Origin of the sequence: Arthrobacter sp. EpRS71, assembly GCF_001512285.1 — a bacterium.
Classification (GTDB): Bacteria; Actinomycetota; Actinomycetes; order Actinomycetales; family Micrococcaceae; genus Arthrobacter.
This window is the reverse complement of the sequence record NZ_LNUV01000006.1, coordinates 1,320,345-1,434,409: the sequence shown is the minus strand read 5'-3', so window position 1 is coordinate 1,434,409 and position 114,065 is coordinate 1,320,345. Positions and strand designations below refer to the sequence as shown.

General features: G+C 62.3%; 109 protein-coding genes and 1 pseudogene (1 of these 110 only partly in view). 46 read left to right on the top strand and 64 right to left on the bottom strand.

Features of this window, described 5'->3' with window-relative positions:
* Positions 1–113: 113 nt before the first annotated feature.
* Entirely contained in the window at positions 114–539 is a 426-nt protein-coding gene (locus AR689_RS16940) for a hypothetical protein (protein WP_156424626.1), read from the bottom strand.
* A gap of 26 nt (positions 540–565) precedes the next feature.
* Positions 566–991 carry a hypothetical protein gene (locus AR689_RS16935; protein ID WP_062071995.1) on the bottom strand — a complete coding sequence of 142 codons (426 nt, stop codon included), beginning with the start codon at positions 989–991 and terminating at the stop codon, positions 566–568.
* Between the two features lie 201 nt (positions 992–1,192).
* On the opposite strand from AR689_RS16935, the gene AR689_RS16930 reads away from it, so the two are divergent.
* The 5 genes and pseudogenes from AR689_RS16930 (at position 1,193) to AR689_RS16910 (ending at position 5,245) form a co-directional block, all read left to right on the top strand.
* Complete coding sequence (locus AR689_RS16930; protein ID WP_231745563.1) at positions 1,193–2,176, top strand: hypothetical protein; 984 nt, start codon at positions 1,193–1,195, stop codon at positions 2,174–2,176.
* 10 nt (positions 2,177–2,186) lie between these two features.
* Positions 2,187–2,471, top strand: coding sequence for a hypothetical protein (locus AR689_RS16925; RefSeq protein WP_231745562.1), 285 nt, complete (start codon positions 2,187–2,189; stop codon positions 2,469–2,471).
* A gap of 291 nt (positions 2,472–2,762) precedes the next feature.
* Complete coding sequence (locus AR689_RS16920; RefSeq protein ID WP_062071991.1) at positions 2,763–3,980, top strand: FG-GAP repeat domain-containing protein; 1,218 nt, start codon at positions 2,763–2,765, stop codon at positions 3,978–3,980.
* Positions 3,981–4,027: 47 nt separating this feature from the next.
* Positions 4,028–4,607 (top strand): annotated as a pseudogene (locus AR689_RS16915) (DUF1349 domain-containing protein).
* A gap of 125 nt (positions 4,608–4,732) precedes the next feature.
* Positions 4,733–5,245 carry a hypothetical protein gene (locus AR689_RS16910; protein WP_062071990.1) on the top strand — a complete coding sequence of 171 codons (513 nt, stop codon included), beginning with the start codon at positions 4,733–4,735 and terminating at the stop codon, positions 5,243–5,245.
* A 13-nt stretch (positions 5,246–5,258) separates the two neighbouring features.
* On the opposite strand, the gene AR689_RS16905 is transcribed toward AR689_RS16910, so the two are convergent.
* Both AR689_RS16905 and AR689_RS23790 read right to left on the bottom strand, forming a co-directional pair.
* On the bottom strand, positions 5,259–5,918 hold the full coding sequence (locus AR689_RS16905; RefSeq protein ID WP_353611611.1) for an MmyB family transcriptional regulator: 660 nt from the start codon (positions 5,916–5,918) through the stop codon (positions 5,259–5,261).
* On the bottom strand, positions 5,905–6,135 hold the full coding sequence (locus AR689_RS23790; RefSeq protein WP_353611610.1) for a hypothetical protein: 231 nt from the start codon (positions 6,133–6,135) through the stop codon (positions 5,905–5,907). The genes AR689_RS16905 and AR689_RS23790 overlap by 14 nt, the downstream gene beginning before the upstream one ends.
* A 134-nt stretch (positions 6,136–6,269) precedes the next feature.
* Here AR689_RS23790 and AR689_RS16900 point away from each other — a divergent pair, with 134 nt between their 5' ends.
* From AR689_RS16900 to AR689_RS16870, 6 genes are all read left to right on the top strand, one after another.
* Positions 6,270–6,710, top strand: a complete 441-nt coding sequence (locus tag AR689_RS16900; protein ID WP_062071988.1) for a (R)-mandelonitrile lyase — start codon at positions 6,270–6,272, stop codon at positions 6,708–6,710.
* Positions 6,707–7,534: an aldo/keto reductase gene (locus AR689_RS16895; RefSeq protein WP_062071987.1), complete on the top strand. Its 828-nt coding sequence runs from the start codon at positions 6,707–6,709 to the stop codon at positions 7,532–7,534. Before AR689_RS16900 ends, AR689_RS16895 begins: the two co-directional genes overlap by 4 nt.
* A 13-nt stretch (positions 7,535–7,547) precedes the next feature.
* On the top strand, positions 7,548–8,252 hold the full coding sequence (locus tag AR689_RS16890; RefSeq protein WP_082698015.1) for a flavodoxin: 705 nt from the start codon (positions 7,548–7,550) through the stop codon (positions 8,250–8,252).
* A 98-nt stretch (positions 8,253–8,350) separates the two neighbouring features.
* Positions 8,351–8,650 carry a DUF4193 domain-containing protein gene (locus AR689_RS16885; protein WP_062071983.1) on the top strand — a complete coding sequence of 100 codons (300 nt, stop codon included), beginning with the start codon at positions 8,351–8,353 and terminating at the stop codon, positions 8,648–8,650.
* A 238-nt stretch (positions 8,651–8,888) separates the two neighbouring features.
* The gene (locus AR689_RS16880; protein WP_062071981.1) at positions 8,889–9,119 is read left to right on the top strand and encodes a hypothetical protein; all 231 of its coding nucleotides are present in this window, start codon (positions 8,889–8,891) and stop codon (positions 9,117–9,119) included.
* A gap of 669 nt (positions 9,120–9,788) precedes the next feature.
* The gene (locus AR689_RS16870) at positions 9,789–10,205 is read left to right on the top strand and encodes a MarR family winged helix-turn-helix transcriptional regulator (protein ID WP_062071978.1); all 417 of its coding nucleotides are present in this window, start codon (positions 9,789–9,791) and stop codon (positions 10,203–10,205) included.
* A 400-nt stretch (positions 10,206–10,605) separates the two neighbouring features.
* Here AR689_RS16870 and AR689_RS16865 read toward each other — a convergent pair whose 3' ends face one another.
* Positions 10,606–12,069, bottom strand: coding sequence for a protein adenylyltransferase SelO (locus AR689_RS16865; RefSeq protein ID WP_062071976.1), 1,464 nt, complete (start codon positions 12,067–12,069; stop codon positions 10,606–10,608).
* Positions 12,070–12,491: 422 nt separating this feature from the next.
* Here AR689_RS16865 and AR689_RS16860 point away from each other — a divergent pair, with 422 nt between their 5' ends.
* A complete protein-coding gene (locus AR689_RS16860; RefSeq protein WP_062071974.1) occupies positions 12,492–12,941 on the top strand; it encodes a hypothetical protein in 450 nt (149 codons plus the stop codon).
* Positions 12,942–12,984: 43 nt separating this feature from the next.
* Here the strand turns inward: AR689_RS16860 and AR689_RS16855 are convergent, their stop codons facing one another.
* The 6 genes from AR689_RS16855 to paaA are packed head-to-tail and all read right to left on the bottom strand — an operon-like array spanning position 12,985 to position 17,892.
* Positions 12,985–13,764 carry an enoyl-CoA hydratase/isomerase family protein gene (locus AR689_RS16855; protein WP_062071972.1) on the bottom strand — a complete coding sequence of 260 codons (780 nt, stop codon included), beginning with the start codon at positions 13,762–13,764 and terminating at the stop codon, positions 12,985–12,987.
* 8 nt (positions 13,765–13,772) lie between these two features.
* A complete protein-coding gene (gene paaE, locus AR689_RS16850; RefSeq protein WP_062071971.1) occupies positions 13,773–14,978 on the bottom strand; it encodes a 1,2-phenylacetyl-CoA epoxidase subunit PaaE in 1,206 nt (401 codons plus the stop codon).
* Positions 14,979–14,988: 10 nt separating this feature from the next.
* Positions 14,989–15,546 carry a 1,2-phenylacetyl-CoA epoxidase subunit PaaD gene (paaD, locus tag AR689_RS16845; RefSeq protein WP_231745561.1) on the bottom strand — a complete coding sequence of 186 codons (558 nt, stop codon included), beginning with the start codon at positions 15,544–15,546 and terminating at the stop codon, positions 14,989–14,991.
* Between the two features lie 5 nt (positions 15,547–15,551).
* Complete coding sequence (gene paaC / locus AR689_RS16840) at positions 15,552–16,472, bottom strand: 1,2-phenylacetyl-CoA epoxidase subunit PaaC (RefSeq protein WP_062071967.1); 921 nt, start codon at positions 16,470–16,472, stop codon at positions 15,552–15,554.
* Positions 16,469–16,897 (bottom strand): 1,2-phenylacetyl-CoA epoxidase subunit PaaB, encoded by a 429-nt coding sequence (gene paaB, locus AR689_RS16835; protein ID WP_062071966.1) that lies wholly within the window; start codon positions 16,895–16,897, stop codon positions 16,469–16,471. Before paaB ends, paaC begins: the two co-directional genes overlap by 4 nt.
* Positions 16,897–17,892, bottom strand: coding sequence for a 1,2-phenylacetyl-CoA epoxidase subunit PaaA (gene paaA, locus AR689_RS16830; RefSeq protein WP_062071964.1), 996 nt, complete (start codon positions 17,890–17,892; stop codon positions 16,897–16,899). Before paaA ends, paaB begins: the two co-directional genes overlap by 1 nt.
* Before the next feature lie 199 nt (positions 17,893–18,091).
* Between paaA and AR689_RS16825 the strand changes: the two genes are divergently transcribed.
* Both AR689_RS16825 and AR689_RS16820 read left to right on the top strand, forming a co-directional pair.
* Entirely contained in the window at positions 18,092–18,688 is a 597-nt protein-coding gene (locus AR689_RS16825) for an arsenate reductase/protein-tyrosine-phosphatase family protein (protein WP_062071962.1), read from the top strand.
* A 109-nt stretch (positions 18,689–18,797) separates the two neighbouring features.
* Positions 18,798–19,850: an LCP family protein gene (locus tag AR689_RS16820; protein ID WP_062071960.1), complete on the top strand. Its 1,053-nt coding sequence runs from the start codon at positions 18,798–18,800 to the stop codon at positions 19,848–19,850.
* A gap of 27 nt (positions 19,851–19,877) precedes the next feature.
* On the opposite strand, the gene AR689_RS16815 is transcribed toward AR689_RS16820, so the two are convergent.
* Complete coding sequence (locus AR689_RS16815) at positions 19,878–20,294, bottom strand: VanZ family protein (protein ID WP_062071959.1); 417 nt, start codon at positions 20,292–20,294, stop codon at positions 19,878–19,880.
* 284 nt (positions 20,295–20,578) lie between these two features.
* Between AR689_RS16815 and AR689_RS16810 the strand changes: the two genes are divergently transcribed.
* Both AR689_RS16810 and AR689_RS16805 read left to right on the top strand, forming a co-directional pair.
* Complete coding sequence (locus AR689_RS16810; protein WP_062071957.1) at positions 20,579–24,079, top strand: hybrid sensor histidine kinase/response regulator; 3,501 nt, start codon at positions 20,579–20,581, stop codon at positions 24,077–24,079.
* Complete coding sequence (locus tag AR689_RS16805) at positions 24,076–24,978, top strand: GGDEF domain-containing response regulator (RefSeq protein WP_062071955.1); 903 nt, start codon at positions 24,076–24,078, stop codon at positions 24,976–24,978. The genes AR689_RS16810 and AR689_RS16805 overlap by 4 nt, the downstream gene beginning before the upstream one ends.
* Before the next feature lies 1 nt (position 24,979).
* Here the strand turns inward: AR689_RS16805 and AR689_RS16800 are convergent, their stop codons facing one another.
* The 8 genes from AR689_RS16800 to AR689_RS16765 form a co-directional block, all read right to left on the bottom strand.
* On the bottom strand, positions 24,980–26,095 hold the full coding sequence (locus tag AR689_RS16800) for a glycoside hydrolase family protein (protein ID WP_197412909.1): 1,116 nt from the start codon (positions 26,093–26,095) through the stop codon (positions 24,980–24,982).
* A gap of 257 nt (positions 26,096–26,352) precedes the next feature.
* Positions 26,353–27,687, bottom strand: a complete 1,335-nt coding sequence (locus AR689_RS16795) for a beta-galactosidase (RefSeq protein WP_156424625.1) — start codon at positions 27,685–27,687, stop codon at positions 26,353–26,355.
* Positions 27,684–29,258: an ArnT family glycosyltransferase gene (locus AR689_RS16790; protein WP_082698010.1), complete on the bottom strand. Its 1,575-nt coding sequence runs from the start codon at positions 29,256–29,258 to the stop codon at positions 27,684–27,686. Before AR689_RS16790 ends, AR689_RS16795 begins: the two co-directional genes overlap by 4 nt.
* A gap of 35 nt (positions 29,259–29,293) precedes the next feature.
* Positions 29,294–30,106 (bottom strand): PIG-L deacetylase family protein, encoded by an 813-nt coding sequence (locus tag AR689_RS16785; protein ID WP_231745560.1) that lies wholly within the window; start codon positions 30,104–30,106, stop codon positions 29,294–29,296.
* Position 30,107: 1 nt separating this feature from the next.
* Positions 30,108–31,250, bottom strand: coding sequence for a glycosyltransferase family 4 protein (locus AR689_RS16780; protein ID WP_062071947.1), 1,143 nt, complete (start codon positions 31,248–31,250; stop codon positions 30,108–30,110).
* Positions 31,251–31,344: 94 nt separating this feature from the next.
* A complete protein-coding gene (locus AR689_RS16775) occupies positions 31,345–32,853 on the bottom strand; it encodes a lipopolysaccharide biosynthesis protein (RefSeq protein ID WP_156424624.1) in 1,509 nt (502 codons plus the stop codon).
* Positions 32,854–32,881: 28 nt separating this feature from the next.
* Complete coding sequence (locus AR689_RS16770; protein WP_062071943.1) at positions 32,882–34,360, bottom strand: glycosyltransferase family 4 protein; 1,479 nt, start codon at positions 34,358–34,360, stop codon at positions 32,882–32,884.
* Complete coding sequence (locus AR689_RS16765; RefSeq protein ID WP_062071941.1) at positions 34,357–35,088, bottom strand: glycosyltransferase; 732 nt, start codon at positions 35,086–35,088, stop codon at positions 34,357–34,359. Before AR689_RS16765 ends, AR689_RS16770 begins: the two co-directional genes overlap by 4 nt.
* 268 nt (positions 35,089–35,356) lie before the next feature.
* On the opposite strand from AR689_RS16765, the gene AR689_RS16760 reads away from it, so the two are divergent.
* Positions 35,357–37,576 carry a S9 family peptidase gene (locus AR689_RS16760; RefSeq protein ID WP_062071939.1) on the top strand — a complete coding sequence of 740 codons (2,220 nt, stop codon included), beginning with the start codon at positions 35,357–35,359 and terminating at the stop codon, positions 37,574–37,576.
* Between the two features lie 97 nt (positions 37,577–37,673).
* Here AR689_RS16760 and AR689_RS16755 read toward each other — a convergent pair whose 3' ends face one another.
* Together AR689_RS16755 and AR689_RS16750 are read right to left on the bottom strand one after the other, a co-directional pair.
* Entirely contained in the window at positions 37,674–38,477 is an 804-nt protein-coding gene (locus AR689_RS16755; protein WP_062071937.1) for a class I SAM-dependent methyltransferase, read from the bottom strand.
* 19 nt (positions 38,478–38,496) lie between these two features.
* Positions 38,497–38,880: a DUF7793 family protein gene (locus AR689_RS16750; RefSeq protein ID WP_062071935.1), complete on the bottom strand. Its 384-nt coding sequence runs from the start codon at positions 38,878–38,880 to the stop codon at positions 38,497–38,499.
* 217 nt (positions 38,881–39,097) lie between these two features.
* On the opposite strand from AR689_RS16750, the gene AR689_RS16745 reads away from it, so the two are divergent.
* Positions 39,098–40,741, top strand: a complete 1,644-nt coding sequence (locus AR689_RS16745; protein WP_062071933.1) for an ATP-binding protein — start codon at positions 39,098–39,100, stop codon at positions 40,739–40,741.
* A gap of 213 nt (positions 40,742–40,954) precedes the next feature.
* On the opposite strand, the gene AR689_RS23405 is transcribed toward AR689_RS16745, so the two are convergent.
* Positions 40,955–41,125 carry a hypothetical protein gene (locus AR689_RS23405; protein ID WP_017199100.1) on the bottom strand — a complete coding sequence of 57 codons (171 nt, stop codon included), beginning with the start codon at positions 41,123–41,125 and terminating at the stop codon, positions 40,955–40,957.
* Positions 41,126–41,232: 107 nt separating this feature from the next.
* Between AR689_RS23405 and AR689_RS16740 the strand changes: the two genes are divergently transcribed.
* Together AR689_RS16740 and AR689_RS16735 are read left to right on the top strand one after the other, a co-directional pair.
* On the top strand, positions 41,233–42,285 hold the full coding sequence (locus tag AR689_RS16740; protein ID WP_062071931.1) for a hypothetical protein: 1,053 nt from the start codon (positions 41,233–41,235) through the stop codon (positions 42,283–42,285).
* Between the two features lie 2 nt (positions 42,286–42,287).
* Positions 42,288–43,841 carry a putative bifunctional diguanylate cyclase/phosphodiesterase gene (locus AR689_RS16735; protein WP_062071929.1) on the top strand — a complete coding sequence of 518 codons (1,554 nt, stop codon included), beginning with the start codon at positions 42,288–42,290 and terminating at the stop codon, positions 43,839–43,841.
* On the opposite strand, the gene AR689_RS16730 is transcribed toward AR689_RS16735, so the two are convergent.
* A complete protein-coding gene (locus AR689_RS16730) occupies positions 43,834–44,412 on the bottom strand; it encodes a GNAT family N-acetyltransferase (RefSeq protein WP_062071927.1) in 579 nt (192 codons plus the stop codon). The genes AR689_RS16735 and AR689_RS16730 overlap by 8 nt on opposite strands.
* 108 nt (positions 44,413–44,520) lie before the next feature.
* Here AR689_RS16730 and AR689_RS16725 point away from each other — a divergent pair, with 108 nt between their 5' ends.
* The 3 genes from AR689_RS16725 to AR689_RS16715 are packed head-to-tail and all read left to right on the top strand — an operon-like array spanning position 44,521 to position 46,979.
* Positions 44,521–44,982, top strand: coding sequence for a hotdog fold thioesterase (locus tag AR689_RS16725; RefSeq protein WP_062071925.1), 462 nt, complete (start codon positions 44,521–44,523; stop codon positions 44,980–44,982).
* Positions 44,983–44,989: 7 nt separating this feature from the next.
* Positions 44,990–46,339 carry a phenylacetate--CoA ligase PaaK gene (gene paaK / locus AR689_RS16720; protein ID WP_062071923.1) on the top strand — a complete coding sequence of 450 codons (1,350 nt, stop codon included), beginning with the start codon at positions 44,990–44,992 and terminating at the stop codon, positions 46,337–46,339.
* A 37-nt stretch (positions 46,340–46,376) separates the two neighbouring features.
* Positions 46,377–46,979 carry a TetR/AcrR family transcriptional regulator gene (locus AR689_RS16715; protein WP_062071921.1) on the top strand — a complete coding sequence of 201 codons (603 nt, stop codon included), beginning with the start codon at positions 46,377–46,379 and terminating at the stop codon, positions 46,977–46,979.
* A 282-nt stretch (positions 46,980–47,261) separates the two neighbouring features.
* Here AR689_RS16715 and paaZ read toward each other — a convergent pair whose 3' ends face one another.
* On the bottom strand, positions 47,262–49,361 hold the full coding sequence (paaZ, locus tag AR689_RS16710; protein ID WP_062071919.1) for a phenylacetic acid degradation bifunctional protein PaaZ: 2,100 nt from the start codon (positions 49,359–49,361) through the stop codon (positions 47,262–47,264).
* 134 nt (positions 49,362–49,495) lie between these two features.
* Entirely contained in the window at positions 49,496–50,218 is a 723-nt protein-coding gene (locus tag AR689_RS16705; protein ID WP_062071917.1) for a tyrosine-protein phosphatase, read from the bottom strand.
* 162 nt (positions 50,219–50,380) lie between these two features.
* On the opposite strand from AR689_RS16705, the gene AR689_RS16700 reads away from it, so the two are divergent.
* The 6 genes from AR689_RS16700 to AR689_RS16675 all read left to right on the top strand — a co-directional run bounded on the left by AR689_RS16700 (position 50,381) and on the right by AR689_RS16675 (position 56,543).
* Entirely contained in the window at positions 50,381–51,403 is a 1,023-nt protein-coding gene (locus tag AR689_RS16700) for a LacI family DNA-binding transcriptional regulator (protein WP_062071915.1), read from the top strand.
* A 100-nt stretch (positions 51,404–51,503) separates the two neighbouring features.
* Entirely contained in the window at positions 51,504–52,739 is a 1,236-nt protein-coding gene (locus AR689_RS16695; protein ID WP_062071913.1) for a sugar ABC transporter substrate-binding protein, read from the top strand.
* Between the two features lie 10 nt (positions 52,740–52,749).
* Positions 52,750–53,742: a carbohydrate ABC transporter permease gene (locus AR689_RS16690; RefSeq protein WP_062071911.1), complete on the top strand. Its 993-nt coding sequence runs from the start codon at positions 52,750–52,752 to the stop codon at positions 53,740–53,742.
* Between the two features lie 7 nt (positions 53,743–53,749).
* On the top strand, positions 53,750–54,607 hold the full coding sequence (locus tag AR689_RS16685; protein WP_062071910.1) for a carbohydrate ABC transporter permease: 858 nt from the start codon (positions 53,750–53,752) through the stop codon (positions 54,605–54,607).
* 32 nt (positions 54,608–54,639) lie between these two features.
* Complete coding sequence (locus AR689_RS16680; RefSeq protein ID WP_062071908.1) at positions 54,640–55,413, top strand: ThuA domain-containing protein; 774 nt, start codon at positions 54,640–54,642, stop codon at positions 55,411–55,413.
* The gene (locus AR689_RS16675) at positions 55,410–56,543 is read left to right on the top strand and encodes a Gfo/Idh/MocA family protein (RefSeq protein WP_062071906.1); all 1,134 of its coding nucleotides are present in this window, start codon (positions 55,410–55,412) and stop codon (positions 56,541–56,543) included. The genes AR689_RS16680 and AR689_RS16675 overlap by 4 nt, the downstream gene beginning before the upstream one ends.
* Before the next feature lie 116 nt (positions 56,544–56,659).
* On the opposite strand, the gene AR689_RS16670 is transcribed toward AR689_RS16675, so the two are convergent.
* From AR689_RS16670 to AR689_RS16630, 9 genes are all read right to left on the bottom strand, one after another.
* Positions 56,660–57,544, bottom strand: coding sequence for an SGNH/GDSL hydrolase family protein (locus AR689_RS16670; protein WP_062071904.1), 885 nt, complete (start codon positions 57,542–57,544; stop codon positions 56,660–56,662).
* Between the two features lie 213 nt (positions 57,545–57,757).
* A complete protein-coding gene (locus AR689_RS16665; protein WP_062071902.1) occupies positions 57,758–58,354 on the bottom strand; it encodes a GNAT family N-acetyltransferase in 597 nt (198 codons plus the stop codon).
* A gap of 4 nt (positions 58,355–58,358) precedes the next feature.
* The gene (locus AR689_RS16660; RefSeq protein ID WP_062071900.1) at positions 58,359–59,234 is read right to left on the bottom strand and encodes a 3-hydroxyacyl-CoA dehydrogenase family protein; all 876 of its coding nucleotides are present in this window, start codon (positions 59,232–59,234) and stop codon (positions 58,359–58,361) included.
* The gene (locus AR689_RS16655; RefSeq protein WP_062071898.1) at positions 59,231–60,052 is read right to left on the bottom strand and encodes an enoyl-CoA hydratase/isomerase family protein; all 822 of its coding nucleotides are present in this window, start codon (positions 60,050–60,052) and stop codon (positions 59,231–59,233) included. Before AR689_RS16655 ends, AR689_RS16660 begins: the two co-directional genes overlap by 4 nt.
* Positions 60,052–61,278: a thiolase family protein gene (locus AR689_RS16650; RefSeq protein WP_062071897.1), complete on the bottom strand. Its 1,227-nt coding sequence runs from the start codon at positions 61,276–61,278 to the stop codon at positions 60,052–60,054. Before AR689_RS16650 ends, AR689_RS16655 begins: the two co-directional genes overlap by 1 nt.
* 142 nt (positions 61,279–61,420) lie before the next feature.
* Complete coding sequence (locus AR689_RS16645) at positions 61,421–62,074, bottom strand: pentapeptide repeat-containing protein (RefSeq protein WP_062071895.1); 654 nt, start codon at positions 62,072–62,074, stop codon at positions 61,421–61,423.
* Positions 62,075–62,122: 48 nt separating this feature from the next.
* The gene (locus AR689_RS16640) at positions 62,123–62,545 is read right to left on the bottom strand and encodes a DUF2177 family protein (protein ID WP_062071893.1); all 423 of its coding nucleotides are present in this window, start codon (positions 62,543–62,545) and stop codon (positions 62,123–62,125) included.
* Entirely contained in the window at positions 62,542–64,410 is a 1,869-nt protein-coding gene (locus AR689_RS16635) for an AMP-dependent synthetase/ligase (protein WP_062071891.1), read from the bottom strand. Before AR689_RS16635 ends, AR689_RS16640 begins: the two co-directional genes overlap by 4 nt.
* The gene (locus tag AR689_RS16630; RefSeq protein ID WP_062071889.1) at positions 64,407–64,886 is read right to left on the bottom strand and encodes a MarR family winged helix-turn-helix transcriptional regulator; all 480 of its coding nucleotides are present in this window, start codon (positions 64,884–64,886) and stop codon (positions 64,407–64,409) included. The genes AR689_RS16635 and AR689_RS16630 overlap by 4 nt, the downstream gene beginning before the upstream one ends.
* Positions 64,887–64,936: 50 nt before the next feature.
* Here AR689_RS16630 and AR689_RS16625 point away from each other — a divergent pair, with 50 nt between their 5' ends.
* Positions 64,937–65,806, top strand: coding sequence for a DUF1295 domain-containing protein (locus AR689_RS16625; protein ID WP_062071887.1), 870 nt, complete (start codon positions 64,937–64,939; stop codon positions 65,804–65,806).
* 170 nt (positions 65,807–65,976) lie between these two features.
* Here AR689_RS16625 and AR689_RS16620 read toward each other — a convergent pair whose 3' ends face one another.
* From AR689_RS16620 to AR689_RS16605, 4 genes are all read right to left on the bottom strand, one after another.
* Complete coding sequence (locus AR689_RS16620) at positions 65,977–67,440, bottom strand: amino acid permease (protein WP_062071885.1); 1,464 nt, start codon at positions 67,438–67,440, stop codon at positions 65,977–65,979.
* 215 nt (positions 67,441–67,655) lie between these two features.
* Positions 67,656–68,600, bottom strand: a complete 945-nt coding sequence (locus AR689_RS16615; protein WP_062071884.1) for an NAD(P)/FAD-dependent oxidoreductase — start codon at positions 68,598–68,600, stop codon at positions 67,656–67,658.
* Between the two features lie 13 nt (positions 68,601–68,613).
* Complete coding sequence (locus tag AR689_RS16610; protein ID WP_062073853.1) at positions 68,614–68,961, bottom strand: hypothetical protein; 348 nt, start codon at positions 68,959–68,961, stop codon at positions 68,614–68,616.
* Positions 68,962–69,098: 137 nt separating this feature from the next.
* Entirely contained in the window at positions 69,099–70,781 is a 1,683-nt protein-coding gene (locus AR689_RS16605; RefSeq protein WP_062071882.1) for an ABC-F family ATP-binding cassette domain-containing protein, read from the bottom strand.
* Between the two features lie 203 nt (positions 70,782–70,984).
* Between AR689_RS16605 and AR689_RS16600 the strand changes: the two genes are divergently transcribed.
* Positions 70,985–71,494, top strand: coding sequence for a hypothetical protein (locus AR689_RS16600; RefSeq protein WP_062071881.1), 510 nt, complete (start codon positions 70,985–70,987; stop codon positions 71,492–71,494).
* The gene (locus AR689_RS16595) at positions 71,494–72,357 is read left to right on the top strand and encodes a DUF4097 family beta strand repeat-containing protein (RefSeq protein ID WP_062071879.1); all 864 of its coding nucleotides are present in this window, start codon (positions 71,494–71,496) and stop codon (positions 72,355–72,357) included. Before AR689_RS16600 ends, AR689_RS16595 begins: the two co-directional genes overlap by 1 nt.
* Here the strand turns inward: AR689_RS16595 and AR689_RS16590 are convergent.
* From AR689_RS16590 to AR689_RS16580, 3 genes are read right to left on the bottom strand one after another with little or no spacing between them, the layout of a single operon-like run.
* Positions 72,344–73,216 (bottom strand): metal ABC transporter permease, encoded by an 873-nt coding sequence (locus AR689_RS16590; RefSeq protein ID WP_062071877.1) that lies wholly within the window; start codon positions 73,214–73,216, stop codon positions 72,344–72,346. The two genes, AR689_RS16595 and AR689_RS16590, sit on opposite strands and share 14 nt — an antisense overlap.
* A gap of 3 nt (positions 73,217–73,219) precedes the next feature.
* Positions 73,220–73,954, bottom strand: a complete 735-nt coding sequence (locus AR689_RS16585) for a metal ABC transporter ATP-binding protein (protein ID WP_062071875.1) — start codon at positions 73,952–73,954, stop codon at positions 73,220–73,222.
* Positions 73,951–74,895: a metal ABC transporter substrate-binding protein gene (locus tag AR689_RS16580; RefSeq protein ID WP_062073852.1), complete on the bottom strand. Its 945-nt coding sequence runs from the start codon at positions 74,893–74,895 to the stop codon at positions 73,951–73,953. Before AR689_RS16580 ends, AR689_RS16585 begins: the two co-directional genes overlap by 4 nt.
* A 51-nt stretch (positions 74,896–74,946) precedes the next feature.
* Between AR689_RS16580 and AR689_RS16575 the strand changes: the two genes are divergently transcribed.
* From AR689_RS16575 to AR689_RS16555, 5 genes are all read left to right on the top strand, one after another.
* Positions 74,947–75,675: a CPBP family intramembrane glutamic endopeptidase gene (locus tag AR689_RS16575; RefSeq protein ID WP_062071873.1), complete on the top strand. Its 729-nt coding sequence runs from the start codon at positions 74,947–74,949 to the stop codon at positions 75,673–75,675.
* Between the two features lie 123 nt (positions 75,676–75,798).
* Entirely contained in the window at positions 75,799–76,236 is a 438-nt protein-coding gene (locus tag AR689_RS16570) for a VOC family protein (protein WP_062071871.1), read from the top strand.
* A 21-nt stretch (positions 76,237–76,257) separates the two neighbouring features.
* Complete coding sequence (locus AR689_RS16565) at positions 76,258–77,208, top strand: 1,4-dihydroxy-2-naphthoyl-CoA synthase (protein ID WP_062071869.1); 951 nt, start codon at positions 76,258–76,260, stop codon at positions 77,206–77,208.
* Positions 77,209–77,215: 7 nt separating this feature from the next.
* The gene (locus tag AR689_RS16560) at positions 77,216–78,355 is read left to right on the top strand and encodes an AMP-binding protein (RefSeq protein ID WP_062071867.1); all 1,140 of its coding nucleotides are present in this window, start codon (positions 77,216–77,218) and stop codon (positions 78,353–78,355) included.
* Positions 78,356–78,414: 59 nt separating this feature from the next.
* Positions 78,415–79,296, top strand: a complete 882-nt coding sequence (locus AR689_RS16555) for a 1,4-dihydroxy-2-naphthoate polyprenyltransferase (protein WP_062071866.1) — start codon at positions 78,415–78,417, stop codon at positions 79,294–79,296.
* A gap of 85 nt (positions 79,297–79,381) precedes the next feature.
* Here the strand turns inward: AR689_RS16555 and AR689_RS16550 are convergent, their stop codons facing one another.
* Positions 79,382–79,693 (bottom strand): DUF4229 domain-containing protein, encoded by a 312-nt coding sequence (locus tag AR689_RS16550; protein ID WP_062071864.1) that lies wholly within the window; start codon positions 79,691–79,693, stop codon positions 79,382–79,384.
* A gap of 87 nt (positions 79,694–79,780) precedes the next feature.
* Here AR689_RS16550 and AR689_RS16545 point away from each other — a divergent pair, with 87 nt between their 5' ends.
* Both AR689_RS16545 and AR689_RS16540 read left to right on the top strand, forming a co-directional pair.
* Positions 79,781–80,191 carry a PLD nuclease N-terminal domain-containing protein gene (locus tag AR689_RS16545; protein WP_062071862.1) on the top strand — a complete coding sequence of 137 codons (411 nt, stop codon included), beginning with the start codon at positions 79,781–79,783 and terminating at the stop codon, positions 80,189–80,191.
* Positions 80,192–80,196: 5 nt separating this feature from the next.
* A complete protein-coding gene (locus AR689_RS16540) occupies positions 80,197–80,799 on the top strand; it encodes a hypothetical protein (RefSeq protein WP_062071861.1) in 603 nt (200 codons plus the stop codon).
* Here the strand turns inward: AR689_RS16540 and AR689_RS16535 are convergent.
* The 10 genes from AR689_RS16535 to AR689_RS16490 all read right to left on the bottom strand — a co-directional run bounded on the left by AR689_RS16535 (position 80,796) and on the right by AR689_RS16490 (position 94,733).
* Positions 80,796–82,280: a dynamin family protein gene (locus tag AR689_RS16535; RefSeq protein ID WP_062071859.1), complete on the bottom strand. Its 1,485-nt coding sequence runs from the start codon at positions 82,278–82,280 to the stop codon at positions 80,796–80,798. The two genes, AR689_RS16540 and AR689_RS16535, sit on opposite strands and share 4 nt — an antisense overlap.
* Positions 82,277–84,190, bottom strand: coding sequence for a dynamin family protein (locus AR689_RS16530; RefSeq protein WP_231745559.1), 1,914 nt, complete (start codon positions 84,188–84,190; stop codon positions 82,277–82,279). Before AR689_RS16530 ends, AR689_RS16535 begins: the two co-directional genes overlap by 4 nt.
* A gap of 146 nt (positions 84,191–84,336) precedes the next feature.
* Complete coding sequence (locus AR689_RS16525) at positions 84,337–85,620, bottom strand: IniB N-terminal domain-containing protein (RefSeq protein WP_062071855.1); 1,284 nt, start codon at positions 85,618–85,620, stop codon at positions 84,337–84,339.
* A gap of 174 nt (positions 85,621–85,794) precedes the next feature.
* Positions 85,795–87,636, bottom strand: coding sequence for a LuxR C-terminal-related transcriptional regulator (locus AR689_RS16520; protein WP_231745558.1), 1,842 nt, complete (start codon positions 87,634–87,636; stop codon positions 85,795–85,797).
* A gap of 3 nt (positions 87,637–87,639) precedes the next feature.
* Positions 87,640–89,700 carry an Hsp70 family protein gene (locus AR689_RS16515; protein ID WP_062071854.1) on the bottom strand — a complete coding sequence of 687 codons (2,061 nt, stop codon included), beginning with the start codon at positions 89,698–89,700 and terminating at the stop codon, positions 87,640–87,642.
* A gap of 208 nt (positions 89,701–89,908) precedes the next feature.
* Complete coding sequence (ccsB, locus tag AR689_RS16510) at positions 89,909–90,976, bottom strand: c-type cytochrome biogenesis protein CcsB (protein WP_062071852.1); 1,068 nt, start codon at positions 90,974–90,976, stop codon at positions 89,909–89,911.
* Positions 90,976–92,697, bottom strand: coding sequence for a cytochrome c biogenesis protein ResB (gene resB / locus AR689_RS16505; RefSeq protein WP_062071850.1), 1,722 nt, complete (start codon positions 92,695–92,697; stop codon positions 90,976–90,978). The genes ccsB and resB overlap by 1 nt, the downstream gene beginning before the upstream one ends.
* Positions 92,697–93,452, bottom strand: a complete 756-nt coding sequence (locus tag AR689_RS16500) for a cytochrome c biogenesis CcdA family protein (protein WP_014922639.1) — start codon at positions 93,450–93,452, stop codon at positions 92,697–92,699. Before AR689_RS16500 ends, resB begins: the two co-directional genes overlap by 1 nt.
* A gap of 5 nt (positions 93,453–93,457) precedes the next feature.
* Entirely contained in the window at positions 93,458–94,063 is a 606-nt protein-coding gene (locus AR689_RS16495; protein ID WP_062071848.1) for a TlpA family protein disulfide reductase, read from the bottom strand.
* A gap of 4 nt (positions 94,064–94,067) precedes the next feature.
* A complete protein-coding gene (locus AR689_RS16490; RefSeq protein ID WP_062071846.1) occupies positions 94,068–94,733 on the bottom strand; it encodes a histidine phosphatase family protein in 666 nt (221 codons plus the stop codon).
* Positions 94,734–94,940: 207 nt separating this feature from the next.
* Between AR689_RS16490 and AR689_RS16485 the strand changes: the two genes are divergently transcribed.
* The 3 genes from AR689_RS16485 to AR689_RS16470 all read left to right on the top strand — a co-directional run bounded on the left by AR689_RS16485 (position 94,941) and on the right by AR689_RS16470 (position 97,423).
* Entirely contained in the window at positions 94,941–95,492 is a 552-nt protein-coding gene (locus tag AR689_RS16485; protein ID WP_062073851.1) for a YceI family protein, read from the top strand.
* A gap of 205 nt (positions 95,493–95,697) precedes the next feature.
* Positions 95,698–96,396, top strand: coding sequence for a hypothetical protein (locus AR689_RS23400; protein ID WP_197412908.1), 699 nt, complete (start codon positions 95,698–95,700; stop codon positions 96,394–96,396).
* Positions 96,397–96,658: 262 nt separating this feature from the next.
* Positions 96,659–97,423 (top strand): hypothetical protein, encoded by a 765-nt coding sequence (locus AR689_RS16470; protein ID WP_062071840.1) that lies wholly within the window; start codon positions 96,659–96,661, stop codon positions 97,421–97,423.
* 48 nt (positions 97,424–97,471) lie between these two features.
* Here AR689_RS16470 and AR689_RS16465 read toward each other — a convergent pair whose 3' ends face one another.
* Both AR689_RS16465 and AR689_RS16460 read right to left on the bottom strand, forming a co-directional pair.
* Positions 97,472–98,179, bottom strand: coding sequence for a redox-sensing transcriptional repressor Rex (locus tag AR689_RS16465; protein ID WP_062071838.1), 708 nt, complete (start codon positions 98,177–98,179; stop codon positions 97,472–97,474).
* Between the two features lie 76 nt (positions 98,180–98,255).
* Positions 98,256–98,510: a glutaredoxin family protein gene (locus tag AR689_RS16460; protein ID WP_062071836.1), complete on the bottom strand. Its 255-nt coding sequence runs from the start codon at positions 98,508–98,510 to the stop codon at positions 98,256–98,258.
* Between the two features lie 138 nt (positions 98,511–98,648).
* Between AR689_RS16460 and AR689_RS16455 the strand changes: the two genes are divergently transcribed.
* Both AR689_RS16455 and AR689_RS16450 read left to right on the top strand, forming a co-directional pair.
* The gene (locus AR689_RS16455) at positions 98,649–99,512 is read left to right on the top strand and encodes an HAD family hydrolase (protein ID WP_082698007.1); all 864 of its coding nucleotides are present in this window, start codon (positions 98,649–98,651) and stop codon (positions 99,510–99,512) included.
* A 116-nt stretch (positions 99,513–99,628) separates the two neighbouring features.
* A complete protein-coding gene (locus AR689_RS16450; protein ID WP_062073849.1) occupies positions 99,629–100,591 on the top strand; it encodes a DUF559 domain-containing protein in 963 nt (320 codons plus the stop codon).
* Positions 100,592–100,695: 104 nt separating this feature from the next.
* On the opposite strand, the gene AR689_RS22800 is transcribed toward AR689_RS16450, so the two are convergent.
* The 4 genes from AR689_RS22800 to AR689_RS16435 form a co-directional block, all read right to left on the bottom strand.
* Entirely contained in the window at positions 100,696–100,794 is a 99-nt protein-coding gene (locus AR689_RS22800) for a 30S ribosomal protein bS22 (RefSeq protein WP_003792170.1), read from the bottom strand.
* Positions 100,795–100,958: 164 nt separating this feature from the next.
* Positions 100,959–101,171 carry a helix-turn-helix domain-containing protein gene (locus AR689_RS16445; RefSeq protein WP_017199160.1) on the bottom strand — a complete coding sequence of 71 codons (213 nt, stop codon included), beginning with the start codon at positions 101,169–101,171 and terminating at the stop codon, positions 100,959–100,961.
* Between the two features lie 225 nt (positions 101,172–101,396).
* Positions 101,397–102,533 carry a 3-deoxy-7-phosphoheptulonate synthase gene (locus AR689_RS16440; RefSeq protein WP_062071834.1) on the bottom strand — a complete coding sequence of 379 codons (1,137 nt, stop codon included), beginning with the start codon at positions 102,531–102,533 and terminating at the stop codon, positions 101,397–101,399.
* A gap of 220 nt (positions 102,534–102,753) precedes the next feature.
* The gene (locus AR689_RS16435; protein ID WP_062071832.1) at positions 102,754–103,773 is read right to left on the bottom strand and encodes an acetylxylan esterase; all 1,020 of its coding nucleotides are present in this window, start codon (positions 103,771–103,773) and stop codon (positions 102,754–102,756) included.
* A 267-nt stretch (positions 103,774–104,040) separates the two neighbouring features.
* Here AR689_RS16435 and AR689_RS16430 point away from each other — a divergent pair, with 267 nt between their 5' ends.
* Together AR689_RS16430 and AR689_RS16425 are read left to right on the top strand one after the other, a co-directional pair.
* The gene (locus tag AR689_RS16430; protein WP_062071830.1) at positions 104,041–106,104 is read left to right on the top strand and encodes a DUF6807 family protein; all 2,064 of its coding nucleotides are present in this window, start codon (positions 104,041–104,043) and stop codon (positions 106,102–106,104) included.
* On the top strand, positions 106,101–109,259 hold the full coding sequence (locus tag AR689_RS16425; RefSeq protein ID WP_062071829.1) for a family 78 glycoside hydrolase catalytic domain: 3,159 nt from the start codon (positions 106,101–106,103) through the stop codon (positions 109,257–109,259). The genes AR689_RS16430 and AR689_RS16425 overlap by 4 nt, the downstream gene beginning before the upstream one ends.
* 58 nt (positions 109,260–109,317) lie before the next feature.
* On the opposite strand, the gene AR689_RS16420 is transcribed toward AR689_RS16425, so the two are convergent.
* The 5 genes from AR689_RS16420 to AR689_RS16400 all read right to left on the bottom strand — a co-directional run.
* Positions 109,318–110,610, bottom strand: a complete 1,293-nt coding sequence (locus tag AR689_RS16420) for an ABC transporter substrate-binding protein (RefSeq protein WP_062071827.1) — start codon at positions 110,608–110,610, stop codon at positions 109,318–109,320.
* Positions 110,611–110,750: 140 nt separating this feature from the next.
* Positions 110,751–112,025: an MFS transporter gene (locus AR689_RS16415; protein ID WP_062071825.1), complete on the bottom strand. Its 1,275-nt coding sequence runs from the start codon at positions 112,023–112,025 to the stop codon at positions 110,751–110,753.
* A gap of 106 nt (positions 112,026–112,131) precedes the next feature.
* Positions 112,132–112,773 carry a Poxvirus protein I5 gene (locus AR689_RS16410; RefSeq protein ID WP_082698005.1) on the bottom strand — a complete coding sequence of 214 codons (642 nt, stop codon included), beginning with the start codon at positions 112,771–112,773 and terminating at the stop codon, positions 112,132–112,134.
* A 21-nt stretch (positions 112,774–112,794) separates the two neighbouring features.
* Positions 112,795–113,718, bottom strand: coding sequence for a carbohydrate ABC transporter permease (locus AR689_RS16405; RefSeq protein ID WP_062071822.1), 924 nt, complete (start codon positions 113,716–113,718; stop codon positions 112,795–112,797).
* Positions 113,715–114,065, bottom strand: partial view of a carbohydrate ABC transporter permease gene (locus tag AR689_RS16400; protein WP_062071820.1) — the final stretch only. The gene runs 600 nt beyond the window's last position; the window shows 351 of its 951 coding nt (coding positions 601–951); the start codon falls outside the window, past its right edge — the gene reads right to left on this strand; its stop codon occupies positions 113,715–113,717. The genes AR689_RS16405 and AR689_RS16400 overlap by 4 nt, the downstream gene beginning before the upstream one ends.

Here is a 114,065-nt window from a genome sequence, read left to right as displayed (position 1 = left end):
ATAGCGTCCACACTAACTCAGAACGTGTTCTGAAGTCGACCTTAAGCGACCTAATCCGAGCCTGCCGTGGAACCTGCACCGCATGGGCAGGCAACCTTGAAAGACCCTCAGGACTAATCGCGGCGAGGAACCGGCTGGGGCGGGACGGCAGGGTCCGACGCCGGTATACAGAACCTCAGCCCGTCGCCCCAAAATCCGCTATTGGTGCAGAACAGCGACACCGTTTCGCCCCCGATATGGAGTGTGGGCTCGTCGATGCCGTATTTCGAGTTATTGAAGGTCAGCTCAGCTGTGCCGTCCGGCGAGGTACAGCGGTACGCAACGTTCCACGGACTTAAGTCTTCGCAGGTGCTGAGCTCCCTCAATACACCTTCCCGGTCCACGTACTCCCAGGTCTTATCCTTCTTCTCACCCACCTGAATGGCCGAGTTTGGAGTGGACCGGGCATAGTCGCGGGTGAATGGCCGCTCATCGCAGCCCGCGGCCGTGAGCGTTAGCAAGGCAAGCAGGGCCAAGCCTATTTTTGTCCCACGACTCATTCCGATGTCCCCCAGGGCAGGTTGAATTAATGATCTGAGGGTATGTCTACCCTGCCGGTGGAGCTCGGCTTTGGAGAACCCCGCAACTTCCGGAGCTGCGTCGCCCGATACTCCTGGCAGGACAGCGTGACCGCATAAAAGGTGAAGCCACCAGCCAGAGCGGTAAGGAACAGCCCGCCCCACATGGGAGCCTGCCCCCTTGCCAGCGGCGCCAGCAACAACACCACCGAGAAGACAGTGAGGATGGCTGCAACCACCGCGAGGATCCCCATACCCCACCACGTGCTGACCTGAGCCTGCCCGCTGCCTGGCGTAAAGCCGATTTCGTCCGCCGGATAGCTGTGCAGCTCGCCCGTGCTGGTGTTGCGGAGAACGCGCTTCTCACCCGCTGCGACCGCCGCTTTATGCTCGGCATACACGGCATCGTTGCGGCGCTCGCGCTCCGAATACATGCTCAGTTCTTTCCTAACTATCGGCTGGACTCTGCCAAGCCTATCCACTGGGTGGTTTGCAGAGCGCCTCGCCATCGGATGCCATGCCGAACGGTCTCTCCAAAAGATTTTTGTCGGGCGTGTAATCAAAGGACCCCTTCCGGAAACAACATGTATGAGCACAAGAACTGCTCGATCACTCCGTGGGGGAAGGAACCCAAAATGAAGTACCGTCGATCCGGATATGCCAAGTACGCCACTCTCGCAACGCTGACCCTGGCACTCACGCTGGCAGCTTGCGCCCCCTCCAGCCCGGTCGCCAGTAACTCACTAACACCTACAGTCGAAGAAGCCGGCGCATTCGTCCAGCTGCCCGTTGCTCCGTTGGTAGAAGTACCCGCTGCCCAGGAGCCTGCCGCTGACGCGGCAACACAGGGTGTGTCAACGCAGGTTGTGGCGGCACCGCAAGTTGCTCCGGCGCCGATTGTCGAAGCACCGGTTGTCGAAGCACCGCAGGTTGCTCCGGCACCGGTTGTCGAGGCCCCGCCCGTTGCTACCGCGCCGCCGGTGGCTCCGACACCGCCGGCGACCATTCCGCCGTCGAACGTTGCTCCTTCTGCGCCTGAAGCAGCGCCGATAACACCCACCGAACCTTCAACGCCGCACGTCTCCCCGGACTTCCCGGTGAGCGGCCTGTACACGTTCCCGGACGGGCACATCTCCTTCCTGCTGCCGGCGGGCTGGACCGCGCAAACCGAGGAAACACCCCTGGACCTGAACGGTGAGCACTACGAAACAGCCAAAGCGCACATCCATGACGAAACGGGCATCAAGGTAGCGGAAATCGACAGCGGTATTTACGGCGGCGTCGTGGGCGGGCCCGTGAACCGCACCATCCTCGACTCCCAGCCACTGACGAATTTTGATAGCCAGCGCGGCGCCGGTTACTTCGCCTTCTTCAAGGACGAATACCCGTTCGACACCGAATACACCCGATACTTCATGGGTGTGGTGGTGGATAGCCTCTTGACCGAGGGCCCGGACAGCACTTCAGCAAGCAGCTTCCTGATCATGGGCAACGGGGCAGCCCAAGCGACTGCCAACATCGAAGTTTCCATGACACCCGAAAGCGCTGCTGCCTGGATGGAGACCGAGCAATACAGCAAGCTCAAGGCCCTCCTGACCAGCCTCCAGTACGCGGAATAGTTGATCAGCAATGGAACTTGTTGACCCACACACCTTAGTAATGTCCGCCGTCCTGTTGGTTCACATAGTTGGCGTGATGATCATTGCCGTCGCAGCAGTTGTGCTGATGACGTCATCATTTGCCGTCGCGTTGGCAGTGCGCGGAGTCAGAGCCACGTGGGCGCAACTGAGAACACGGGTAGTTGAAGCGAAGCCAATGCCGGACGACTCAGTCCTCGTCGCGTTTCAGCTGCCCCAACCGCCAAGTGATGATCTCGCGCAGGAGATCGAGGGGAAGTGGGGTGCTGTGGCGTAGCTGGACTAGGTGGTCCGTGGTTCCGTAGTCACTGAGCTGTGCCGCGAAATGCGCCATCGCGTCCGGAGTCGGATAGAACCCGATGTGCTTCTCGGATGTACTCGCTAATGGAACCCGCTGTCATATGATCTCCCCTTGTCGCCGCAAGACCGATCCTATGACAGCGGGCTTCAAGCACTCGGGCCGTCGTTCCGGCCGGGTTTGCCCTGCACTTGGATATTCATAGGGCGCCCGTGTGACTGCTGTTACGCTCAGGGGAAATAGTGCCTGTCTTGAAGGACTTGGGGGATCATGCGTGCTTTTCGTGTTCTTGCGTTGAAGTCGGCGGCTCTTGCTGCCGTGTTATTGGGTACGGCGGTAGCCGGTGGCGCCCCGGCCTCCGCAGAGTCAGGGGACTCCGAGCCCTTGATGTTCGGAATGCCGTACGTGGGCTCGGAACTGACCATCGGACAGGCCAGCACGAGCATAGGCAGCTGCGCACCAGTAGGGACCAGTCCTCGGTTCGATATCGAATGGCTGAGCAACGGAGTGCCCCTTCCGGCAGAACGCCAAGGAGAGTTCCTGAAACTCATCCCAGAGGACCGCGGTAACCGGATCTCTTTCAACGTTCAAGGCTTGTGCACGGGAGCTAAGACCTATCACAGTGCGGAGACCGCCCCCATTGCTGCGTCCACCCGCGCTTCAGGATGGACAGGCCGCGGAAACTTCGAGCTGCTGGCCCGAACCGACGACGGCGAGCTTGTCCTCTACCCCAGGACCTATGAGTCCCGCTGGGATTTCTATGACATGAGCCGCAACGCACGCCATTACAGCAGCTCCTGGGACGAGCCCAGGGTGGTTGGAACTGGCTGGGACATCTTCGACACAGTCTTCTCCCCTGGCGATTTTGACGGGGACGGAAACAACGATGTCCTGGCCCGCGATCCTCGCGGAAACCTTCACCTATACCCCGGCGACGGTGACGGCGGCTGGCTGCTGCCCTCACAAGTCGGCTCAGGGTGGAACATCTTTGATTCCATTGTCGGCGCTGGAGATTTCGATGGGGACGGGAACAACGACGTGCTGGCCCGCGATCCTCGCGGAAACCTTCACCTATACCCCGGCGACGGTCAAGGAGGCTGGCTCAGCCCCTCACAAGTTGGCTCAGGCTGGCAAATCTTCGACAAGATCGTCGCCCCCGGAGATACCAATGCCGACGGGGGTGTGGACATCTTCGCCCGTGGCCACAACGGTGTCCTTTACCAGTACCCGACCGATGGACTCGGCCACTGGAAATCCCCGTCGATAGTTGGCCCTGGATGGGATGTCATGAGCGAAATCAGCGGAGCAGGCGTATTTAGCCCTAACTGGGGCAACTACAACGCCACGCGCGGGCCCAGAAATGATGTCATCGGAATCGATCAGGAGGGCGATCTCCACCTGTACAGCCCTGACTTCCACGTCGACGCCGGGCTTTCAGGAAGAGGCCCGATCGGAACAGGCTGGAATGTCTTCAAACATCTGATTTGATCGAGTCGATGCACTGAAATGCAACATGGAAAAGTGTTTGGAGCCCCGTGACAACCCTCATCCCCTGGAACCGCGGCGAGTGGACCAACCAGCCAGCCGCCGTCGTCGAGCAGGAAGGTGACCTCCTGGTCACCGCCGCCGAAAGCAGCGACGCCTGGCGCGTCACGTCCTACGGTTTCATCCACGACACCGAGCACGCGCTGCTCGCTCCGTTCCCGCAGGAGCGCCATGGAGGTTGAGTTCACGGCCGCGTTCTCCCAACAGTTCGACCAAGCGGGCATCTTTGTCCGCGTCACTGCCGAGCATTGGATCAAAGCGGGCGTGGAATTCGCCGACGGCGCCGCTCAACTGGGCGCGGTGGTTACCGACAGCTTCTCGGACTGGTCCTTGGCACCTGTTCCCGAATGGAACGGCGGCCGGGTTCGCATACGGGTCAGCCGCTCCGGCGACGCCCTCACCATCCGGGCAGCTTCCGGCGGCAACGAACTCCAACTCGTACGGGTTGTGCCTATGGCCCCCGAAGTGGTGGCCGCCGCCGGCCCCTTTACCTGCGCCCCAACACGCTCGGGGCTCACTGTTCCCTTTCACTCCTGGCGGGCTACAGCACCGGACAGCCAGCTCCACTGAGGCCGCCGGGTCCGGTGAGCTTGCGGGCGGCACCGTTCATGAGATTATGGAGGTTCCGGCAGCCTGGCATTGACAGTGCTGCGACTCAGTCGGCTCCGTAACAAGCCTATGGGGGGCACATCACGGTGGAAGATACTGCAAGTCTTTGGCGCACTGACCCTGCGACGTTCCGCGACGTGGTGATCAACCGACAAGCCTTGGAAGCTGCCTTGGCAGGCGATTGTCCACCCGTTGAACGAGTCAGGTACTTGGCGTTACTCGGCCGGGACGCTGAAGCTCTGGACGAGGGCTTCAAGCTGCTGCCCGAATCGCCCGACCGCCGGGAATTGCTGCTGGTCCTTGCGCAGATCAATCAACGTCAATACCGCTGGCACGACGCCGCCGTACTTCACGAAAAAGCCTTGCGAACAGTCCGGTCACCGGAAGAGGAAGCCTACGTTCGGCACCACATTGGCCGGCGACTCTTCGACGAAGCCCGCTTCCGTGCTGCCGCTGATGAGTTTCAATGGGCAGCGGACCTTTACCGTGTGGCCGACCAGCCTGAACTTGCCGAAGAAAACCGCCAAGCCATGCGCCACGCCCTTCAGGTGCACAGTGCCGAGCGGGGCGCGGCACGTCCTGCGTACGAGCTGTCCTAGACTGACACGTCCATCAGGCCGTCCGCGGATTGACCGGTGCTTGTTCGAGGGGGTTGTTCTTGCCAGCGCTCCAGCTGGCCAGAAAATCGAGTTGATTCTGGGCATGGCTGCCAGGTTCGGCAGAGTAAGCGATAAGCGTTAGTCCTTCACCTGGAAGCTCAAGGGCGTCTCCGGTGAGCTCGATCTCGCCTACAAGTTGGTTGCGCATCGTCTTGCGGGCTGTGCGGTGGAAGCGCACGTTGTGCCGGGCCCACCGTGTTGAGAATTCGGTGCTTCCAGCGGCTAAGTCGCCGATGAGGCTGTTCAACGCGCGGTCCCGGGGGTTCTGACCGGATTCTGTGCGCAAGGCCGCTGCGAAGTCGTCGGCCAGGGTATCCCAGTCGACAAAGAAGTCCTTGGATCGCGAATCCAGAAACATGAACCTGGCAAGGTTCAACGGAAGCTTTTCGGGGCTGAGGATCTCGGTGTAAAGAGCGAAACACAAGCTGTTGGCGGCTACGACGTCCATCCGGGTGTTCCGGACGTAGGCAGGCGTTCCCGTCATCCCTGCAAGGACTCTTTCGATGCTTGGGCGCACATCCGCACGTGCACGCCGCGAAGCGGACCCTGCGGTGGGCGCTGCCGCTTTGGCGAGGTCATAAAGGTGTGCCCGTTCCGCTTCATCGAGCTGCAAGGCCCGGGCTAAAGAGTCGAGAACGGACGCCCCGCAGGCTACCTCGTTCGAGCTTGGCGTAGTACTCCGTGCTGACGCCCGTGAGCATGGCTACTTCCTCGCGTTTGAGACCAGCCACCCTTCTGGTTCCCCCGTAGGCGGGCAGCCCTGCCTGGGCCGGGGTGATGCGTGCCCGGCGGCTCATGAGGAAGTCGCGGACGTCGTTGGTTTTGTCCATGTCTTCTAGGCTACGGCGAAAGCGGAACGGCCTAACAGGAACTGCCAGTACACCGCACAACAGGCTCTCCCACGCCACTAAAAGGGCTGGTTGTCTTGAGTAAGAGCCGTTTATGGAAGGACACCATCACAAACATGCGCCTCGCAATTCCAGGCCCAACCAACAAGGCACCTACCGAGAAGTTCACTGGCGACGTGTATCTGGACACCCTGCACTCTGGTGAGAGTCCCTCACGGTTGAACTCTGCCATGGTCCGTTTCAATCCCGCAGCACGCACGAACTGGCATTCCCACCCCATAGGTCAGCTGCTGCACTGCACGGAGGGCATGGGGCTGGTGGCCAGCCGCGACGGGAAAGTCATCCTCATGCGGGCCGGAGACACGGTCCACACACCGCCCGGAGAGGAACACTGGCACGGCGCGACACAGGACAGCCATATGTGCCACCTGGCCATGGTTGAGCACGACGACGGGCACTCGGCGACGTGGCTCGAACCAGTCAGCGACGACGACTACCTGGCCGCCCAAACGACTACCGCAAAAGTTCCAAGCACCACAGTAAGGAAAAACCGATGAAAAATGTCACCCTCAACAACGGCGTCGAAATGCCGATCCTAGGCTTCGGCGTATTCCAGATCCCTGAAGAAGAAACCCAAGCCGCTGTTGAATCAGCCCTCGCCGCCGGATACCGGCACCTGGACACCGCAGCGTCCTACGGCAATGAAAACGCCGTGGGCGCAGCCATCAAAGCCAGCGGAATCAAGCGGGAAGAACTCTTTATCACCACCAAACTCTGGATACAGCACGCCCCCACCGGCAGCGTCTACGACGACACCAAGCACTCGTTCCAGAATTCGATGAACCGCCTCGGACTGGACTACGTGGACCTTTACCTGATCCATCAACCGCTCGGGGACTACTACAGTGAGTGGCGCGCCATGCAGGACTTGAACAAGCAAGGAGTTGCCCGCGCCATCGGCGTCTCGAACTTCCACCCGGATCGATTGGTTGATCTCATAGACCACAACGAAATCGTCCCCGCGGTGAACCAGATTGAGACGCACCCCTTCCATCAGCGCGAAAGCGATCAGGAACTGATGCGCGAACGTGGCGTCCAGATCGAATCCTGGGGACCGTTCGCCGAGGGCAAGAACAACATTTTCACCGATCCGGTCCTCAGCGCCATCGCTCAAGCTCACGAGAAGTCTGTAGCGCAGGTGGTGCTCCGCTGGCTCATCCAACGCGACGTCGTGGTCATCCCCAAGTCGGTCCGGCCCGAGCGTATGGCCCAAAACCTGGAGATGACCCGGATCACCACCCTGGATACCGGTGCCAGCCTCTTCTTCGACCACCGCGACCCCGCCATGGTCAGCTGGCTCGGCGGCCGTCGATACAACTAGCCGCCAGATACCCATGGCCACCCACCCCTTGAGCGTCAGCCGGCGGTCCACTCTTCGCGGGGCGGCCGCCGGGCTGTCCGGCGCCCTGCTGGCAGCTGCAACAGCCGCCTGCACTCCCCAAGGAACACCCGAAATGCCCTCACCCAACAGCACGCCGTCACCAATCACCACAGGTCCGGACCACGGCGGTCAGCGTATTTTGCTCGCCTACTTTTCCCGGGCGGGTGAAAACTACTACTACGGCGGCCGAACCAACCTGGAGATCGGCAACACTGAGGTACTCGCCGGCATGATCAGCACGCTGATCCCGTGCCAGGTACACCGCATCGAGGCCGCTGATCCATACCCGGACAGTTATGACGCCACAGTCGCCCGGAATTCCCGCGAACAGAACGAGAACGCCCGCCCTGCGATCCTCAACCCGCTGGCCTCCATGGAGCAATACAACACAGTGATCCTGGCCAGCGGCATCTGGAACGTCAGGGCGCCAATGATCATGACCACTTTCACGGAAAGCTACGACTTCGCCGGCAGGACCGTGTACCCGGTCACCACCCATGCCATGAGCGGGCTGGGCAACACCGCCCGCGACTACGGACAATCCTGCCAAGGGGCAACCATCGGCGAAGGACTGGCAGTCAAAGGCGAAGAAGTCCGCAACGCTGGAGCCGACGTCGAGTCCTGGCTACAGCGCACGGGACTTCTCGCGCCCCGATAAGAGCCTGGTGAAATGTGCGGGAATACGAAGCATGGACTTGCGGTTACAACGGTCGCACATATCAACACACCGCACTTTCACAAGGGGGTTTCACCACCATGGCCACCGATTACGACACGCCCCGGGTCCTGACAGAGGAAGAACAGGCACTGCCCCTTGCCGAGCTGGCACCGGCCAAAAGCCCAGCGCGCACGGATACGATCGACCTGGACGAAACCGAACTGGCGGATGCCTTCGAGCTCCCTGGCGCTGATCTTTCCGGCGAAGAACTCCAGGTTGAGATCGTCCCCATCCAGAACGACGAGTTCACCTGTATGTCATGCTTTCTGGTCCACCACCGCAGCCAACTCGCCCGGGAAACCAACGGACAGAAGTACTGCACCGAGTGTGAGAGCTAGCTACTACGGACAGACCAACGTTGTTCGCGTCGGCTGACATTCAAGATAAAATTAGTCATGGCAGCAGCGGCAAATCTATCCCACAAACATGAGCAGTCGCTCATGAAAAACGAAAGGCTTCGAACTTCAAGCCGGGTAGGCGCTAGCGGTTTTAGTGCACCAGGAGCCAGTGCTTACATCATCGCGTCCGCGCCAGCTTCGACCGCAAGTGAGACGTTGAAAGAGGAAGGAGCCTGAGATGTCATTCGAGAAAATCGTTCCTCCTTTCTTTGATCCCGTTGAGAAGCGACGGGAGGCCATGACTGACATTCTTGCCAGCTGGGACCTCGAAGGAGCAATGCCCGATGTAACCGGCCTACAGGTGGTCCGCGATTATGTCGTTGGACGGCTGGATCTCACCTCGGCCCTCGTCAAAGTTAGCGAGCGCGCAGCGCAGTTGAGGGCGAAAGAGAGACACAGCGCACTATGACCCAGTTCGATGACCCCTACTGTTATCCCGGCACTTCGGTGCTGAAAAACAGGCAGGATCTTCGAGAACCTCAGGGCGCGCTAGAAATCGAACGCGAATACTCCCTGTTGCGCCGCCGTGAACTTGAGGTGAAGCCCGTCCAGGGAAACTTCGGCTTGGACCACCTGCAGGAAATACATCGTCGACTCTACCAAGACGTCTGGGATTGGGCCGGGCGGCTCAGAACCGTAGAAATTACGAAGGGTGACTCACATTTTTTGCAAACGCGCTGGTGAGCCCTTCAGAGTCCTGCTCGAGCAAGCCCTCGAACCTCCCATGGATGGCCTTTCGATACTTGATGACGATTTGTACCAGGTGAGCTCTCCGAGTGCTGGTGCCAGCCCGCAAGCAACGGACTTCATCCCCGAACAGCAAGGCTAGGGCCCGTTCGCACTCTCAGCGAGAATGCGCTTTTCCTTGCCAGCTTGCCCCAACGCGTTGGCTAATCGGGTTGAACGTTGGCGTGGGGTTCCGCGTCCTACGAAGCACCAAACGCCGGAGCACTCACGGCGAGTGCCGCCGTCGTGCCCTTACTGAGCGCCGATCCCCTGGCCGATGGCCCGCTTGCCACCCAAGGCTGATGTAGCCTAGTAAGCAAGCTGACTATCTGTGAAAGCCTGGGGAGCCTGAATGCCTGATATGGAACGATGGCCAACGAGCCGGCTGCTGTCCACGGCAGCGCGGCTTGTGGAACTGGCATGGAACGACAAATTACGCCCTCTGGGGTTGACCTATCCGGCGGTGCTGACGCTTGACGCCGTGGCTACCGCTGGACCCGTTACGCCCGGCGAACTCGCCCGAAGCGTCCGCGTTCAAGCCCAAACCATGGGTCCGCTGCTCACCAGGTTGGAAGCGCGCGGTTACATCCTGCGTCAACCCAACCGCTTCGACCGCCGCAGCCAACTGATATCCATCACCAACTTGGGCCTGACGCTGCTGGAGCAGTCCCGCAACCAGGAGAACAACGTACTCTCGGTGGTCGATCTGGACTCCGAAGGCCTCCGCGAGGAGCTGCTGGCAATAGTGCGACACGCAAATTTCAACTGAGCATCAACACATCCGCGTGGACGAAAGTCCGTCAAGCAAGGCAGTATGGAGTTATCCGCTGATGAAGTCCGGCGTTCCAGGGGAAAATTCTCTCCCCTACCAAACCGGGCTACCCACACTTAACGTGATGCCCGGACAAACAAAAAGGGCATCATGAGTGAACTTCAAATAGGCGACAACCTGCCAGTGGACCTTCTAAGTTTCAGGGCAGCAGAATGCCTCGTTTCAACAAACACATCCGGCGCCGAAGATATTTGCGTTCTGGATGCAGGCCACACTGGCAATCATGTCTCGGCGGGCGCAGACATGGTGGTTCGGGCCGCCTGGAGCTAGACCCAACAGCTGCAGGGCTGGCGACCCCGCATGACTGAGTCGCCAGCCCTGCAGCAGTGCGCCAGCCCTATGTCCCGCAGAAAGTCCGGTACGGGCCGAAGCTCTCCGGTGCAGGCTCGGCATACTTTTCCAAACCGGGACGTTCTCTGTATGGGTCAGATACTGCAGCCAGCAGCTGCTCCGTTGGGCCAGTGTCCCCCGCAGTTGCGGCAGCAAGGGCTTCCTCCACCAAGTGGTTGCGTGGAATGTAAATCGGGTTGACCCGGTCCATGGCATCAGCATCCGGGGCGGCTTCCCGCCACCGTTCCAACCATGAATCGAACGCGGCCAGATCCAGGATCTGACGGCGTGCACGCTCAGCTTCCCCTCGCGCCGCTTTGCCAAGGCTCCGGAAGAACGAGGTGTAGTCCGCGCGCGCCTCCTGAACCAGCTGAAGGAGGTCATCCACCAAAGGTGAGGCAACGGCGTCGTCAATTTCCTCAGGCAACCCCAACTTTGCTTTCATGCCGCTGAACCAGGTGGCGCTGTACTCCTCGCGGAATCCGTTGAGGGCCTCAACGGCAAGTGCCACCGACTGCTCCTCGTCTTCGTGGATCAACACGGCTATTGATTCGGCGAAACGGGCGAGGTTCCACTCCGCTATCAACGGCTGGTTGCGGTAGGCGTAACGTCCCATTTCATCAATGGAGCTATACACCGCACCAGGATCAAAACCCTCCATGAAGGCGCAAGGACCGTAATCGATGGTCTCGCCGGACACTGTCATGTTGTCCGTGTTCATGACTCCGTGAACGAATCCAACCAGCATCCACTGCGCCAGAAGTTTCGCCTGGACCGAAATGACGCCCTTCAGGAGTGCAAGGTAACGGTTGCCTTCACCGGCCGACGACGGGTGGTGGCGTTCGATCGCATGATCAGCCAGGCGCCGGAGCAGATCCAGTTCATTGCTGGCCCTGGCATATTGGAAGCTTCCCACCCTGATGTGACTGCTGGCCACGCGCGTCAGGACTGCACCCGGCAGGAGAGTTTCCCTCTGAACCTGGCGTCCTGTTGCCACAACCGCAAGGGAGCGCGTGGTGGGAATGTTCAGCGCGTACATCGACTCACTCACGATGTATTCACGCAGCATGGGACCCACCGCAGCCAGACCATCCCCGTTCCGGGCAAACGGCGTCCGACCCGAGCCTTTGAGATGAACGTCAAGGAGCTTCCCGTCAGCGCCTGCAACCTCACCCAGCAGGAGCGCGCGCCCATCACCCAAACGCGGTGAATAAAAACCGAACTGGTGACCCGAATACCCCTGAGCCACCGGTGTCGCTTCCTCCGGCACGGCATTACCGATCAGCAGCCGCACGCCCTCCGGGCTCCGCAGAAAGTCAGGATCAAAACCAAGCTCGACGGCGAGTGGCTGGTTGAGCACCAGCAGCTGCGGGTCCGGGGCTTCCTCCGCCCGCCACGGAATGGCCATCTCCGGGAGCACCCGGGCGAAACGTCCCTCGAAGGCGACCGTGGAATGCGCGACTTCACTCATCTCTCAAGGATATAGATGCTGTTCCCGGCGCGAAATGATGGTCCATCCCCGGCTACCATGTGAACCACTGCCGTTTGGCGGGAGATCCATTGGGGGCGGTTTCCGCCAAAAAGTTAGGCAATACGTGGGGTCATTTGCGCAAGCGCGCCGATTTACAGCAACAAGGAGTTGGGCCGTTGGGCTCGCAGCTACGTCATTGCTCGCGTTTTTGCTCGCGATGGCCCTCTTTTTCAGCAGCGCCTACCACCTGCAGTGGTTCGGCCCCGCCCGTTTCATACTGACTGGGCCAAGACCTCACCATCGCAGGCCTATGTCCTGTCGTGTCTGGTGAAGGAACGTCGAGTTGAATGGGGTGTCGGGGTGGCATCCGGTCACTGGCTCAGCATCAACGCAGCGAAATTCGACGACGGGAGCAACACAACATGAAGAAGTACCTCACAGCGGTGGCATCGTTTGCAGCGGCCACCCTTATTTTGAGCGGATGCGCCCAAGGACACGACAACGCCAAAGCCAGTGACCTCGGAACTACCTTCGCCTACTCATTGGCAGGCCACAACGGCAAATTTTGCGACCACCTGGACAGCTCCAGTGAACAAACCGTGGACGAGTGCAAGAAAAGCGAAGCAGAAGCTGCTGCAAAGCAGCAGGCCGACCAAGAGCCAATCATGTGGGTTCCCAAGATCTACCAACTCATCCCGGGGAAAGAAGACGTGCTTGGGATAGTGCTGGAGTTCAACCGGGCAGGAAACCAAGAGTTTGTTGTCATTGAAGCCATACGGCGGGGAAGCGAGTACAAGATCCTGCGCTGGGCCTATCCGGATAAGGCCGACTACAAAACCGACCGTGCCATCACCAACACCTTTGGTTGGTGAGTCGGCGCACGATCAATGTTTGGATCTCATGCGGGTTAGGACACTAGCCCTTGAAAACCGGCGCCCGTTTCTCCTGGAACGCACGGAAACCCTCAGCGTAGTCCTCGGTTTTGCACAGCCGCGCCTGCTCCGAGTTTTCCTCGGCCATGGAAGCCCACAGGCCCAAGCGTTGATCGCGAATGTGGGCCACGAGTTCCTTCGAAGCCTTGAAGGCTTCGGTGGCACCGACGGCAACACGGGAAACGATGGCCCGCGTCTCCTCCAGCAAAACATCCGCCGGCATCGCCCTGCTGAACATCCCCTGCGCCACAGCTTCGGCGCCGGTCATGAGGTCAGCGGTGTAGATCAGGTCCAGCGTGCGGTGCATACCCAGACGTTCCGTAAAGTACCAGTGCCCGCCCGAGTCCAGCGTGGCCCCCAGCTTGGCAAAGGGTGAACCGAACTTGGCGTTGTCCGCCACATACACAACGTCCGTGGCCAACAGCAATCCCAGCCCGACCCCCAAACAAGCACCGTGAGCGGCGGCAAAAGTGGGCGCCGGGAACGCAGCCATCTTCTTCAGCAGCGGCTCCACGAGTCCGCCGAGGTAGGCCTGGGCATCATCAGTTTCCGGTGTCACACCTGATATGTCGCGGCCTGCACAGAAGGCGCGGCCTTCTCCGCGAAGCAGCAGCGCCCGCACCTCACCGCGGGAGGCGGCGGCAGCAGCGTCGTCGTACGCTTTGTCCAGCTGGGCAAGCGCGTCCTCGTCCAGCGAGTTCAGCTTGTCCGGGTAGTTGAGGACGATTTCGGCAATGCCGTTGGCAAGGGAAAGCTCGATCATGGGACTCCTTAGACGTCGAAGTCGACGGTAACTTCTTCGCTGGTGGGGTGGGACTGGCAGGTGAGGACGTAGCCCTTATCCAGCTCGTCCTGTTCAAGGGCGTAGTTCTCATCCATGGTCACCGTACCGGTGATCAGCTTGGCTCGGCAGGTGCCACAGACACCGCCGGCGCACGCGAACGGAACGTCCGGCCGGACGCGCAACGCCGCGTTGAGGATGGACTCGCGGGCGTGGGTGGGGCTGGCAACATCGCCGGTCAACCCGTCCAGGGTGAAGGTGATCTTGTACGTGTCCTGCGATTCGTCTGTCACAACAGGACGGCCGGCGTTGCCCTCGGGACGGTCCGGACGGCCAGTGGTGAACAACTCAAAGCGCACGTGCTCAGGCTCCACGCCGCGGGCAGCGAGGGTGTCACGGCACAACTGGACCAGCTCGAACGGCCCGCACAGGAACCACTCGTCCACATCCTCGGAACGGATGGCACTGCTGAGCAACGCCTGCAGTTTCTCGGAATCAATACGCCCGGTCATCAGGGGCGCAATGCGCTGCTCCCGGGACAACACGTGGTGCAACGCCAGGCGTGACGGGTACTTGTCCTTCAGGTCCGCCAGCTCTTCAAGGAACATGACGTCCATGGCAGCTTTGTTGGCGTACACAAGATCGAACGTGGTCTCCGGATTGGCTGCCAGCAGCGTCCGCGCAATGGCGATGACCGGTGTGATGCCCGATCCCGCCGCGATCGCCACGAAGTTACCCGGCTCCCCCGCCAGCTCCTCCGGGTGGTTCATGGAGTTCATGACGTTGTGCTGGACTGACGCGCCGTCCTTGCCGTGCCGCGAAATGAAGGCACCCTGCGGGCTCATGACATCCAGGACGTCGCCGGCCTTGAGGTCGGCGTTGGCCCAGGTGGAGAAGAGGCCGCCCAGATCCTTTTTGATGGCCACACGAATCTCGCTGCTGCCGTCCTCGAAGCTGCGCGGCTCTGCGCAAATCGAGTAACTGCGGCGGACCTCGTGCGGCTCTCCCTGCTCATCCGGCAACGTGGTGCGAAGGGCCACGTATTGGCCGGGTAGGTAGTCGTACTGACCGGCAAGCTCGGCCGGAACACCAAACGTGACCTCAATGGCATCGTCCGTCAGGCGCCGGACTTCAGAGACGGTCAGGTTATGGAAAGACGCACGACGGCGGCTGGCCGTCTGTGTTTCGGTGGTCATGGCTGCTTCCTTAGAGGACTTTGAAGTAGTCGAACGGTTCCTTGCAGTCCTGGCAGACGAACAACGCCTTGCAGGATGTGGAACCAAAGCGAGTGAGTTCCTTGGTGTTCAACGAGTTGCACTGGGGACACTTGACGGCGAGGCTCAGGCGCACAGGACCGGAGTGGCCACCTGCGGCAGCCGTGCCACTGGGCGGAGCGATCCCGTACTCCTCCAACTTGGCCTTGCCGGACTCGGTCATCCAGTCAGTGGTCCACGCCGGAGACAACACCAGGTTGACGTGCACACTCGCGTAGCCCTCTTTCACGAAGGCCGTCCGCAGATCGTCACCAATGGCGTCCATCGCCGGGCACCCCGAGTACGTGGGCGTGATGGTGACCTCGACGGCGGTACTTGAGGCGCCGCCGTCGTGCTGGCCTGCCGCTTGCGTCGGGAAGACGCGAACGCCGCGCAGGATACCCAGGTCCTCAATGGTGAGGACAGGGATCTCCGGATCACAGACCGTGGACGCGATGTCCCAGGCCCGCTGCTCAGCGGTCATTTCCTGCGTCCGTGACTGCGTCGCCATGCTGGTCACCAGCTCGCGCCCGGGTGTTCGCGGGCCAGAACCTGCATCTCAGCGAGGATGTAACCCAGGAACTCGGAGTGCTTTCCGCGCCGGCCGCCGCCCAAGGACTGCGGGACGCCGGGGATTTCCAGCTCGGCCTCAGCCATGATGTCACCGGTGAGGCGATCGAATTCCGTGCGGAGGCTGGACGGTTGAACAGTGACTCCGGCCGCTGCCAGGCGGGTGGTGAGTTCATCGTCCTCAAAGAGCTCTTCCACATACGGCCACACGAGCTTGAAGCCCTGGATGATGCGTGCGCGGGACTCATCCGTGCCGCCAGCCAGTCGAAGCACCCACTGTGCGCTGTGGTCGCGGTGGTAATCCACTTCCTTCACAGCCTTCGCGGAGATGGCTGCGATGGTGGCGTCAGTGGACTCCATGAGCTGGGTGTAGAGCTGGTACTGGTAGAAGCTCACAATGAACTGCCGGGCAATGGTTGCCGCGAAGTCGCCATTGGGCTGCTCAAACAGGTGTGCGGAACGGAACTCGTGCTCGCGGCGGAAGTACGCGAGGTCATCCTCGGACTTGCCCCAGGCTGCGCCCGCGTACGTGAGGAACGACCTCGCGTGGCCCAGCTGGTCCAGTGCGATGTTGCCGAGGGCGATGTCTTCTTCGAGTTCCGGTGCCCGGGAAATCCAGTAGCCCAAGCGCTGGGCGAGGATCAGGCCGTCATCACCGATGCGCAGGGCGAACTCTGCAACGTCCTCGGTGGGCTTGACCTGCCCTCTTTGGATCTCGAGCGCGATGTCCTCCGGACGCAACGCATTACCCGGGGTGATGCGGGTAGCGCTGGCCGAGCCATCGCCGGATGCCCCGGCGCCGTGGACGCCCACGGAGATGTCGCCATGACCATCGATGGCGAAGTCGGTGTCGTTGGTGTTTGTCACAGGTGCTTCACGCCTTCGCTCTTGGTGTAATACGTCGCGTGGCGGTAATCCTTGCCCTGCGGGGACTCGAAGAAGGAACCCTTGGAGTCCGGATCGCTGGAGGAAATGGCCTCGGCCGGAACCACCCAGATGGACACGCCTTCATTGCGGCGCGTGTAAAGATCGCGGGCGTTCCGGAGGGCCATGGCCGCATCCGGGGCGTGCAGGGAACCGGCATGCACGTGCGACAGGCCGCGGCTGGACCGGACAAAGACCTCCCACAGGGACCACGGGGTTTCTTCCGTGGCACCATGCGAGGTGACGGCCGGGCCCGAGGCAGGTTTCGTCGTCGTGCTTTCGTTGGTGGTGGCCGCAACCTTGGGGGCTTCGCGGTTGATTTCGCTGGCGGCGCTGGCCGGTGCTTCCGGGTTACCGTGAGGAGCCATTATGCTGCGTTCTCTTTCTGTGCTTGCTTGCGGGCGTAGGCCACTGCGGCTTCGCGCACCCAGGCACCACTTTCGTGGGCCTCACGGCGGCGCTCGACGCGCTGCGAGTTGCAGGGGCCGCGGCCTGCCAGGACTTCCTTGAACTCGTTCCAGTCCAAGGGTCCGTGCTCCCACTTCTTGGTTTCTTCGTTGAAACGGATGTCCTTATCAGGCAGGGTCAGGCCGAGGACACGGACCTGCTCCACCATCATTCCCACGAACCGGCTGCGCAGCTCGTCATTGCTGAAGCGCTTGATGTTCCAGGCCATGGACTGCTTGGAGTTGGGTGAATCGTCATCCGGCGGGCCGAACATCATCAGCGACGGCGCGTACCAGCGGTTCACTGCATCCTGGGCCATCTGCTTCTGTGCAGGCGTGCCGTTGGAGAGTTCCAGCAGAATCTCGAAACCCTGGCGCTGGTGGAACGACTCTTCCTTGCAGATGCGCACCATTGCGCGACCGTAAGGGCCATACGAGGCACGGCACAGGGGCACTTGGTTGCAGATGGCAGCGCCATCAACAAGCCAGCCAATGGCTCCCATGTCAGCCCAGGAGATGGTGGGGTAGTTGAAGATGGACGAGTACCGGGCTTTGCCGGCGATCAGATCTTCCATCATCTGGTCCCGGGACTGGCCCAGGGTCTCAGCGGCCGAGTACAGGTACAGGCCGTGACCGGCCTCGTCCTGAACCTTGGCCATGAGGATTGACTTGCGCTTCAAGCTCGGGGCCCTGGTGATCCAGTTGGCTTCCGGCTGCATGCCAATGATTTCCGAGTGGGCGTGCTGCGAGATCTGGCGCAGCAAAGTCTTGCGGTAAGCCGCCGGCATCCAGTCGCGCGGTTCGATGCGCGAGTCCTCCGAAATGATGCGATCAAAATACGCCTGTCCGGCTGCCTCCCGCTCCTGCTCTTCCGGGGACAGCTCAGCGGGCACTGACTGCAGATTCTGCGATGCCATGGTTGCTCCTAATAAATTACCGACCGTTCGTTCAGAATATGCGGAGCAGGTGATCTCAGTCAAGCGTTCCATCCAAGGTGGCACCGATGATTGGACCCATTAACGTTGCCCTGCAGTGGTGACAAGATCCCCGCTTCCGGCCGTGTTAACTTGGGGTGGGACCTCAGTTGTCCCCCTCACCGCCAGAAAAGAGCCTTACGTGGAATCGCCCCAGCCCTTCAGGATTCTTACCGTCTGCACAGGGAACATCTGCCGCTCCCCCGTGGCCGAACGGTTGCTGCAGACAGGGCTGAACCAAGTAAGCCCCGGATCCTTTGAGGTGCGCAGCGCCGGAACGCGGGCCATGGTGGGAGCGCCCATCCAACCGCTATCGGCGCACATCATCAGCACCTTCCGCGGCAGCCCGGACGGCTTCGCGGCCAGGCAACTAACCCCGCAGATCCTCAAGGAAACGGACCTGGTGCTGGCCATGACGTCCAAGCACCGCGGCGAAGTACTCCAAATGGAAGCGTCCCTGTTGAAGCGCACCTTCACAGTGCGGGAATTCGCGCGGATGCTATCCGTGCTGGAGAACCGCGGCGATGCCGCCCCTGCCGGTGACATCACGGAGTTGTGGCGCGCACTGCCCACCCGTGCGGCCTCCGTCCGCCACCTCGCAGTGCCATCCGATCCTGCTGACAACGACGTAGTAGATCCCTACCGACGAGCAGAAGAGGTCTACCGCCAGATGGAGGATGAGTTGGCCCCGGCCATCCTGGCCATCCTCCGTTTCGCACGCCTGACGGCGCCGGCCTAGATCACCTGGCATGGATCAAACGGATCAGCAATAGGTTTGCCCCTTCTCCGCCACAGTAGGTTGAGCCAAGCCGAACGCCCTCGCTGCTGCCGCCAACACCAAGGAACCTATGACGCTCCCGACGCCCTCCGTTGAACCGGCTTCCCACCGTCAAAAGAACCGCAAAAAGACTACCCGGAACGTGCTGCTCGGATTCGCGGCCGCGGTGCTTGTGGTTGGCCTTATTGCCGGGGCGTATCTCTTCAACTTGGCACAAACCTTCAACTCCGGCTCCACCAAAATAGAGAACGCTTTTCCGGCAGAATCCACCCGGCCGCAAAAAGCCGAGGGCAATACGGCAATGAACATACTGGTGATGGGCAGCGATAGCCGCGGCGCAGACGTGGATGTGGAGACAAATGCCTCAACTGACCAACGCGCGGACACCCTGATGCTTTTGCATCTTCCCGCCGACAGGAAAAAGGCGTACGCAATGTCCTTGATGCGGGACCTCTGGGTAGACATACCCGGAAAGGGAGCATCAAAAATCAACGCCGCCCTTGCCTACGGCGGTGTCCCGCTGATGGTTCAGACCGTCGAGTCGCTCTTTGATCAGCGCATCGACCACGTGGCAATGATCGACTTCGAAGGTTTCAAGGGACTCACTGACGCCTTGGGCGGCGTGGAGGTGGACGTCAAGATTCCGTTCACGCCCAGTTCAGGACCCATGGCCGGGCAGGAATATGAGGCAGGCAAGCAGACTTTCGACGGCGATGAAGCCCTCGCCTTTGTTCGCGAGCGCCGGGCGTTCAGCGATGGCGACTACCAGCGCGTTCGAAACCAACAGGCATACCTCAAATCCATGATGGGCAAGATCATTGCCCGTGAAACCCTCACTAACCCGGTGACAATCAGCAACATGGTCTCGGCGGTGTCCCCGTTCGTGAGCGTGGACAAGAACTTTGATGCTGCCGCGATCGGCAGTCTTTCCCTGTCCATGAAAGATGTCCGCGCCCAAGACACCATAATGTTCACCCTCCCCACCCTGGGCACGGGAACCTCAACGGATGGGCAGTCAATCGTCCTGGCTGACACCACGGCGATCGCTGACATCGCAGCCGCACTCTCCAAGGACCAGTTGGGCACGTACGTCACGGCGCATGCCCTCGACAAAGGACAGTGAGCGTCAGCCGTTGCAGCTTGGCAGGGCCTAGCCCGCGGAAGCGAGCTTCCTAGCTAGCACAAGGCCCGCCAAAGCCCCCAAGGTGTTGGCCACGACGTCCGATAAGGCAGTCACCCTGCCAGGTATCAGCAGCTGAAGAATTTCGATGGCCCCGGACGATACAGCGGCCAGAAGGGCCACCGGCCACAAGTTCAGTGTTGGTTTCAGCAGACGGACGAATGCGCCAAAGGGTACAAACATGACGATATTCGCCATGAATTCCACTCCGATGGCGGCGGCCTCCTGTGGAAGGCCGAGAACGGACAGCCAGCCTGCAATGACCCCGACAAAGCCTGTGACCGTGCTGGCTTCACGCGCAGGCAGGAAGACGACGAAGGCGAGCGCAACCAGATACGCGATGAAAAGCGCCTTGAGCCACCATGTGGCGTACTGCCGAGCAAGCACCTCTGGCCTTTCTTGGCGCTCCAGCGCCGTGCAATGAACTACACCAACTATAGGAGTGAACAGGGCGCCGCCCTGGTGGACCCACACATATGGGCTAAGGCTGCCCTGGAGCCCGCTGCGGGGAGCCCGCCACTCAGCCCACGATTGGCGGACGGCCTATGACTTCAGCCGTCAAAAGCGTGTGATCCACCCCTCACCAGCGCTTTTCGGCGTATGCTCTCCTCAGCGCAGACTAGCGGCGTTGTTCGCTTTAGGGTAAGGCCACCTGTGAAGGCGGGGGTTCAGTGGCACAAGTTAAGCACGGGGTTTCTCCAATGCGCTGGTCCACGCGGCAGGTTTTTCCGCTCTTCCTGGTTCCGGTTGGGGTCTGTTTGGTTCTGCTGGTTTTCGGTCTGACGAGCGGAGCAGGAACCTCGACGGCGCAACTCGCCGGCGACCTGGCGATCCTTCTCGCTGCACTCACCGCGCTGACCACCCACGCCCTCGCTGCCCGGAGACGCCGGGACAACAATTCCGGCCGCTGGTTCATCGTGGCGGGCTTGGCCATCTGGAGCGCCGGGCAAACGGTGTGGACCATCAACGGCATCACCTTGGACCACCAGTACCCGTTCCCGTCCTTCGCGGACGTCGGCTTTGTTTGGTACGCGCTGCCCACCTCCATCGGTTTGGTGTTGCTCTTGAAAGGCCAAGGGCGGCCCATTCCGCTGCGCCGCACCATCTTGGACGCAGGAGTGGTGGCCAGCTCCACTTTCTTCATTGCATGGAGTTCCGTACTGGGCCCCCTGGCAGAGGCCACCGATCAGGATGCTTTTGCCCATGCAACGCAGATGGCTTACCCCATCGCTGACGTCCTCATGGTTTCCGTAGTGATCGTCCTGACCATGCGCGCGGCCCGTGGGCGTCGGCTGCCTTGGTTGAGCCTGGGCGTCGGCTTCTGGATCCTCGCCGTTACGGACCTGGCCTATATGAGCTTGACGCTCCAAGGCGTGGGGGGAGTCACGGGATCCCCTTTGGCCCTGGGGTGGGTGTTTGCCTTCCTGCTGGTGGGGCTTAGTCCTCTGCTTCCGGAAGCGGGCACCACACAGAAGGACGGTCGCGCCTATGCGGCCGCCCTCGAGCTGCTCCCCTACCTGCCCGTGTTCAGTGCCGTGTTCTTCTCGCGCTCCCGTCCCATCGGGGAGGACCGGGTCCTGCTGATCACCGGGCTTGTGGTGGTGGTGTTTGTGATCGTGCGGCAGGTGCTGATCGTCGTCGAGAATGTGACACTGACCCGTGATCTTGAGTCGAAGGTGGCTCAACGCACTGCCGAACTTGAGGGCCTGGGAGCGATCGTCAACTCCTCGGGGGACGCCATCATCGGCGAGACCCCCGACGGTGTGATCACCAGCTGGAACCCTGGAGCGGAGCGCATCTTCGGCTACCCGGCTGCGGAAGCCATCGGGCGGAAGGGCGATTTCTTCGTACCGCAGGACCTGCTGGCGAACGAACGCCTCGCCTTGGAAAACACTGCGCAAAGCGGCGAGGTGCAGAACTACGAAAGCCAGCGGCGCCGCAACGACGGCGAGGTTATTCCTGTGTCCGTGACGTTATCTCCAGTGCGGGGTGAATCCGGCATCCGCGGCGTAGCCACCATCTCCCGGGACATCACCGAACGCAAAGCTGCAGAGAAGGAACTCCTGACAGCCCGCGAGGCTGCGTTGGAGGCCAGCCGCCTCAAGTCCGAGTTCCTGGCCACCATGAGCCATGAGATCCGGACCCCGCTCAACGCGGTGATCGGCCTGACCTCGCTCATGATGGACACACAGCTCAGCGAGGGTCAACGGCAGTACGCCCAAGGCGTCAAAGGCGCCGGTGAGGTCCTGCTGACCCTGATCAACGACATCCTTGACTTCTCCAAGCTTGAAGCCGGGAAAGTGGACCTGGACGTCAACGTCTTCGACCCCCGGGCGCTGGTGGAAGAAGTAGCGGGACTGGTGGTGGAAGCCGCGCAGGGGAAGAACCTGGAGCTCATCTCCTACTGCCACCCGGACGTTCCGGCCCGCCTGATGGGCGACGCCGGCCGCATCCGGCAAATTCTGCTGAACCTGTCATCCAATGCCGTCAAGTTCACTCCCTCCGGCGAAGTGGAAGTCCAGGTCTCCGTCGTGGCGCAAGATCCGAACACAGCTTCACTGCGCTTCGAGGTAAGAGACACCGGCATTGGCATCAGCGCCGAGAATCATCAGAGGCTCTTCGAATCCTTCGCCCAGGCAGATGCCTCCACCACCCGCCGCTACGGTGGAACCGGGCTGGGCTTGGCCATCTCCCGGCGCCTCACGGAAGTCATGGGTGGCACAATCGGCGTGGATAGTGAGCCTGGAGCGGGCAGCCGGTTCTGGTTTGACCTTGACCTGCCTGTTGGCCCGGCCGCCTCGGACATGGAATCCTTGCCAGCCACGTTGGCGGGACGCCGGGTGCTGGTGGTGGACGACAATGCAACCAACCGCCTGGTGCTGGAAACACAACTGGCCAGTTGGGGCATGCTGCCCGTCTCAGTTGCCGACGCCGCCTCCGCACTGGACGAATACCGTGCCGCGACCCGATCAAGTCACCCTTACGACATCGCCGTGGTGGACATGTGCATGCCAGACACCGACGGGCTCCAACTTGCCCGCAACATCAAGGACGACGCCAACGGCTCCGGCGGCCCGGGGATCATCCTGCTGACCTCCACCATGCAGGTGGAAAGGAGCGACCTCACCTCCGCCGGAATCCGCGAATACCTGACCAAACCCGTCCGCAGCTCCGAACTCTACAACCGTCTTCTGCGGGTGCTGGCCACCAAGACCGCCGGCGCACCTACCCCGCCGGCGCTTGCCTTCCGAGACGAAAAGGCGGAACCTGTGCCCCGGCTCGGGAAGCTGCTGGTGGCCGAGGACAACGAAGTGAACCAGCTGGTGGCCCGCGGAATGGCCAACCGACTCGGCTACGAGGTGCACATTGTGGACGACGGGGAACAAGCCGTCTCCGCTGCCCTGTCCGGCACTTACGCAGCGGTCCTCATGGACTGCCATATGCCCGTCATGGACGGCTTCGACGCAACCCGGGCCATCCGTACCCGCAACGGCCATTCAGCAAGGATCCCCATCATCGCCATGACGGCCGGGGCCTTGGACGAAGACCGCGAGCGCTGCTTCGCTGCGGGAATGGATGACTACATCAGCAAGCCCGTGGATCTGGCAAAACTCGCTGAAGTCCTCTCCCGTTGGGTACCGCAACAGGAGCAGGACTCGACGGCGGATGGCTGGGTGGACGCTGTTGCCGCGCCGGATGCGGGGGCGGACGCCGTTGCCGCACCGGGCGCCGGGACGGATACCGCGCAGCCGCAGGCGGAAGCACCGGCGTCGAACTCTGTTGTCCTTGACCTGGAGCGGCTGGAAGTCCTGCGCGAGCTGGGGCCCGCCGACGGTTTGGGTCTGCTGCCTGAAGCCGTCAAAGCTTTCCGGCAGGATTCCCAAGGAGCCTTGGCCACAATGCGCTCGGCGCTTGTCACCGGACAATCCGCCGCTGTGGCAGCCGCAGCCCACAAGCTCGCCGGGGCGGCTGCCAACATCGGAGCCGCTGGCGCTGCCGGCCTTTGTAAGGAACTGGAGCGGCTCGGAAACCAGACGGGAACGGACCTTGGAAACAACGGACCGCTTCTGCTGGACCAGTTGCAGGCTGAACTCCTGCGCGTGGACGCAGCACTTGAACAGACATTAACGGGGGCACACGTGCGGGAAGCACCACTACGGGGAACGTCATGAAAATCCTCATCGCCGACGACGACCAGATCTCCAGGATGATCACCAAGGCCGCCGTGGAGCAGTCCGGGCACGAGTGCATTGTGGCCGTCGACGGTGACTCGGCATGGCAGCTCTACAAGGAACACAGCCCCGAAGCTGTGGTCACTGACCTGATGATGCCCGGCCTGAACGGGTTGGATCTATGCCGCGCCATCCGGGCCGCCGAGGACGACAGCTACACCTACGTGATCCTGGTGACCTCGCACGGTTCGCGGAAAGACGTCCTGGCCGGGATGGAAGCCGGAGCTGATGACTATGTCACCAAACCCCTGGATCCATTCAGCCTGCACATCCGTCTCCTGGCGGCCCAGCGGATTACCTCCCTGCACGCGGACCTGGCCCGGTACCGCTCTGCGCTGACCGAGCAAGCACGCACGGACCCCCTGACCAAGCTGCACAACCGGTTGAAACTGGCGGAGGACCTCGGCACACTGGACCGTGACTACTGCCTGGCCATGGTGGATGTGGACAACTTCAAGAGCTATAACGACATTTACGGCCACCAGGCGGGCGACGCCGCACTGATTTCCATTGCGGCAACACTGGCAGGCGAGGTCCGGAAGTCCGATGCCGTCTACAGATTTGGCGGCGAGGAATTTCTCCTGGTCTTACGCGATCAGCAGGCGGACGACGCCCGGATTGTCTTGGAGCGTGTTCGGTCTGCCGTACAGGACTCGAGGATTGAGCATTCCGGCGATCCCGACGGGGTCCTGACCATCAGTGCGGGCATTTCCGCCTTCACCGACGGCCACCGTGCCGGAACCGAGCAACTACTGCGCGAAGCTGACTTGGCCCTCTACGCAGCAAAAGCCTCCGGCCGGAACCGGGTGTCCCTGGCCGGCGCCCTCCGCTCAGAATGACTCAACACGTCGAGGTCTGCGTATTTCCGGCATTTACGTTGCCGGTGCCCGCGGGAAGACGGTAGTCACCTGAATTGCAGGCCGTGTTGTCTGTCATGGTCACGTAAGTCACCGGACGCTCGAAGTCTACTGCTCCGCCCAAGGTCTTGATGTCGTTGTCCCTAAAGATGTTCCCCACGATTTGTATGTGGTGAATTTGCTTAGTGCCGTCGTAATACGCGTCGTGTAAACCCCGAGGCGAACCCCAGACGGTGTTGCCGGTGAGATTAATGTTGTAGACGGTCCCGGATCCTCCAGCCAGGTCAATACCGGCGCCGTGACGCCCTCCGCGAACATTGTTATTGGCAATCCTGATGTCGTGAACATCTTCATCCCCATACGTGTGAACGGCGATACCGTCATCGCCGTCAGTGCCTATACGCTGGTCCACCACATTCCCCACGATGTCCCCGACGCTCGTGTTCATCGCGTGGATGCCATCCAATTCCACGTACTTGCCGTTGGTTGCGGACTGGGTATCGCTGTCCTTAACACACCATTTCGTGCCGCCCACAAACGCTATTGAGTACGTAAACGGGTTTCTCGTGTGGACACCCTGGACCAGCGAATTGATCGAATCGCGGACGTCAATCACATACTCGTTCAGTCGCCCCGGCACATTGCCGTTCAAAGTGTCACCTGACTGGTCTGCAGTGAAGTTCGAGAGGGTGGTGTTGTCAGCGCCGCCGGTAGTCACCAAGGGATATCCGCCGGCGGGCCCGGTGTTGCTTGTGAATGAAGGACCAGCTTTCAGAACTGTGGCAGGACCAACACCTTCGAGCTTTACGTTGCTCATCATGAGCAATTTGCCATTGATAAGGAAAGTACCCGCAGGGATTTTTACCACTCCTCCACCGGCGGCTCCGGCAGCGTTAATCCTGCCTTGGATATTTTGAGTGTCGTCGATCGCATCGTTCGGTGTAGCGGTGACGTTGTAGATGCTGGTTGAGCTACTACCCGTAGCCCCGCTTAGTGAACACGAAGACGACGTGACCGCCAGGGTTGCTGCTGAACCCTCAACCGGCAGTCCAATTGCCGCAGGAGCAGCGGTTGGGGCGAGCGCACCAATGACAATCATGGCAGTGCCTATTGCGGTCGCCCTGCGAGCCCTCCGGAGTTTCCTGACACCACCGTTAGGTCCCTCACCTGACGACGCAGTGAATGCACCACTCGCTCCATCCGCGGAAGACGAAAGGAACTTAGAAGCCCTGTTATAAGTAGCCACTGTAGGCAGTCTCCTCTGTATTTCAGCTTGCATGTGAAAAAGCGTTCATTGAGTAAGTGTGATGACCTCGGCGGACGTGGCGTGAACCGAAAACCTCTTCTTAAGGAACCTCACCGCTGAGCAGAAAGCTGCAGCTGTTGGATCACCTCTTTATAGTCCTCAAGCGTGACGCCTTTGCCCACGGGGTTCTCCTCCTCAAAGAGATTCTCTTCAAAGCCGAACATGAACATGGTCATTCCACACTCCGCGGCGTATCTCGGAGCGGCCCGCAACTGTTCGGCCAGGCTATCTGACAGCGGTGAGCCGCCCGTGAAAGGTGAATCGGGCGGCCCGGGGTTCTCACCCACCAATCCCAGTCCGGCACGCCGCGCCAAGGCGCTGATGTACCTGTGAGAAGACCACAATGAGACGTCTCTCTGCAGCACGCTCTCCTCGTCAGCAGCGAGGCAATGGTCCTGCCTCGGTACCGCAGCTGCTGCCCTCACCGCTGACACGTCGTCGAGCCCTGTGAAGTCCACGTCCACGCCGGCCAATGTTGCAAGCAGAGCGAACTGGGTGGAGTAGTCCAAACCACGTTCCTGGGCGCCGTCCGGGTTTGATCGACCGTCCAGGCGGCCCTTTATAGCCCTTGCTTTATCTGTTGGAAGGACGCCCCGGCCCGCTACCGGAACATGCACACGCCCCGAATACCCGAGCTTTCGTAGCTCTTGAATCTGCCAGATGGTTGCGTCCACAACAGACCCCGCATACCAAGCCCACCATTGCTGGACCTGTACGTCCGTCACGGGCCGCCCGCCCCAAGAAGCAGAGCCTGGAACCCACCCCGGCATGGGAGAAGGTGCCATTCCCTCTGCCAAACCGATGCCTAACTGAGGGGCGTCGCCAAATGCCCAGAACTCACGCTCGTTTCCACCGTCTTCGGGTCCGGGATACCCCAGCTCCCCCACGGCGTTGGTCCCTATCCGTATCGCTCCTACGCCCTGGTACCCCAGATCCGATGCCACCCGGGCCAAGTACTTTTGTGCCGCATCTCGCACGTCGGCGCTGAACACCAGTTCCGCTCCGGAGTTGGCGGGGATGCCCCCCTTACTTCCCCGCAGCGCACCTCCGGGCAGACCCCGCACCCAATCGGGCGGGTAGTGTACGCCTAGGGAGAGAACCACCTGCATGCCGGCCTCTCGGCACCGTTTCAATTGTGCCCGGACATCGGCAACATAGCGCCGGTCCACCTGGTCCGGTTGGGGCTGGTACCTGTCCCAAGCCAAGGGTAGTTCCACCACTGAGACGCCGGCATCATGCAGTGCTGCCAGGCTTTCAGCCGTACATGAGCCCCCCAAAACGCCGAAAGACATGGTTTCGGGGGTGAGTGCGGCCGGCGCGCTGCATCCAGAGGCAATGGCCGCCAACGCGACGGAAACCACAATGGACGTCGCCGTGCGTCTCACTTGTAGCCACCCGTCACAGGGGGCAGTATCAGCCCGCCAGTAACCGCGGCTTCCAACTTTTCACGGTCCAGCTTCCACACAACGGTGTCCCCTGACGTTGGTCCAGTGAACGTGAAGACCGGCCGCGCATTTTCCTGCAGCCAGACCAGGAACTCAGGGGAAGCGAAGCCATAGCCCTCACTCAACGGCCTGCCCTGCGTCAGGACGTACTCGGCGCCCCCGTCCCTGAGGGACTGCAGCGACGGGAGAACTTCCCACCCTTCATGGGGCATTAGCGCAAACTCACCGGTGACGGAGGTCAACCCCACCTTCGAGGAAGAGGGCAGTTCGGCCACCATAAAATCCCGTGCACGGACGAGGCCATCATCCACCACTGATCTTGCCTGACTGCCTAGGAACAGACTGAGGATAGCCATGATTGCAGCCACCGTGACCACCGCCCCGCGAAGGCGCGGCCGCCAGTTCACCAGCATGACAGCGGCTACCGGCGTTGAAGCCAGCGCGGCCAGAACCACGCAGTACCCAAACTGTTCCTCGGCCGCCCCGAAAAAGACGGAATAGATACCAACTAATCCGGTAAACACCGAGAACAAACCAACGACCCTCCGTTTCACCACCGGAGACATGGCGACTATGGCTCCGGCCACGATGGAAAACCCGAGGAGGACGTAGCTGGTCCCAAACCGGCCTGCCAAATCAATGAGCCGGTCAGTGAGGCTCACGCTGTGAACTGAGTTGAAGCCGGTCATCTGCACCGCGCCAACCATCCGTAGGACGCCCACCGATTTTTGACCGAGAAACTCCGGGAGCAGGCCGCTGGCAACAATCAGGCCCAAATAGATGAGGTATGGCACCAAGGAGCAAACAAGGATGCGCAGCGCCATTTTCGGGGGAATTGTTCTCCGCCAGACCACGGCCGTCAGCAGCGGGACAACGGTGAAAACGGCGGTCATATCCTTTATGACAATAGCCAGGCCGAAGACCAATCCTGCGCCAATCTCCAGCCACAGGCGTGACCTGCGCCCGTTGCGTTCAAGCACCAACAGGACCAGGAGCCACCCGGACAGTACAGCCAGTCCGGCCGGCGTTTCCATCATCAGGCGCCCATCCATGCGGAGGACAAATGGATCGCTCGCCAACATGACTCCGGCCCACACCGCAGGTCCAAGACCAGCCAGTCGACGAACCAACAGGAAGCAAATAACTACCGTAACTGCCCCGAGGACACCATTAACCCAGCGCAGCTGCAACGCCAGATCCGTGGAATGTCCCCCAAGGCCCAGCACGCGGATAACCAAGCCATTCAGGGCATACGAGCCAGGAGGATGAAGGAAAAACGGAGTGCCCAAAATCGACGGCATTTGTCCGTCCGCTATTTGCCGTGCAATGTCCGCATAAGTTACTTCGTCAATAAAGACGTCGTTGGCCCGTTGAACACCGAACACCCGGAACACCAAAGCCAGCAGCCCGACTCCAAGGACAACCCACCCGTGATTCCGCAGCGGCTTCCGCCGGGCGCGTGCAGACCTCCGCCCCCGAACTTCCGATGCAGATGCCTCAAGCGATTTCATACTGCCCCTTATTTCAAGCGTCAAAGCGTGCCGATTCATAGGTTTCCGGGGATAAAGAAGGTTTCCGGCTTCAGAGGAATCTCACCCCCGGGAAACAGGGCATCAGCTTGGGAAGCGTACTGCCTGATGCGCCGGGTTTTCCCCTCTATTCCGGAGTTCCACGTCCAGGGAACAAATCCGATCTTGGACATGTGCTGTTCATCCGGCCCCACCACGAGGTCGTAGGGAAAGTCCGAGTACATCACCAGGTTTCCAAGATGGCTCTTGCCTACCTCCCGGGCGATGAGGTGGTCCACATGTTTGCCCACTCCCGCCGGGCAAAAGAGGAGTTCCGCTTTGGTGTGAGCCATCAGTTGGGCAACGGCACTCCGGAGCTGACGGATCAGCCCTTGGTCACCCCTGGAGATCCGCCCCATGGCGATGTCCAACCGATAGGTGGGGTAGCGGTGCGTGAGCTCCGGAAGAAGCCTGTCCCACGCGCTGCTGCCCAGCATCGCGGGCTTTCGTCGGCGCCGGAACAGCGCGTCCACTTCACCCAAATGGATAGATTGAACACCCATCTCATGAAGCACGGCACGGTCCTCCGCGCGCCTGGCGGCGAAGAGCTCACCCGCGTCAGGAATGGTGCATTGACGCATGAATGAACGGGCGGCACGCGTGGCAGCAGCCGGTGTAGAGGCACCCGGCGTCGCTTCAGTAAAAAGCGTGGCCACGATGATTTCACGGCCTTGTGCCTGTGCTTCAATAAGCGCACCGCAGGACAGAACTGCATCGTCGAGATGGGGCGACAGGAACAACCATGGCGCGTCGCCCGCCATGGACTTTTCAACTCTTGATGGGGGTTGCATTTCAAGCCCTTTCAGGGAGGGCGGCCCTCTGCCGCCCGGTCTTGGGGTTCTCCAGTTCTGCGAGTGCCGTGTTGTAAGCCTCTGCCTGCATGCCTGCGAGCACATCCCAGTTGTAAAGGGCAGCGAACTTCCGTCCATGCTCAGCAACATCGCCCAGACCCTCTTGCGCGTAACGAAGGGCTATTTCGACTGCCAGCGCCTGGACGTCGAAGGCCTCCACGAGCCATCCTGTTCCCTCAGGGACTATCTCCCGAAGGCAGGGAATATCAAAGGCGATGACAGGAGTGCCCGCTGCCATTGCGTCAATGGCTACCAAACCGAACGTCTCATGCCGCGAGGGCACCACCAAAAGGCGGGCGTCGGCGATAGCCTTATGTTTCTGCTCCCCCGAAAGCCATCCGAGCATTTTGACACGCCCGGAAAGGCCCGCGCCCTGGATGGTCGCGCGCAGCCTGTCTTCGTCCTGGCCCGTACCGGCGATCAACAAATTGCCGTCTACCCGGTTGCAACATTCAGCCCATGCTCCCAACAGCAGGTCCAAGCCCTTGTGCCCGTACTCCAGACGCCCTACAAAGAGAACATCTTTTCCGGCATGGGGTTCGGTTTCCCATATGCCCGGATCCACACCGTTCCCGATCACGTCCACATGAAGAGCCGGGTTCAGCTCCATCAAACGATCGCTGATCCCTTGGGAAACAGAAATGAGCCTGCGATGTTTCCGGACGCCCCAGCGTTCCAACCAATGGAGGGGTAATTTGTATTGCCGTGCCTTGTCCCGGGCATGTAGCCATTGCACCACTCCAATAGTGGGGCGATTGGTCCAGAGTGGTGCGGCCATGGTGGAAAACGGGGCGAAAAAATCTTCCACCACCAAATCTGCCGACCCGCGACGACGTACCTCGAACGGCAGCCGTGCAATGTAGGCCAACAACCGTGTCAGACGATTGCCGCCCTGCCCCCAACCGATCGGAACGTAGTGGACGCCGTCCTCCACGCGTTCCTGCCACCCCGGGTAACGCGTCGTCAGCACCGTGATGTCAAAGCCTGTTGCCGCCAAGCGGCGGTTGATTTCGTGCGTCCTCACAGATCCGCCGCCTGCCCCGGGCATGCGGGGATCTTCAAAACCCAAATGCAAAACTCTCATTACTGTCTTTCTTCTTACGGTTTCCACGAGTGCTCTCCGGAGGGCACTCTGCGGCTCGGCGGCCGCCACATCAAGATCAGCGGGACAGCTCATGTCAACGTAGATGGGCTGCCCTTCGCTGTCGGCGGCCTGTAGCTTTACTGCGTCTGCCAACCTGCCGCCGTCGGACCATTTTGAAGTCGTTCCTGTGCGGCAACATTCCGCGCTGGTGGGCAAGCACGGTGATGCCGCTGATGGCGGCAATAGCAAACCAGAGCAGGGGCTGCAACTGCGCGGCGACTGCGAGGACCACCATCAGGACGATTGCCAGGACGAGGAACGCGCCGGCGCCCCGTCCGGGGCGGGCAGCCTCGAGGGCCGGGCGCGCCAGGACGGTCAGGACTGCACAGGCAGTGACAGCGCCAACAGCCGAGCCCACGGCCATTCCTGTGACGGCGTTCAGTTGCCAGCCGATCCACAGCCCGCCAATCACCAAGAGGCACGCACAGGCGAGCCCGATTTGGCAGCGGCGGTAGGCGCGTACAGCAAGGAGGACAGTGGTGAGTACCATCAGGACTGCATAGCCCAGGCCGGAAGCCGCCAGCCATGGCAGAAGGCCAAGGGAGCCGTGGTATTTCTGCGGAATTATGAGCCCGGACATCAGGGGCGGGGCGGTAGCGATAATAGCGAAGGCCACCACCACCAGCTGCCCGAAAGAAGCAAAGGAAGCACCCAGCACCTCCCCAACTTTCGCGCCCGGGGTTCGCAGGAGCGGAAAAGCCACCAAGGCCGTACCCGCTGCCACATAGACGGGACCCTTGGCGATTGTTGCGAGCGCCTGGAATCCCGCGGCGTCCACAGAGCCGCTATCCAGGAAGCCAACCACCATGACGTCAAGGCCCACCAGCACGGACACCACACACAAAACCGACGCGATGTCAGTGGTTTCGGCCCAACGCCACCTCTGCAGCAAAACATGGGGACGCCAGCGGAGATCCCGATAGAACTGCCACGGCACCACTAGCGGCGCCAGGCACCCCACCACAAAACCGAGGATGGCTCCGCCTGCATTCCAGGCCATCGCAATGACCAGCAGGCTGAAGATCAACCGGAGCACAACCTCGCCGATGGTGGACATGGCGTACCAGGTGAAACGCAGCTCACCCTGGAGCCATCCAGCGGGCGCATTCACAACGAAAATGACAAAGGCGGCGAGAGCTACGGCTGCGGCCAGGTCCGGCGTCGCGATGGCCAGCGTCACGCTGCCGGTGATCGTGGCGGCCGCAAACCCCGCCAGGCAGGAGACGAAGACCGAGAAGGCCATGCCGTCCTGCCGCTCTTCGGACCCTTTCCTGTGGACAGCCACAATATGTGAGAGAGGAAGTGGGACCAGTGCGTTGGCCACGATTCCCACCACGCCCAGGATCATGGCGGCGGCCGCAAATTGTGTGTAATCCGCTGTGCCCAGCAGGTTGGCCATGAGCAGGGAGCACACATAGCTCACCACCCCCACCAGCCCGGCCGACACAGCCAGGAAGCCGCTGTTTTGGGCTATTTTTGCGTCTTGATCCGGCGCCCCTTTCCTGCCATCGGCTCTGGGCCTCAGGCTTGTTCGTATGGTCATTGCTTGTTCGGATATAACCACCGATCAGCTACCGTTGCAGACCATCGAAGGCATCCGCCGGCGCGAAGACGCTTCCGGGCCCGGCAAGTAAGGTGCTGCGGCCTGCCGAGTGAACTTCCGGGGAAGACACTCCGATCATTTTCATCGCTGCAAAGGCCTCGAACTCATCGCGGCCCTTCATGATGATGGACACGCGGTCATCTACCACTGCATATTCATCCGTTGGCTTCAGAGCGGCCGTGAACGCGGCGTCACGGGATCCGACGTCACCGGGCACGTCGAACTGGGCAGATAAATCGAACTGAACCACAGTGGATAGATCCGAATGACAGGCTCGGGGGTCACCCCCGTCCCTGCGCATCAGGGTTTCTTCCAACAGCACACCGGTGAGCAGCCTGGTGCTGCGGTCCCAGTTAAAGCAGCGGGCCCATTCACGGCACTCGCCGGAGACAATGATGGCGGCCTCCGGCGCAGCCAACTCGGTGATGGCATCAACCATGGCGTTGCCCAAGTCCGTGGGGTTGTCCACCAGCCATCCGGTGCGGCCGTCCACCACGGAATCCCTGATACCCGGGACCCGCAAAGCCAAACATGGAACTCCCCAGGCTGCTGCTTCAATCACCGAGCAACCCCAGCCTTCTGAAGCCGATGTGGAAGCTGTCATCCAGGCGCGGCTCAACAGAGCATCGCGTTCTTGGTTGGGCTGATATCCGTGGAAAGTGACGGCGTGGTCCAGGCCAAGGTCCATTGCCAGTTGCTGCAGCCGTGCCCGTTCAGGCCCGTCACCGACGATGTCCATGCGCAGATGCGGTAACTTCCGCGCCGCCACAGCAAACTGTCCCAGCAGCAGGTCCAATCGTTTGTGGGGCACCAGGCGGCTCACCACGGCGATGGTGGGCTCTGCGGCCCGGGTGGCAACATCCGGCGGAATGTCGATGGTGCCGTTCGGCACCACATGGATGGGGGCCGAGAATCCCAGCTCCCGCAGTTCCATACGTGTGGAAGGCGAGACCGCCACCATGGCACGGTGCCCATAGACGGTCTTGGCACCGCTGCTTTCGAGGAAGCGGCCCACTGCGGCCATGGGCGGGGAGAACCGGGTACGGAACTGATCTTGGTGAACGTGGTGGACCAGTTGGACGATGGGGATATCCCCTCGCAGGAACAACGGCGAGAAGAACGGGATTCCGTTTTGGCAATCCACCACAGCATCGAAGCGACCGTTGGTGCGTAGGAGCCGGAGCGCTGCATGGCCATAGATGGAGAGTGCTCCGCCACCGCGCAGTATGCGAATGCCGTCAATAATCTCCTCGGCCGCCTGACCGGCGTCGCGGCCTGTAAACCATGTGACGCGGACTCCGCTGTTCACCCATCTGCGTGAAATTTCATGCATGTACTGCTCAGCGCCGCCAGCTTGGGAGTGCCTGACGTCGCGCCAGTTGAGAACCAGTACGTGTTTTCCAGCGAGCCTGCTGGGGGAATTCAGGTCAGTTAAGGCGTCGGTCATGACGCCGCCTTCTGAAGCTGAATGACCGAGGCGAAACTGGCCACCCCGTCCTGGAAGGGACGGAACGTGGACTCGGCGCCATCGGTCCATGCCACGGGCAGTTCCACAATGCTGGCGCCGTTGTCCTGAAGCCGAAGGAGCAGCTCCACATCGAACGCGAACCCGGTGCTGCGGCACTGCACCATGGCAGCGGTGAGCGCGTCCCGCTCAAAGAACTTGAAGCCGCATTGGGTGTCTTGGATGCCCTTGACCTTGGACCTGGTCAGAACCCGGAAGGCCGTACCACCCATCCTGCGCCCAAGATGCTGGGGCACAACAAAGGTTGAACCCGGCGCATGGCGGGAGGCGATGACCGCCGCCGCCCCGTCTGCGAGATGAGCCATGGTTTCAGTGAGCGTTTCCAGCGGCGTGGCTAGGTCGGCGTCGAAGAATCCCGTGTATCTGGACGTGCCGCTCAGGAGGCCGCGGCGGACCGCCGCCCCTTTCCCGCGACGGGAACATCCCACCAGCGAGATCGGCACTGCATCTCCGCTTTCCCGGGCTTCCCGGGATATGCGGCGCACAACCGCAGCGGTGTCATCCACACTGCCGTTGTCCACCACCACAATGCGCGAAGACCATGGCTGGACGGCCAGGAAATCCACCGTTTGCGTCAGTGTGCTGGAGATCCTCCCTGCCTCGTTGTAGGCAGGGATGATGACTTCGAGGTCTACAGGGGAGCGACGCAAAGAGACGGGGTGTCGTTTTACCTTGAGTCGACCCCTCCTGAGGGTCTGAACACTATGCGCGTGAAGAGGAACCATCTGAATCTCCAATATCCGGGAACGGGGGCGAAAATCGTGCTCGCACTCTATGGAGTGGAACCACCACGCAAGTCATGACGCCGGTCCGGGAGGTGTGTCCAAATGATGGACCACGCTCACACCTTGCTTGCGGTCCCGGCGCTCTGAGCGAAATTGCTGGTTCTGTGTCAGAGCCCGTCTATAGAGTGGCCACATGAGCCACACTTCTTCCGCGCCTGCCGCTGCCAAGGAACCTACTCTCCAGCCTCCTGTCGCCAAGCAGATCCCCTCCCGCCGCGAACACCACGGCGATGTCTTCGTGGACAACTATGAGTGGCTCAGGGACAAGGAATCCTCCGAGGTTGTTGAGCATCTCAAGGCCGAGAATGCCTACCAGGAGGCCATCACGGCGCATCAGGAGCCACTGCGCGAGGCCATGTTCCAGGAGATCAAGGGCCGGACCCAGGAAACGGATCTCTCCGTACCCAGCCGCAAGGATGGCTGGTGGTACTACAGCCGTTCGGTGGAGGGCAAGGAGTACAGCATCCAGTGCCGCGTCCTGGCCAACAACACCGGCGATCCGGTGGCGGACTGGACTCCCCCGGCAGTTGACGCAGGCGTCGCGCTTCCCGGCGAGGAGGTACTACTGGACGGCAATATCGAGGCAGAGGGCCAGCCGTTCTTCAGCGTCGGCGGTGCCGCCGTGACCGTCGACGGCAACCTTTACGCCTACGCGGTGGACAACTCCGGAGACGAACGCTTCACGTTGCGGATCAAGGATCTGCGAACCGGGGAGCTGCTCCCGGACGTCATTGAGGACATCTTCTACGGAGTGGCTTTCTCCCCTGACGGCAGCAGGCTTTTCTACACGGTGGTGGACGATTCATGGCGGCCCTATCAGGTGAAATCCCACCTTCTGGGCACACCTGTGGCTGAGGATGAAGTGATCTATCAGGAGGACGACGTCGCCATGTGGCTCGGCTTCGACCTCTCGTCCGACCGCCGCCACCTTGTGCTGAGCATCGGCTGCTCCGAGTTCAGTGAAACGCGGCTGCTCCGGTTCGACGCCTACGACGCCGGACTCAGCACCGTGATTTCCCGCGACCATCACGTCCTCTACGAGGCCGAGCCCTTCCTCCTCGAGGGCAAGGAAACGCTGCTCCTCACCCACAACAAGGACGCCATCAACTCGATGGTGAGCCTGGTGGACCCGGCCGAGCTCACCAAGCCGCTCGCCGAGCAGGACTGGCGCACCGTCGTCGAGCATTCCCGGGATGTTCGCGTCAACGGCGCGGGCGTAACGTCCACGCATCTGGTGTTGTCCGTCCGCAAGGACACCATTGAGCGCGTGCAGGTACTCCCGCTGAAAGGTTTGGGCACAGCCGCTCAAGGGGTGCCCGTGGAGCCGGCCTTCGATGAGGAGCTCTACACTGCAGGCGTCTCCGGCTCTGATTATGAAGCCCCGGTGATCCGCGTGGGTTACACCTCGTACTTTACGCCTTCACGCGTCTACGACTTCGTCCTGCCAACATCAGACCAGCCCCGGGGCGAGTTGCTGCTTCGCAAGGAAAGCCCGGTTTTGGGCGGCTACTCGGCAACGGATTACGTCGCCACCCGCGAATGGGCAACGGCCGACGACGGCACAAAGGTGCCGTTGTCCGTGCTGCGTCACGCTTCGGTCCCGCAGGACGGCACTGGCGCCGGACTGGTTTACGGTTACGGTTCCTACGAAATGAGCATGGATCCGGGCTTCGGCGTGGCCCGTTTGTCCCTCCTGGACCGCGGGATCGTCATGGTGATCGCCCACATCCGCGGCGGCGGTGAACTTGGACGCACTTGGTACGAGGACGGCAAGAAGTTCACCAAGAAGAACACTTTCACGGACTTCATTGCAGCCACGGATTGGCTGGCAGGGTCCGGATGGGTGGATCCTTCACGGATAGCTGCCATGGGTGGATCCGCTGGTGGCCTGCTCATGGGCGCGGTGGCAAACATGGCCCCGGAAAAGTACGCTGCCGTGGTGGCCGAGGTGCCGTTCGTGGATGCTCTGACCACCATCCTGGATCCCGAACTTCCGCTGTCCGCCTTGGAATGGGAAGAGTGGGGCAACCCCATCACCGACCCGGAGGCCTACGCCTACATGAAGTCGTACACTCCGTACGAGAATGTGAAAGCTGCGCCCTACCCCAAGATCGCTGCAGTGACGTCGTTCAATGACACCAGAGTGCTTTATGTTGAGCCGGCCAAATGGGTCCAGGCGCTGCGCTCCGCGTCCACAGGTTCCGAGCCGATCGTCATGAAGATCGAAATGGATGGCGGCCATGGCGGTGCATCCGGCCGGTACGTGCAGTGGCGCGAGCGGGCCTGGGATTACGCGTTCATCGCTGATTCCCTCGGTGCCACGGAACTGCTCCCTGGCGCCGGCCTCAAGTAGGCAAGCGCACCCATCTAAGTAGCAGATCAGGCCGTTCTCAGGGCTGAGAACGGCCTGATCTGCTACTTAGATGGGTGAACGGGCGGGCTCAGGTGGGTTATCGGGCACGGAGCAGTGCGTAGTAGCCCGGGATGAGATCCGGGGACGTCGGATTGCTCAACGGGCGCGTCTCAATGCTCGCTGACCCCTCCTCCACGAGATTCCAGTCCGCCGTCGGGAAAGCCTTGGCCCGTTGCGCGGCACCGAACCGGCCGGGCATGGGCAGTCCCCGGATTGCTCCCTCGAGCGGCGCCGGAATGGATTTCCGTGTGGCTCCGAGGTGGCTGACGTAGTCCACGGGAGTGCCCGGGAAGTTGGTCTCGGCCAGGAAAACGCCACCACGGGTCCCGACGACGGGCAGCAAGTTCGCGGCCAAAGCGGCCTGGCCGCTGCGGTCCAAAACGTGCAGGACGCCGCGGATAAACACGTTCGCATTCCCGGTCCATCCCGCAGCCCCGAGAGCCCTTTCCACCATCTGCGCAGCGTCAGGTGCCGTCATGTCGCACACTGCGAATGCCGCGGTCGCTATCCCCGAGGCCTCCTTCCGGGCGCGGTCCACTGCGTGGGAGGAGTAATCGAGCCCCAGGGCGAGCGGGAAATGTTGGGCCAGGAGCCGGGTGAAACTGCCGTTCCCGCACCCAACATCCACTATGGGGATGGTGGGGTCCAGTTGCGACAGACGGGGAAGGTAGCCATTGAGTTCATGAGCGCTTCCCGAATCCCACAAGACATCGCCGGAGGCACCGGTTGAACGCACGTTGCCCCAGTACTGATCCCAGGCCGTCAAGGGATCTTTGGGGGCGGCCGAGGAAAGCCTGATGAGCCGGGGTATCAGCAGGTACTTTTTGAGCGCGGAGAACATCCTCCAAATATATGGGGCGCTACACCTCCACCAACCACTCCAGCGCTTCTGTTTCGGAGGTAAAGAACTTGGTAGGGCATGGCGGCTTCATGATCCCCAGGAAGAAATTGGCAATGACCCTATCCACCGGGGACGAGCCCCAAAGGGCGATCCGGGAAGCCTGACAGGGTTTGGCAAAGACTGACCGGGCTCCCCTGGTGACATCGTCCGTGGTGGCCATATCAACAATCATGGGGTGCCGGTCCGTTCCGCAGAGTTCGTTGACTTTGTCCATGGCCCTCTGCGCATCCGGTTCTTGTATCCGGGCACCACGCGGCCACGTCAGGCGCAGGATCCCGGGCTCCTCGAGTTCCAACTCGAAAGTCACCTCTTGGTGGTCTTGCGGTGTAGCTGGGTGGTCCACAATTCTCCTCGCGCAATCAAGACAGCTGCAGGAAAAACCAGGATGGATCCCCGCGCTCACTCCCTCAAGGCTGTCGAATCCATGAGCCAATGTAAAGGTGTGACCCACGACTTAGAAAGCCCATTTCGACATGGGCGTCCGCTGGCCCCAACGCCGCTGATAGGGTGTTGCCAAATCCTCAATCACTGCGGACGAACATTGGAACGGAAGGGGCTCAGTGGACCAGACCGTTGCCGGGGAGCAGCATGCCTCGCATTCGGCTGTCGTGGCGGACTCAGACCATGACCGTTTGGCGGCCACTACATCCGCTCTTGAAGCCGCGGGCTTCCAGGTATTTCCTGCTACGGACACCGCCTCCATGACCTCCCAGATTGAGCAACGACACCCCTCAGTGGTGGTTGCCGAGAACGCCCTCGCCCACGGCCTGGGCAGCCCCGGAGTTCCTGTGCTGCTGCTGCTGGATGAGCAGGAGTCCGTGGACCTGGAAGAAGTGGAGTCCTGGCGCGTAGCGGACTACGTCATCATCCCGGCCCGTCCCGGAGAACTCGTCCACCGGGTTCAAACCCTGATCGGACGTGCACGTGAACGTGCGCGCTCCCGGAGCGAGATCGAAGCGCTGCGGGAAAGCCTCCGAAACGTCTCATCGAAAATCCGTCGGACCAATGATCCGCAACTGATCGCAGAGCACGTGGTCCAAGGCTTTGGCGTTGCCTTGGGCGTGGACCATGTGTGGTTCGCTACGTTCCGCGATGAACGGGTCCCCAGCATCCGTGCTCAATGGAACCGTCCCGGCCTTCCGCTGCTGCCCGCCAGGTTAGGCGAAAGCGAGAACACCATTTCTGAGACCGCCAACAGGCTGTGGGCCGACGCTGACGTCCTCGCCGTGGCAGACCACCGGGAAGACCCGGACTCACAGATCGCCAAGGCACTGAGGGAATGGTCCTGCGAGCTCAATGCTGTATCCACCGTGCTGCTCCCGGTAGGCGAAGGCGCTTCCGCCATGGGAATCATCCTCCTGTCCACTGTGCAGGAACGGCACGACTGGACCCGTCCGGAGATCGCCTTGATGCAGCACGTAGCCGGAAACGTAGCCCACGGACTCATCCAAGGCCACCTCATCAGCGCCCAACAGCGGGTCCTGCACCAACTGAGACAACTAGACAAGGCCAAGACAGACTTCCTGGCCACCGTAAACCATGAGCTGCGGACGCCGTTGACCTCCATTACCGCTTACCTGGACATGATCCAGGACGGTTCCGGGGGACCTGTTCCCGACGGCATCAGAAAAATGTTGGAAGTCATCGCCCGGAACTCGGACCGCCTGCGCAGGCTCATTGAGGACATGCTCACGGTCTCCATGCAGGACGGCAGCAACCTGGACCTCAAACCGGTTGATATCGACAAACTCCTCCAAGTGGTGGTGGCAACGCTCCGGCCGCAGGCAGAGTCCCGCCACGTTTCCGTGTCCTTCACCGAGGCCACTGAGGACATTGAGGTTACCGCGGACGAAGCAAAGCTGGAACAGGTGTTCACGAACATCGTGGCCAACGCCATCAAGTTCACTCCCGAGGGTGGCCGCGTTGGCATCACCAGCGCATTGTCGGCCTCAGACGACGGCGGACCTTCAGCTCTCGTCCGGATCGCAGACAACGGCCTGGGTATACCGGAGCACGATCTCCCGCACATCCTGACCCGGTTCTACCGCGCCTCCAACGCCACCTCAGCAGCCGTGCCCGGCAGCGGGCTGGGCCTTGCAATCGCCAACGACATCATCAGCCGCCACATGGGCCGCATGGTCTTCGACTCCATCTTGGGGTCCGGAACCACGGTGTCGGTGGAGTTACCGGTGGGCGGGCCGTAGTCCACGCAGCTATGGGCCTGCGGGTAGCCAAGAACGGGCCGGCAGGTAGTCAAGTGAGGCCTGCCGCTATGACAGCGGTGTCAATGCAGGACCCCAAAGATTTGGGCCGCCGTCACTAATGAACGACATCCAACGAAACAAAACTGATGCCCCGGGCTAGGGCCCGGGGCATCAATTTAGCTCATATGGCCTCGAGAGGCGCTCCCCCAATATTTAGTTCGGCCACCAACCGATGCTGGTGGTGTTCGTCTTACCCGTGGTGGTGCTGTTCGGCCACCAGCCGATTGCCGTGCTGTCCTGCGTAGGCTCGGCATTGGCCGGAGCAGCGAATCCTGTTACTGCCAGAACCGCCGCCATGAGCAGGGTTGCCGCAAATTTTTTCATCCGCTATGCCCTTTCGTACTGATGCGAATTTGATGACTGTGACTTGAATAAAGTCACGGGGCAAACTATACGAGCTTTTCTTCCGCAATGACATGGATAATGGGCACATGCAAAGTCCACACCTGGCCCCCCACCTTGTTGCCGGACTCAGTGCACGCGCCAAATGGAAAGCGCGCGACTTTGACGAGGCCTTCAGTTTGGCTGCCGAAGCGGCCCGGCTGGCCCGCGACGCCGGCGATGAAACCGCCTGGTGGAACATGCGCTACCTGCAGGCGGAATGCCTCCGTGATCAAGGGAGCATCGAAGAATACCTGGCACATGCCATCGCCCTGAATGATCACCGTCTTACCGCGTCCTCCCCCGAGCTCGGCGCCAAGGCAGGAACAATGGTGGCTATTGGGCTCCAAGGACTCGGGCGCCTTGCCGAAGCCGCAACCATGGCGGCCGACGCGGCAAAACTCGCCGCTACGGACCCTGAACTCCTCTACGTCCAGGTCCTGGCCCAGCGAGCCCTTATTGCAGCACTGGCCGAAAGCCGTCTGCTGAACGATGCATGGCGGGAATGTCTTGTGCTGGAAACCTTGATTACCGATGACGTTGATGAAGATACCGCGGGCAAGGGGTATTGGGTGATCGGCAACGTCGCCTTCCTCGCGGACCGGGTAGCGGATGGGAGCCGGTATCACGATCTGGCCGCAGAACGGCTTTCCCCGTCAAAGGACGTTGATTTGTGGGCACGCTTCAACCGCGCCTCAGCCGAAATGCGCCTGCAGGCGAAACTCGGCGATGCGGCCACACTTCGCTGCATTGAGAGAGCAGAACTCGCTACGGACATTGTGGGCGGATCCGAACGGGATCACCTGGAAATGTCCTTGGTCCGCGCCCATTGGAATTACCTCGCCGGTGATATGCAGGAAGCCTTGGCGATCCTGGAACCACTGTGCGCCCGTTCCTCCATTCTGGCCACCCAAACGTCCGCCGAGGCGCATTTCCTTTATGGGCGGACATTGCTGTCATCCCAACGAATTGATAAAAGCCTCAGTGCCTTCGAAAAAGCCGCAAAACTTTTCGACCAGGCGGCGTTGCCGGAACGCAGCGCAGCGGTTCGCGAACATCTTCGGCAGAACGTCGGGCGCCGGGGCAGGCCACGCGGGGAGTGAGTATGTCCGACGCAGAATCGTCTTCCTCGAACGATCCCCGGCTGGGGCTGCTCCTTGAGGGGATTGTCAGGTTGGCTGCGGGCGACTTGAACACGAGGATCCCGGTCTCCGAGGCACGCGATGAGATTGATGCCGTGATTATGGGCACCAACCTCCTGGCCGAAGATCTACAGATCGTCTACGAAGAGCTGGAGCAGAGGGTACAGGCCCGTACACAACAGCTCAATGAAGCTCATTTGGCCATGCAGCACATGGCAATGACCGATTCCCTGACAGGCCTGAGTAACCGATCAGCTTTCGCCACCGCCCTGAGCGAAGCCCAAGCGAACGGTGTGGAAGGGAATAGACGGCCGGCGATCCTCCTCCTGGATATGGACGGCTTCAAAGCCATCAATGACTCCTTAGGACACACCATTGGTGACAAAGTCCTGGAAACAGTGGCCACCCGTATCAGCGGCGCGGTGCGTGAGCAGGACATGGTGGCCCGCATGGGCGGCGACGAGTTCGCTGTCCTGCTTCCAGGAGTAGCGCCCATGGAGGCCAGCGCCATCGGCAGCCGAATCCTGGCCTCCGTGGTGGAAGTCATGGACATTGGGGGCCAACACCTTCGCTGCGGGGTCAGCATGGGCCTGCGCATGGCCGATCCCGGCCAACGGGCGGAAGAGATCATGATGGAAGCGGACATCGCCATGTACGAGTCCAAGGCGGACGGGCGCGGCAAGCTCAAGGTGTTTGAGCCTGACATGCTGCTGGCACGGCAAATGCGGAATCAGCTGGTGGGGGAACTCAAAGAGGCAATCGCCGGTTCCCAATTGGTGCTCTATTACCAGCCCATCATCAGGCTGGATACCCGCGGGATTGAAGGCGTGGAAGCCCTGGTCCGGTGGAACCACCCCACCCGTGGGATCGTCATGCCGGACGAGTTCATCCCCATCGCCGAGGAAACGGGGATGATCTCCGATCTGGGCGGCTGGGTGCTCCGCACCGCCGTCGAGCAGTTGAAACAATGGCGCAGCGACCCCCTGACGGCGGGTCACAACTTCAGCATGCGCATTAACGTTTCCGCGGCCGACCTGCAGCGGCTGGAGTTCATTGAAGATGTCCGCGAGGCGTTGACGTCAGCCGATCTGGATCCTTCGCTCCTGGTCCTGGAGCTGACCGAGAGCGCTGTCATCCAAGGCAATGACCTGGACCGCTACACGCTCAACAGTCTCAGGCGCCTTGGAGTGGGCTTGGAAATTGACGACTTCGGTACGGGCTACTCCTCCATCAGTTACCTGCGCCAATTGCCCGTGGACACGGTCAAGGTGGACCGGACGTTGCTTTCCGCCTTGGGCAGCGACCCCGCACAGCCGGCCCTTCTGGCCGCTGTCCTGCAGCTGATCCGCGCTTGTGGATTGGCTGCAGTTTGGGAGGGAATCGAAAGCGCAGAGCAAGCGGACTACCTGCTGAGCATCGGTTGCACCAGCGGCCAAGGCTATTACTTCAGCCGGCCGCTGCCCGCAGCGCAGCTGACAGAGCAACTGAAGCACCACAAGACCTGGCCCGTCACTTGATGGTCCGCGTCCAGGGGTGGTGCCGTGTGCGCCACTCCGTGTCCAACATGGCGTAGATGTTCTCGGTGGCCCACTGACCCTTGTAGTGCCAGTTGTCCACCAGGGTTGCTTCGAGCCGCATGCCAAGGCGCTTGCAAATGCCTGCAGACCCGACGTTGAGGGCGTCCAGTTTGGCGTCGATGCGGTGGAAGGCCAGTTTCTCGAAGGCAAGTTTCATCACAGCCTCAGCGGCTTCAGTTGCAAAGCCGTGACCACGCGCCTCCGGATGCAGTATCCAGCCCAACTCAGCCTGCCCGGTCCCCTCCAGCCATTTCAGCACTACCTCGCCCATGAGACCGGGGTGGTCCTTGCGCTCAATGGCCAGGCACACCCAGTCTCCCTCCTGCTTGAACTCAAAGTTCGCGTACCGGCCCAGGACCTCCATGGACTTGGTCCTGGTCAGCTCGTTGCGCAAAAGGAAGCGGGCTGTTTCGGGGAGGGACTGGTATCCATGGAAGCGTTCAAGGTCCCCGGCCTCGAAGCGCCGCAGGATGAGTCGATCGGTGATGATGGGAAGCTCAATATCGGGCATGCCTCCGAGGCTACTAGGTGGGGGCCACACATGGCCCAGTCTTGACACGTGGCGCGATCTGGGATTACCTAATGAACATTCGGTAAATAAAGCTGGAGGCAATGACGCATGGTTGAAACAACCCTCTCCGGTGCACAGCACCACATCCTGACAAACGACTACGCGTCCGAATGGATGGGCATCGAGGTCCTCAAGCTCGACGACGGCCACGCCACCATCCGCATGCATCTCCGCCAGGAAATGCTCAACGGATTCGGCATGGCCCACGGCGGAATGATCTTCGCCTTCGGCGACACTGCATTCGCCCTGGCCTGCAACCCGGCCAACCCCACGCCCAAGCAAGCCGCCAACATCACGGTGGCGTCCGGCGTCGACATCAACTTCATCAAGCCCGCGTTCCAAGGCCAGGTGATCACCGCCGTCGCAAACCGCCGCGCGAGCACCGGCCGAAGCGGCCTGTACGACATCCAGATCTATGCGGCACCCCACGACGCAGCCCCCTCCCCCGAGACGCCAGGTGAACTCATCGCTGAGTTCCGTGGCCGCAGCCGCACCATCTCCAAGAAGTAGGAAACCCATGACGCAGAACACCGTGGCCGCACCCGCAGCTTCCTCCTCCGAGGCAACCGCCCCCGTGCTGGACCGTGAAGAGACCATCTCCCGCGACGAACTGGAGGCCCTGCAGCTCACGCGCCTCCAGCACACCGTGGCCTACGCCTACGATCGCGTGCCACTGTACAAGCGGAAGTTCGATGAAGCCGGCGTGCACCCCTCGGACCTGAAGGAACTCAGCGACCTCGGCAAGTTCCCGTACACCACCAAGGAAGACCTCCGGCTCGAGTACCCGTTCGGCATGTTCGCCGTCCCGCAGGACCAGGTGGCCCGCGTTCACGCGAGCTCCGGCACCACCGGCCGTCCCACCGTGGTGGGGTACACCAAGAACGACCTCGCCAACTGGGCAACCTTGGTAGCGCGTTCCTTCCGCGCCTCCGGCGTCCGCCCCGGCATGAAGGTCCACAACGCCTACGGCTACGGCCTGTTTACCGGCGGACTGGGTGCCCATGCAGGCGCTGAAGCTCTCGGGTGCACTGTCATCCCCATCTCAGGTGGCCAGACCGAGCGCCAGATCCAGCTCATCCAGGACTTCAAACCGGACGCCATCCTTGCCACGCCCACGTACCTGCTCACCATCGCCGACGCCATGGCCCACATGGGCATCGACCCCAGGTCCACATCGCTCAAGTACGCGGTGCTGGGCGCCGAACCGTGGACCGAAGAAATGCGCCACGAGCTCGAAACCACCATGAATATCAAGGCCTCGGACATCTACGGACTCTCCGAAGTCATGGGTCCGGGCGTCGCCGGCGAGGCCGTTGAAACGCAGGACGGCTGCCACATCTGGGAAGACCACTTCCGCCCGGAAATCATCGACCCCTTCGATCACTCCACGGTCCTGGCGGACGGCGAACCCGGCGAGCTCGTCTTCACATCGTTGACGAAGGAAGCGCTGCCCATCATCCGCTACCGCACCAAGGACCTCACCCGCCTGCTCCCCGGCACCGCACGCCCCGCGCACCGCCGCATGGGCCGCATCACCGGGCGCAGCGACGACATGATCATCCTCCGCGGCGTGAACCTCTTCCCATCACAGATCGAGGAGATCGCCCTCCGCATCCCCGAACTGAGCCCGCACTTCCAGCTCGAAATCACCCGCCCCGAGGGCAAACGCATGGATTCACTGACCGTGAAGATCGAACGCCGTGAGAACGTCCCCACCGAAGCAGGCACGACGGCGGCGCACACCCTGCGCGAGCAGATCAAGATTCACGTCGGGTCATCTTGCGTAGTAGATGTGGTGGAGCCCGGCTCGCTCGAGCGGTCCAACGGCAAACTTCGCCGGATCTACGACATGCGCCCCAAGGGCTGAGCGCCGTCCACCACTGAGATCATGAGAAAATGCCAGCATGCCTACTGAGACCACCACCAAGCGCGGACGGCCCGGTTACGACCAGCAGTCGGTGCTCCGCATCGCCGTCGACGTCTTCAACCGTCACGGATACGATGCAACGTCCATGGGCATCCTGGCCGAGAATCTCGGGATCTCGAAGTCAGCCATTTACCACCACGTGCCGTCCAAGGGCGATCTGCTGAAGCTCGCCCTGGACCACGCCTTGGGCGGTCTGGAAGCCATTCTCGAGGAGCCTTCCGCCACCTCCGGGCCCGCCGATGCGCGGCTCGAGTTCGTGCTGAGGCAGACCATTGCCGTGCTGGTGGATCGGCTGCCGTTCGTGACCCTGCTCCTGCGTCTTCGTGGCAACACGGAAATCGAGCGGAATGCCCTGGAACGCCGCCGCGCCTTCGATCACAAGGTGGCCGAGCTGATAGCGGCTGCCCGGGAAGACGGGTCCCTGCGCCAGGACATCGATCCGCGCACCGTCACCCGACTGCTGTTCGGCACCATCAACTCGATTGTGGAGTGGTACAAGCCGGGCGGCTCTCTGTCCCCGGAGAAGCTCGCCGACGACGTCATCACCATGGCCTTCGACGGACTCCACACCGCCGCCTGACCCTCTCACATCCCACGGCCTTCAGCCGATCGCTCTCTCACATCCCTACCCCCTCACGCCATCGCTCTCTCACATCCCTACCCCCCGCAGGAGTGCTGGGGAGTGCCCGGCTCCGTAAGACGGTCAAACAACAAAACGCCTCCCCACATACCGTGGGAAGGCGTTTTGTCGTGTGTGCGAAAGCAGTCGGGCCCAACCCCGAGGGATGTGAGAGAGGGACCCACCCAAACCCGAGTGATGTGAGAGAGGGACCCACCCAACCCCGAGGGATGTGAGAGGGGGTTACTTCTCCACGAGGGTCAGGACGTCGTAGGTGGCCACGATGTCGTCGTTCTGATTGGTCAGGACGGCGTCCCAGGCCACCTCGCCGTATTCGTCAGTCTCACGAGGTGTGATCTTCTTTGCTGTCAGCGTGACCCGAATGGAGTCTCCGGCCGCAACAGGTGTGATGAAGCGCAGGTTCTCCAAGCCGTAGTTGGCCAGGACGGGGCCCGGTGCGGGCTCAACGAAGAGTCCGGCAGCCCAGCTCAGCAGCAGGTAGCCGTGGGCCACGATGCCGGGGAAGAACGGGTTGGCTTCGGCAGCTTCCTGGTTGGTGTGGGCGTAGAACGTGTCTCCGGTGGAGTTCGCGAAAGCGGTGATGTCCTCAAGCGTGACCTCACGGAGTTCCGAACGCACAGCATCACCGATCCGCAGCGTGGACAGGTGCTTCCGGAAGGGGTGCTCGCCTTCGGTCTCCACGGTGAAGTTCCTGTCGGCGCCAGTGTGCCAAAGACCGGTAACTGCGGTGAGCATGTTCGGCGAACCCTGGATTGCTGTTCGCTGCATGTGGTGCATCACCGAGCGGATACCGCCCAGTTCCTCACCGCCGCCGGCACGCCCGGGGCCGCCGTGGACCAGGTGCGGGACCGGGGATCCGTGGCCCGTGGATGAGCGGGCGTCTTCACGGTTGAGCATGTGGACGCGTCCGTGGTGGGCCGCGATGCCGAGCACCAGCTCCTGAGCAACAGCGGGATCGTTGGTGCAGACCGAGGCCACCAACGAGCCTGAGCCGCGGGCTGCCAAGCGGATGGCGTCGGAAAGATCCGAGTACCCGATCACTGAGGAAACCGGCCCGAACGCTTCCAAGGAGTGAACTTCTTCGGCTTCGGCGTTTGCCCAGCTCAGGAGGACCGGGGACATAAACGCGCCGTCCTCCACTACGCCCACGGTGCCGCCAACGGAGGTGACCGACGGCGAATCGAGAGATCCGTACGCAAGCTCACCACCGGCGTCGAGCATTGATTGAACGGCGGCACGGACATCCGCGAGCTGTTCAAGCGACGCCAACGCGCCCATGGTGACGCCCTCCGCGCGCGGGTCTCCGAGGACCACGCGCTCGTTGATGCGGGCGCCGACGGCGGCGGCGACCTCGGCGGTCAGCGACTGCGGGACGATGATGCGGCGGATGGCGGTGCACTTCTGCCCGGCTTTGACGGTCATTTCGGTGACCACCGCTTTGATGAAGGCGTCGAACTCGGGTGTGCCGGGGACGGCGTCGGGGCCGAGGATTGCGGCGTTGAGGGAGTCGGTTTCGGACGTGAAACGGACGCCGCCCTGGACCACGTTCTTGTGGCCCTTCAAGGAGTTGGCAGTGGAGGCCGAGCCGGTGAAGGACACGAGGTCGCGGTAATCGAGTTCATCCAGGATGGTGCGGGCGGAACCGGAAATCAGCTGCAGCGCTCCTGCGGGAAGAATGCCCGACTCGACGATTGCCTTCACGGCTGCGGCCGCAACGTATCCCGTGGGCGTGGCCGGCTTCACGATGGTGGGGACGCCGGCAAGGAACGCGGGAGCGAACTTCTCCAGCATGCCCCAGACCGGGAAGTTGAACGCGTTGATTTGGACCGCGACGCCGGGAATACGGGTGTAGATGTGCTCGGCGACGAACGATCCGTCCTTGGACAGCGTCTCCATGGGACCGTCCACCACAACCTGTGAGTTGGGCAGTTCGCGGCGGCCCTTGGAACCAAAGGTGAAGAGCACACCGATGCCGCCGTCAATGTCGATCATGTTGTCGATCTTGGTGGCACCGCTCTGCAACGAGGATTCGTACAGTTCGTTGCGACGCCCGTTGAGGTACATGGCCAGCTCTTTGAGCTTGAGGGCGCGCTGGTGGAACGTCAGCTTCCCAAGTTCCGTTTGGCCGGTGGTGCGGCCGAAATCCACGACGGCGGCAAGGTCCAGTCCGTCGGTGCTGACGTTTGCCAGGACCTCTCCGGTGCTGGCATCACGGACCGGGACCTTCTTGGCGTCAGGTGCCGGCGTCCACCAGGCATCCTGGACGTAGCTGGGGACGGTTGCAACGGCTGTGGTTTCCGGGGCGACTGCTGTAGTGGTCATCGTCGACGGGTCCTTCCAAGGCACGTGAAATCGGCACGGTCGCTGCTGACTGGAGCCAACATTACTGACCGGCCGTTCGGTAATATATACAGGGTACATGAATGCCCCGTGGAGTACAGCAGGATTTTCAGGCTTCAGTCAGCGTCGACCACACCGAGCTTGGCCCGCACGGCAGCCAGCTCCCGACCCGAGACACCGTGGGCCGCCAGGAACCCGGCCGCGTCCAACCTCGCAAGGAAGGCCCGCAGACTCTCCCGCCGCCGGGTCAGCATGGCCTCAAGCTCGTCATCAGACAGGTACGGATCGTGGGCATGCGGCGCCCCATGCGTACGATGCCGCTCGTTAATCCCCCGCGCCGCCAGCTCATATCCCTGCACGATCTCCTCATCGCCGGCACCAGCCAATCGCTGCAGCATCACCGCGATGACCCCACTACGATCCCTGCCCGCTGAGCAATGAACCACCACCTTGCCCGGTGACGCGGCTATGGCCCTGAAGACTGCCGCGATCTTGTCCGGGAACACGCCGAGGTAATCCTCGTACTGGGCGGGGTCTTTGAGGTACGGCCCAAAAAGCGCACCGAAATCCTCATGGTCAGGATCCTCCGTTGGGCAATGGACGACGTCGATGCCCGCCTTCACCTCGCCGGGCACCTGGGGGTCGGTGTCACGTTGCCGCCGCTCGCGCGAGGCGCGGAGATCAATCACGGTGCGGACGCCGTCGTCGTACATTTGCCGCCAGCCGGCTTCGGTAACCCATTCATGGCGCCCCATGCGGTACACATCCCCGGCGATACGCCAGGCGTTGACGGCGCCGTCCCAGTGGACACGTCGGTGAGCGGAAGAAGTCCCATCCATAGGAAGTAGCTAAGCACAATGGTGGGAAGCGGGGTCTTGCGGAGGGAGAGTGACCCATGTCATACTCATTCTCGATGCGCATCGACGATACGCATCGACAAATCACGGAATCCGAAGAGCAGGCTACAAAACCCGCTCACCAGAGGACTAGGAGGTCGGGGCATGCCCACCAGCAAAGACGTTGCCCAGGCCGCCGGAGTGGCCCAAAGCACGGTCTCCTATGTCCTCAGTGGCAAGCGGCCGATTTCCGAGAAAACGCGGAAAAAGGTAGAGGCTGCCATCGAGGAACTCACCTACCAGCCGAATGCCGGGGCCCGCGCCTTGGCCGGGCGACGGACACGCGTCATCGGGTTGGTCATACCGTTCATTCCCGAGCTGGAAATGGCCTCCCTCATGGAGTTTGTGTCAGTGATTGCATCGACCGCAAGGCAGTTCGATCACGACATCCTCCTAGTCACCGAGGACGAGGGTGCCGCCGGACTCCGCCGAGTTGTCGGTCAACAGATCTGCGACGGTTTGATCCTCATGCAGGTGGAAGATGAGGACGAACGACTCCCTGTCGCACGAACCCTCAACGTCCCCGTCCTGCTGATCGGCATACCCCGGGATCCGTCAGGCTTGGTCTGCATTGATGCGGACTTTGCCATGGCAGGTGACCAATGCGTCCGCGACCTGGCCGCAGCCGGTCACAACGTCATCTCCATCATCGAGTGGCAACCAGCCGTGGTGAATCGGCACGTCAATTACGTCCACCGATTCATGCGTGGAGCTGATGCGGCCGCCGAATCACTGGGAGTGGCTGTGCATCACTTCCCGGGAGGCGCAGATGTTGCCATCATCTCGGAATCCGTGGACAAAGCACTGGCCGCTACGGAAGGCGTACCAGCCTTCATCGCCCCCGACCGCACCATCCAGGACATTCTCCGCCGCGCGCTGGCCGCAAAGGGCCTGACCCCGGGGGTGGACGTCTCCATTATTGGCAGCGCCTCACCCACCTTGGCCGAACTACAGCCCGTACCTCTCTCCACCATCGATCTGCGCCCAAAGGAAGTTTCCCGGCGCGCGGTGAAGATCATCTGCGACCTCCTCGAAGCCGAGAACCAAGGACCACACGAATCCTTGGAACTGGTACCCACGGTGATCACGCACCGTTCAAGCACGCTCCGCCCACCCAGCGGTAACTGAGCCACCTCCGCAACCCCCAGCCAGACCTTCGTTTCCGAACTCATCGATACGCATCGTCGATACGCATCGATAAATTGATCACCAGAAAAAGGAACAGACAATGAAGTCAGCACCAAAGACATCCCGTCCGCTCGCTTTGGCCGTAGCCGCCCTGGTTGGCCTGCCGTTGGCCCTCTCCGGCTGCGGTTCCTCCACAGCCGCGTCATCCTCCGAAGCTGTCACCGAGCTCTCCGTGATGGACTACTACAACAACGAGCCGGACAAATCCTTCATTGGCGATGCTCTGAGCAAATGCGGCACCCAACTGGGCGTGACCGTCAAGCGTGAGACTGTCCCCGGAAAATCGCTCATATCCAAAGTTCTCCAGCAGTCCTCCTCCAAGACCCTCCCTGACGTCCTCATGCTGGACAACCCGGACCTCCAGCAGATCGCCGCCACGGGCGCCCTGGCTCCCCTCGCCGATTTCAAAGTCAGCACCGAGAACTTCGCCGAGGGTGTGCTGAGCGCCGGCACCTACAAGGACAAGGTCTATGGGCTGGCGCCCACCGTGAACACCATCGCCCTGTTCTACAACAAGGACATTCTGGCCGCAGCCGGCGTCACTCCCCCCACCACATGGGAAGAACTCAAGGCCGCTTCGGCGAAACTCACTGCCGGTGACCAGTACGGGCTCGCTTTCAATGCCAACCCCACCTACGAGGGCACTTGGCAGTTCCTTCCCGTCATGTGGTCCAACGGCGGCGATGAGAAGAAGATCGACACCAAAGAGACGGAGCAGGCGCTGCAGCTCTGGACGGATCTGGTGAAGAGCGGCTCGGTTTCCTCATCCGCCCTCAACTGGACCCAGGCTGACGTCAAAGACCAGTTCCTGGCAGGCAAGGCAGCCATGATGGTCAACGGGCCCTGGCAGATCCCTGCCCTGGACAAGCAGCCCACGCTTCAATACGGCGTAGTGAAAATCCCCGTGAGGGAAGCCGGACAGACCTCCGTTGCACCGCTCGGCGGCGAAGTATGGACTGTCCCCCAGACCGGCAACAAGGCCCGTCAAGCCAAGGCAGCAGAAATGGTTGCCTGCCTGAACAGCGACGAAAACCAACTGGCCATGGCCACGGCCCGCAACACCATCCCCTCCAAGACCACGCTCTCGGACAAATTCGCCAGCGACAACCCCAAGCTCGCCACGTTCACGGAACTGATCAAAACTGCCCGAGCCCGCACCGGCCAGCTCGGCGAGGAATGGCCGGCTCAGGCCACCAAAATCTACACCGCAATCCAAACTTCACTGACGGGCAACGCGTCACCGGCTGATGCCCTCAAGCAAGCCCAGGGTCAGTAGGCAGCCTGCGATGACGTTAGCAACTGACATACCTCAATCAGAGGGGCACGCTGCAGGCAAGGCCGCCAGGGCGAACGGCACAGGGGCGGAGCAGCCTCCACCCAAACGCCGCCGCAGCCGGCAACGCCGCGAGCGCCTCTTCCAGTGGCTCTTCCTGGTTCCCGCAGTGGTTTACATGACGCTCTTCTTCGGCTACCCGGTAGTGAAGAACGTGGTGATGAGCTTCCAGGAGTACACCACCTCAACGTTCTTCACAGGAGAAGCTCCTTGGGTAGGGTTCACCAACTACGTCACAGTGTTGTCGTCGTCGTTGTTCTCAACGTCCCTGGTCAACACCGTCCTCTTCACCCTTGGCTCCATCATCGGCCAGTTCGTGATCGGGCTGGCGCTGGCCATCTTCTTCCAACGCAAGTTCCCGCTCAACGGCATCCTGCGGTCCCTTCTCCTGCTTCCTTGGCTCCTTCCCTTGATCGTCTCCAGTGCCGTGTGGCGCTGGATCCTGGATAAGGACAGCGGTGCACTGAACCGCTTCCTGGGAGACCTCGGCATCATCGAGACCGGCGTCCCTTGGCTGACCAGTACATCCTTGGCCCTGATCGCCGTGGTGGGTGTGAACATCTGGATCGGCATCCCGTTCAACCTCACCATCCTCTACGGCGGCCTGCAGGAAATTCCGGACGAACTCTATGAGGCCGGATCGCTGGACGGCGCCACGGGCTGGAAGTCCTTCCGGCACATCACCTGGCCCATGCTGCGGCCGGTGGTGAGCGTGGTCCTGGTACTCGGCGTCGTGTACACGCTCAAAGTGCTGGACATCATTCTCGGCCTGACCAATGGCGGGCCGGCCAACTCCACCCAAACAATCGCCACGCAGTCCTACAACCTCTCCTTCCACGAATTCAAGTTCGGTGAAGGCGCAGCATTGGGCAACGTTCTGGTGATCATTTCCCTGGTCTTCGCGGTCCTCTACTTGCGGGCCAGCCGACGCGCAGTGGACGAGTGAGGAAAGCATGACAACTGTTCTGAAAACCCCCACGCTCCGGCGTATCGGCCCCAAAACAACGGGACGCAAGAACTGGGCTTACACCGCTCTGGCCGTCTTCTTCCTGGCCATCATGCTGTTCCCGGTCTACTGGATGGTCAACGCTTCCCTGCAACCCAACGGCACCACACTGGAAACCTCCTGGTTCCCGGTGAAGCCCGACTTCACCGGATATGCCACAGCCATCAACGAACAAGCAGGCAACCTCGGAACCAGCCTCATCATTTCGCTGGGCAGCGTGGCACTGAGCCTGGCCATTGCGGCCCCGGCGGCCTATGCCCTGGCCTACTTCAAGGTCCGAGGTGCTGGAGTAGTCCTGTTCGCAATCCTCATCAGCCAGATGATCCCGGGAATCGTAGTGGCCAACGCCCTCTACACCGCCTACAACGATCTTGGGCTGCTGAACTCCATCCCGGGCCTGATACTGGCCGACTCTGCCCATGGCATCCCGTTCGCAATCCTCATCATCCGGGCCTTCATGAACGGCATGCCGGCCGCGGTGATCGAGGCCGCGCGGGTGGACGGGGCCGGACACGTCCGGGCGTTCTGGTCCATTGTGCTTCCGCTCAGCAGGAACTCCCTGATCACCGCGGGACTCTTCACGTTCTTGTTCGCCTGGAGTGACTTCCTCTTCGCACTCACCCTCACCACCACCGAAGCCGTACGGCCCGTCACTCTGGGCATCTTCCAGTACATCGGCGCCTACGTGAACGACTGGAGTTCGGTCATGGCGACGGCGGTGCTCGCGTCCATCCCGGCAATCGTCCTCTTGGTCGCGGCCCAAAAATACATTGCCGCCGGCACCACCGGCGGTGCGGTCAAGTAGACCGCGTTTCCACACCTTCAAAGGAGAAAACCATGACTGAGAGCACTCCCATCCGCGTCACCGTGTGGTCTGAGAACCGCCACGAGAAGCGCGATGAACTGGTGGCCCGCCTCTACCCGGAGGGCATGCATGGCGCCATCAAGGCGGGCATCGAAGAGAACCTGGGTGCCGCCGTCGAGGTCCGGACCGCAACCCTGGACGAACCCGAACACGGCCTCAGCGAGGAAGTCCTGGCCACAACCGACGTCCTGACCTGGTGGGGCCACATGTCCCACGCTGATGTCGACGACGAGATTGTGGAGCGCGTCCACCGCCACGTCCTGGCTGGAATGGGCCTGATTGTGCTGCACTCGGGGCACTGGTCCAAAATTTTCACCAAGCTCATGGGCACCTCCTGCACCCTGCGTTGGCGCTCGGAGCAGGACCGCGAACTCGTATGGACCGTGGATCCGACGCACCCCATCGCCAAGGGCATCCCGCACCCCATTGAGATTCCGCAGCAGGAAATGTATGGCGAATTCTTCGACATCCCCACGCCTGAGGAATTGGTGTTCATCAGCTCCTTCAGCGGCGGCGAAGTTTTCCGATCCGGCTGCACCTTCCGCCGCGGCCACGGCAAAATATTCTTCTTCAGCCCGGGCGACCAGGACTACCCCGTCTACCACCATCGGGACGTCCGGCGCGTGATCGCCAACGCCGTGGAGTGGGCCGTCACCGACCGTCCCGAGCGTGCCGTACCTGAGCTCCTGCGGTACGAGACCGGCGATTTCTTCAACGGCAAGAGCTACCAGGGGGCCAACGCGTGAGCACGCCTTTCGCTACCATTCCCGACGACGGCACTCCCCTCCGCGTCATTGTTGTAGGCGCCGGGGGCATGGGCCGCGCGTGGCTCAGAACGGTCCAGGAGTCACCTCTGGTTGAGCTCATGGGCATCGTTGACCTGGACCTTGCCGCCGCCGCTGACGCGGCTGCGTCGCTGGGCCGTCCAGATCTACCGGTCGGCGTTGGTACCGCGCAGTTGGCGTCCGACGTCGGAGCCCAGGCGGTCATCAATGTCACCGTTCCTGCCGCGCATCATCCGGTCACCACCGAAGCGCTGGCCGCAGGCTTGCCGGTCCTCGGTGAGAAACCAGTCGCTTCCACCGTGGCCCAAGGGCTTTCCTTGGCGGCCGCCTCCGAGCTCCATGGTCAGCTGTTCATGGTCAGCCAGTCCCGGCGATACAACAAGCACTTGTTCTCCGCCAAACACCTATCGTCAACTTTGGGTGCAGTTGGCATTGTGTCCGCTGAGTTCTTCAAGGCCCCGCACTTCGGCGGCTTCCGTGACGCCATGGATCATCCGCTCCTGCTGGACATGGCCATCCACCAGTTCGACATGGCCCGCTTCCTGCTTGACGCCGATCCCGTCTCCGTGCTCTGCGAGGAATACAACCCCTCTTGGAGCTGGTACCGCGGAGACGCGGGGTCCACGGCCATCTTCGAAATGACCGGTGGCGGGCGCTTTGTGTTCACGGGCAGCTGGTGCAGTCCCGGGCAGGAGACCTCATGGAATGCGTCATGGCGGATCAGTGGTGAACACGGAACTGTCCTTTGGGATGGCGACAACGCGCCGGTCTCCTCGGTTCCTCCTCCCAGCGATGCCGTGAACCCGGAGGATCCGGGCCAGGAGATTGCCGGATCCTTGCGCGACTTCGTGGCCGCTGTGCGCACGGGAAGCACGCCCATGGGACGGGTTCACCAGAACATCATGAGCCTGGCCATGGTGGAGGCCGCCATCCTCAGCGCCTCCACCGGCGTCCGGGTGTCCGTGGATTCACTGCTGGAGGACTCGTACCAACAGGCCATCCTGGCCGAGCGTGATCCGGCGGTGTTGGAAGTCCTGAAATCCTGGACCTCCGTGCGGACTGCCTTGGCCGGGGAGAGCGTGGCGTTGTGACGGGCGTTGCGGCGGCGTGATGCGCGCGTGATTTGGGTGGGCTATCTCGCCGAGGGGTTAGCTCTCGGGCTTATCGGGTGTTCTTACACCCGAGATCTCACCCCTCGGCGAGTGGGTTAGCGCTTTGCCAACTGGGCGGGCTTGATTGTGGAGAGTAGGGCTGCGGCGTAGGCCTGATGGCCGGCCGGATTCGGGTGGAAGTTAGCATCCGGCAGGCGATCGAACGGGGGCACGGGAGCCGGAACCAGCACAATCCACGGTTCAGCTGAGTTGACCGCATGCCCGCGGAACCGCTTGGTCACGTCAACGAACACCGCATTGACCTCACTCGCCTTCACCGCTGCTGCAATGGTCGTGTTGAGAGCAGCGACGGCCCGGTTGACCTCAATCTGGTGCTCCACAGAAACAATGGGCACACCGTTGATGGGATCAAAGAGCAGTGGGTAGCCCATCACCGCGATGGTTGCATTTGGCGCGGCTTCGGCGATGTCCCTGTAAATTTCCGCAAGCGTCAACTCCAGGCCCGGCAAGAGGGACATGGCATTATTCACGGCACCCTGGCAGATGATGAGAGTCTGCGTGAGGCAAGCAACCAGAGCATCCCCACTCCCAATGTCATTGGCGCCTGCCGTAATACTGACGAGCTCCGCAGCAGCAAGCTCGTTCCCCAGGCCGCTAATCTGGGCCGAAACCGATGGAATGGGAACCTCGTCGAGAGTAAACAAGAGCGCCCCATGGCACGCCCCGTTCGCCAAAAGGTTCACGCGGCCTGTATCGGCAACCACATCCACGTAGCCGCCCTCGCTTTGCCAACAAATTGCGTCTGCATACAACCCGCCGGCCCCGGTCCCGGCAGTATACGAATCTCCGAGCGCAACGTAGTCCACCGGTGGCGGCGGGGCGGCAGTCGCCGGACTTGCCGTAAATCCTAAGGTGAGCGCCAGGACGGCAAACGCGCCCGCAAAAGTGGTGTGCCGCCGTCGTAATTGATGAGTTGCCATTGTGAATCCCCTTTTTTACCGCTGGATGGGGCTCCGGTTCCGTATACGCGGAAGTTGCGGCGCGCCCACCAGTCGGCCGCGTACCCGGGGCAATGTGTGGCCAGATTACGCCTGCCGGTGCGCGGGGGAAAGACCTTAACGGCACGCCGAGGAGTTAGATCTTAAGGTTTAGGCGTTCGGATAAAGCCGAAAGCTCACCCCTCGGCGCGGCAGTTAGGCGCCGTATTTAGCCAACCGGAACTCCAGCCCGTTCCTGACCGCGGGCCATTCGTGCTCAAGGATGGAGAACACCACGGTGTCGCGGAGGGCACCGTCCAGGCTGCGGGAATGGCTTCGCAGGACGCCGTCCTGTTTGGCGCCGAGCCGGGCGATCGCCTCACGGGACTGCTGGTTCAGCCAGTGCGTGCGGAACTCCACGGCGGGGCAGCCCAAGGTCTCAAAGGCATGGCGCAGGAGCAGCAGCTTCGAATCCGGGTTGGTCCCCGTGCCGTGCGCCGACGCAGCGTTCCACGTGGAGCCGATCTCCAAACGAGGCGTTTCGGCGTCGATGTTCATGTAGGTGGTCATGCCGATGAGCTTGCCGGTGGCGTTGGATCGCGTGGCGAAAGGCAGCATGGACCCCGTCGCCTGCAGGCCCAGACGGCGATCGATTTCAGCGGCCATGCCCTCCGGGGCCGGGACGGAGGTGTACCAAAGCTTCCAGAGATCGCCGTCACGGGCTGCGTCCACCAGGCCGTCATGGTGTTCATGGCTCAACGGTTCCAGCGTTACGAACTGGCCGGTCAGGGTGATGGGTTCAAGAGAAGTCACCCGGTTAGCCTAACGGCTGGTCATTCCAGTCGAAGAAGCCCTTGCCTGACTTGCGTCCCAGTTCACCGCGCGCCACTTTGTCCCGCAGGATCTGCGGCGGAGCGAAACGGTCGCCGAGCGTCGAGTGAAGGTATTCGGCAATACCCAGGCGAACGTCCAAACCCACAATATCCGTGGTCTTCAGCGGACCCGTGGGGTGCTTGTAGCCCAGAACCATCGCGGCATCAATGTCCTCCGCCGACGCCACGCCTTCCTCCACCATGCGCATCGCCTCAAGGGCAATTGCCACGCCGAGCCTTGAAGAGGCAAAGCCGGGAGCATCATTGACGACGACGGCGGTCTTGCCGAGTGCCTCAGTCCAGCTTTTCGCCGCTTCAGCCAGTTCGGGAGACGTTTCCTTGGCCAGCACCACTTCAATGAGGGTGGACGCGGGCACCGGGTTGAAGAAGTGCAGGCCCACGAAATTGGCCGGACGGCGGAGTTCCTTGGCGAGGTCCGTCACGGAGAGCGAGGAGGTATTGGAAGCAAGGAACGCCTCCGCGGAGAGGTTGTCCTCCACGGCTTTGAGCGCTGTGACTTTGAGTTGATAGTCCTCCGGCACGGCTTCCACCACCAGGCCACAGTGGATGAAGGATGCGTAATCCGTGGAGGAGCTGAAACGGGCCATGGCTTCTTCAGGCGACCCGTTCAAGGTGCCGCGTTCGGCCGACTTGGACACGGCCTCTGCCACGCGGCCTTGAGCTCCGGCTGCTGCCTCGTGATCGCGTTCCACCACGATCACAGTGGCACCTTTGGTGAGGAACGCATGTGCGATTCCGGCCCCCATCCGGCCACCACCAAGGACTCCAACAACGTGCGGGATGGCGGGAGCTTCTGTCATTTCCGGGTCCTGTCTTGCGTGGGTGCGGCAGCGTCGGCTGCAGTGGCTGTGTCTTGCGAGGCTTTGGCCGATTTCTTGTCCAGGAAAGCCTGCATGCGATCAAACTTGGCCTGGGACTCGAAGAGGATTCCCTGCGCGAGGGTATCGATCAGCGGGTGGGCTTCGGCCGGAGCGTGGAACACCGATTTGGTAATGCGCACCGCCAGCGGGTCTTGACGTCCGATCCGTTCCGCCAATTTGTGTGCCGCATCCATCAGTTCGGGCGCTTCGTGGATTTCCGTGATGAGGCTGATGCGCAAGGCCTCCTCGGCACGGAGCACTGCGCCGGCCAGGAGGATTTCCTTGGCCTTCGGCTCCCCCACAAGCTCCTTCAGCCGCCACGTTGCCCCGGCTGCGGCAAGGATTCCCAGCCCGGACTCCGGGTTGCCGATCCGGACGCTCGGTGTACCGATACGGAAGTCGGCGGCGTAGGCGAGCTCTGCTCCCCCGCCCAGGCAGTACCCATCCAAGGCCGCAATGACCGGCATGGGCAGCTTGGCGATGCGCACAAAGATGGTGGAGTTGATCCCCTGCAAGGCGTCGTCCCGGCGGCGTTCGCGTAGCTGTCCAATGTCCGCACCGGAGGCGAAAACGCCCTCAGTTCCGGCGATGATGAGCACTTTAGGGTTTCGCTCAAGCTCCGCGCAGACCCTGTGAAGCTCGTCCACCATGGTCTGGTCGATCGCGTTACGGACCTCGGGACGGTTCAGCAGAACAGTGAGCCGGTCCTCGCGCTCCTCGAGCAGGAGCGTGGTGAAGTCTTGAGGATTCAGTGCCATTACACGCCCTCCAGCAGCATCGCGGTGCCTTGTCCAACACCGATGCACATGGTGGCCAATCCGAGCTTAGGTCCGGAAGAGGAGGCGAGTTCGCGTTCCATGCGGCCCAGCAGCGTGATGGCAATGCGGGAGCCGCTGGAACCGAGCGGGTGCCCCAAACTGATGGCACCGCCGTCGTTGTTGACGATGTCCGGGTTCAGTCCGAGACGCCGCATGGTGGCAAGTGACTGGGTGGCGAAGGCTTCGTTGAGTTCAACGGCGCCCAGCTGATCTACGCTGAGGCCGGCACGTAACAGGACCTTTTGGGTGGCCGGGACCGGGCCGATTCCCATGATTTCGGGCTCACAACCGGCCGAAGCGCCGTCGATAATCCGTGCACGGGGCGTCAGGCCGAACTTCTTGATGGCAGCTTCGGACGCGACGATGATGGCCGAGGCGCCGTCGTTGAGGGTAGATGAGTTGCCTGCCGTGACTACCGATCCGCCGGGGACTACGGGCCGCAACTTGGCCAGGACGTCCATGGTGGTGCCTTCGCGGGGGCCCTCATCCGTGTCCACCACGGTTTCGGACTTACGCGTCTTGACGGTGACGGGAACGATCTCGTCCTTGAAGCGACCACCGGCAATGGCGGCCAGCGCGAGCTCGTGGGAGCGGACGGCGAAAGCGTCGGCATCTTCGCGGGAGATGTTGTCCACTCGGCCCACTTCCTCGGCCGTTTCCGGCATGGAGTAGGTCATCTTGCCGTCGCGGGAGAGCTCACCCTTGGTGAACAGCGGATTGGCAAAGCGCCAGCCGATGGAGGTGTCGAAGATCTGGCCTGGCTTGGCGAACGCCGTGGCGGGCTTCTCCTGCACCCAAGGGGCACGGCTCATGGACTCCACACCACCGGCCACGACGATGTCTGCTGCCCCGGACTTGATCATGTGGCTGGCCATGATGATCGCGCTGAGGCCCGAGGCGCACAGTCGGTTCACCGTGATCCCGGGGATGTGGAGGGGAAGTCCCGCAAGGAGGGTGGCCATACGGGCCACATTCCGGTTCTCCTCGCCCGCGCCGTTGGCGTTGCCGAGGATCACCTCATCAATCGAGTCAGGATCGACGCCGGCACGCGCCACCGCTTCCCGGACCACCAGCGCTGCTAGATCGTCCGGGCGAACGGAGGACAATGCCCCACCGTAGCGACCTACAGGCGTTCGTGCGCCGCCAACAAGAAAAGCCTCGACCATGAGAACATCCTTCGCGAAGTGAAAGGGACCGGACAGGAATAATATACCGACCGTTCGTTCTATAAAGATTACACGGCCCGGGGAGCCGGTCAACAGTTGAAGTCCTCGGTTACGGATCAGCAGAGACCGGCCCCAGCCCGGATCAGAGCACTCGAATTCCCAAATGCCCGGCCAGCAGCGGTGCCATGAGGCTCAGCTGGTAGTCATCGATCACCACTCCGGCGAGCCCGGCCAATCCGTTGATTCCGCGGAACTCCGAGGTCCGCAAATCCACGTCCTTCAGCTTGGCACCCGTAACATCCAGCGTGCCGATAGTGCAGTTCTTCAAAGCCAACCGCGTGCCCGTGCAACCGCCAAGATCAAGCTCATTGATGATGCAATCGGAAATCTGAAGATCCATGAGCTTGGAGCCACGGAGATTCACATAGTCCAGCTTGCCGCCATCGATTCGGACAGATCGCCAGTTTCCCTCATAGAGTTCGGCCGATCCCCACCGTGGATTGGTGATCTCCACGTCCTGCCAGGAAGTCCGCGCAGCCATGAAGACCGGGGCGTATGGTTCGGAGAAGATGCACTCGCGGAACGTTGCCCCCCGCAGCTGAGCTTCGTTGAAGGAGACCCCGTTCAGCTCGCACTCAATGAAATCGGCGCCACTCAGTTCCTCTCCGTCTGCAGAAACACGGGTGAGCCTGACGCCGTCGTACCTTTCGCCACGCTGGAAGTCCGGGGCGTCGTCGTCGCGCAATTCTTCCAACCGTACGGGCGATATTTTTGGTGCCACTACCTTTGAGCTCATGCATCGAGCCTAAACCCGGGCACCGACAGTCCTGGCCCGCAAGCGGCGCTAAAGGCTTCGGAGCCGCTTGCCCAGAACCTTCACCGTCAGCCATGTCACCAGGCTGCACACACCGGCACCCCAGGCGATGTCCGTGACGGCCACCTGCAGCGGAAAGTCCTTCAGGACCGCCAGCGCCGTCAACGCCCAGGTGCAGTAGGTGAAGAAGCCGTAAAGGGCGCCCGCCAGCACCCGTTTGCCCACCGTTGATTCCCTATCCAGCGGCCGGATCCCGAAGTGGACCATGCCGGCAACAAAAAGCAGGTAGAAGAGGATTCCACCCAACGGATGGGGCGAGGAGGCAAGAAGGTCCCCCAGCTGGCTTTGATACTGGCGCAGCACCACAAGGGCAATCCAGACCACATCAATCACAGCGAAAATGACGGCCGCCACCGCGTAGGCCCGCAGCCAATCCACCACTTTGCGGTTCATCGCTGACCCCTCACGTCCGTGTAAAGGCTGTCCACAATGTGATGCACACGCTCCGTGAAAGCTCCTCTTTTGAGTTTCATGGTGGGAGTCACTATTCCGTTGGCCTCGCTGAGGTCCGTCAGCAGCAGCACGAACCGGCGCACCTGTTCGGACCTGGCAATCCTGGAGTTTGCAGCGCTCACAGCCTTGCCGATCGCGGTCAACAGGCGGGCGTCATCCACTTGCACAGCACCGCCGTCGCCGGGGATGGTCAGGCCCTTCAAATCCGTGATGCCCTCTCGTTCAGCCCAGGCCGCCACTGATTCCGGGTCCAAAAGCACCAAACCACCCAGATACGGCTTACCCTCGCCAACCATCACTGCGTGGGCCACCAAAGGATCGCCCTCCACGTAGCCCTCCCAAATGGACGGAGTGATGGTTTTGCCGCCCGCGGTGACAATGATGTCCTTGATCCGGCCCTGCAGGGTGAGTTGCCCCTTGCCATCCAGAACGCCCAGGTCCCCCGTGCGAAAGAACCCGTCCCTGAACGCTGCGGCGTTGTCCTCCTGGCGGCGGTAGCCGGCAAACACACCAACCCCCTTGGCCAAGACCTCGCCGGTCTCCGAAATGCGGATGGTGGTAGCCGGCATGGGCACGCCCACTGTTCCGGCGGTGATGGCACCGGGAAGGTTGCCCGTCAGGGGCGCGGTTGTTTCCGTCAGGCCGTAACCCTCCACCACGGGCAGGCCGAGCCCCCTGAAGAACAGGGACAACTCAGCGTCCAAAGCAGCCGCGCCGGACAGCAGGTAACCCAGCTGCCCACCCACCAACGCACGGAGGCGGGAGTAGAAAAGCCTGTCAAATACCGCGCGCCTCAGCCGCAAGCCGAGCGGGGCGCGGACAGCAGGATCGGCGTCGAACGCTTCTGAGTGACGGCCCCACTCCACAGCCGTCCGCTGGGCTGAGACCCAGACCCGTCCCAGCCCCTTTTGGGTTGCAGCCGCCGCAGCCGATGCCTGGATCTTCTGCAGGACCCGCGGAACCACCACCAGGAACGTCGGCTTCAGCGCCCCCAGCGCGGGAACCACGTCACGGGGATCGGAAAGGTGCGCGATCCGCATCCCGTTGGCCAGGCAGATCAACTGCAGGCCACGCGCCAGGACGTGAGCCATGGGCAGGAAAATGATGGTGTTTCCGCCCTCGCGGACCACCTCGGTGTAGGCCGCAGCCACGTTCATCACCTGACCCACAAAGTTGCCATGGGTGATCAACGCCCCCTTGGGCGCAGCAGTGGTGCCGGAGGTATAAACAATGGTGGCCACCGAGTCCAGACCGGCAAGAAGGCGACGCTCCTCCACCACGCTGTCCGGTATGCCGACGCCCAGCTCCACCAAGTTGCTGAGATCCGCGTTGGGACGGGCATCAAAGGTCCACACCCCCAAGGCTTCGATTCCAGCGTCGGCGAAACCACTCTCCAGGAGCTCCGCATGCCCTGCGCTTCCACCCACGGCAAGGCGCACCTCCGCGTCCGCCAGGATGGCCGCCACCTGCGGCAGCGCCGACGTCTCGTACACAGGAACCACGACGGCGCCGGCGAACCACGCCGCCATATCGGCAAGTGCCCACTCATAACGCGTAGGGGACATGATGGCCAACGACTCGCCCGGCCCGATTCCGGCCGCAATGAATCCCTTTGCCAGCGCCTGCACCTCATGGGCGAACTCTGCCGTTGTCACCTGGCGCCACGGGGCGCTGATGTCAGCACCTTCTTCACGCACCTCAAACGCAGCGTGCTCCGGGCTGCTGGCGACCCTGCGCATCAAGAGGTCAGTGGCGTTGCGGTAGCCGGAAATGTCCACCAAAGGGGGCGTGCTGAATTCCTTCACAGTGACTCCTCCCCTGCCAGGGTCTGGAGGTGCTGTTCCATGAGCTGCTTCATGTCGTTGAGGAAGTCACCCATGACCCGCTGGTACTCAGGGGCCAATCCTTCCAGGCGGGCGCTTGCAGCCGAGCGCACGGGACCAGCCAAGGAGGCGAGTTTCCCTGAGGCGTCGTCGGTCACGGCCACGTGAACGTGGCGCCGGTCCTCGGTACTGCGCAGGCGCTCGACCAAAGCGTGGGCCTCCAGGCGGCTCACCACCGCTGTGGTGGTGGCGGCGGTTGCGCCCATCTCGGCTGCCAGAGCTCCCACCGTGATGGGTCCGGACTCGGCCAGGACAGTGAGAGCCCGGTAATCGGTGAGGTTGAGGCCGAGGCTCCGGGAAGCCTCGCGTTCGGTCTGGTTGGCCAAGGCCAGCAGCGCATGGAGCGTCTCTGCCACCGGATGAACAGGCCCGCTGTTGGCGCTATCGGGGTTTTGCATGTTTATATAGTAATCAAATTAATTTGAACACCAAACAGACTAGGTAAAAGATGAAGGATTCAGAGAAAAAGAGGTTGATCGCCCTCCCGGTGGTTGTGGTGCTGGGAGCATTGCTTGCCTGGGCAGGCAGCCAGAACGGGGCCACCTTAGGTGGTTTCCCCATCTTCGCGATCGCCGTGGCAGCTGCGTTCATCATCCAATGGCTGGTGTTCATCCCGTCCTTCAAGGCCCAGACGGAAAAGTTCTTCGACCTCACCGGATCCCTGACCTACGTGGTGATCACCGTGATCCTGGCACTCCTGACCCCGGGGATTGATGCGCGCGGGATCCTGCTGGCTGCCCTGGTGAGCATCTGGGCCCTGCGGCTGGGGACTTTCCTGTCCCGCCGGATCAGCAAGTCAGGAAAGGATGACCGCTTTGACGACATCAAGCCATCCTTGATCCGCTTCCTCAATGTTTGGACCGTCCAGGGCCTGTGGGTGGTATTCACTGCAGCCGCAGCCTGGATTGCCATCACCAGCTCCCAAAAAGTGGGCCTGGACTGGCTGGCAATCGTCGGCCTGGTGCTCTGGGTGGTGGGCTTCGGCATCGAGGTTGTCGCGGACCTGCAGAAAAGCCGATTCAAGGCGGACCCTGCCAACAAGGGAAAGTTCATCTCCACCGGGTTGTGGTCCAAGTCCCGGCACCCCAACTACTTCGGCGAGATCATGCTGTGGGTAGGAGTGGCCATCATCGCCGCGCCCGTCCTGCAGGGCTGGCAGTGGGTTGCCATGATCTCCCCCGTCTTTGTGGCCCTTCTGCTGCTCAAAGTCAGCGGCATACCCTTGCTGGAAAAGAAGGCAGACAAGCACTGGGGCGGCCAGGCGGACTATGAGGCCTACAAGAAGAACACTCCCGTCCTCATCCCTAAGCTCGGATAGCACGCAGACCGGGCCCCACAACGCCAAGGACCACCCCTTGTGAGGCCCGCTCTACGCCCCTCGCGCCACGAATAGCACGCAGACCGGGCCCCACAACGCCGGGGCCCACAAACGCAAACGGCGGGTGCCTCCACAAGGAGGCACCCGCCGTCGAGCGTTAAGAAGTGAACCTAGCTGAACAGCTCGCTCTTGGGCTCATTGTTCTTGACCTTCTGCCATCCGAGCCACAGCACCAGGGCGAAGAACGGGATGGTGGCAAGGGTCCACAGGCCCAGCAGGAAGACCTCGCCGGTTTCCTTGTCCGTCATGGAATCGAAGCCAATCAGCACGGTGATGGCCAGCAGGGCAACGAGGCCCACCCAGCTGGTCCACGGCGAACCGGGCATCGGCAGGCTGGAGACCTTGCCGCGCTTCTTCCGCAGCGCAATCTGGCTGGCGAAGATGGAACCCCACGTGAAGATCACGCCGATGGACGCGGTGTTCAGAGCGAGGTCGAACGCGTGCGAGCCGCCCAGCCAGATGTTGAGGAGAATACCCACCAGGTAGACGCCGCCGATTGCCAGAATGGCCGCATACGGCACGTGGCGGGTGGACATCTTGGTGAGCCACTGCGGAGCGTGGCCGTTATTGGCCATGGTGCGGAAGATGCGGCCGATCGAGTACAGGCCCGAGTTGCAGGAGGACAGCGCGGCGGTGATGACGATCATGTTCATGACGTCGCCCATCCAGCCGAGGCCCATCTGGCCAAAGACCGTAACGAACGGCGAGGTGCCGGCCACGTACTGGTCGGACGGCAGCAGCATGGCCAGCAGGGTCACGGAACCAACGTAGAAAACCACAATGCGGATCACGACGGCGCGGATCGCCTTGGGAACTTCGCGTTCCGGGTTTTCCATCTCACCAGCCGTAATGCCGACGAGTTCGATGGCGTTGTAAGCGAAGATCACAGCGTTGAGGACCAGGATCATCACCAGGCCGCCCTTGGGGAACATGCCGCCGTCTTCGTGGAAGAGGTTGGCCACAGACGCGTTTCCGTCGCCCACCTTGGCGTTGGTGACAACCATGAACGTGCCAACAGCCAGGAAGATGACGATTGCCGCGACCTTGAGGCAGGATGCCCAGAACTCGAATTCGCCGAACGCCTTGACGCTGAACAGGTTCACGGCCACCAGCAGCACCAATGCTGCGATTGCGGACAGTTCAATGGGCACGTTGGGGAAGAAGAACTGGAAGTACAGGCCGATCGCGATCAGCTCGGCAATGCCTGTCATGGCCCAGTTGATGAAGTACATCCACCCGGAAAGGAAGGCGCCCTTCTTGCCGAACATTTCGCCGGCGTAGCTCACAAAGGAGCCGGAGGTCTGGCGGTACATGATGAGTTCGCCGAGGGCGCGCATCAGCAGGTAGGCGATGACGCCGGCAATGGCGTAGGAGAAAATCAGGGCCGGGCCGGTGGAGGCCAGACGGCCGCCAGCGCCCATGAACAGGCCGACGCCGATTGCGCCACCCATGGCGATCATGGTGACGTGGCGGCGGCTCAGGGTCTTCTGATATCCCTCGGCGCTGAGGTTGGAGTCCGAGGCTGCAGATGAGGCCTTGGAGCTCTGGAGATCTGTGGGAGTACTTTGCGGCACAGCTGTTCCTTGTGGGTTGGGGTGTTGCTGTAGGTGTTACGCCAGTGCCGGAACACGGGCGGCTTTGGCACACATAATTCGAGCTTTTCCTCTTTGGAGGGCCCGAAGTGTGACAAAGAACGCAGAACGCCGAAGCTTCGCGCAACCCGTCTATCTTACGGGATTAACCCCAATGCCCGTGACGCAGGCAACAGGCCCAAACAACGCGGGGTCACTTATGGCCCCTGTTTGCCGCCTGAAGGGGCCATAAGTGACCCCGCGTTGCTTCGAGGAAGGATCCGGGTCCCCAGGTACATGGATCCTCGATCCGAGCCTGTGATGTGGTCGGCCAGCACAGCAGCCTGATCCCACAAGGGCGCCACCATCCCGTACACCTCGCCGCGGTGCTGGGCGCACTCACCCACGGCGTAAATGTCCTCCTCATCCATCACTCTCAGGTGGTCGTCCACCACGATTCCGCGCTCTACCGCCAAGCCACTGACGACGGCGACGTCAACGTTCGGTCGGACCCCGGCGGAAATCACCACCATCTGGCAGTCGATGTCGGGTTGGTTGCGTACGCTCACTCCCGTGATGCTGTCAGCCCCCAGGATCGCGGTGACCCGGCTTCCGGAAAGAACCTCCACTTCCAGACCGCAGGACTGCAGACCCCGGGCTGCTTCCAGCGCGAACGGGTCCCCGCCAATCACCACAGCCCGTCGGTGGTGCTCCTGCTGGGCGAACGTGATCATCCTGCGGGCATCGTCCAGGGTTCGGAAGGTAAAGACTCCGTGGCGGATGGTTCCGCTGGGCGTGTGGAGCCCGGCCATGGGTGGCAGGAACGGGCGGCTGCCGGTCGCGATCATCAGGAGGTCATACTGGACCACTCGTCCGTCGGCGGCGAAGATGTGCTTGCTGAACTTGTCGAGGCGTTCCACCCGGACCCCCGAGTGAAGTGTGATGGCGTTCTCCTGGTACCACGGCAAGGAGTTGAGGAGTATGTCCGCCTCGTTCTCCTCCCCACACAGGACGCGCCCAAGCTTGCTCCGGTTGTAATTCCCGTAGGGCTCGTCGCCGAACACGGTGATGTGGAACAGCTCCGCACCACCCCTGGCGAGGATCTCTTCCACGGCACGCACGCCGGCCGTTCCGTTGCCAATCACCACCAGCCTTGTCTTCACCCGTTCACCCTCATCAGTGCTCCACCATCCCCAGATCCACCACCACGTACCCCCTGGTTCCGGTGGGTGCCACGATGAAGAGCTCGATCACCGATCCGCCGTCGGTATCTTCCACGACCCTGAGCGGGATGTGGACATCACTCTTGGCTCCGATGGGGAAATAGCGCATGGGAATGCGGTCCCGCATCAACACCACGGTGATCAGTTCAGTGCTTGAATTACCTCCGCGGAAGTAGAGGGTTTGGTTGATAATGCCGTCGGGCACAAAGTGGGCAAGCTCGGCATGGAGGGGCACGGGTTTATCCAACCCTGCGCCTTCAAAGTGGTAGATGCCCTGCAGGAAGAGGTTCTGAATGATCACGGAAAGTCCTTTCGGCCGTTCCCTTCCCATGGTGCGCCGCCGTTGTTTCAGGACGCTCAATGCTGTGTTTCCACCTGTCGGCCACGGCGTAACCATCACTTTGCCAAGAGCTCACCCGCGCTCAACCGGAGCGGGGGCTAGAGCATTTCGCCGGCCTGCATCCGGTACCGCATCCACGCCCCTGGGACGGTACGCGCATGATCGGAAGCGCTGCGATCAAACCACTCCCCCAAGGCACGGTCGTGACTCACGATCACCACGGTGCCTTCGAAGGAGGCGAGCGCTGCTTCCAACTGCTCCACCAGCACAGGCGCCAGATGGTTGGTTGGCTCGTCCACGATCATGGTGTCGTATCCACCCAGGAGGATCCGTGCGAGGGCGAGCCGGCGCTGCTGCCCGGCTGAAAGGCCTCCCACAGGAACGTGAAACTCGGCCGGGCGGAACAGCCCCAACCGCAGAAGCCCCTCAGCGTGTGCATCTATGTTGCCGCCCAATCCGGCGGCAAACGCGGGCAGCAAGCGCAGCCCAGGCCGGGCGGGCACCTCGAGTTCCTGCTGCAGATATCCCACCTTGCCGTTGGCGGTCACCGTCCCGGTGGTCGGCTCCAGCGTCCCGGCAAGAATGGACAGCAGGGTCGATTTGCCGGCACCGTTAGGGCCGGTGATGAGCACTTTTTGTCCGGCACCCACGCGTACATCAGCGGGCTGGAGCCGCCCGGGAACGCTCACACCGTTTGCTTCAAGCGCTGGAGCGGACGCCACCTCCGCCACAGCCGCCGCCTCTGCCACAGCCGCCACCCGGGACGGTGCTGACAGTTTCAGGGGCACGGGTGGCCGTTCCACCGGGTTGTCCTCGAGCCTGCGGAGCCGCTCCTGGGCGTTACGGACCTTACTGGCCGCGGCGCTTTGCCAGGTTCCGGTCTTGAATCCGAACGCCATCTTGTCGTTGTCGCGTTTGCGGCCATAGCCCATGCCGTCTGCAACGGTGGCGGCCTGGTGGCGCTCAGCAGCCATGGCGTCGAGCCATTGATCGTATTCCTGGATCCATCGGGCACGCTCGGCCGCTTTTTCACGGAGGTAGCCTTCATAGCCGTTCCCATACCGGTTTACGGCCCGCCGGTCAGCGTCCACTTCGATGATGGTGGTGGCTACTTTCCTGAGCAGCACGCGATCGTGCGAGACCACCACAACCGTGCCGCGATGCGCCGCCAGCCTCGATTCAAGCCAGGCCGTGCCGTTCGCATCCAGATGATTGGTGGGCTCATCCAGCAGCAAGGCTTCGGCCGGGTCGGCCAACAGGCAGGCCAGCGCCACGCGTTCCTGCTCGCCGCCGGATAACGATCCAAGCGTTCGACGCCGGTCCAAGCCTCCCAGCCCCAGCTTGTCCAGCGCTGCTTCCACCCGGGATTCGGCAGCGTAGCCTTCACGGAGTTGGTATTCCGTTTGCAGGCTTCCGTAGAGTTCAAGGTCCTCAGAATCAGCGTCAGCCAAACCGGACTCAAGCTCTGCGATCCGTGCCTCCAAGGAACGGAGCGAAGCCAGCGAGGTATCAATGGCGTCCCCTACGGTGAGGGACTCGGAGAACCCGTGGGTTTGCGCGAGGTAACCCACGCGGTAGCCGGGGTTGCCGGATAAACCGGCCGTGCCGTCGTCGGGCGTCTCCACGCCGGCAAGCAGGCGCAGCATGGTGGATTTGCCGGCGCCGTTTTCGCCGACGATGGCCACGTGTTCGCCATGGTGGATGGCCAGGTCAACGGCGTTGAGGAGCTCGCGGTCCCCATAGCCATGGGAAACGCCGGAAAGGTGCAGGTGGTCAGTCAAGAGGAATCCTCGCAAGTCCGCAGTGGGTGGCAGAAAGCCATGTGGGTACTGGGGATGCAGCCGATGGGAAGGGGCTGCGCTCAAGGATTCATGGGTCCAGCCTGACGGCGGAAAGCGGATGCGTCAAGCCGCGACACCACGGATGGCGCGAATCCAGTTAATAAACTCTTGTAATGACACCACCATGGCGTCACAATGGTGTCATGCAGCTCAACCAGTACATCACTGCGGTGCAACAACAGCTCGAAACCGCCGCCGAAGCTGGTGGCCCGGAGGCACGGGCGCTCAGCGAACGCCTCACCGCCGCCGTCGAATCCACCCTTCGACTGGCCCTCCTGGAAGCCCTCTCTGACGCCGCGAGCGAGATTACTTTGGAGCTCGCCCCCGGCTCCGTGGAGGTAAGGCTCCGCGGCCGAGACCCCGAATTCGTGGTCAACAATCCACCCAGCGGGGACTTCGAAGCAATGATCGAACCATCAATCCAGGACGCCATTGCGCCGGAAGACGTGGATGGCACCACCACCTCGCGGACCACGCTCCGGCTTCCGGATCAGCTCAAACAACAAGTCGAAGAGGCGGCCGGCAGGGACGGACTGTCCGTGAACTCCTGGCTGGTCCGGGCAGTCGCAGAGGCCCTCCGCGGCAGCCACTCGCCTCAGAAAAGTCCACGCCGCGAACCCGGCGAGCAGAACTTCACCGGCTGGGCGCGCTAATGGCAACCTTCCAGACCCCCCAGCCAATCGCCGTCGTGATTGACGTCTCCGTCCGCGGCGATATCTGGATAGTAGCCCGCGACCATCCCACCACCGAGGTGGCGGTCCAGCCCCGCAAGGCCAAGCGAAACCTGGACGTCAGGATGGCTGAGCAAACCACGGTGGACTACACTGACGGCCGCTTGAACGTCAGGCTTCACCCGGGATTCCGCCACAGCTGGTTCAGCGACGGCGGCGCGGTGGAGATCACCGTGGAGGTTCCCAGCGGCAGCAGCCTGGAGCTGAAGTCCGCCATGGGAGACCTCCGCTGCGAAGGCGAATTCGGCGCAACCGACCTCAAAACCGACCTTGGCCACATCCGCGTCGATCACTGCGGCGAGCTGAGAGCACACACGGACATGGGCGATATCACGGTGGAGCGTGCTGTGGGACGGTCCCGGATCAAGACCGGCTCAGGGAAAATCCGCATCCACCACCTGGACGGAGTTGCCACCGTCAAGAACGGCAATGGCAACACGTACATCGCCCACGCTTCCGGGGAGCTGAGCGTCAGCGCAGCCAATGGCGACATTTCGCTGGAGCGGGCCGGCCTTTCCACCACCGTCAAAACATCCAGCGGCGACATCACCGTGACTGACGTGGCCGCCGGCAGCCTCACCGCTCAAACCGCCGCAGGCACACTGACAGTGGGTGTGCGCGAAGGCACTGCTGCGTGGCTTGACCTCAGCACCAAATACGGACGGGTCCGCAACGGCCTCGAAACCACCAACGGCCCGGGAGACACCACGGACAAAGTGGAGATCCGCGCCCGCAACTCATATGGCGATATCGCGGTGGGACGCTCCCCCGTCAGCGCGCGGTAGCGGTGGCGATGGCCCGCTTCCTGCGGGCTTTGGCCAGTCGCGTACCGATCAGTCCCTGCCGCGGGCTGAACAAGTACACGAAACCGAATACCACGCCTTGGGTGAGGACCACCATGGCCCCCGACGCCGTATCCAGGTAGTAACTCAGATAAATGCCGGCCACCGAGCACACCACAGAAATGACGGGCGCAATCACCAGCATCCGGGAAAAGCGGTCGGTCAGCAGGTAGGCCGTGGCGCCCGGAATGATCAGCATGGCCACCACCAGCACCACGCCCACGGTCTGCAGCGCAACCACGGAGGTCAGCGCGAGCAGCCCCAGGAGCAGGGCGCCGAGCCTGCGCGGAGAGAGTCCGATCGCGTGGGCGTGCGTGGGGTCAAAGGCATACAGCGTGAGGTCACGGCGCTTGAGGATCAGGATGGCAAAGGCCACCACACCCAGGACCACCACCTGGATCAGGTCCGGAACACTGACGCCCAGAAGGTTTCCGAAGATGATGTGATTCAGGTCGGTCTGGCTCGGGGTCACGGAGATCAGCACCAGGCCCAGCGCGAACAGCGAGGTGAACACTATGCCGATCGCAGCATCTTCCTTCACCCGACTGGTATTCCGCACCACCCCGATCAACGTCACAGCGATGAGGGCGAAAACCAGCGCACCCAGGGCAAACGGCGCACCCACGACGTAGGCGAGGACGACGCCGGGAAGCACCGCGTGCGAGACGGCGTCGCCCATGAGGGACCAGCCGATCAGGACGAGCCAGCAGCTCAGGACGGCGCATACCACCGCGGCGATGGCAGTGGTTGCCAAGGCACGGACCATGAAGTCGTAGGTGAGGGGTTCCAGGAGGAATTCCATGGCTTAGCCCCTGTTCATGACGTCGAGGCCGAAGGCCATGGCGAGGTTCTCCGGTTGGAGCACGGTGTCCGGGCTTCCATGCATGAGCACCTTGCGCATCAGCAGCACTGCTTCATCGCAAAGTTGGGGCAGGGCATGGAGGTCATGGGTGGAGATGAGGATGGTGGCACCGTTGTCCGCAAGCTCGCGGAGCAGCCTGGTAATAGTAGCCTCAGACCGCTTGTCCACGCCCGCGAACGGCTCGTCCAGCAGCATCATGGTGGCGCCTTGCGCAATGCCCCGGGCAACGAAAGCCCGCTTTTTCTGCCCACCGGATAACTGACCGATCTGCCGGTCGGCGTACTCGCTCAGCTCCACGCGTTCCAAAGCATGCTCGACGGCGTCCCGGTCCGCTTTGCGGGGACGGCGCGTGAATCCCAGGTGCCCGTAACGGCCCATCATCACCACATCCCGGACGGACAAGGGGAATGCCCAGTCAACGTCCTCGCTTTGGGGAACGTAGCCGATCCCCGCGTCCTTGCGCATCTTCACCGGAGGTTGACCGTTGATGAGCACCCTGCCGGAATCCGGTTTGACCATGCCCATGATCACTTTGAATAGGGTGGACTTGCCGGAACCGTTCATGCCCACCAATCCGCAGATCCGCGAATGGTTCAAGGTGAGGGACGCCTTGTCCAAGGCCAGGACGTCACCGTAGTGAACCGTGACGTCCTCAACAGCGATCGCAGGTGTGCTCATGAGGTTCCTCCTGTCAGTGCCGTGGTGATGACCTTGGCGTCGTGACGCATGAGATCCAGGTAGGTGGGGACGGGGCCGTCCGCTTCAGAGAGGGAATCGACGTAGAGCACCCCTCCGAACTTGGCATCCGTGGCACCCACCACCTGCTGCATGGGGGCATCGGACACCGTGGATTCGCAGAACACCGCCGGAACCTGGTTGTCCTTGACAAACTCGATGGCCCGCGTGATCTGCTGTGGCGTGGCCTGCTGCTCCGCGTTCACAGCCCAGATGTAGACCTCTTTGAGGCCGGCATCGCGGGCCAGGTAGGAGAACGCACCTTCGCAGGTGACCAGCGCCCTCTGCTGCTCCGACAAGACAGACAGCTTGGACACCATCTCATCCTGCACGGTTTGGAGTTGGGCGTTGTAGGCCTTCGCGTTGGCTTCGAACTCGGCGGCGTGGGACGGGTCCAGCGTGGCGAAAGCTTTGGCCATGTTATTGGCGTAGATCTGGACGTTCTTGGGCGACATCCACGCGTGGGGGTTCGGCTTGCCTTGGTAGGAGTCCTCGGCGATGGGCATGACGTCCACGCCATCGCTGACTACTGCGTGAGGTACATCAAGGTCTTCGACGAACTGGGCGAACCAGGCTTCGAGATTAAGCCCGTTGTCCAGGATGAGGTCGGCTTGGGCGGCTTTCCGGATGTCGCCCGGCGTTGGCTCGTAGCCGTGGATCTCGGCGCCGGCCTTGGTGATGGACTCCACGCGCAGTTTGTCGCCGGCAACGTTCTTGGCGACGTCTGCCAGCACGGTAAACGTTGTGAGTACCACGGGCCTGTCATCATCTCCGGCCGAGGAATCACCACCGCAGGCAGAGACGCCCGGCACAAGTGCGAAGGCGGTCAGGACAGCAGCGAAACGGCGGACAACTTTGGCGCGCCGAAACGGAAAGTTAGGCATACCGAAAAGTGTAGCCAAGCAAGGGCCACCCGGCAAAGATAGGCTGGTCACATGGGCACTCTTTCCACCAAGGCACCTTCGTACAGATTCACTGCCTTGGATGGCATTGCCGTTGCCGTCTATGTGGGCTTCACCGCGTACTTCCTGCTGGCCGGTGAGACGCTCAACCAACTGATGCTGCAGCTTTTCGCGAACCCGGCCACAGCGTCCTATGCCGTCAACGCGATCTTTTATGCCGGCGTCGGAATATTCGCCGTGGCGTCTGCCTGGCGTGTGGCCGGCCGCGATTTCAAAATCCTGGGGACCCGGCCCTGGTTCACGCTCGGCATGGTGCCGCTGGCCATCGTGGTGATGCTGATTCTTACGGCCCTGCTGGTGGCGGCTTTCGGCGGCGTCCAAAGCTCTGAGAACCAGCTGGGCATCCAAGGCATGCTGCAACAGGTGCCGGCGTGGTTGATGGTTCCGTTGTTGGTGATCCTGGGCCCCTTCGTGGAGGAGTACCTTTTCCGGCATCTGCTGATCGGCAAGTTGTCGCGGTACCTGAACATCTGGATCTGCTGCGTGATCTCCGTGGTGGTGTTTGCGTCAATCCACGTGGTGGGCCGTGAAGGACTTGCTTTGCCTGCGCTGGCCCCGTACCTGGGGATGGCCGTGGTGCTGGTGGCGGTTTACGTGTGGACGGGAAAGAACCTGATGTTTTCCTACTTTGTCCACGCCGCAAAGAACCTCATGGCCGTTGCCCTCATCTACGCCGTCCCGCCCGAACTCCTCCCCAACTAGGTAGCAGTTCAGGTCGTTCCCAGCGCTCAGAACGACCTGAACTGCTACCTACTTGGGAAACCCGGACGGAAGCTGACCGCAACGCCCTACCCAGCCACCCGCCGTCGGGAATAGCTTGAGGGCATGACACTGAACATCCAGGTAGTAGTCGATTGCCACAAGCCCCACGACCTTGCCGATTGGTGGGCAGAAACCCTCGAATGGACGGTGGAACCCCAGGACGAGGCGTTCATCCGGTCCATGATCGAGCAAGGTTATGCCACTGAGGACCAGACCATCACCCACAACGGCAAACTGGTGTGGGCAGAAGGCTGCGCAATTGTCCCGGCCGAAGACAAAGACCCCAAGACCGGCCGGCGGATCCTGTTCCAAACCGATCCCAACGAAAAGTCCGTCAAAAACCGGGTGCACTGGGACGTCCGGCTGGACGGCCGGGACAAGGATGTGGTGCGCAAAGAATTGGAATCCCGAGGCGCCAAACACCTCTGGACAGCCAACCAGGGACCCCACGAATGGCACACCATGGCCGACCCCGAGGGCAACGAGTTCTGCATCAGCTAAGGCCATTACTAGACTCGGAGTGTGAACAACCAACTCCCTGCCAAGGTTTCCGACGTCTTTGACCCCTCACGCTGGCGCACCGTTTCCGGCTTCGACGACTTCAAGGACATGACCTACCACCGGCAGGTTGAGCGTTCAACGGACGGCACCGTCAAGGACCTTCCCACGGTCCGCATCGCCTTCAACCGCCCCGAGGTGCGTAACGCCTTCCGCCCGGGCACCGTGGACGAGCTCTACCGCGCCATGGACCACGCCCGCATGACTCCGGACGTCGCCACCGTCCTGCTCACGGGCAACGGCCCCTCGGAGAAAGACGGCGGCCACTCGTTCTGCTCCGGCGGAGACCAGCGGATCCGCGGTCGGGATGGCTACCGCTATGCGGAGGGGGAAACCCAGGAGAGCATCGACCCCGCCCGGGCCGGCCGCCTCCACATTCTTGAAGTTCAGCGGCTCATGCGGACCATGCCCAAGGTGGTCATCGCCGTCGTGAATGGTTGGGCGGCAGGTGGTGGCCACTCATTGCACGTGGTCAGCGACCTCACCATCGCCTCGCGCGAGCACGGCAAGTTCAAGCAGACAGACGCGACGGTGGGAAGTTTCGACGCCGGATACGGCTCAGCGCTGCTGGCCCGCCAAATCGGCCAGAAGGCCGCGCGGGAGATCTTCTTCCTGGCCCGCGAATACTCTGCCGAGGACATGGTCCGGATGGGCGCAGTCAACGAAGCCGTGGACCACGCCCGTCTTGAAGACGTGGCCTTGGAGTACGCCGCTGACATCGCCCGCCAATCACCGCAGGCCATCCGGATGCTCAAGTTCGCTTTCAACCTGGCCGACGACGGACTCGCCGGGCAGCAGGTGTTCGCAGGCGAAGCCACCCGCCTGGCGTACATGACGGACGAGGCCGTGGAGGGCAAAGAAGCGTTCCTCCAGAAGCGCGACCCCGACTGGTCCAACTTCCCGTACTACTTCTAGGACCACTGTGAACATCGATCCCATACTTAAAGCCCTGATGGCGGCTCTCCACGGTGAGGGCCCCGCCGTCGAAATCGTCCTTGACGAACACGGCGAGCCGCAGGCGATTCCGGTGGAGACCGGCGTCGAAGAAGCAGCCGTAGTGGTCCGCACCTCCGGCTCCACAGGGACACCCAAGGCAACCATCCTCACCGTTGACGCCCTCGCTGCCTCCTCCGTGTCCACTGCCATGGCCCTGCGCGGCGAAGGCCAATGGCTGCTGGCACTCCCCCTGCAGTATGTGGCCGGCGTGCAGGTGCTGGTCCGCTCGCTCTACGCGGGTACGCGTCCTTGGGCGATGGACCAGTCGAACGGCTTCACACCCGAGGCCTTCACCGCAGCGGCCGAGGAACTCACGGACAAGATCCGCTTCACGTCCCTGGTACCTACCCAGCTCCAGAGGCTGTTGGACGCTCCCGCTCCGGAAACCCTGGCGGTCCTCCGTCGCTTCAACGCGATCCTCCTCGGCGGCGCTCCCGCTTCAGCCGAACTGCTCGCCAACGCCCGGGCCGAGGGTCTGAAGCTTGTGACAACCTACGGCTCCGCCGAGACCTGCGGTGGGTGCGTCTACGACGGCGAGCCGCTGGACGGCGTCGAGGTCCGCATTGGCGAGGGTGAACTGGAAGGCCGAATCCTCTTGGGAGGGGACACCGTCGCGGCAGGCTACTTGGACGCTGCCCGGGCATCAAAGGCGGCATTCTTCGAAGAAGACGGGACCCGCTGGTACGTCACCGGCGATCTGGGGGAACTGTCCGACGACGGCAAGCTCACCGTGCTGGGCCGCGCTGACGACGTCATCATCACCGGCGGCGTCAAAGCCTCCGCCGCGTACATCCAAAGCAGGTTGGAAGAGCTCGACGGCGTCACGGCGGCTTTCGTGACCGGCGTACCGTCGCGCGAATGGGGCCAGGCCGTGGCGGCCTATGTTGCCGTGACTGATCCTTCGCCCGAGGGCGTGAAGGGATTCACCGCCCGCCGCGAGGAAGCACTGGGTGTCCTGGCGCCCAAGACAGTGCTGGCGGACAAGGAATTGCCGATGCTTCCGAATGGAAAACCGGACCGCATGGCCATGATTGACCTGCTTTCCAATCTGCATCAGGGACAATAGACAAGTTCTCCTCCCGAGCCTGACTCAAGATCAACCGCGAAATACACGAGGTACTACACGTGGCGACAGCTGCACAATGGATTCAAGGAGCCCGGCTCCGCACACTGCCCGCGGCGATTGCGCCGGTCCTCATCGGTTCGGCAGCGGCGTACGAGCTCCAGGCTTTCCGGCTGCCGAACGCCATCCTGGCAGCTCTTGTGGCTCTCCTGCTTCAAATCGGCGTGAACTACGCCAACGACTATTCCGATGGCATCCGCGGCACTGACGAGGACCGCGTGGGTCCCCTTCGCCTGGTTGGCTCCGGCGCGGCGAAACCGGAGCAGGTGAAATGGGCGGCCTTCGCGCTGTTCGGGGCGGCCATGATCTGCGGCCTGATCCTGGTGATCATCACCCAGACGTGGTGGCTGATCCTGGTGGGCATCGGCTGCGTCCTGGCAGCTTGGGGATACACCGGCGGAAAGAACCCCTACGGCTACCTGGGCTTGGGCGACGTCTTTGTCTTCGTATTCTTCGGACTCGTGGCCACGCTCGGAACCACCTACACGCAGGCAGGGCAGGTCAGCCTCGCCTCGGTAATTGGTGCGATCGGCACCGGGCTCATAGCCTGCGCGTTGCTGATGGCCAACAACGTCAGGGATATCCCCACGGATACAGCCGCCGGAAAGCGGACCCTTGCAGTGCGGCTTGGAGACCGGCATGCCCGCGAAAGCTACGTGCTGATGCTCGCCGTCGCCATCCTGTTGGTGATTGTCCTGGCACCCACCAAACCCTGGATGCTGATTGTCCTGCTGCTGATCCCCGCGTGCCTCATGCCTGCCTGGCTCATGGTGAACGGCAAAAAGCGCAAGAGCCTCATTCCGGTGCTCAAGCAGACCGGCCTGATCAACCTCGGCTACAGCCTGCTGTTCTCGCTGGGCCTGATCCTGAGCCGCGGCTTCTAAACCTCTATACGAGTTTTTGTACAGCTAACGCCCCCAAGAAGGCTTCTTGGGGGCGTTAGCTGTACAAAAACTTGTGCCGGAGAACTTAGACAGTGCCCGGGCGTTTGTCGTTATTAACTGCGATGTCCGGGTTTTTCTCTACCAAGCCGTCCTCAGCGGCGGCGTCTTCAACCTCGCCGGCGGTGCGAATTGGTTTGGCCCGCCCGGAGAAGCGTTCACGCATGGCCGCTGTGGCGGCGTCGCGCTGTTTCTGGAAGAAAAGGTAGCTGATGGCGAACGCGATCAGGCCGGCGAACACCACAGCCAGGATCCATCCAACCCCCAAAAAGGCGAACAGCACGAACAACGGCACGAAGAGTGCCAGGCGGATGAGGGAATACTTCAGGAAAGCCACCATCCAAGTTTAGCCGCCCGGATGGTTGCACTCTGATCACAGCCGGAAGAGGGCGTCCAGTGATTGGCTTCCGGCGACTAGACTTGGTGCATGCTCCGGGTTGTAGGCGTCGTCATTGTTCTAGTCATCTTCGTCTATGCCCTGGTGGACGTCATCCGCACCGACGGCCACCAAACACGAGGGATTTCCAAACCCGCGTGGATCATCGTCATGATCGTCCTGCCGTTGCTGGGAGCGGTCCTCTGGTTCATTTTCGGCCGTCCGTACAACAAGCCCACGGCCAAACCCGTTCGCCGCCAGCCCACAGCCCCGGACGACGACCCCGAGTTTCTCCGTAATCTGGAAACCCGCCGCCGCAAGCAGGCTGAAGACGATCGCCTGAAGAAGCTCAAGGCGGACCTGGAAGCCAAGGAACGCGATCCTGGCGAGAAGCCAGCCGAAGGCAGCGGCGACGCCAAACGCACCGAGCCGGATCCCCATGATACTGACGAGCTGAAGTAGGGAACATGGCCCAGCAAGCTGATGGATCACGGCAGACACCTTCCTCCACGCCATCAGTCAGCGGGCCCGCATCACCTTCCGCGCCACCACCACGCCCTGGCATTTCGCTCTCCACGCCGCCGCCCATAGCGGCGGTGGTCAAACCGCCCGCACCCGCCCGGGTCTCACGTTCCCTCTGGGTGGCCAGCTTCGTGGCGGGGATCGCCGTGGTGGCAACAGGCTTTCTCGGCCGGGACTCCCACGTCGAACGCCTGAAAGGCGTGATCGGAGGGATGGTTCCCGACGGCGACGCCAACGCAGTGGAGGGGGCCACAGCCGTCGTCTTCCTGGGAAGCCTCACCATGCTTGCCTTGGTGGTGGCCATGGAAGCGATCCTGTTGGCGGTCCTGTTCAAACGCCGGCTCTGGGCCCGCTGGGCACTTGCCCCGCTGGTTCTCCTGCACGCGGTAGTCACCGTCATCACCGCCGACTTCGTGGTGGCGCCCGGAGCGGATGGCACCCTGACAACGGCGCTGCTGGCGGTCCAGTTCATCCTGGCTGCGGCTGGTCTGATTCTGCTGTTCCTCCCGGCCACCACCACCTGGTTGCTGAGCGAACGGGTTACCTAACCAACGGAGTGAGCCGCTGGAAGAGCCGCGAGCATCCCTTCACAGCTTCGGAGGACTACCCGGCACGCGTCCAGTGCTGCCGGCTCAGTGAGGGGGTTTTCCGCGATCAGCCGCCACCGATTCAGGCGGAACCGTGCAGCGTCACTGATCTGCTCCGGGGTTGCCCCCGGGTCCAAGCCCAGCCTCAGCGGAAGGGTGTTCCCCCGGCCGCCCACCAGCTGCTCAGCCTCAGCCGACAACTCCGGGGCCAGGATGAGGCCACCTGTGCGCAACGAAGTGAGGAGCTTCAATTCCCGGAACTCGTGCGCGCCAACCTGAAGCCGCTCCAAGCTTGCTTCCAACTGCATGGCAACGTCTTTCGGTGAACCGCGCAGCAAGGCTTCCAAACCCACGACGGCGGCACGAGCCTTGAGTGCGTCCGCCCGCGTTTGGAACAGGGAGGCAATGTTGTCGAGCAACTGGCCGAGGCCACTACGCCGTGCCAACTCATGGGCGAGTTCCGTGGGGTTGCTGATGCCACCCCGGATCAAGGCAACTCCCAGGCGGATGCCAAACAGGCCAAATCTCTGCACCAGCGACGCCTTGGCTTCCTGGCTGAGCCCCGCGGGCCCTGCTGCACGGGCAAAGAGGTCAGCCGACAGCATCAGCCTCTCCCGCTGATTCCTGTCCAACTGCGCCAACAGTCCCATGGCCTCGAAATCGGTCTGCCGCATGGTCCGCGAACTTTGCGCCAGCAGGCCGGCAACCGGGACAACACCCAAGGCAAGTGGCCTGAGATTCTGGTCGCGGCTATACCTGTCCGCGATCACTGCTGCCGAAATGAGGGAATCGATTCGTCCTGCGCCGATCTCATCGGCGCGTGACAGGACCGCCAACGCATTCACAGTTCCGGATTGACCCGCGGCAGTGTCCTTGAAGGATTCGAGGAACCTGACATCCGAGGCGTGAAGATGCCGCATGAGGTAGATGACGGCATCGGCGGCCATGGGGGCGTCTTCGGGGAGGAGGAAATCCATGGACCGTCCTGACACGTCCTGTGACAACGAGGCGATTCCGGGGGTATCGATCAGCGTCAGCTCCCGCAGGCTCGCTGCAGGCCAGTCCACCACCAGGCGTTCCACGTCCTCGACCCGGACCTCGCCCAAGCTGAAGACCAATCGGCCATCGTCCCGGGTGACCGGGAGCGCCCTCGGCTCTCCGATGATGGGATGAAGCGTGATCCTGGGGGTGTGACCGTAGCGGTACCACGTGACAATCCGAGTGCATTCCCCGGCATCAGTGGGCGCGATTTCCTCGCCGATGATCGCATTGAGAAGCGTGGATTTGCCGGCTTTGACCATTCCGGCCACGGCTATCCGTAAAGGCCCTTCCAGCCTGCCCTCCAGCTCATGCACCACCGCAAGCGCAGCTGGGTCCTGGTGGAAGATTTCCTTCGCTTGCCGGAGCAGGGCCGAGGCTCCGGCGATGCCCGAGTCCATCATCCTGCCGGGACCGCCGAGGATGCTGTGCTGGCCTGCGGAGGGCTGGCCTGCGGAGGGGTGGCCTCCGCACCCGTGGATGGTTCTTCGTGCAGTTGCTGCGCGGCCTTGGCCAAGGCGTCCACTGCTTTGAGCTGGTTTCGTATCTCCTTGATTCGCATATCGCGTTCCACGGCGTACGTGGCTGCCGCTTTCTGTGCGGCCGCCACGGATTCCGCGAGGGAACGGTGGTGCTCCTCTGCGATCTCCGTGAAGTGGTCCCGTGTGGCCCGCTGGACCAGCCGCAGCCTGTCCTTGAGCTGTTTGCCCACCTGGAACACAACGTCGTCCACGTGCTTCCGGACCAGGATCTTGGCTTCTGATTGCCGTTGCTTGAGCCGTGCTTCCTTGTCTTCCCGGTAGGCCTTCCTGCCCAGCATCAGGCCTGCCCCTACGGACAGCGGATTGATGAGGGCCATCCCAAAGAGACCTGTCAGGAGTCCAAACATGAGCACACCCCCGTAGGACCCACGCATCCCGATCAGCACCTTCTGCAGCGGCCCGAGCCTGCCGTCTTGCATCTCCTGAATATCGGCTACGGGGTCCAGTACGCCGCCGGTCTCTGCCACCTTCAAGGCGGGGAGTGCCACCACCTCTTCTGAGAAGTGCTCCGCTACTTGGCCGGCCAACCATAGCGAACGTTCGCTGGTCCACACGAAGGTGTCCGACACTGCGGCTGCCGTGCTCTGTTCCAGCCATTGCGTGAACTGCTCCCAGGCGGGTCCCGGATCACCCTGATCAATGGCAATTTCGGCCTCGCGCTGGATCCTGCGCAGCCTGTCCCTCAGGTCGTACTCCATGTCCGCAATCAGGTCACCGACGCCGTCGTTGAGCGTTATCTGCCAACGGGCGGAGCGTTTGCGCAGCGAGTCCGCGTCCTCCTTCGCTGCAGTCAGGCCGGCGATCATCTGGGGCGTTCCTGCAGGATTTTCCAGGGCTTCAAGTTCCGAACTCAGGGCGAGCCGGAGGTTCTCGGTGACGGACTGAAGGTCATTGCTGACGGATTTGCGTTGCATTCGGGCGGCCCCGCCCACAATGGTGTTCCTCAGATGGCCTATCAGAGCCGGGAATCCTGATTCGGCATTCAGCTCAGCGTCCTGAAGCCGTGCCGCATGGAGTCGCAACTCGGAGGACACCGGAAACAGCGGAATATCGGCGCCGACGCCTGCCAAATGCCTCTGATCCAGATCGGCGATCTGGCGCCAACTTGGATAAAGGTCGGTCTTTGACAATACGCACAGGACGTTGGGGCTGATGCGCATCGCTTGCCGCAGGAACCGCATCTCCGGCTCGGTGTATTCCTGCGAGGCGTCGGAAACGAAAACCATGGCGTGAGCTGATGGCAATGCAGTCAGTGTGGTCAGTGTGTGTGTTGAGCCCAAGCCACCTACGCCTGGGGAGTCCACGATGGTCAGTCCGCCGGCCAGCAGTTTTCGCGGCAGTGAGACTTCGGCGGCCACGATGTTCTTCGTATTGCCCGGGTTGCCCTTTTCGGAGACGAACTCCGCGAGTTGATCCAGGTGCACCGGTTGCCGTTCCAGCCCGCTTTCCCCGCCGCCGGGCTCTCCTTCGGTTCCCGCCGCGCCGTTGTGTTGGCCGGGTACCAGGACAACGGCCGACGCCGGATCCCCCTGCCGTACCACCGTAGGGACGGAGGTGGCAATGTCATCATCAACGGGGCAGACGGGTGCGTTCACCAAGGCGTTGATGAGCTGGCTCTTACCTTGTTTGAACTCGCCCACCACAATCACGCGGACGCTGGGATCACTCAAGCGGTTGAGGGTATTCTCCAGTCGGCGCCGGAGGTCGCTCCGGTCCCCTGCCAGCGCCATGCCCTGCTCCACCAGGGTGGTCATGCGTCCTGTTTCCGTCACCGTCTGTCCTCTGTTCCGTTTGCCTCGGCCGTCTGATCCCGTGAGGCCACGAAGTGCCCGGCAGACGTTCTGGCGTCTGCCGGGCACTGCTGGGGGTGTTCGTGAACGTCCTGTCTTTCCTTTATGACGCTCGGATCTCTTTGGTGCTAATCGATGTCCACATCATTCTTGGCAACCACGATCGAGTCGTCGATGTCGTTGTATTCCACCTCCACGTCTTCGAGGTTCGTGGAATTGTCGTACTCCAACTCGTTGTCTGTCACCACGATGGAATCGTTGACCACGTTGACGTCGTCCACTTCGATGTTGGTGGAGTTGTCCGGCGAGTACTCGAGGTCCAACTCGTTGTCCTGGACCACCACGGAGTCGTTGATGAGTTGAACGTCCTCGACGTCAACATCCACATCGGTGGAGTTGTCGTTGAACGAGTCAGCCACGTTCACGGAGTTGTCCGTGACGGAGTTATCGGAGTTGTCCGAGTTATCAGAGTTGTCCGAGTTGTCATTGAACGAATCCGAGACATTGACCGAGTTGTTCGAATTGTCCGTATTCGTGGAGTTGTCAGTGTTGAAGGAGTCCTCAATATCAACGTCCACGTCAACGTCGGTGTTGTAGGAATCCTTGGTCACGGAGTGATCGGAATTGTCGTTGAACGAATCCCTGACCTCAATGTCCGTGTTGCCCACTTCAAGGTCGCCGTCGCCCGATTCGGAGTAGTTCACCGAATGGTTTTGGTTGTTAGTGGTGGTAGTGGTGGTGGTCGTATTGCCCGCATTGCTGACGTCGTCGCCGGCAGCAACAGCGCCGTCGCCCGAGGCAACCACAGCGTCCTGGTTGAAGAGCTGCGTGACATCTCCGTCGGCCCAGATGTTCTGGTTGACCGACTGGTCGGTGATCGTGTCGCGGTCGTCGATAGTGGTGGTGTACGAGTAGTTATTCACCACATGGACAAGCTGCTGAACGGCGTGTGCGTGGTCATCCCAGTCACCGCCGCCACCGTGTCCACCGCCGTCGTGGTCGTCGCCCCCACCGTGTCCACCGCCGTCGTGATCATCGTCGTCGTGGCCGCCCCAGCCCCCGCCGTGTCCACCGCCATCGTGGCCGTGGTCGTCATCGTCGTGATCCGGGCGTCCGCCGCCACCACCGCCGTGCGGGTGGTCATCGTCGTCGTGTCCACCCCAGGCGCCGCCTCCACCGGTGGAAGCGGTGTTGCCGCCGGTGTTGTATTCGCGGTCGAAGGACGAGCGTGCGTTGATGGGTGCGTAGTCGAGGACTACCGGGCGAACGGCGTCGACGTCGGCCGAAGACACATCGCGGAGGCCGGCTGCAGCGAGGGCCGCTTCCGGATCGCGCACAAATTCTTCGGCGGCATCAGGATCGTTGAACAGGCTCATCAGGAACTGCACGAGCTGTTGTGCGAGTGTAGGCATTGGAGTGCTCCCTCAAATTCTGTGATGGATTTTGATACGCCCGGCGCCTTTGCCGGGCTTGCATTCAACGTATTGCCGGGGCTGGTGGCGGGGCATCGGGGGTGGTCCCCCTACCGCGTCCTCCACCGTTAGGGGATAGTGGGGTTTCGCGTTAGGGGGTGGAGGGGGTTGCCGCTACGGAGGCGGGTACCCCTCCCCCAACACCAGTCTCAAGCGGACCAGGAGTTCTGAGCGGTTTTCTGCTCCCAGGCGTCGCCTCATCCGTGCCACATGGTGCTCCGCCGTGCGGGGTGAGATGTAGATGGCTTCACCAATCTCCCGGTAGGTCTTGCCCTCCAGGATGAGCCGCCCCACTTCGCGTTCCCGGGCGCTAAGCCCGGAAGAGTCATAAGCCCCTGGACCGCCGCCGTCCTCCATGACAGGTTGATCGGTAGAGGTAGTTCTGGCGTCCTCCTGCCGCTGGGACGCCCCTGAGGAAGGTGCTGCGCCTTGGGGATGAATATCCCTGGCGCACGCCAGCAGTTTCACCATGTCTCGTCGCTCATCCGCGTGCGCTGCTGCATGGCCCGCCAGGCGGGCACCCTCCCACGGCATCCCGACGGCGGCCAACCCGCGGGCCGCTGTTTCGACGTCGGACGCTTCAAAGCGGCCTGCCAGGACGGAGACCCAAGCCTTACCGCCGGTGGCGAGCACGGACGCCAGATGGCTGTGTTCAGAGGCGCGCACCAGCGCTGCCGCGTGCGGGGCGAGACCGGCCGGGTCTTCGCTCAGCAGGGCCGCCTGCACCGCTGCCCAGTGCAATGGCACAGACCACATGAGGGGGTTACCCAACCGAGCCAGCAGATCCCAGGCGCTGTCCAGATAATGCCCAACCCTTCTTGATTCCCGCAACCGGGCCGCGGTGATCATGAGTTCTCCCCAGGGCAGAAGGCTGTAAAGATCCACGGACACGTGCATCATCGCTTCACGGGCCCTGTCCCAAGCCAGCACAAGCTCGTGCACGTCACTGCCCCGCCGGGCAAGCCCCACTTCCAAGGCCGCCAGCATGAACCCATCCCGGGGTGCCAAAGGCCAGTGGTTTGCTTTGAGGGCCTCGTTGATGGCCAGGCGGGCATCGTCGGCTTCGTCCTGCTGCATGGAGGACCACGCCCTCAGCAGGAACAACCGGGGACGGCAGGCATCGCCTCCTTGGCCTGCAGCCAGGGCTGCTTTGAGCACGGCGTCCGCCACCTCCGGCTCCCCGCTGTGGAGGGCGCACAAAGCGGCCAGGGCACCCGGTGTTTCCGGCAACGGGATGGAGCTGCCTGCCGCGTTGAGCATGTCCGAGGCCCTGATGAGCTCAGGCAGCGCCAAGTCCGGGGCGGGTCCCACCGTCCGGAGGACTCCGTCTTGGGTCAGGGACAAGGCAACCGCCAAGAGCGTCGGCGAACCGCTGGTGGGAGCAGCTGCCAGAATCTCTTCGGTGGCCGCGAAATCACCCGTGCCGATCATGGCCACCACAGCAAGAGGGGCCGAGCCCTCTAACCTGTCCGGTCCAAGCCAGCTGTACGTATCCGCGCTGCGGGACAGCATTCCACGCTGCGCCCAGACAGCCGCGGCTACATCCACTCCCAGGCGAAGGTCAGGCGCCCCGGGCTTGGCCAGGAGCCGATCCGCTGTCCTTCCCGCTGCGTTCAAGTCACCACTTGCCGCTTGAGCCTGGGCGCGTCTGGCGGCCTTGGGAACCTCGTCTCCCCCGGCCAAAAGTGCCTCGGCATACAGCTCAGCAGCCAGACGTGGGTCAGTTTCCAAAGCGTCATCCGCGGACTGTTCGAGCTCATCCACAACACGGGGGTCCTTGTACCCTTGCCGCGCAAGATCCCGGGCCAGCTCCCCTAGCGGCTGGCCCAACTCCATCGCTTCGTCCACAAGGTCCTTTTGCTGGGAACGGATTAGGGCAGCAGAGGTTTTCTTGGACAAGCCTTGGTCGTCCGCCCCTGTGGTGTCATACCCGGGCCTATGGTCCTGTCCCGTCATGGGTTAGACCGCCGAGAGCAGCGCTGGATCCGGTATGGGCCCGGTTTCCGCTGGTAAGGGCGCTGGCTCAGGGGCGGCCGGCGGCGTGGTCTCCGTCGGCAGTGTTGGTTCCGGTGACGCCGGTGGAGGGTCTTGGACTACCGTCGGCTCGGGCTGGGGCTGGGTTGGCTCAGGCGATGGAGTTGCCGGGTCTGCGGGTGTGGTGGGCGGTGTTGTCGGTTCGCCCACCGGCGGTGTTGTGGGCCCGGTTACCGGTGGCGTTGTGGGTGGGGTGGTTGGCGGAGGAGTCGGTCCGCTGGCGGCACCTCCTGTGGGATCGGGTGCAGGGGTTGTAGGTGCGGCTGGGGTCCCCGGCGTCTGGGTGCCTGGAGCCTGAGAAACCTGAGAAGTGGGAGTTTCCGGGGCAACCGGTGGGGTGGTGCCGGCTGCCCCCGTTCCCGTCCCCGCAGTGGTCCCGGAGCCCGAACCCGCACTGCCAGAACCTGCGCCCCCTGTACCTGCGTTCGCGCCTTGCTTGGCGGGCGCCCGTCCGTTGGTTCCCGCCCCCGTGCCCCCGGCCTTGGCACTCGCTTCGAGTCCAGCGGCCGGTCCTCCGGCAACCGGCGACGAACCGGCGACGCCACCAGCGTGAGCCCCAGCGGCCTGTGCGCCGGGAGCCTGTGCACCGCCGTCGCGCATCACGTCTGCTGCCTGGTTGCCGAACATGGTGGCCAGCAGCCCGGAGCCGTCGGGGCTCTGGGCCGCCGTAGCTGTGGCGATGGTCAGCGCGGCTGCGGCTGCAGCGGCCGCTGCGGCCATCCGCACGCGGGGCCGCGGGGCATGCCGGCCCGTTTTGGCAGAGGCCGCCTTGAGGTGACTGAAGACGGGAGCCCGGCCGGGCACGTGCGGCCTGCCCAGCGCGGCGGCCGCACTCGTTGCCGCAGGCCCGGAGGCCACAGCTGAGGCGGCCCTGGCCGAAGCTGCCGCGGCATCCACTGCGTCCGCCCCTTGCGAGCGCAGGGCAGCTACGGCAGCGCCAAGGCAGATGGACGATTTTGGGTCGGCGTCGACGGCGATCGGACGGTCCAGTTCCACCGAGATCAGCTCTGCCACGAGTGGAATCCGGGATGACCCGCCGATCAGCAGTACAGCGCTGAGGTCTTGGGCTTCAAGGTTGATGCTTCGCAGGCTACGCTTCAGGGCGGCCACGGTGTCCCTGACAGGGGCCTCAATCATGGCTTCGAATTCGGCACGAACCAGCCGCACCGACAGCTGGGTGCCGGGCAGGGATACGGCCACGCTGGCTTCGCTGTCCAGGGACAGCGCTTCCTTGGCCTCCCGGCATTCCCGCTTCAACCGTGACAACGCCGCGAGAGTCTCGGGAGAGCTCGGGTCCATGGCCGGGCCATCGCCAAGGTGTCCCATCACGTGGCGCAGGACGGCGGCGTCGAAATCGGCGCCGCCCAGGGTTTCAATGCCGTCGGGACGGCCTAGTAGCTCAAAGTTGCCGGCTCCGGCTTTGCGGAGGATGGCGGTATCAAACGTACCTCCGCCGAGGTCGTATACCGCGATGATGCTGCCGTCCACCACGCGCGTTTGGGAGGCATAGTGCAAGGCTGCCGCTTCCGGCTCGCTGATCAGGGTGATGTCCTGCAGACCTGCCACATTGAGGGCTGCCAGGACCAGTGAGGTGCGGTGCTGACCCCACGCTGCGGGGTGCGTCATGATGATCGACGACGGCGCGCTGCCCTCGCGCTCTTCGGCCCTGTCCACCACCCACCGGGCCATGGTGGCATACACGTCCTCGGGAGCCAGCCAGCTCTCACCAAGGGCTAGGGGTACCGAGTCACCTATCCGGCGTTTGAACTCCCGAACCATGCGCTGGGGGTGGTCCAGCCCGCGACGTTCGGCAGCTTCACCCACCAGGACCCGGCCGTCATCGGCGTAAAACAACACCGAGGGCACGGCGCTGCCGTGCAATCCCAGCGGGAGAATTTCAGGGGTCGGAGTGGGTCCTTGCTGGGGCATAACAAGGGCTGCGGCGGTAAAACTTGTCCCGACGTCAATGGCGAGAACATAGCTCATGGGTACCTCGAAAAGGTCACGGCGCGTCGCTAGCGGGCTGCATCACAAGCGGGTTCTGAACAAGTTAGCACCTGCCCCGGACGGGCAAAAGGCTTAGGTGCAACACCAAATTGTCATTATTGCTACACCGATTTGTCATTTCCGAGACCAACCACCGCGTGGTCGGGTAAAGCCCCTGCTCAGGGGGCCACAGCGGCGGTGCCGCGGTTTAGAGCCCCGAGTAGGAATGCAGACCGTTGAAGACCGTATTCACCAGTGTGAAGTTGATAATGACGCAGGCGTAGCCGACAATCGACAACCATGCCGCACGCGTTCCGGTCCAACCACGGGTGGCCCGGGCGTGCAGGTAGCCAGCGTAAACCACCCAGATCACGAAGGTCCATACTTCCTTGGGGTCCCAGCCCCAGAAACGGCCCCAGGCCTTTTCTGCCCAGATCGCACCGAACATGAGGGTGAACGTCCAACCGATGAAGGCGATGGCGTTGATCCGGTAGGAGAGGTTCTCAAGGCTCAATGCGTTGGGAACCAGGCGCATGAAGCCCAAGTTGTCTTTACGTCCGGCAGCGAGGCTCTTCTGGCGGTGCGACTGCAGCAACTGCAGCACGGACATGGCAAACGTCAGGGTGAACAGTGCAGAAGACAGCACGGCGATGGAAACGTGAATGATCAGCCAGTAACTCTGCAGGGCCGGAACCAGGTGGCCCACCGGCGTCCAGAAGGCAGCAGAAGCGGCCACGAGCATGATGATGGCCAAGCCGATCACGAACGTGCCAAGGAACCGCAGGTCGCGGCGGATGAGGACAATCAGGAACACTGCCACAGCAACAAACGCGCCGGTGGTGAGGAACTCGTACATGTTGCCCCACGGCACGCGGCCTGCGCCAAATGCGCGGGTCACCACGCCGGCTCCGTGAATAAGGACACCCAAAACCGTCAACGCCACTGCCACGCGGGCAGGTGCGCGGCGTTCGCCCGCGTACTTCATGTCGCCGGCGGCGGTACCGCCCTCAACGGTGAGGCCCGACGTCGGACGCTCGGCACGGCCAGCCGGCCCACCGGCGTCGGCGCCTCCCAAACCTGCCGCGACGCGGCCCGCAGCAACGGTCACCTTGTGGTCGGCGGTGCTGGCCGCAGCCTTCTGGTCCACGGCGCGGAGCATCTTGCTGCTCTTGGCCAGGTCCCAGGCAAAGGCGATGAACGCCACGGTATACGTGCCGGCGGCCAACAGCATGAACAGCTCGCTGTACTGGCCCAGGGTTTCGTTGATGACGGGCATTACTGGTCCTTCGAGGTTGAGGAAGATCCTGCAGTTGTTGTAGCGGTGTCCGGTGTCTCCGGGACGTTCCATTCCCGGGCAAAGATTTCGCGAAGTGCGGCCGCTTCGCCGGCGAGGCGGTGGTCTTCGCCGCGGGCCAGCAGACCGTATTCCACCATGGTGCGGCCGTCGGCGTGGGTTCCTGTGCGGACCCAGACGCGGCGTCGGTTGATGTAAAGCGACATGACCAGGCCTGCGACTGCGAGGAAACCGAAGATCAGCGCGTACAGCTGGCCGGGGTTGTGGTGAATGTCCACGCCAATGTACTTCTTGACGCCGTCGAACGTGATGCTGCCTTTGCCTTCGGGCAGGCTTACTGTGGCGCCCGGGCTCAGGGTGATGCCGCCAGCTGCCAGGTCGCGTCCGTTGAGCTGCTTGAGGTCCTTGACGTCCAGTTCGAACACATTCTGGGGCACGCCCTTGTCCAGGCCCAGATCACCGTAGAAGGAGTTCAGGCTCAGTTGGGGGTTGATGAGTTCAGGGGCGCCGCTGAAGGAAATCTTGTCCTCGGTGACGAACGCAGTAGGAAGGAAGAAGCCCACAAAGCCCAGCTGTTCCGGCTTGGCGTCCGGGACCTTGATGACCACGGAGGAGTAGTAGTTGTCGCCCTGAACCTTGGCTGTGACGGGACCCTGGAAAGCGATGTTGCCTTCGCCGTCGCGAACCGTCACCAGGGGGGCATAGCCGTTTCCGGTGAGGTAGAGGCTGGTGCCTCCGAGGGAAACGGGGTCGTTGACCTTCAGGGTTTCCTTCTTGCCCGGAGCATCCGGAGTTTCCTTGGTGGTGACCTCGGCGGTGTAGTCGATGGGCTGGCCGGCTTTACCTGGGGATTCGCGGTCGAACTTGGCCTCGAATTTATCCAGCTGCATGGAGTACGGCTGGAGCGAACTGCTCTGGAAGTTGGTGCCGGGCGTGAATTGGTCGTAGCCCACCAAGGTGTTGACGAATGTGTCGCCCTCCACCAAGATGCGCTGGCCGCTGTACCCGTACAGGCCGCCAATGGCCACGGACACCAGCACCCCGATCAACGAGGTGTGGAACACCAGGTTGCCCACTTCCTTCAGGAAGCCGCGCTCGGCACCCAAGGACGGCAGGTCGCCGTCGACGTCCCTGACCTCCACGCGGTAGCCGCGCTTCTTCAGCAGTCCGGCGGCATCGTTGATGGCTTTCGACGCCGGGATCCCGGCGTCGGCGGGCAAGGCCAAGGTTCCGTACTCCGGCAGGCGCGAAAGGCGTTTGGGGGTGCGCGGCGGCTGGGACTTCATGGCCTTGTAGTGGGCGATGGCACGCGGAGTGACACAGCCGATCAGGGAAATGAACAGCAGGATATAGATGGCCGAGAACCAGGCCGAGGAGTAAACATCGTAGAGCTGCAGTGCGTCCAGAAGCTCACCGTAGGACGGATTGTCCTTGATGTATTGCGTGACCACTGACGGGTTGGCCGGCCGCTGCGGGAACAACGAACCCGGCACGGCGCCAACCGCAAGCAGGAGCAACAGGAAGAGAGCCGTGCGCATGCTGGTCAGTTGGGTCCAGGACCACCGGAGCATGCCCTTGAAACCAAGCGCGGGCAGGGCTGCCTCGGACTTGGCCTGCTGGAGTTTTCCTTCGCCTGTTGTGCCTTCTGCGGAGGTGCTTTCAGCGGCTGGTGACTTCTTCTTGGCTTTCACGGACTCGCTCATCAGATTGGCAACTTCACATCGTTTTGGAACCAGTACTGCAACTCGGTCACCCAGGTTCCCCACACTCCGGTGGCCATCAGGATGCCGAGCAAAATCAGGATGCCCCCGCCGATCCGCTGGATGGCCAGCCGATGCTTGCGGAAGAAGGACATGACTCCCATGCCCCGGCGTACAGCCAACGCAATCAGGAGGAACGGAATGCCAAGGCCAAGGCTGTAGACGAACGCCAGAAGGGCTCCCTTGGCCGCCGACGAACCGCCGGACAAGCTCAGCAACTGTACCGCGGAGTACGTGGGACCTATACAAGGCGCCCAGCCCAGTCCGAACGTGAGCCCCAGGAGCGGCGCACCCCACAGGCCTGCCGGCGGTTTGGCGTGGATCTTCGCGTCCCGCTGCAGCCAGCCGAAGCCGCCCATGAACACCACGCCCATGATGATCACCAGGATGCCCAGCAGTTGCGTGATCCAGGCGTTTTGCGGACCCGTCAGCAACGTTCCGAGCTGCCCGAAGGCACCGCCCAGGAGAACAAAAATCACCGAGAATCCCAGGACGAACAGCCCGATTCCGGCCAGCATGCGGCCGCGCCGCTGCTTTTGGAGGTCGACGCCGGTCAGTCCCGTGACGTAGCCAAGGTAGCCAGGGACCAGCGGCAGCACGCACGGCGACAGGAAGGAGACCAGCCCGGCCAGCAATGCCACCGGCACAGCCAGCAGCAGTGATCCGTTGAGGATCGTCTCGGCGAAAGGACTGTTCATGGGTGCTACTCGGCCACTGCGGAGGTGATGAGGGCCTTCAGGGTGCTCTTCTCAATCTCGCCAAGAACGCGGGAGGCAACCTTGCCTTCCTTGTCCAGTACCAAGGTGGTGGGCACTGCCCCTGGTGGGACAATGCCGGACACGGACAGCAGCACTGCGCCATCCTTGTCATTGAAGCTCGGGTAGGTGATGTTGAAGGTCTTGTCGAAGGCCTCGGCGGTGGCTTGTTCGTCGCGAAGGTTGACCCCGAAGAACTGAACGCCCTGGTCCTTGAAGTCCTGGTGCAGGGCCTCAAGCTGGGGTGCTTCGATGCGGCACGGAGCGCAGGCGGCAAACCAGAAGTTCAGGACAGTGACCTTGCCTTGGAGGTCCTCGGGCTTGATGCTCTGTCCGTTGAAGAGGGTTCCCTTGAGAGCCACGGGAGCAGCACGGTCAGCTTTGGCGAACTCCGTCACCGAGCCGTCACCTGCCACGTAGTTCTTGTTGTCGCCGGCCTTGGCCTGCTTGGCGAGGGAGTCTTCCTGGGCGCACGCGGACAGGCCCATGGTCAGTCCGGCCAGGAGGACTCCGCCGGCGCTCAGCACGCCGCGACGTGAAAGATTCTTGTCCATGCTTCTATGCTCCCGGGGTGCTTGCCGCGCCGGGGAGCAGAACGGCGGCAGGCTCGGTGTATTCGACGCGAACAATCTTTCCGTCGTCGTCCAGCGTCAGGGAAGTCAGGGAAGTCAGCGTGCATTCGCGCTTGCGGGGGTCATGCGCCAGGCGACGTCCCTCCGCGGTCAAACGGGTTGACCAGATGGGCAACTGATGGCTGACCAGGATGGCTTCAGCACCGTCCCCGCCCAGCTCGATTGCCTTGACGCGGGCATCTTCCACCGCCGCCAGCACGCGGGCTGCCTGCTCCTTGTAAGGCTCGCCCCAGGAAGGCCGCAGGGGGTTGCGGAAGTAGATCCAGTGCTTGGGTTTGAGGAACTCACTCTTGGTGGGATGGAGTCCCTCGAAGTGATTCTCGGCTTCGATGATGCGCGGATCCGTGGTGATCTCCAGGCTCAGCGCCTCGGACGTAGGCATGGCTGTTTCCTGTGCGCGGGTCAGCGGCGAGGCTACCAAATGCACAATCTTGGCACCCCGGCTGACACGGGCCGTGAAGTGGTCCGCCAACATCCGGGCCATCTCCCGGCCACGTTCGGAGAGGTGGAATTCCGGCAGCCGGCCGTAGAGGACAGCGTCGGGATTGTGGACCTCGCCATGGCGAAGCAGATGGACAGTTGCTTGGGGCATGTTTACCAGTTTCTCAAAGAAGCGGGGCGATCCGAAATCTTCTACCGCTAGTAGAACTCAAAGTTTTCCCGAAATGTTCCGTGGAGTTGGAATAAAAGATGCATATGCATGTTTATACTGGGTACGAAGCTCGGTTGATGCTTCAAGCAATGAGCTCGACCGGGCAAGCAAGCAGTACCCACCACTTGATAAAGGAGCAACACCATGATGACTCTCCCCGCTTCCGTCACCACCGGCACCTGGACCCTCGACGCTTCCCACAGCGAAATCGGCTTCACCGTCCGCCACGCAGGCATCAGCAAGGTCCGCGGCCAGTTCAAGGACGCCACGGCCACCTTGGAAGTTGGCGAAACCCTCACCGACTCCAAGGTCAACGCCACCATCCAGACCGCCAGCTTCGACTCCGGCGACGTCAACCGCGACGGCCACGTCAAGGGCGAAGACTTCTTCGACGTAGAGAAGTTCCCGGAAATCACCTTCGTGTCCCGCCACGTCAAGGCCAACGGAAACAGCTTCGACCTCGTGGGCGATCTCACAATCAAAGGCGTCACCAAGGAAGTTTCCATCGAAACCGAATTCAACGGTGTAGCAGTGGATCCCTTCGGCAACACCCGCGCCGGTGTTTCCGGTGAAACCACCATCAGCCGCAAGGACTTCGGCCTCACGTGGAACGCTGTCCTCGAAGCCGGTGGCGTCCTGGTCAGCGACAAGGTAGTCATCAACCTCGAGCTCGCGTTCATCGCACCAGCCGCCGCGTAGTCCTTCAACGCCGACCCGATCCACGGCAGGCCGGATCTTCCCTGCCTGCATCCGTAAACGGCGCCCTGCACAGCTCACACTGTGGGGGCGCCGTTTCGCATATACAGAAGTCACTACGCAATTGTTCGGCAAAAAGCCTGTATTTAGCTGCGCGTTGGCTCCGAATTTCCTATGCATCCTTCAACCTGCGGTCTAAAGTGATGCCATGAGTACCCCAGACGAAACACCACAGCCACAGCAGCCCGGCTCCCAGCCTCCGCAGCCCGGCAATGTTCCTCCTGCGGGCTACCAACCGCCCCAGGGATACCAGCCACCGCAGGGTTACCAGCCGCCGTCGCAACCGGGCCAGTATTCACAGCCCGCACCGCCTCCGCCCGGCGCCGGCCAGCCTGCCCCCGGGCAACCTGGATTCCATTTCGAAATGCCCACGGACGGCCCCCGCAACTTCAACGACGTCATGCCGCAGGGCGGATTCTCGGGAATGTTCAAAACTCAAGGCCTGCCGACGGAACTCAAAGTTTCCTACTTCATTTGGGTGATCTCCGGACTTCTGGGCCTCTTGTTTGGACTCATCGGATTCTTCGCCGTCGTCGCAGCATTCGCCTTCGCTCCGGCCTTTGCCGCTATCGCACTGATCCTTCTCCTGCTCGCTTTGGCTGTGGCCGCCGCGCAGGTTGTCCTGGCCATGAAAATGAAGGAAGGCAAGGAGTGGGCACGGCTTGCGTTAACCATCGTGGCCGCCGTCTCCCTGCTGCTGGCAATCTTCGGCGCAGCAAATGGCGGCGGATCGGGCATGGGACTGGGCGGCAACTGGTTCGGCTTCCTCGTCAGTGCTGTAGCAGTCGTCCTGATGTGGCTGCCGAATTCGCAGCTCTGGTTCAAGGCAGTGAAGGGCCAGGTATAGCGCTGACGCACCTGCCGCCGTCGTTCTTTATCGGTGGAAAAGCAGTCTGAAGGCCGCGGCTGAATCCTCCTGGATCCCGCGGCCTTCATCATGAAGGCGTAAGCCCACATGATGATTTTTCCCGTGAGCTTGAAATACCTGCGTGTGATCGTCTGCCACGAAAGGACCCGGGAGGTACGGTGGTAGCAGAACCACGCTGGGGGCAGGGTCATTTTGCTGATCCCGGCGGCCGCACAAGCAGTCGAACAAGCAAAGGAATGCCATGAGCAACCCTCCGTACCCGCCGTCCAACCAGGGCGAGAACCACCAGCCCGAAACCAGCGGCTCCCAGCCCTCTGCACCGCAGCCCCCGGCACCCCAGTACGGACAGCCCGCTGCACCCCAGTACGGCCAGCAGGCCCCCGCCGCTCCGCAGTACGGCCAGCAGACCCCCGCCGCACCCCAGTACGGGCAGCAGGCCCCCGGCGCTCCGCAGTACGGCCAGTCGCCCGCTGCACCGCAGTACGGCCAAGACACCAACTGGCCGAGCCAGCAGCCCGGACCCACCACTGTCCCGCCAATGGTTAATTACGCATTCTGGATGATCGTCGCCGCCGGCATCCTTTCCGCCATCAGCTCGTTGCTCCTCGCCACCACCGGCGCTGACGTCTTCATTGACATGATGAATCAGCAGGCCGCTCAGCAGGGCACGGATCTGCCAGCGGAAAGCATGGAAGGCATGCGTGGCATCATGGCCGTCAGCGCTGTAGTTGGTGCCATCTTGGGCCTTGGCCTGTACGCCTTGGTCGCTTTCCCGGTCCGAAAGGGCAAGAACTGGGCCAGAATCCTGGGCACGGTCTTCGCAGCCATCTCGGTACTGGGCCTCACGAGCCTGTTCCAGTTCGGTCCCACGTACGGCTTCTTGCAGCTGATCGTGATCCTCCTGGGCGTTGCAGCAATCGTCATGCTGTACCTGCCGGCGTCGGCTCCGTATTTCCGTAAGGCGCAGCCATTCGGCAACACGTACCAGAACCCCTACGGCCGCTAAACACGCAGGGATTCCCAACACACCACGCGGGCGCGGACCCGGCGAAGGCTAAACGGCCTGACCCGGTGTCTGCGCCCGTTGTGCGTGGTAGGCGAGGATCTGGAGCTCGGTTGCCATATCCACCTTGCGGAGGTTGACGTGCGGCGGGACCTGCAGCAGCACCGGGGCGAAGCTGAGGACGCTCCGGATCCCGGCGGCAATAACGCGGTCACACACAGCCTGGGCCACGGTGGCCGGCAGTGCCAGCACCACCATGTTGGTGTGGGTGCGCTCCAGGACCCGTTCCAGTTCAGCGGAGTCACTGACCCGCAACCAGCCCACCTCGTTGCCGATCACCATGGGGTCGGCATCGAAGATGGCCACGACGTCGAAGCCGCGGGATTCGAAGCCGCCGTACCGGGCCAGGGCTTTGCCGAGGTTACCGGCGCCCACGATCGCGACCTTCCAGTCGTGGGTCAGGCCGAGGGCCGCCGCGATGTGGCGGCTCAAATACTGGACTTCGTAACCCACGCCGCGGGTCCCGTAGGAGCCGACGTAGGAGAGGTCTTTGCGGAGCGTGGATGAGCTGACGCCCGAGGCTTCCGCCAAGGCTTCGGAGGAAACCCGTTCAACGCCTTCGGCCAACAAAGAGTTCAATGCGCGCAAATAGAGAGTCATCCGGGCCACAGCCGCGGGCGGGATCTGCTTTGTGGCAGGTTCGTTGTCCCCGGTTGTTGCTTCCGGGGACGGTTCCAGCGCAGTCACGGTTCTCTCCATTGCGTCGCTTTGTTGTTCCACTCTATGACCCTCGGCCGGACTCAACAAAAGCCATTACTTGCCGGTAGTTCCACCCTCAGCCCTCCAGGACTTTCTTCAAGGTCCGGGTGAGCCGCTCTTCGTCGATCTTCCAGAAATCGCGCTGGATGCCGTCCACCAGCACCACTGGAATCTCCTCTGCGAACCGCTCCTGCAGTTGGGGGTCGCCGTCGATCTTCTGCTCTGTCCACTGCACGCCAAGACTTTTTGTGACGCGCTCGACGGCGGCACGCGCCGCCGTGCAGAGGTGGCAGTCAGCTTTGGTGAGGAGAACGACGTCGGGAATAGCCATGTGTCAAAGGTACCGGCCCTATGCAGCCTCATATCGCACACGCGCTCTCACATTTATGCCCGCCCACCTGTCATCGCCCGGGGGTAATACCGCCATGCGTCCTCAACGCCTGCCCCGCTGATTGACTAGACTCAAGGCATGCCCGAGGAGAAGAACGCCGCCGTGGTCGAAGATGCCTTGGTGCAGCAGGACGCAGTACAGAGCAACGCGGCCAAGAAGGACATCGCCCGGAAGTATGCTGGCGAGGCCGCTTTTTTCGACGTCGACAATACGTTGATGAAGGGTGCAAGTCTCTTCCACGTGGCGCGCAAGATGTATGAGCGCAAAGCGTTCACGCTTTCCCAGGCCGCTGGCTTCGCTTGGAAGCAGTTCAAGTTCGTCATGCGGGGCGAGAACATGGAAGACGTCCATTCGGTACGCGACTCCGCCCTGACTCTTGCAGCAGGCATCACCGTGAAAGACATCAAAGCCTTAGGCGAAGAGGTCTATGACGAAATGATCGAGTCACGGATCTGGCCGGGAACCAAGGCGCTGGCTGAACAACACCTTCGCGTTGGCAGGAAAGTGTGGCTCGTGACGGCCACGCCCATCGAAGTGGCCACCGTTATTTCCACTCGGCTCGGCCTGACCGGCGCACTCGGGACTGTGGGCGAGGTGAACGACGGCGTGTACACGGGAAAGCTTGTGGGCGACATCCTGCACGGACCCGCCAAGGCAATCGCGGTCCAACTCGTGGCAGACCGCGAGGGCCTGGATCTGGACCACTGCTGGGCCTACAGCGACTCAGCCAACGACATCCCCCTGCTCACCATGGTGGGTCATCCCGTGGTCATCAACCCGGACGCTAAGCTGCGCCGCCATGCCCGTGAAAACAACTGGCCCGTTTACGATTTCCGTTCCGGACGCCGCGCCGCAACATTTGGGCTCAAAGCTGCGACCGTCGGTGGAGCCGTCTACGGACTGTGGCGCGGATTCTCAAAGTTCCGCGGCCCCCGCCTCTAACGCTCTCTCACATCCCTCGGGCTTGAACCAAACCTTCTCTCACATGCATCGACGGCTTCAACGAGCCTGTGGATAACTTAAGATGACTCAAGCGTTTCTGGGCGAGAATGCCAGATATGCAGAACGCCGTGCCCCTTCCGCCCCGACTGACCCATGCCCCATTCACCATTGACGAGGCCGAGGCCGCGGGCCTGAAGCAATCGCACCTCTGGAACCGTGTAGGAATAGATGGAGTCAGCCGCGGCCTTTACCGTCCATCGGATTGGGACTTTGAGCTATCGGCGGCTGCAAGGTCGCTGTCAGCCGCAAGTCCGGGGGCATGGATATCCCATGTAACGGCCGCGAGGCTGCATGGTGTGTGCCTTCCACCATGGCTGTCTGATTCCAATGAATTGCATCTCAGCAAGCCAAGGCATCTACCGTCCGTCCGCCGCAAAGGAGTGATCGGACATACGGTTGTGGCCTCCGACGACGAGATCGAAAATGTTCACGGCATCCGGATGAGCACTCGGTCGCGTACCTGGTTGGATCTCGCAAGACGCCTACCGCTCTCCGACCTCGTATGTATGGGTGACGAACTCATTCGTAGGCCCAGGCCGGACTTCGAAGACCGCGACACACCGTTCACCACCCTCGAGGCCCTTCGCGAATTGGTGGGCAGGCACAAGAATTTACAAGGCGTCGTTCGGGCACGAGAAGCACTGGACCTCATGCGTGTTGGAGCCGATTCCGGGCCAGAGTCGCTGCTCCGCTTGGCGATGCTGGACGCCGGTATCCCCGAACCGGAGCTGCAGGTGCAACTTCGCCCGAATGACCCGTTTTCGCCTTCTGCGGACTTGGGCTTCCGTGATCGGCGGGTGGCAATACAGTACGACGGCGGTCATCACCTTGGGCAGGAACAGATGTTCAGCGATCGGCGACGCGACAAAGCATTTGAATCTGCAGGCTGGACAGTCTTGAAATTCGGAAAAGATGACCTGGCCGACAACTTTGCGTCAGCCACGAAAAAGATAAAGAGCGCTCTACGATCAGCATGGCAGGATCCAGCCGTCAGCTCGGGCTTTTCCCGAGGGACATGAGAGAGGATCCACACCAAACCCGAGGGACATGAGAGAGCGTCGGGGGATGCAAAAATGCCCGCCGCCTCGAAAGGTAGCGGGCATTCACGCTTGATGAAGTATCTCTACTTCTTATTGCGGCGCTGGTGGCGAGTCTTGCGAAGCAGCTTGCGGTGCTTCTTCTTGGCCATACGCTTGCGGCGCTTCTTAATAACTGAACCCACGAAAGTTCCTTACAAACTAGAAGTTCCTGTCTGTTGGAACCGATCCGCGGAAGCAGACAGTACAACTGACAGATTCTTACATTGACGTAAAACGTTCCTTAACAGAGTACCGCTTCAAAGGGGCACCCCATGACCACGGTCCGTTGAACGGACCCCGGCAGGCCTCAGGCGGTCTCGGATTGTCCGTCCACCACAGCACCTTTGAGGTATTGGGCAACAGCCTCTTCAGGGACCCGGAAGGAACGGCCGAACCTCACGGCGGGCATTTCCCCTGAGTGGACCAGGCGATACACGGTCATTTTGGAAACACGCAGGACGTCGGCCACTTCGGCCACCGTCATGAAACGCGCATTCGAGAAGTTAGTCTCCGCGGACATTTCCCATATTCCTTTGCTCTCAGACAGTAGGACACCCCCAGTGGAACGGTGTGCCGATGCTGAGCCATCAAACAACCATGTGCTAGATACTCTAGAGGCTGATGGGGCCAATGTGAAAGAGCCCAGCGCTTGGTTCTGCATATTCCGTGGGTTCCCTGCTGGCCGTGCCGGGCGCGCGGCATGCCTGGCAGGGAACCCCCGTATCGGGCCACAGCCCACCCGGCCCTAAGCCGCAACCACCGCCCTGCGCTTGCGGGCCGAAGCAGCGAGCTGCTCGAGGACAGACGCCGTAACATCCCACTCCATGCAGGCATCGGTGACGCTCTGGCCGTAGACGAGCTCCTGCGTTCCCGCGAGCTGAGCAGCCACATCCAGGTTCTGCGCGCCGCCTACCAAGAAGCTTTCCAGCATGACCCCGGCAATCGGCGAGGTCTCCCCTGCTTCGAGCTGCGCACCGATTTCCAGTGCAACCTCGGCCTGGCGGTGATGGCTCTTGCCACTGTTGGCGTGGCTTGCGTCCACAATAAGGCGCGGGTTCAGTCCCTTGGCTGCTAGCTTGGCCGAGGCGGCTGCGACGTCGTCGGCAGAGTAGTTGGGGCCTTTGCGTCCACCGCGGAGGATCACGTGGGTGTCGGGGTTGCCGGACGTCGCCACCAAAGCCGCGCGGCCGTCGTCGTCGATCCCCAGGAAGGCCTGCTCAGCGGCAGAAGCGCCGCACGCATCGATGGCCACCTGCAGGTCGCCGTCGGTGCCGTTCTTGAAGCCGATAGGCATGGACAGCCCGGACGCCAGCTGGCGGTGAATCTGGCTTTCGGTGGTGCGGGCACCGATGGCACCCCAGGAGACGAGGTCCGCCATGTACTGCGGGCTGATGGGCTCCAGGAATTCGGTGGCGGTGGGCAGGCCCAGGGCGGTGACCTGCTTCAGGAATCCGCGGGCGGCGCGCAGTCCGGCGGCGATGTCGTGGCTGCCATCCAGGTGGGGATCGTTGATGAGGCCCTTCCAGCCGACGGTGGTGCGGGGCTTCTCGAAGTAGGTCCGCATGACGATCAGCAGGTCTTCCTTGTGCTTCTCCGCCTGGCTGACCAACCGTCGGGCGTATTCGAGGCCGGCTTTGGGATCGTGGATGGAACACGGGCCCACGATCACCAGCAGGCGATCGTCCACGCCGTCCATGATGGCGCGGACCTGATCGCGGCCACGGTCGACGACGGCAGCCGAGCGGCCGTCCAGCGGCAACTCCGCGATGAGGGCCTGCGGGGCCGGAAGCGGCTCGAAGCGGGCCACCCGCAGGTTGGAGGTGGCGGGCTGGGTGGAATCAGCAGGGTGGAGCGGTGCGGGTTCTGCGGAGATGCTGGTCATTTTCTGGGTCCTGTCCGGGATGCGGAGCGGGCCCCTTTTCAGAACCCGCCGGATATGGCGAAGGGCAGAGAATGATCTCTGCCCTGTTGGCTCTGAAGGAAAGTTGGATGCGTGTCAGTTAGACGCGGGCCCCTCCAGAGCCAACGAAAAATACGCATACCAACGGTTTGTCATAGCCACACCATAACCGCGGTTCTTGACCACGGGCAAATCGCGTCCATCAAGATGACAGCAGTTTGCGGAGGAACTGCAACTGCTTGATCCAGTGGTGTTCCTGACCGCCTTCGTGGTTGTTGAAACGGTAGACCTCTATGTCTTTCTCGGGCGCCCTGCCCTGCTCCCGCGAGCCGGTTCCGTAATTGTTGTAGCTCGCGAACACCGTTGATGGCGGGCAGATGTCGTCCATTTGTGCGGCGGAGAACAGAGCCGGGACGGTTGCTGCACGGCCTAGATGGACTCCGTCGAAGTAGTTGAGCACAGCCAGCATGGGCTCGTACTTATCCCGGTGCCGCCCCAGGAAGGACGCAACTTCCGGGTAGGGGCCGCGCGGGGTGATGTCGATGGCGCGCGGGAAGTCCTGCAGGAAGGGAACATCCGGCATGGCAGCAACAACGCCGTCCAGGCGTCCAGCCACCAGGCCGGCAGCAGCAACAGTGATGCCGCCACCTTGGCTCACGCCGGTGAGGATCACCCGTGAAGGGTCGACGGCGGCATGGCTTTGTGCCGCTTCCACCGCACGGAAGGCGTCCACGTAAACACGGCGGAAGTAGTAGTTGTCCTGGTGGTCGGCACCCCGGGTCATGAGGCCCGCATAGTTGTTGCCACCGGCCGAGGGATGCGGATCCGGGGTGTCGCCGGATACCCCGCCGTAGCCTTGCCCGCGCGTGTCCATGATGAAGTGCGCGTAACCGGCCTGCGCCCAACGGGTGTTCTGGTTGACCAGGCCCCGCCCGCCGGAGTAGCCGATGTACTCCACCACCACGGGAAGCTGCTCGCCGGGTCCTAGCTGCGCGGGTAGGTGCAGCCAGCCCTTAATGCGGTCTCCCCCGAATCCGGAGAAGGTCACATCGAAGGTGTTGATCACGCTGAGGTGGTTGTCCACGGGCTCAAACACGGCATTGAGCGGGAGCCCGCGCGTCTCTGCGATGGTGCGGTCCCAGAAGTCTTCGAAGTCGGCCGGAGCTACTGCAGTTGAGGAGTAGGTGCGGAGCTGGTCAAGGGGAAGGTCAAAGAGGGGCATGGTCCATTCCGGTTCAGGTGGGTCTGACTGGCGGGTTCAGATGAGCCGAGACTACTACGGTCAACCAGAGGACATCCTACGTCATGGCAGTCTCGATCGGCACTGATCTTGAATCGTTACATTTTGGCAGGCTTAGAGCTAAACTAGACACAATCGATCACGGGAAAGCGCTTGCTGAGGTGTAGCCTAAACCCGCTCGAACACTTTTGTGAATACCCGGACGACGGCGTCACGCGCCATCGTTGCCGCGCCAGCTTTAGGAGAGCCATGGACACCGCTTCCACAGAGTCCACCAGTAGTCCGACGCGCCTCGGCGACGGTGCGGCAAACACTACTGCTCCGGCCAGGATCGCCCTGGTGGGAGTCCACGGTTTCGGCACGCACCACCTCCGCAACCTCGATCGTCTCAGCGCCACGGGCATGGTGGACCTGATTGCGGTGGCCGATCCGAATCCGCCGGCCCCCGGAGATCTGCCGGAAAGCACAGCTGTCCACTCAAACCTTGATGAGCTTCTGGCCGGAGACCACCAGCCGGATGTCATCATCGTGGCTACTCCCATTCAGACCCATGCCCCTCTGGCCCTGTCTGCGCTCGCTTCCAAGGCGGATCTCTATCTGGAGAAGCCACCCGTGGCCTCCATGAGCGACTTCCTCCGCCTCCAGGAAGCGGCGGCCACGTCTGGCCGCACTGTCCAGATCGGTTTCCAGAGTCTCGGTTCCCGTGCGCTGGCAGCACTGGAAAAGCTGGCCAGCGGGCAGGCCTCCGAAGAGTTGCCGGGCATCGGCACCTTGAAGGGGATCTCAGCTACGGGCCGCTGGGTCCGGGACCGGGCCTATTACAAGCGGTCCCGATGGGCAGGCAAGCGCAGCCTCGATGGCGTGGATGTGGTGGATGGCGTCGCCACCAACCCGCTGGCCCACGCGATTGCCACGGCGCTCCGCATCGCCGGAGCACGGGCTGCCGAGGATCTCGCCACCGTGGAAACAGACCTCTACCGGGCCAACGACATCGAAGCCGACGACACCTCAGTGATCCGCCTGCGCACCATCAACGGCCTGCCCATCACGTGCGCGCTCACCCTGTGCGCCACCGAATCCGTGGAGCCATACGTGACGCTCCACGGCACTGAAGGCACGGCGGTTTTCCACTACACGGAGGACCGCGTGACCGTCCGTACCGAAGCCGGCGAAACCACCCACACTTTCGGGCGCGACGACCTCACCGAAAACCTCCTTCAGCACCTGTCCGAAGGCACGCCGCTGCTGAGCCCGCTCGATGACGCCGGCGCCTTCATGCGGGTCCTGGAAGCCATCAGAACAGCGGAGGCACCTGCGCTGATTCCGTCGGAATGCGTGAACTGGGTGGGAACAGGCGAGCAAGCCCACGCTGTTATTCCGAACATTGAGGACATCCTGGAACGTGCCACCGGCGCCCACGCCACGTTCTCCGAGCTGGGACTTCCCTGGGCTCGGCCCATCACCGGAGGTGCCGAAGCTCTCTACACCCCTGGGGCAGACGCTGCCGCCTCCACCAACGCCACCACGGTCCTCCGCAGTGGCAGCCACCTCGAGCCGGCTCTCTCCCCCAGGCCGTACTTGCACCCGGTGACCACCCCTGCCGGGATAGTGGTCACGGACCACTTGCCCTCGGATCACGTCTGGCACCTCGGCGCAGGGTTCGCCCTGCAGGACGTCAACGGCAGCAATTTCTGGGGCGGCCGCAGCTACCGCCGGGCAGCGGGTAAGTACGTGGATGTGAAGGACCACGGCAGGATCGAAACGGCAAGCATCTCCCGGGAAAAAGACCACACCATGCTTGACCTCACCTGGTTCGCGGCCGACGGCGGGCTGGTCCTGAAGGAAAGCCGCTCCCTGAGCCGCACAGTCCTGGACAAACGCACTTGGCGACTCGACGTCCAGACCCGGCTCACCGCCGTCGTGGATGTTTCACTGGGCAGCCCCGGTTCACACGGTGCCACCGGCAGCGGCTACGGCGGCTTCTTCTGGCGCCTCCCTGTCAATGCCTCCCCTCGTGTCTTCTCCTCCACAGCCGAGGGCGAGCCGTCCGTCCATGGCTCCGTCACGCCGTGGCTCGCCTGGACAGGAGAGTTCGACGGCGGCCCTGCCACTCTGGTGTTTGGCGCACCTGCCGAGTCTGCGGACCCTTGGTTCGTGCGGTGCAGTGATTACCCCGCCGTGGGTTCCGCACTGGCGTGGGACACTGCAGTGGAAGTGGCGGAAGGCGAGTCCCTCACCCGGACCACCACGGTGTGGATCAGCGATGGAATCCTGGGCGCGGCGGAGATCGAGGGTTTGGTTTCAGGGCGATGAGCACAGACGCCGCGGCAACCCCACTCATGGCCACCAACCTCACGGTGGAGGGATCCGCGCGGTGCTTGACGGCTCCGGCCGCGCCGGTTTTCGGCTGGTTGCTGGATGCTGGAACCTCTGCGAGCGCAGGGCAATCGTTCCAAAGTGCCTATCGCCTCAGGGTGCTGGACCGCGACGGTAAGGACGTATGGGACTCGGGCACCGTTGTCACAGAGCAGCAGCACCACCGTCCCTACACAGGCCCGGACCTGACCCCGGACACTGACTATCAGTGGACTGTGCAGCTCACGGATGCGGCCGGAATCACTGGCGAGCCCAGCAAACCGGCCCGCTTCAGCACCGGCCTCGCCAGCACAGTCCTGCCGGGCGCGGCCGGCTGGAACGCCGAGTGGATTCACCGCAAGCCCGGTGGACGCGCACCCCTGGAACAGGTGGACGGCCACCTGCGCGTGAGCGGCTCGCCGTATATTCCGTGGCCGGTTGCAGCCAACGGGAGCACGGTGATCACCGCACGGTTCCGCCAGCGCCTTGGGACTGCCGGGATACTCCTTCGCAGCGACGGGCCTGGATCCGGGGTGCTCCTGGAGATCAAACCGAACCGGTCAGCGCTCCTGCGCCCGGCCCCCGGCTGGCAGATCGGCGCAATGTCGGCACCGCATACGGAGCCGTTGGCTGAGACACCGGCTTTCGGGGCAACCGGTGTTTCCCGTGCCGGGGCGTTTCCGGAGGACGGCTGGCAGGATCTGGTCATCGCGGACGACGGGGAACGCATCACAGTCACCATCGACGGTGACGTGGTCCTGGACACCACAGTCCCCGTCACCGGCATCAGCGGCATCGCCTTCCACCAAGGGCCCCGCAGCCAGGCCGAGTACCTGTCGATCAGCGTCCAGAGTGGCGGGACCACCCTGCTGGAAACCGACGTCACCAAACCGGACTCCCTTACCGGCTGGAGCACCACCACTCCCCTCCGGCAGCCGGACGAGTGGACCCTTGCTAAGACCACCATCAAGCTCGAGCGCACGGTAGTCCGTGCCCGCCTGTACGCCGCTGCCAGCCATCACGCCGCGTTCTCCATCAACGGGAGCCCGTGCCTGGAGACCACCAATTTCGGCTATCCGGGCGAACAGTTCTACAACGCCGCCGATGTCACTGAAGCCTTGCAGAGCAGCGACACCGCCACCTTGACCGCCGTCGCCCATTGGTATGGACCCGGCCAGGGCCGCGCCGCGGGCCGCCCGGGCCTTCTGGCCCAGCTGACGGTGGAGTACGACGACGGCACCCGGGACGTGTTCGGCTCCGGACCTGGGTGGCTGGTGGCCGAAGGTCCTTACCGACAGGGCGGATACCGGAACGATGAGGGCGATCCCATCGAGCATTTCGATGCGACGGCCTGGCCGGAACCACAGCAATGGCACCCGGCAGTCTCCCTTGGAACCCACCCGGTCCCCGACTTCCCACGCCTGATGCCCAACCACGCGGGCGTCGCACGCAGCTTCACGTCCGCCGTCGACTTTCTCACTGCGGAAGATAGGACCCCGGTGGCAGACTTCGGCACAGTGATCCCCGGGCGCCCGGTCGTGGAATTTCTCCGTGGTGAGCACGGGCGGACCGTGATGCTCCGGGCAGGGTACAACCTCAGGGCCGACGGCCGGGTGGACTCTGGAAAGTCACCCAGCCAGAACACGGACATGTCCTTCCCCTACACCCAGGTAGACGGCCCCCAACGCTACGAGGCAGCCGTGCACCTGGGCTTCCGCTATCTGGAGCTCTCTGGCGTAGAGATTGCAGACCTCGGCGCTGTGGGCGCAACGGTGATCCACGCCGATCACCCGGCGGAGGGCAGCTTCCACAGCTCCGATCACACGCTGAACAGGGTCTTCACGCTGCTGCGCGACTCCGCCTTGCTGGGCGTCCAGGAACAGTTCGTGGACACACCAACCCGCGAGAAAGGCCAGTTCCTGGGCGACGCCGCGAACATCTCCTACGCCACCATGGCCCTGTTTGGTGAGCGTCACTTCACGGCCAAGGCGTTGCGGGAGTTCGCAGGGTCGGCGCGCCGCTACTGGGATTCACCACAAGAGCGTGGGCGCTATAACGCGGTGTATCCCAACGGCGACGGCAAGCGCGACATCCCGGATTTCTCACTCATGATGCCCGAGTGGGTGGAGGATTATCACCGGCTCAGCGGGGATGACGCCTTGGTGGCCGAGCTCCTCCCCCAGCTCATGGACACCGCCTATTACGTGCTCCGGCACATTCCCACGGACGGTCCCACTGCCGGGCTTGTCACGGATCTGGGTGGCGGCGGAGGGCCTTACCTTCACGGGATTGTGGACTGGCCGGCGCCCGGCCGCTTCGGCTACGACATGGACTGCGCGGCGCGCACCACGGTCAACGCCCAGTCATGGTCAGTGCTCGACGTCGTCAGCCGGCTATGTGCGTCCGCTGGCCTGGAGCGGGAGGCAGCCCGGTTCGGTGGTGCGGCGGCATCCCTGGCTGGACAGATCAATGCCCGTTTCAGGGTGAACGGCGTCATGGTGGACGGACTGTACTCAGACGGCCGCCCCAGCCTCAACGCCTCACAGCATGCCACCTCGTTCCCGTTGTCCCTGGGGATCACGCCCGCTGAACACGCGGCGAAGGATGCCGAGCGACTCGCAGCGTTGGGGATGCGCCAAGGTCCCATGACCGTGCACCGGCTATTCCGTGCCCTGCTGTCGCAGGGTCGGGTGGACGATGTTTTGAGCCTCCTCACCGATCCGCGCCAGCCCGGGTGGGCCCGCCAACTCGACGCCGGAGCCTCCTTCACGTGGGAGGCCTGGGAGCTTGATGAGGGCACCGACTACAGCCAGTCTCATGCATGGTCGGCATCAGTGATCCGGGAGATCCTTGAGTACCTCCTCGGAGTCCGCGTCACCGCTCCGGGGGCGTCCGCCGTCGTGATTCAACCGCCGGTGTGCCGGCTGGAGCATGCCCAGGGCAGCGTGCCGACACAGCGCGGCGTTGTTTCCGTCTCCTGGCGCCGGACGGCGGACGGAATGGAACTGGAGTGCGAGGTCCCTCCGGGAGTTAAGGCCGAGGTGATCCTTCCCGCCGGCAACCACGAGGTGGGCCCAGGATCCTGGTATTTCGGTCCGCGGGACGGCATTTAGTGGCGATGTTCATGCTCGGAACTGTCACTAAATGCCATCCAGCGGGACCTATCAGGAGCTAGCTCAGCGAGCTCTTCGCTTCGTCCATTGCCTTCTTGGCTGCCTCTTGCGGTGACATCCGGTTGAAATGGACTTCCAGGCCATAGCGGCCCAAAGCCTCGACGGCGGAGCTGGACCCCGCCGGGGGAACGGGCACGGCATCTCCCAGTTCGGTGGAGATCTCATCGATGAATTTGGCAGTGACGGCGTCCTCCGGCGTCAGCTTGGGAAGGACTGCGGCCCGGACCTCCGAGTTGCCTGGGATACCACGATCGGCCAAGGCGATTTCACCGGCCTCCACATTGTTGGCGAGGAAGTCAATGAATTTCTGCACCTCGGCCGGGTGCTTGGTCCGTGAACTCGCGGACCAGAACTGGGAGGACTTGTAGAACTGCTGTGCACTGGCGGAGCTGCCGTCCGTGCTCGGTGGACGGTGGATCTCCAACGGCTGGCCCGACGCTTTGGTGAGGGCGCTCAGTTGATTGGACCAGTACCAGGCGAGTCCGAACCTATTGGTAGCCAATCCTTGCTGGTCAACGGAGGCCGTGGCGTCCTCCGTCATCACGGATGCGGGCGGCACGGCCTTGGAATCACGGAGCTCTGCCTGGTATTCGTACCATCCGGTCAAGTCGCCCTCGTCGAAGCCGAATTTGCCGTCGGCGGTGAAGAGGGACTTACCGTGTTGGCGGAACCAGAGGTTCATGGGTGCGTCACCGCTGACAGCACCCGAACCGTAAACCCCGCTCTTGCTGCCTTCGGTAATGGAGGCGGCTGTCTTGTTGTATTCGTCCCAGGTCCACGTCTTGTCATCGGGCAGTGTGACACCGCTGGCTGTGAGGATCGAGGGATTTGCCAGGACCACTTGCGCGTTCACCCCGGCGGTTATGGCGTACTGCTTGCCTTCAACCTTTCCGGCGTCTGCCACTGCTGAGTCGAACTTGGCGAGGTCCACGTCTTTCAGCTCGAGCAGCGCGCCGCGTTCGGCGTACTCACCCAAGTAGGCGGCGTCCATTTGAATGATGTCCGGGGCGTCCTGGGAAGCCACTTGCGTGGCTAGTTTGTCCCAATAACCGGACCAGTCGCCGTATTCGCCCTTGATTTTGATGGTGGGATTCTGCGCTTCAAAAGCGTCAATAAGTTTTTGGGTCATCTTGTGCCGGACGTCCGAACCCCACCAGCTGAAGCGAAGGGTGACGGTGCCGTCCGAGGAGGCCTGCTGGGATCCGCTGCCACAGCCGGTCATGGTGATGGCGACGGCGACCGCCGCTGCTGCGACTTTGGCGGCGAGGTTTTTTCGTGCTCGAGTAGACATCAAACGTCCTTATCTGAGTCGTGCGCTACGGGCAGAAAACGCTTTCTCAGATTAGATGTGTGCTACATCACTCGTCAAGGGAGTTTTTGTGTGTTTGAGCAATCCTTCTTAACAAAAGCACTCAAACTGCTGACGCGCTCCTACGGGCGTCGGCGGGCCGAGTAGCGCCATAGCAGGAATCCAATCACTACCGCGGACAGCATGCCCAACGCCCCCGTGACCACCAGTCCGGTCCGGACGCCAAACTCCTCAGTGAGCCACCCTGCCAGCAGACCGCCCAAAGCGTGACCGCCCAGCAGCAGCGGGAAGTACAGCGCCAGCACCCGGCCGCGCACGCTGGCGCCGGCCTCGAGCTGCACCGCCGTGGCTGCGCTGGTGAGGAACACCAAGGTCATGAAGCCCACCACAATGAGCATCACCACGAACCATTCCTGCGTGGGCATCACAGCAGCGAGCCCTTGCGTCAGGCCGAAGAGCCCGGCACTGGCCACGATCCCCTTCCGTCCAAAGCGCTTGATGCGGGTGGCCACCAACGCGCCTGCGAGTGCCCCCAATGCACTCACAGTGTTGAAGAGCCCAAAGCCAGCGGGACCGCTGTGCCACACTCCGTCCGCGAACGCCGCGAGGACTACCGGGCCGTTCATGCCGAACGCGCCCAGCAATCCCGCAAGGAGCATGGTCAGCAGCAGGGGTGGACGAGCCCGGACGAAGCGGAAGCCGGCCAGGATCTGGCCGCGCCGGGCACCAGGCTCAGGCGCCTCCGGCGAATGATGAAGTTCCCCCGGCCTGATGGCCGCGATCATCACCAGAACCGATACGCCAATCAAGGCGTTGGCTCCGAAGGCCGCCGCCGGACCCGCCTGGGCAATGACCACGCCCGCCAATGCCGGGCCGGCCATGGCTCCCAACTGCCCTACTGCACTGTTGAGTCCGATTGCGGCGGGCAGGCCGGCGTCGCCCACTACCTCGTTGACGAACACCTGCCGTGCGGGTCCATCGATCGCGCTGGTGATGCCCAGGGCGATGCAGGACGCATAGACCACCCACACATCCGTGCCGCCCATCGCGTTCCACACAGCCAGACCTGCGGCCAGCACCACGGCCACCGACTGACAGACAAGGAGGATCCGGCGTTTGGGGAAGAGGTCCACCAACACACCGCTGATGGGGCCCACCACCAGCATGGGAAGGAACTGGAGGGCAACGGCGACGCCAACAGCCGCCGGGCTGCCCGTAAGTTGCAGCACCAGCCAATCCTGGGCGAGGCGTTGCATCCACACCCCGCCGCTCCCTACGAGGGAAAGCGTGACAAAAATCCGGTAGTTGTGGTGCCTCAGCGGGTAATGCCAGCTTTCCGTGGAGCGGGCACGCGGTGCGGTGGATGTGGGGCGCAGTGGGAACGGGCGCGGCGACACGGAGTGTTCTGCTCGATTCAGCGGGTCGGGACGGATTCTTTATGGAGTTCTTGCATGGCTCATGCCCTTAAGGAGGCTCCTTAAGGGCATGAGCTGCACAAAAATCTCAACGATGGGAACGGATTTTGATGGCGGCAGCGGCCAGGATCAGGGTGCCGGGGACGATGACGAACAGGGCCTGGAGCATCCAGACGAAGACGACAGTCATGGACACTGCTGCGAGCAGGAGCAGCGAGCCGCTCCAGTCCCGCAGTGAATCAGCTTTCGCGCTGGCGTAGGCTGCGGCCCAGCGCTCGGGGCCGGGGACCTCTGCGGACTGCTGGTCGGCGTCGCCTTCCCACTTCACCCCGCCACTCCAGTTGGCGGCGATCCGCAGGAACAGCACTGCCCCTGCCGCGGCGAGAACCAAGGTGGCGGGCAGGATCGCTGCCCGGCCGGGCAGTTGACCCACAAGGGCGAGCAGCAGGTTCAGGACAATCACGACGGCGGCTGCCGCCGTCGTGATTCCGATCTTCCAACTGCCGGGAAGCGCAAGGCGGAAATTGCCCCACAGGCTGCGGAGGGAATCATCCCTGCCGCTGAGGTGCCTTTCCAGGTGCGCGACGCCGGCCGCATAAGCAGCCGGCGCCGTCACCAACGGGATGGAGAGAAGGAGCACGATGACTCCGGCCAGGATGGTCTCGGCGAAGAGGGCAAAGCGGTTGACCGGAAGGCCGGGATTCCCCGAGGACTTGCCTGTGGCGTTCATAGTGCTCATTCTCTGTTGTTCCTAACCCTTGAGGCCTTGCGTGGAGACGCCTTCGACGATGTAGCGCTGGAAGACCAGGAAGAAGACCAGGACCGGGAGGAGAGCCAGGACGGACATGGCGATCATGGCTCCATAGTCCGAGGACTGGGTTTGGTCCACGAAGAGCCGCAACGCCAACGGGAGCGGATACTTTTCCGGGGTGTTCAGGTAGAGCAGGGGGCCCAGGAAGTCGTTCCAGCTCCAGATGAAGGAGAAGATCGAGGTGGAGATCAGGGCCGGTTTCATCAGGGGCAGCATGATGGATCCGAAGATGCGGACATGTCCGGCGCCGTCGATGCGGGCTGCTTCGTCCAGTTCGGCCGGAAGGCCGCGCATGAATTGGACCATGAGGAACACGAAGAACGCGTCAGCGGCGAGGAACTTACCGATCAACAGCGGGATGTAGGTGTCCACGAGGCCGAGCTGCTGGAACACGATGTACTGCGGGATGATCACCACGTGGAACGGCAACAGCAGGGTGGCGATCATCATGCCGAAGAACAATCCGCGGCCCGGGAAGTTGATCCGGGCGAAAGCGTAGGCCGAGATGGACGCCGACAGGACCGTGCCCACCACTGCGCCGACGGCCAGGATCAACGAGTTGGTGAAGAACGTCAGGGTGGAGACCCCGCCGATTCCTTCCATGGCGGTGGCGAAGTTATCGAAGCTGAAGTTGTTCGACCACAGCGAGGTGTTGGCGCCGCCGATTTCGGAGTTCGGTTTGAACGATGACGCGATCATCCACAACGCCGGGTAGAGGACCATCGCCACCAGCGCCAAAGCGACAATGTGGAAGATGGTGCTCTTGATGCGTTTAGCCGTGCCGGACTCGGACTTCGGGTTGTACACCGGTGCCGGGGCGGTTTTGGTGGGAGCGGGCTGGGTGGGTGTTGCCATGGTTGTCATTTTGAATCACCGCTGTAGTGGACCCAGGACTTGGAGGTCTTGAAGAAGATCAGCGTGATGATGCCGACCACGATCACCAGGAGCCAGGCCATGGCCGAGGCGTAACCCATCCGGAAATCGGAGAAACCGCGCAAGTAAAGGTAGAGGGTGTAGAAAAGGGTGGATCCTGCCGGGCCGCCTTCACCGTTGGAGATGATGTAGGCCGAAGCGAAGATCTGGAAGGCGTGGATGGTTTCCATCAAAAGGTTGAAGAAGATCACCGGGGAGAGCATGGGCCAGGTGATGTTCATGAACTTCCGCACCGGGCCGGCACCGTCCATCGAGGCAGCCTCATACAGGTCTGCCGG

Excerpts from the sequence above, each read along its gene's own strand:
- AR689_RS16655 (WP_062071898.1), bottom strand. The coding sequence starts at position 60,052 with ATGGCACTGAATCCTCAAGACTTCACCACGCTCCTGCTCGAGGAGCGC.
- AR689_RS16470 (WP_062071840.1), top strand. The coding sequence starts at position 96,659 with ATGAGCAACCCTCCGTACCCGCCGTCCAACCAGGGCGAGAACCACCAG.
- AR689_RS16790 (WP_082698010.1), bottom strand. The coding sequence starts at position 29,258 with ATGAAATCGCTTGAGGCATCTGCATCGGAAGTTCGGGGGCGGAGGTCT.
- AR689_RS16640 (WP_062071893.1), bottom strand. The coding sequence starts at position 62,545 with ATGAACCGCAAAGTGGTGGATTGGCTGCGGGCCTACGCGGTGGCGGCC.
- AR689_RS16520 (WP_231745558.1), bottom strand. The coding sequence starts at position 87,636 with ATGACGGGACAGGACCATAGGCCCGGGTATGACACCACAGGGGCGGAC.
- AR689_RS16425 (WP_062071829.1), top strand. The coding sequence starts at position 106,101 with ATGAGCACAGACGCCGCGGCAACCCCACTCATGGCCACCAACCTCACG.
- AR689_RS16805 (WP_062071955.1), top strand. The coding sequence starts at position 24,076 with ATGAAAATCCTCATCGCCGACGACGACCAGATCTCCAGGATGATCACC.
- AR689_RS16700 (WP_062071915.1), top strand. The coding sequence starts at position 50,381 with ATGCCCACCAGCAAAGACGTTGCCCAGGCCGCCGGAGTGGCCCAAAGC.
- AR689_RS16500 (WP_014922639.1), bottom strand. The coding sequence starts at position 93,452 with ATGAACAGTCCTTTCGCCGAGACGATCCTCAACGGATCACTGCTGCTG.
- resB (WP_062071850.1), bottom strand. The coding sequence starts at position 92,697 with ATGAGCGAGTCCGTGAAAGCCAAGAAGAAGTCACCAGCCGCTGAAAGC.
- AR689_RS16420 (WP_062071827.1), bottom strand. The coding sequence starts at position 110,610 with ATGTCTACTCGAGCACGAAAAAACCTCGCCGCCAAAGTCGCAGCAGCG.
- AR689_RS16780 (WP_062071947.1), bottom strand. The coding sequence starts at position 31,250 with ATGAGAGTTTTGCATTTGGGTTTTGAAGATCCCCGCATGCCCGGGGCA.
- AR689_RS16870 (WP_062071978.1), top strand. The coding sequence starts at position 9,789 with ATGCCTGATATGGAACGATGGCCAACGAGCCGGCTGCTGTCCACGGCA.
- AR689_RS16785 (WP_231745560.1), bottom strand. The coding sequence starts at position 30,106 with ATGCAACCCCCATCAAGAGTTGAAAAGTCCATGGCGGGCGACGCGCCA.
- AR689_RS16695 (WP_062071913.1), top strand. The coding sequence starts at position 51,504 with ATGAAGTCAGCACCAAAGACATCCCGTCCGCTCGCTTTGGCCGTAGCC.
- AR689_RS16630 (WP_062071889.1), bottom strand. The coding sequence starts at position 64,886 with ATGCAAAACCCCGATAGCGCCAACAGCGGGCCTGTTCATCCGGTGGCA.
- AR689_RS16595 (WP_062071879.1), top strand. The coding sequence starts at position 71,494 with ATGGCAACCTTCCAGACCCCCCAGCCAATCGCCGTCGTGATTGACGTC.
- paaE (WP_062071971.1), bottom strand. The coding sequence starts at position 14,978 with ATGACCACCGAAACACAGACGGCCAGCCGCCGTCGTGCGTCTTTCCAT.
- AR689_RS16940 (WP_156424626.1), bottom strand. The coding sequence starts at position 539 with ATGAGTCGTGGGACAAAAATAGGCTTGGCCCTGCTTGCCTTGCTAACG.
- AR689_RS16645 (WP_062071895.1), bottom strand. The coding sequence starts at position 62,074 with ATGAGCTCAAAGGTAGTGGCACCAAAAATATCGCCCGTACGGTTGGAA.
- AR689_RS16495 (WP_062071848.1), bottom strand. The coding sequence starts at position 94,063 with ATGGACAAGAATCTTTCACGTCGCGGCGTGCTGAGCGCCGGCGGAGTC.
- AR689_RS16685 (WP_062071910.1), top strand. The coding sequence starts at position 53,750 with ATGACAACTGTTCTGAAAACCCCCACGCTCCGGCGTATCGGCCCCAAA.
- AR689_RS16600 (WP_062071881.1), top strand. The coding sequence starts at position 70,985 with ATGCAGCTCAACCAGTACATCACTGCGGTGCAACAACAGCTCGAAACC.
- paaZ (WP_062071919.1), bottom strand. The coding sequence starts at position 49,361 with ATGACCACTACAGCAGTCGCCCCGGAAACCACAGCCGTTGCAACCGTC.
- AR689_RS16650 (WP_062071897.1), bottom strand. The coding sequence starts at position 61,278 with ATGGTCGAGGCTTTTCTTGTTGGCGGCGCACGAACGCCTGTAGGTCGC.
- AR689_RS16660 (WP_062071900.1), bottom strand. The coding sequence starts at position 59,234 with ATGACAGAAGCTCCCGCCATCCCGCACGTTGTTGGAGTCCTTGGTGGT.
- AR689_RS16535 (WP_062071859.1), bottom strand. The coding sequence starts at position 82,280 with ATGATGGACTCGGGCATCGCCGGAGCCTCGGCCCTGCTCCGGCAAGCG.
- AR689_RS16525 (WP_062071855.1), bottom strand. The coding sequence starts at position 85,620 with ATGCCTACACTCGCACAACAGCTCGTGCAGTTCCTGATGAGCCTGTTC.
- AR689_RS16885 (WP_062071983.1), top strand. The coding sequence starts at position 8,351 with ATGGCCACCGATTACGACACGCCCCGGGTCCTGACAGAGGAAGAACAG.
- AR689_RS16715 (WP_062071921.1), top strand. The coding sequence starts at position 46,377 with ATGCCTACTGAGACCACCACCAAGCGCGGACGGCCCGGTTACGACCAG.
- AR689_RS16670 (WP_062071904.1), bottom strand. The coding sequence starts at position 57,544 with ATGGCAACTCATCAATTACGACGGCGGCACACCACTTTTGCGGGCGCG.
- AR689_RS16435 (WP_062071832.1), bottom strand. The coding sequence starts at position 103,773 with ATGCCCCTCTTTGACCTTCCCCTTGACCAGCTCCGCACCTACTCCTCA.
- AR689_RS23400 (WP_197412908.1), top strand. The coding sequence starts at position 95,698 with ATGAGTACCCCAGACGAAACACCACAGCCACAGCAGCCCGGCTCCCAG.
- AR689_RS16580 (WP_062073852.1), bottom strand. The coding sequence starts at position 74,895 with ATGCCTAACTTTCCGTTTCGGCGCGCCAAAGTTGTCCGCCGTTTCGCT.
- paaK (WP_062071923.1), top strand. The coding sequence starts at position 44,990 with ATGACGCAGAACACCGTGGCCGCACCCGCAGCTTCCTCCTCCGAGGCA.
- AR689_RS16900 (WP_062071988.1), top strand. The coding sequence starts at position 6,270 with ATGCGCCTCGCAATTCCAGGCCCAACCAACAAGGCACCTACCGAGAAG.
- AR689_RS16775 (WP_156424624.1), bottom strand. The coding sequence starts at position 32,853 with ATGACCATACGAACAAGCCTGAGGCCCAGAGCCGATGGCAGGAAAGGG.
- AR689_RS16705 (WP_062071917.1), bottom strand. The coding sequence starts at position 50,218 with ATGGATGGGACTTCTTCCGCTCACCGACGTGTCCACTGGGACGGCGCC.
- AR689_RS16735 (WP_062071929.1), top strand. The coding sequence starts at position 42,288 with ATGTCCGACGCAGAATCGTCTTCCTCGAACGATCCCCGGCTGGGGCTG.
- AR689_RS16820 (WP_062071960.1), top strand. The coding sequence starts at position 18,798 with ATGACGCTCCCGACGCCCTCCGTTGAACCGGCTTCCCACCGTCAAAAG.
- AR689_RS16895 (WP_062071987.1), top strand. The coding sequence starts at position 6,707 with ATGAAAAATGTCACCCTCAACAACGGCGTCGAAATGCCGATCCTAGGC.
- AR689_RS16730 (WP_062071927.1), bottom strand. The coding sequence starts at position 44,412 with ATGCCCGATATTGAGCTTCCCATCATCACCGATCGACTCATCCTGCGG.
- AR689_RS23405 (WP_017199100.1), bottom strand. The coding sequence starts at position 41,125 with ATGAAAAAATTTGCGGCAACCCTGCTCATGGCGGCGGTTCTGGCAGTA.
- AR689_RS16890 (WP_082698015.1), top strand. The coding sequence starts at position 7,548 with ATGGCCACCCACCCCTTGAGCGTCAGCCGGCGGTCCACTCTTCGCGGG.
- AR689_RS16450 (WP_062073849.1), top strand. The coding sequence starts at position 99,629 with ATGCAGAACGCCGTGCCCCTTCCGCCCCGACTGACCCATGCCCCATTC.
- AR689_RS16770 (WP_062071943.1), bottom strand. The coding sequence starts at position 34,360 with ATGACCGACGCCTTAACTGACCTGAATTCCCCCAGCAGGCTCGCTGGA.
- AR689_RS16465 (WP_062071838.1), bottom strand. The coding sequence starts at position 98,179 with ATGGAGAGAACCGTGACTGCGCTGGAACCGTCCCCGGAAGCAACAACC.
- paaA (WP_062071964.1), bottom strand. The coding sequence starts at position 17,892 with ATGGCATCGCAGAATCTGCAGTCAGTGCCCGCTGAGCTGTCCCCGGAA.
- AR689_RS23790 (WP_353611610.1), bottom strand. The coding sequence starts at position 6,135 with ATGGACAAAACCAACGACGTCCGCGACTTCCTCATGAGCCGCCGGGCA.
- AR689_RS16690 (WP_062071911.1), top strand. The coding sequence starts at position 52,750 with ATGACGTTAGCAACTGACATACCTCAATCAGAGGGGCACGCTGCAGGC.
- AR689_RS16455 (WP_082698007.1), top strand. The coding sequence starts at position 98,649 with ATGCCCGAGGAGAAGAACGCCGCCGTGGTCGAAGATGCCTTGGTGCAG.
- AR689_RS16935 (WP_062071995.1), bottom strand. The coding sequence starts at position 991 with ATGTATTCGGAGCGCGAGCGCCGCAACGATGCCGTGTATGCCGAGCAT.
- AR689_RS16855 (WP_062071972.1), bottom strand. The coding sequence starts at position 13,764 with ATGATCGAGCTTTCCCTTGCCAACGGCATTGCCGAAATCGTCCTCAAC.
- AR689_RS16490 (WP_062071846.1), bottom strand. The coding sequence starts at position 94,733 with ATGCCCCAAGCAACTGTCCATCTGCTTCGCCATGGCGAGGTCCACAAT.
- AR689_RS16440 (WP_062071834.1), bottom strand. The coding sequence starts at position 102,533 with ATGACCAGCATCTCCGCAGAACCCGCACCGCTCCACCCTGCTGATTCC.
- AR689_RS16930 (WP_231745563.1), top strand. The coding sequence starts at position 1,193 with ATGAAGTACCGTCGATCCGGATATGCCAAGTACGCCACTCTCGCAACG.
- AR689_RS16485 (WP_062073851.1), top strand. The coding sequence starts at position 94,941 with ATGACTCTCCCCGCTTCCGTCACCACCGGCACCTGGACCCTCGACGCT.
- AR689_RS16405 (WP_062071822.1), bottom strand. The coding sequence starts at position 113,718 with ATGACAACCATGGCAACACCCACCCAGCCCGCTCCCACCAAAACCGCC.
- AR689_RS16545 (WP_062071862.1), top strand. The coding sequence starts at position 79,781 with ATGCTCCGGGTTGTAGGCGTCGTCATTGTTCTAGTCATCTTCGTCTAT.
- AR689_RS16860 (WP_062071974.1), top strand. The coding sequence starts at position 12,492 with ATGAAGAAGTACCTCACAGCGGTGGCATCGTTTGCAGCGGCCACCCTT.
- AR689_RS16445 (WP_017199160.1), bottom strand. The coding sequence starts at position 101,171 with ATGTCCGCGGAGACTAACTTCTCGAATGCGCGTTTCATGACGGTGGCC.
- AR689_RS16540 (WP_062071861.1), top strand. The coding sequence starts at position 80,197 with ATGGCCCAGCAAGCTGATGGATCACGGCAGACACCTTCCTCCACGCCA.
- AR689_RS16515 (WP_062071854.1), bottom strand. The coding sequence starts at position 89,700 with ATGAGCTATGTTCTCGCCATTGACGTCGGGACAAGTTTTACCGCCGCA.
- AR689_RS16575 (WP_062071873.1), top strand. The coding sequence starts at position 74,947 with ATGGGCACTCTTTCCACCAAGGCACCTTCGTACAGATTCACTGCCTTG.
- AR689_RS16725 (WP_062071925.1), top strand. The coding sequence starts at position 44,521 with ATGGTTGAAACAACCCTCTCCGGTGCACAGCACCACATCCTGACAAAC.
- ccsB (WP_062071852.1), bottom strand. The coding sequence starts at position 90,976 with ATGCCCGTCATCAACGAAACCCTGGGCCAGTACAGCGAGCTGTTCATG.
- AR689_RS16550 (WP_062071864.1), bottom strand. The coding sequence starts at position 79,693 with ATGGTGGCTTTCCTGAAGTATTCCCTCATCCGCCTGGCACTCTTCGTG.
- AR689_RS16680 (WP_062071908.1), top strand. The coding sequence starts at position 54,640 with ATGACTGAGAGCACTCCCATCCGCGTCACCGTGTGGTCTGAGAACCGC.
- AR689_RS16585 (WP_062071875.1), bottom strand. The coding sequence starts at position 73,954 with ATGAGCACACCTGCGATCGCTGTTGAGGACGTCACGGTTCACTACGGT.
- paaD (WP_231745561.1), bottom strand. The coding sequence starts at position 15,546 with ATGGCGACGCAGTCACGGACGCAGGAAATGACCGCTGAGCAGCGGGCC.
- AR689_RS16865 (WP_062071976.1), bottom strand. The coding sequence starts at position 12,069 with ATGAGTGAAGTCGCGCATTCCACGGTCGCCTTCGAGGGACGTTTCGCC.
- AR689_RS16410 (WP_082698005.1), bottom strand. The coding sequence starts at position 112,773 with ATGAACGCCACAGGCAAGTCCTCGGGGAATCCCGGCCTTCCGGTCAAC.
- AR689_RS16760 (WP_062071939.1), top strand. The coding sequence starts at position 35,357 with ATGAGCCACACTTCTTCCGCGCCTGCCGCTGCCAAGGAACCTACTCTC.
- AR689_RS16570 (WP_062071871.1), top strand. The coding sequence starts at position 75,799 with ATGACACTGAACATCCAGGTAGTAGTCGATTGCCACAAGCCCCACGAC.
- AR689_RS16755 (WP_062071937.1), bottom strand. The coding sequence starts at position 38,477 with ATGTTCTCCGCGCTCAAAAAGTACCTGCTGATACCCCGGCTCATCAGG.
- AR689_RS16880 (WP_062071981.1), top strand. The coding sequence starts at position 8,889 with ATGTCATTCGAGAAAATCGTTCCTCCTTTCTTTGATCCCGTTGAGAAG.
- AR689_RS16460 (WP_062071836.1), bottom strand. The coding sequence starts at position 98,510 with ATGGCTATTCCCGACGTCGTTCTCCTCACCAAAGCTGACTGCCACCTC.
- AR689_RS16430 (WP_062071830.1), top strand. The coding sequence starts at position 104,041 with ATGGACACCGCTTCCACAGAGTCCACCAGTAGTCCGACGCGCCTCGGC.
- AR689_RS16925 (WP_231745562.1), top strand. The coding sequence starts at position 2,187 with ATGGAACTTGTTGACCCACACACCTTAGTAATGTCCGCCGTCCTGTTG.
- paaB (WP_062071966.1), bottom strand. The coding sequence starts at position 16,897 with ATGGCTCCTCACGGTAACCCGGAAGCACCGGCCAGCGCCGCCAGCGAA.
- AR689_RS16590 (WP_062071877.1), bottom strand. The coding sequence starts at position 73,216 with ATGGAATTCCTCCTGGAACCCCTCACCTACGACTTCATGGTCCGTGCC.
- AR689_RS16625 (WP_062071887.1), top strand. The coding sequence starts at position 64,937 with ATGAAGGATTCAGAGAAAAAGAGGTTGATCGCCCTCCCGGTGGTTGTG.
- AR689_RS16740 (WP_062071931.1), top strand. The coding sequence starts at position 41,233 with ATGCAAAGTCCACACCTGGCCCCCCACCTTGTTGCCGGACTCAGTGCA.
- AR689_RS16800 (WP_197412909.1), bottom strand. The coding sequence starts at position 26,095 with ATGATTGTCATTGGTGCGCTCGCCCCAACCGCTGCTCCTGCGGCAATT.
- AR689_RS16920 (WP_062071991.1), top strand. The coding sequence starts at position 2,763 with ATGCGTGCTTTTCGTGTTCTTGCGTTGAAGTCGGCGGCTCTTGCTGCC.